This window comes from Pseudomonas danubii (assembly GCF_042980055.1).
Taxonomy (GTDB): domain Bacteria; phylum Pseudomonadota; class Gammaproteobacteria; order Pseudomonadales; family Pseudomonadaceae; genus Aquipseudomonas; species Aquipseudomonas danubii.
This window is the reverse complement of record NZ_CP116502.1, coordinates 1772331-1887673: the sequence shown is the minus strand read 5'-3', so window position 1 is coordinate 1887673 and position 115343 is coordinate 1772331. Positions and strand designations below refer to the sequence as shown.

92 protein-coding genes, 2 tRNA genes, 3 pseudogenes and 1 riboswitch (2 of these 98 cut by a window edge) are annotated in these 115343 nt (G+C 62.0%); of the genes and pseudogenes, 32 read left to right on the top strand and 65 right to left on the bottom strand.

Features of this window, described 5'->3' with window-relative positions:
- The 7 genes from dnaB to rnr form a co-directional block, all read right to left on the bottom strand.
- On the bottom strand, nucleotides 1-428 hold the 5' end (the start) of the coding sequence (dnaB, locus tag PFZ56_RS08790; protein ID WP_007921486.1) for a replicative DNA helicase. It extends 970 nt beyond the left edge of the window; only the first 428 of its 1398 coding nucleotides appear in the window; the start codon lies at nucleotides 426-428; its stop codon lies off the left edge, out of view.
- Nucleotides 429-551: 123 nt separating this feature from the next.
- A complete protein-coding gene (rplI, locus tag PFZ56_RS08785) occupies nucleotides 552-998 on the bottom strand; it encodes a 50S ribosomal protein L9 (RefSeq protein WP_020299422.1) in 447 nt (148 codons plus the stop codon).
- 19 nt (nucleotides 999-1017) lie between these two features.
- Nucleotides 1018-1911 (bottom strand): hypothetical protein, encoded by an 894-nt coding sequence (locus PFZ56_RS08780; protein ID WP_102862918.1) that lies wholly within the window; start codon nucleotides 1909-1911, stop codon nucleotides 1018-1020.
- A 36-nt stretch (nucleotides 1912-1947) separates the two neighbouring features.
- The gene (gene rpsR, locus PFZ56_RS08775) at nucleotides 1948-2178 is read right to left on the bottom strand and encodes a 30S ribosomal protein S18 (RefSeq protein ID WP_002551829.1); all 231 of its coding nucleotides are present in this window, start codon (nucleotides 2176-2178) and stop codon (nucleotides 1948-1950) included.
- 28 nt (nucleotides 2179-2206) lie between these two features.
- The gene (gene rpsF, locus PFZ56_RS08770; protein ID WP_011058949.1) at nucleotides 2207-2632 is read right to left on the bottom strand and encodes a 30S ribosomal protein S6; all 426 of its coding nucleotides are present in this window, start codon (nucleotides 2630-2632) and stop codon (nucleotides 2207-2209) included.
- Between the two features lie 249 nt (nucleotides 2633-2881).
- Entirely contained in the window at nucleotides 2882-3649 is a 768-nt protein-coding gene (gene rlmB / locus PFZ56_RS08765; RefSeq protein WP_016964328.1) for a 23S rRNA (guanosine(2251)-2'-O)-methyltransferase RlmB, read from the bottom strand.
- Complete coding sequence (gene rnr, locus PFZ56_RS08760) at nucleotides 3646-6273, bottom strand: ribonuclease R (protein WP_110595444.1); 2628 nt, start codon at nucleotides 6271-6273, stop codon at nucleotides 3646-3648. The genes rlmB and rnr overlap by 4 nt, the downstream gene beginning before the upstream one ends.
- 226 nt (nucleotides 6274-6499) lie before the next feature.
- Between rnr and PFZ56_RS08755 the strand changes: the two genes are divergently transcribed.
- From PFZ56_RS08755 to PFZ56_RS08740, 4 genes are all read left to right on the top strand, one after another.
- Nucleotides 6500-6586, top strand: a tRNA-Leu gene (locus PFZ56_RS08755).
- 165 nt (nucleotides 6587-6751) lie between these two features.
- Nucleotides 6752-6838 (top strand) — tRNA-Leu (locus PFZ56_RS08750).
- Between the two features lie 185 nt (nucleotides 6839-7023).
- Nucleotides 7024-8049: an extracellular solute-binding protein gene (locus tag PFZ56_RS08745; protein ID WP_110595443.1), complete on the top strand. Its 1026-nt coding sequence runs from the start codon at nucleotides 7024-7026 to the stop codon at nucleotides 8047-8049.
- On the top strand, nucleotides 8049-9614 hold the full coding sequence (locus tag PFZ56_RS08740) for an iron ABC transporter permease (protein WP_170001579.1): 1566 nt from the start codon (nucleotides 8049-8051) through the stop codon (nucleotides 9612-9614). Before PFZ56_RS08745 ends, PFZ56_RS08740 begins: the two co-directional genes overlap by 1 nt.
- Nucleotides 9615-9678: 64 nt before the next feature.
- Here the strand turns inward: PFZ56_RS08740 and PFZ56_RS08735 are convergent, their stop codons facing one another.
- The 12 genes from PFZ56_RS08735 to PFZ56_RS08680 all read right to left on the bottom strand — a co-directional run bounded on the left by PFZ56_RS08735 (nucleotide 9679) and on the right by PFZ56_RS08680 (nucleotide 24018).
- The gene (locus PFZ56_RS08735; RefSeq protein ID WP_102862914.1) at nucleotides 9679-11613 is read right to left on the bottom strand and encodes a methyl-accepting chemotaxis protein; all 1935 of its coding nucleotides are present in this window, start codon (nucleotides 11611-11613) and stop codon (nucleotides 9679-9681) included.
- Between the two features lie 139 nt (nucleotides 11614-11752).
- Nucleotides 11753-13045 carry an adenylosuccinate synthase gene (locus PFZ56_RS08730; protein ID WP_170001580.1) on the bottom strand — a complete coding sequence of 431 codons (1293 nt, stop codon included), beginning with the start codon at nucleotides 13043-13045 and terminating at the stop codon, nucleotides 11753-11755.
- Between the two features lie 54 nt (nucleotides 13046-13099).
- The gene (locus PFZ56_RS08725; RefSeq protein WP_102862913.1) at nucleotides 13100-14287 is read right to left on the bottom strand and encodes an ATP phosphoribosyltransferase regulatory subunit; all 1188 of its coding nucleotides are present in this window, start codon (nucleotides 14285-14287) and stop codon (nucleotides 13100-13102) included.
- 292 nt (nucleotides 14288-14579) lie between these two features.
- Nucleotides 14580-15449 (bottom strand): protease modulator HflC, encoded by an 870-nt coding sequence (gene hflC, locus PFZ56_RS08720; RefSeq protein WP_102862912.1) that lies wholly within the window; start codon nucleotides 15447-15449, stop codon nucleotides 14580-14582.
- Complete coding sequence (gene hflK / locus PFZ56_RS08715) at nucleotides 15449-16627, bottom strand: FtsH protease activity modulator HflK (RefSeq protein WP_102862911.1); 1179 nt, start codon at nucleotides 16625-16627, stop codon at nucleotides 15449-15451. Before hflK ends, hflC begins: the two co-directional genes overlap by 1 nt.
- 96 nt (nucleotides 16628-16723) lie before the next feature.
- The gene (gene hflX, locus PFZ56_RS08710; protein WP_102862910.1) at nucleotides 16724-18025 is read right to left on the bottom strand and encodes a ribosome rescue GTPase HflX; all 1302 of its coding nucleotides are present in this window, start codon (nucleotides 18023-18025) and stop codon (nucleotides 16724-16726) included.
- Between the two features lie 12 nt (nucleotides 18026-18037).
- Complete coding sequence (gene hfq, locus PFZ56_RS08705; protein ID WP_007921378.1) at nucleotides 18038-18298, bottom strand: RNA chaperone Hfq; 261 nt, start codon at nucleotides 18296-18298, stop codon at nucleotides 18038-18040.
- Between the two features lie 92 nt (nucleotides 18299-18390).
- A complete protein-coding gene (gene miaA / locus PFZ56_RS08700) occupies nucleotides 18391-19362 on the bottom strand; it encodes a tRNA (adenosine(37)-N6)-dimethylallyltransferase MiaA (protein WP_170001581.1) in 972 nt (323 codons plus the stop codon).
- On the bottom strand, nucleotides 19362-21272 hold the full coding sequence (mutL, locus tag PFZ56_RS08695) for a DNA mismatch repair endonuclease MutL (RefSeq protein ID WP_170001583.1): 1911 nt from the start codon (nucleotides 21270-21272) through the stop codon (nucleotides 19362-19364). Before mutL ends, miaA begins: the two co-directional genes overlap by 1 nt.
- Nucleotides 21269-22696: an N-acetylmuramoyl-L-alanine amidase gene (locus PFZ56_RS08690; RefSeq protein WP_205413457.1), complete on the bottom strand. Its 1428-nt coding sequence runs from the start codon at nucleotides 22694-22696 to the stop codon at nucleotides 21269-21271. The genes mutL and PFZ56_RS08690 overlap by 4 nt, the downstream gene beginning before the upstream one ends.
- Before the next feature lie 3 nt (nucleotides 22697-22699).
- A complete protein-coding gene (gene tsaE / locus PFZ56_RS08685) occupies nucleotides 22700-23170 on the bottom strand; it encodes a tRNA (adenosine(37)-N6)-threonylcarbamoyltransferase complex ATPase subunit type 1 TsaE (protein WP_102862906.1) in 471 nt (156 codons plus the stop codon).
- A complete protein-coding gene (locus PFZ56_RS08680) occupies nucleotides 23158-24018 on the bottom strand; it encodes an NAD(P)H-hydrate dehydratase (RefSeq protein WP_110595441.1) in 861 nt (286 codons plus the stop codon). The genes tsaE and PFZ56_RS08680 overlap by 13 nt, the downstream gene beginning before the upstream one ends.
- Nucleotides 24019-24081: 63 nt before the next feature.
- Here PFZ56_RS08680 and queG point away from each other — a divergent pair, with 63 nt between their 5' ends.
- Nucleotides 24082-25161 carry a tRNA epoxyqueuosine(34) reductase QueG gene (gene queG, locus PFZ56_RS08675; RefSeq protein WP_170001587.1) on the top strand — a complete coding sequence of 360 codons (1080 nt, stop codon included), beginning with the start codon at nucleotides 24082-24084 and terminating at the stop codon, nucleotides 25159-25161.
- On the opposite strand, the gene PFZ56_RS08670 is transcribed toward queG, so the two are convergent.
- Both PFZ56_RS08670 and orn read right to left on the bottom strand, forming a co-directional pair.
- On the bottom strand, nucleotides 25143-25757 hold the full coding sequence (locus tag PFZ56_RS08670) for a trimeric intracellular cation channel family protein (protein ID WP_169893104.1): 615 nt from the start codon (nucleotides 25755-25757) through the stop codon (nucleotides 25143-25145). The genes queG and PFZ56_RS08670 overlap by 19 nt on opposite strands.
- 116 nt (nucleotides 25758-25873) lie before the next feature.
- Entirely contained in the window at nucleotides 25874-26416 is a 543-nt protein-coding gene (gene orn / locus PFZ56_RS08665; protein WP_011058931.1) for an oligoribonuclease, read from the bottom strand.
- Between the two features lie 107 nt (nucleotides 26417-26523).
- Between orn and rsgA the strand changes: the two genes are divergently transcribed.
- A complete protein-coding gene (rsgA, locus tag PFZ56_RS08660; RefSeq protein ID WP_110595440.1) occupies nucleotides 26524-27555 on the top strand; it encodes a small ribosomal subunit biogenesis GTPase RsgA in 1032 nt (343 codons plus the stop codon).
- 52 nt (nucleotides 27556-27607) lie between these two features.
- On the opposite strand, the gene motB is transcribed toward rsgA, so the two are convergent.
- Together motB and motA are read right to left on the bottom strand one after the other, a co-directional pair.
- Nucleotides 27608-28693: a flagellar motor protein MotB gene (gene motB, locus PFZ56_RS08655; protein ID WP_170001589.1), complete on the bottom strand. Its 1086-nt coding sequence runs from the start codon at nucleotides 28691-28693 to the stop codon at nucleotides 27608-27610.
- Nucleotides 28694-28696: 3 nt separating this feature from the next.
- On the bottom strand, nucleotides 28697-29548 hold the full coding sequence (gene motA / locus PFZ56_RS08650) for a flagellar motor stator protein MotA (RefSeq protein ID WP_102862901.1): 852 nt from the start codon (nucleotides 29546-29548) through the stop codon (nucleotides 28697-28699).
- A 166-nt stretch (nucleotides 29549-29714) separates the two neighbouring features.
- Here motA and PFZ56_RS08645 point away from each other — a divergent pair, with 166 nt between their 5' ends.
- The 3 genes from PFZ56_RS08645 to asd are packed head-to-tail and all read left to right on the top strand — an operon-like array spanning nucleotide 29715 to nucleotide 32991.
- Nucleotides 29715-31253, top strand: a complete 1539-nt coding sequence (locus PFZ56_RS08645) for an HDOD domain-containing protein (protein WP_110595438.1) — start codon at nucleotides 29715-29717, stop codon at nucleotides 31251-31253.
- Between the two features lie 43 nt (nucleotides 31254-31296).
- Complete coding sequence (gene rhdA / locus PFZ56_RS08640; protein ID WP_170001591.1) at nucleotides 31297-32112, top strand: thiosulfate sulfurtransferase; 816 nt, start codon at nucleotides 31297-31299, stop codon at nucleotides 32110-32112.
- A gap of 18 nt (nucleotides 32113-32130) precedes the next feature.
- On the top strand, nucleotides 32131-32991 hold the full coding sequence (gene asd, locus PFZ56_RS08635; protein ID WP_102862898.1) for an archaetidylserine decarboxylase: 861 nt from the start codon (nucleotides 32131-32133) through the stop codon (nucleotides 32989-32991).
- A 72-nt stretch (nucleotides 32992-33063) separates the two neighbouring features.
- On the opposite strand, the gene serB is transcribed toward asd, so the two are convergent.
- A complete protein-coding gene (gene serB, locus PFZ56_RS08630) occupies nucleotides 33064-34278 on the bottom strand; it encodes a phosphoserine phosphatase SerB (RefSeq protein WP_102862897.1) in 1215 nt (404 codons plus the stop codon).
- A 133-nt stretch (nucleotides 34279-34411) separates the two neighbouring features.
- Between serB and PFZ56_RS08625 the strand changes: the two genes are divergently transcribed.
- On the top strand, nucleotides 34412-35938 hold the full coding sequence (locus tag PFZ56_RS08625) for an AhpA/YtjB family protein (RefSeq protein ID WP_102862896.1): 1527 nt from the start codon (nucleotides 34412-34414) through the stop codon (nucleotides 35936-35938).
- 224 nt (nucleotides 35939-36162) lie between these two features.
- On the opposite strand, the gene PFZ56_RS08620 is transcribed toward PFZ56_RS08625, so the two are convergent.
- The 9 genes from PFZ56_RS08620 to PFZ56_RS08580 all read right to left on the bottom strand — a co-directional run bounded on the left by PFZ56_RS08620 (nucleotide 36163) and on the right by PFZ56_RS08580 (nucleotide 45419).
- Nucleotides 36163-36873: a membrane integrity-associated transporter subunit PqiC gene (locus tag PFZ56_RS08620; protein WP_102882020.1), complete on the bottom strand. Its 711-nt coding sequence runs from the start codon at nucleotides 36871-36873 to the stop codon at nucleotides 36163-36165.
- Nucleotides 36874-37052: 179 nt separating this feature from the next.
- Nucleotides 37053-39311, bottom strand: a complete 2259-nt coding sequence (gene parC, locus PFZ56_RS08615) for a DNA topoisomerase IV subunit A (protein WP_110595436.1) — start codon at nucleotides 39309-39311, stop codon at nucleotides 37053-37055.
- A gap of 7 nt (nucleotides 39312-39318) precedes the next feature.
- The gene (locus tag PFZ56_RS08610) at nucleotides 39319-39840 is read right to left on the bottom strand and encodes a TIGR02281 family clan AA aspartic protease (RefSeq protein WP_102862893.1); all 522 of its coding nucleotides are present in this window, start codon (nucleotides 39838-39840) and stop codon (nucleotides 39319-39321) included.
- Nucleotides 39837-40820, bottom strand: coding sequence for an esterase-like activity of phytase family protein (locus PFZ56_RS08605; protein WP_110595435.1), 984 nt, complete (start codon nucleotides 40818-40820; stop codon nucleotides 39837-39839). The genes PFZ56_RS08610 and PFZ56_RS08605 overlap by 4 nt, the downstream gene beginning before the upstream one ends.
- The gene (parE, locus tag PFZ56_RS08600; protein ID WP_102882023.1) at nucleotides 40820-42724 is read right to left on the bottom strand and encodes a DNA topoisomerase IV subunit B; all 1905 of its coding nucleotides are present in this window, start codon (nucleotides 42722-42724) and stop codon (nucleotides 40820-40822) included. Before parE ends, PFZ56_RS08605 begins: the two co-directional genes overlap by 1 nt.
- 43 nt (nucleotides 42725-42767) lie before the next feature.
- Nucleotides 42768-43376 (bottom strand): YqiA/YcfP family alpha/beta fold hydrolase, encoded by a 609-nt coding sequence (locus tag PFZ56_RS08595; RefSeq protein ID WP_102862890.1) that lies wholly within the window; start codon nucleotides 43374-43376, stop codon nucleotides 42768-42770.
- A 67-nt stretch (nucleotides 43377-43443) separates the two neighbouring features.
- Nucleotides 43444-44259, bottom strand: a complete 816-nt coding sequence (gene cpdA, locus PFZ56_RS08590) for a 3',5'-cyclic-AMP phosphodiesterase (RefSeq protein WP_110650953.1) — start codon at nucleotides 44257-44259, stop codon at nucleotides 43444-43446.
- Between the two features lie 99 nt (nucleotides 44260-44358).
- Entirely contained in the window at nucleotides 44359-44811 is a 453-nt protein-coding gene (locus PFZ56_RS08585; protein WP_011058915.1) for a DUF1249 domain-containing protein, read from the bottom strand.
- Complete coding sequence (locus tag PFZ56_RS08580) at nucleotides 44802-45419, bottom strand: NUDIX domain-containing protein (RefSeq protein ID WP_102862888.1); 618 nt, start codon at nucleotides 45417-45419, stop codon at nucleotides 44802-44804. Before PFZ56_RS08580 ends, PFZ56_RS08585 begins: the two co-directional genes overlap by 10 nt.
- 225 nt (nucleotides 45420-45644) lie before the next feature.
- On the opposite strand from PFZ56_RS08580, the gene PFZ56_RS08575 reads away from it, so the two are divergent.
- Nucleotides 45645-46388 carry an RsiV family protein gene (locus PFZ56_RS08575; RefSeq protein WP_102862887.1) on the top strand — a complete coding sequence of 248 codons (744 nt, stop codon included), beginning with the start codon at nucleotides 45645-45647 and terminating at the stop codon, nucleotides 46386-46388.
- Here the strand turns inward: PFZ56_RS08575 and PFZ56_RS08570 are convergent.
- Together PFZ56_RS08570 and thiC are read right to left on the bottom strand one after the other, a co-directional pair.
- A pseudogene (locus PFZ56_RS08570) lies at nucleotides 46360-46662 on the bottom strand (putative hydroxymethylpyrimidine transporter CytX); the annotation flags it as partial. The gene PFZ56_RS08575 and the pseudogene PFZ56_RS08570 overlap by 29 nt on opposite strands.
- A gap of 152 nt (nucleotides 46663-46814) precedes the next feature.
- A complete protein-coding gene (gene thiC, locus PFZ56_RS08565) occupies nucleotides 46815-48704 on the bottom strand; it encodes a phosphomethylpyrimidine synthase ThiC (protein ID WP_102862886.1) in 1890 nt (629 codons plus the stop codon).
- 163 nt (nucleotides 48705-48867) lie between these two features.
- Nucleotides 48868-48972: riboswitch (TPP riboswitch) on the bottom strand.
- Between the two features lie 196 nt (nucleotides 48973-49168).
- Between thiC and PFZ56_RS08560 the strand changes: the two genes are divergently transcribed.
- Nucleotides 49169-50599 carry a TolC family outer membrane protein gene (locus tag PFZ56_RS08560; protein WP_110595432.1) on the top strand — a complete coding sequence of 477 codons (1431 nt, stop codon included), beginning with the start codon at nucleotides 49169-49171 and terminating at the stop codon, nucleotides 50597-50599.
- A 76-nt stretch (nucleotides 50600-50675) separates the two neighbouring features.
- On the opposite strand, the gene waaA is transcribed toward PFZ56_RS08560, so the two are convergent.
- Both waaA and PFZ56_RS08550 read right to left on the bottom strand, forming a co-directional pair.
- Nucleotides 50676-51956, bottom strand: a complete 1281-nt coding sequence (waaA, locus tag PFZ56_RS08555) for a lipid IV(A) 3-deoxy-D-manno-octulosonic acid transferase (RefSeq protein ID WP_170001593.1) — start codon at nucleotides 51954-51956, stop codon at nucleotides 50676-50678.
- Between the two features lie 22 nt (nucleotides 51957-51978).
- The gene (locus PFZ56_RS08550; RefSeq protein WP_170001617.1) at nucleotides 51979-52863 is read right to left on the bottom strand and encodes a LysR family transcriptional regulator; all 885 of its coding nucleotides are present in this window, start codon (nucleotides 52861-52863) and stop codon (nucleotides 51979-51981) included.
- 111 nt (nucleotides 52864-52974) lie between these two features.
- Here PFZ56_RS08550 and PFZ56_RS08545 point away from each other — a divergent pair, with 111 nt between their 5' ends.
- The 4 genes from PFZ56_RS08545 (at nucleotide 52975) to PFZ56_RS08530 (ending at nucleotide 56442) form a co-directional block, all read left to right on the top strand.
- On the top strand, nucleotides 52975-53307 hold the full coding sequence (locus PFZ56_RS08545) for a multidrug efflux SMR transporter (RefSeq protein WP_011058907.1): 333 nt from the start codon (nucleotides 52975-52977) through the stop codon (nucleotides 53305-53307).
- 137 nt (nucleotides 53308-53444) lie between these two features.
- Nucleotides 53445-54620, top strand: a complete 1176-nt coding sequence (locus PFZ56_RS08540; protein WP_123391313.1) for an FAD-binding oxidoreductase — start codon at nucleotides 53445-53447, stop codon at nucleotides 54618-54620.
- Nucleotides 54617-55429, top strand: coding sequence for an aldo/keto reductase (locus PFZ56_RS08535; RefSeq protein WP_102882029.1), 813 nt, complete (start codon nucleotides 54617-54619; stop codon nucleotides 55427-55429). Before PFZ56_RS08540 ends, PFZ56_RS08535 begins: the two co-directional genes overlap by 4 nt.
- A gap of 41 nt (nucleotides 55430-55470) precedes the next feature.
- Nucleotides 55471-56442 carry a metal ABC transporter ATPase gene (locus PFZ56_RS08530; protein WP_102862880.1) on the top strand — a complete coding sequence of 324 codons (972 nt, stop codon included), beginning with the start codon at nucleotides 55471-55473 and terminating at the stop codon, nucleotides 56440-56442.
- A gap of 51 nt (nucleotides 56443-56493) precedes the next feature.
- Here the strand turns inward: PFZ56_RS08530 and hldE are convergent, their stop codons facing one another.
- From hldE to msbA, 4 genes are all read right to left on the bottom strand, one after another.
- Nucleotides 56494-57927 (bottom strand): bifunctional D-glycero-beta-D-manno-heptose-7-phosphate kinase/D-glycero-beta-D-manno-heptose 1-phosphate adenylyltransferase HldE, encoded by a 1434-nt coding sequence (hldE, locus tag PFZ56_RS08525; protein ID WP_102863061.1) that lies wholly within the window; start codon nucleotides 57925-57927, stop codon nucleotides 56494-56496.
- A gap of 102 nt (nucleotides 57928-58029) precedes the next feature.
- Nucleotides 58030-58641: an adenylyl-sulfate kinase gene (gene cysC, locus PFZ56_RS08520; RefSeq protein WP_110650965.1), complete on the bottom strand. Its 612-nt coding sequence runs from the start codon at nucleotides 58639-58641 to the stop codon at nucleotides 58030-58032.
- Nucleotides 58634-59338, bottom strand: a complete 705-nt coding sequence (locus PFZ56_RS08515) for a sulfotransferase family 2 domain-containing protein (RefSeq protein ID WP_102862878.1) — start codon at nucleotides 59336-59338, stop codon at nucleotides 58634-58636. The genes cysC and PFZ56_RS08515 overlap by 8 nt, the downstream gene beginning before the upstream one ends.
- A gap of 190 nt (nucleotides 59339-59528) precedes the next feature.
- The gene (msbA, locus tag PFZ56_RS08510; protein WP_102882032.1) at nucleotides 59529-61334 is read right to left on the bottom strand and encodes a lipid A export permease/ATP-binding protein MsbA; all 1806 of its coding nucleotides are present in this window, start codon (nucleotides 61332-61334) and stop codon (nucleotides 59529-59531) included.
- Nucleotides 61335-61490: 156 nt separating this feature from the next.
- Between msbA and PFZ56_RS08505 the strand changes: the two genes are divergently transcribed.
- Nucleotides 61491-63353: an O-antigen ligase family protein gene (locus PFZ56_RS08505; protein ID WP_170001595.1), complete on the top strand. Its 1863-nt coding sequence runs from the start codon at nucleotides 61491-61493 to the stop codon at nucleotides 63351-63353.
- Between the two features lie 81 nt (nucleotides 63354-63434).
- Here PFZ56_RS08505 and PFZ56_RS08500 read toward each other — a convergent pair whose 3' ends face one another.
- The 16 genes from PFZ56_RS08500 to glnE form a co-directional block, all read right to left on the bottom strand.
- Complete coding sequence (locus PFZ56_RS08500) at nucleotides 63435-64055, bottom strand: CatB-related O-acetyltransferase (protein WP_102862875.1); 621 nt, start codon at nucleotides 64053-64055, stop codon at nucleotides 63435-63437.
- A 14-nt stretch (nucleotides 64056-64069) separates the two neighbouring features.
- The gene (locus tag PFZ56_RS08495) at nucleotides 64070-64954 is read right to left on the bottom strand and encodes a glycosyltransferase (protein ID WP_170001597.1); all 885 of its coding nucleotides are present in this window, start codon (nucleotides 64952-64954) and stop codon (nucleotides 64070-64072) included.
- Nucleotides 64951-66105 (bottom strand): glycosyltransferase, encoded by a 1155-nt coding sequence (locus PFZ56_RS08490; protein ID WP_102882035.1) that lies wholly within the window; start codon nucleotides 66103-66105, stop codon nucleotides 64951-64953. The genes PFZ56_RS08495 and PFZ56_RS08490 overlap by 4 nt, the downstream gene beginning before the upstream one ends.
- Nucleotides 66102-66986 (bottom strand): DUF6625 family protein, encoded by an 885-nt coding sequence (locus PFZ56_RS08485; protein ID WP_170001599.1) that lies wholly within the window; start codon nucleotides 66984-66986, stop codon nucleotides 66102-66104. Before PFZ56_RS08485 ends, PFZ56_RS08490 begins: the two co-directional genes overlap by 4 nt.
- A 54-nt stretch (nucleotides 66987-67040) precedes the next feature.
- A complete protein-coding gene (locus PFZ56_RS08480) occupies nucleotides 67041-68453 on the bottom strand; it encodes a PIG-L deacetylase family protein (protein WP_170001601.1) in 1413 nt (470 codons plus the stop codon).
- Between the two features lie 8 nt (nucleotides 68454-68461).
- Complete coding sequence (locus PFZ56_RS08475; RefSeq protein WP_102882038.1) at nucleotides 68462-69358, bottom strand: antimicrobial resistance protein Mig-14; 897 nt, start codon at nucleotides 69356-69358, stop codon at nucleotides 68462-68464.
- Nucleotides 69358-70488 carry a glycosyltransferase gene (locus PFZ56_RS08470; protein WP_102862869.1) on the bottom strand — a complete coding sequence of 377 codons (1131 nt, stop codon included), beginning with the start codon at nucleotides 70486-70488 and terminating at the stop codon, nucleotides 69358-69360. The genes PFZ56_RS08475 and PFZ56_RS08470 overlap by 1 nt, the downstream gene beginning before the upstream one ends.
- Nucleotides 70472-72229: a carbamoyltransferase gene (locus PFZ56_RS08465; protein WP_102862868.1), complete on the bottom strand. Its 1758-nt coding sequence runs from the start codon at nucleotides 72227-72229 to the stop codon at nucleotides 70472-70474. Before PFZ56_RS08465 ends, PFZ56_RS08470 begins: the two co-directional genes overlap by 17 nt.
- Before the next feature lie 202 nt (nucleotides 72230-72431).
- On the bottom strand, nucleotides 72432-73886 hold the full coding sequence (locus tag PFZ56_RS08460) for a lipopolysaccharide kinase InaA family protein (protein ID WP_394304630.1): 1455 nt from the start codon (nucleotides 73884-73886) through the stop codon (nucleotides 72432-72434).
- The gene (locus PFZ56_RS08455) at nucleotides 73886-74638 is read right to left on the bottom strand and encodes a lipopolysaccharide kinase InaA family protein (RefSeq protein ID WP_102862866.1); all 753 of its coding nucleotides are present in this window, start codon (nucleotides 74636-74638) and stop codon (nucleotides 73886-73888) included. The genes PFZ56_RS08460 and PFZ56_RS08455 overlap by 1 nt, the downstream gene beginning before the upstream one ends.
- A complete protein-coding gene (locus PFZ56_RS08450; protein ID WP_170001605.1) occupies nucleotides 74635-75369 on the bottom strand; it encodes a lipopolysaccharide kinase InaA family protein in 735 nt (244 codons plus the stop codon). The genes PFZ56_RS08455 and PFZ56_RS08450 overlap by 4 nt, the downstream gene beginning before the upstream one ends.
- Complete coding sequence (rfaP, locus tag PFZ56_RS08445; protein ID WP_110595420.1) at nucleotides 75369-76175, bottom strand: lipopolysaccharide core heptose(I) kinase RfaP; 807 nt, start codon at nucleotides 76173-76175, stop codon at nucleotides 75369-75371. Before rfaP ends, PFZ56_RS08450 begins: the two co-directional genes overlap by 1 nt.
- Nucleotides 76172-77296 carry a glycosyltransferase family 4 protein gene (locus PFZ56_RS08440; protein WP_102862863.1) on the bottom strand — a complete coding sequence of 375 codons (1125 nt, stop codon included), beginning with the start codon at nucleotides 77294-77296 and terminating at the stop codon, nucleotides 76172-76174. Before PFZ56_RS08440 ends, rfaP begins: the two co-directional genes overlap by 4 nt.
- Nucleotides 77296-78357, bottom strand: a complete 1062-nt coding sequence (waaC, locus tag PFZ56_RS08435; protein ID WP_102862862.1) for a lipopolysaccharide heptosyltransferase I — start codon at nucleotides 78355-78357, stop codon at nucleotides 77296-77298. Before waaC ends, PFZ56_RS08440 begins: the two co-directional genes overlap by 1 nt.
- Nucleotide 78358: 1 nt before the next feature.
- Complete coding sequence (gene waaF, locus PFZ56_RS08430) at nucleotides 78359-79393, bottom strand: lipopolysaccharide heptosyltransferase II (protein WP_102862861.1); 1035 nt, start codon at nucleotides 79391-79393, stop codon at nucleotides 78359-78361.
- A 133-nt stretch (nucleotides 79394-79526) separates the two neighbouring features.
- Nucleotides 79527-82466, bottom strand: a complete 2940-nt coding sequence (gene glnE, locus PFZ56_RS08425; RefSeq protein ID WP_102882042.1) for a bifunctional [glutamate--ammonia ligase]-adenylyl-L-tyrosine phosphorylase/[glutamate--ammonia-ligase] adenylyltransferase — start codon at nucleotides 82464-82466, stop codon at nucleotides 79527-79529.
- A gap of 383 nt (nucleotides 82467-82849) precedes the next feature.
- Between glnE and aceE the strand changes: the two genes are divergently transcribed.
- The 4 genes from aceE to msrA all read left to right on the top strand — a co-directional run bounded on the left by aceE (nucleotide 82850) and on the right by msrA (nucleotide 91175).
- Entirely contained in the window at nucleotides 82850-85495 is a 2646-nt protein-coding gene (gene aceE / locus PFZ56_RS08420) for a pyruvate dehydrogenase (acetyl-transferring), homodimeric type (RefSeq protein ID WP_170001607.1), read from the top strand.
- Between the two features lie 11 nt (nucleotides 85496-85506).
- Nucleotides 85507-87447: a dihydrolipoyllysine-residue acetyltransferase gene (gene aceF / locus PFZ56_RS08415; RefSeq protein ID WP_102882044.1), complete on the top strand. Its 1941-nt coding sequence runs from the start codon at nucleotides 85507-85509 to the stop codon at nucleotides 87445-87447.
- A gap of 312 nt (nucleotides 87448-87759) precedes the next feature.
- A complete protein-coding gene (locus PFZ56_RS08410) occupies nucleotides 87760-90453 on the top strand; it encodes a GGDEF and EAL domain-containing protein (RefSeq protein WP_102882045.1) in 2694 nt (897 codons plus the stop codon).
- 74 nt (nucleotides 90454-90527) lie between these two features.
- Nucleotides 90528-91175, top strand: coding sequence for a peptide-methionine (S)-S-oxide reductase MsrA (msrA, locus tag PFZ56_RS08405; RefSeq protein WP_102882046.1), 648 nt, complete (start codon nucleotides 90528-90530; stop codon nucleotides 91173-91175).
- A gap of 85 nt (nucleotides 91176-91260) precedes the next feature.
- Here msrA and PFZ56_RS08400 read toward each other — a convergent pair whose 3' ends face one another.
- From PFZ56_RS08400 to eutH, 3 genes are all read right to left on the bottom strand, one after another.
- A complete protein-coding gene (locus PFZ56_RS08400; RefSeq protein ID WP_102862856.1) occupies nucleotides 91261-92097 on the bottom strand; it encodes a 23S rRNA (adenine(2030)-N(6))-methyltransferase RlmJ in 837 nt (278 codons plus the stop codon).
- Between the two features lie 103 nt (nucleotides 92098-92200).
- Complete coding sequence (locus PFZ56_RS08395) at nucleotides 92201-92557, bottom strand: DUF1937 family protein (protein WP_102882047.1); 357 nt, start codon at nucleotides 92555-92557, stop codon at nucleotides 92201-92203.
- Nucleotides 92558-92593: 36 nt separating this feature from the next.
- A complete protein-coding gene (eutH, locus tag PFZ56_RS08390; protein ID WP_102862854.1) occupies nucleotides 92594-93829 on the bottom strand; it encodes an ethanolamine utilization protein EutH in 1236 nt (411 codons plus the stop codon).
- 380 nt (nucleotides 93830-94209) lie between these two features.
- Here eutH and PFZ56_RS08385 point away from each other — a divergent pair, with 380 nt between their 5' ends.
- The 6 genes from PFZ56_RS08385 (at nucleotide 94210) to PFZ56_RS08360 (ending at nucleotide 101319) form a co-directional block, all read left to right on the top strand.
- Nucleotides 94210-94974, top strand: a complete 765-nt coding sequence (locus PFZ56_RS08385; protein WP_170001609.1) for a DeoR/GlpR family DNA-binding transcription regulator — start codon at nucleotides 94210-94212, stop codon at nucleotides 94972-94974.
- Nucleotides 94975-95132: 158 nt separating this feature from the next.
- Nucleotides 95133-96539, top strand: a complete 1407-nt coding sequence (locus tag PFZ56_RS08380) for an NAD(P)/FAD-dependent oxidoreductase (RefSeq protein WP_170001611.1) — start codon at nucleotides 95133-95135, stop codon at nucleotides 96537-96539.
- Complete coding sequence (locus PFZ56_RS08375; protein ID WP_213664624.1) at nucleotides 96526-97758, top strand: NAD(P)/FAD-dependent oxidoreductase; 1233 nt, start codon at nucleotides 96526-96528, stop codon at nucleotides 97756-97758. Before PFZ56_RS08380 ends, PFZ56_RS08375 begins: the two co-directional genes overlap by 14 nt.
- 27 nt (nucleotides 97759-97785) lie before the next feature.
- The gene (locus PFZ56_RS08370; protein ID WP_170004071.1) at nucleotides 97786-99210 is read left to right on the top strand and encodes a glycerol kinase; all 1425 of its coding nucleotides are present in this window, start codon (nucleotides 97786-97788) and stop codon (nucleotides 99208-99210) included.
- A 221-nt stretch (nucleotides 99211-99431) separates the two neighbouring features.
- A complete protein-coding gene (locus tag PFZ56_RS08365; RefSeq protein ID WP_170004069.1) occupies nucleotides 99432-100703 on the top strand; it encodes an O-acetylhomoserine aminocarboxypropyltransferase/cysteine synthase family protein in 1272 nt (423 codons plus the stop codon).
- A gap of 121 nt (nucleotides 100704-100824) precedes the next feature.
- On the top strand, nucleotides 100825-101319 hold the full coding sequence (locus tag PFZ56_RS08360; RefSeq protein ID WP_110595416.1) for a DUF2165 family protein: 495 nt from the start codon (nucleotides 100825-100827) through the stop codon (nucleotides 101317-101319).
- 73 nt (nucleotides 101320-101392) lie between these two features.
- Here the strand turns inward: PFZ56_RS08360 and putP are convergent, their stop codons facing one another.
- Entirely contained in the window at nucleotides 101393-102877 is a 1485-nt protein-coding gene (putP, locus tag PFZ56_RS08355; protein WP_102862847.1) for a sodium/proline symporter PutP, read from the bottom strand.
- Between the two features lie 466 nt (nucleotides 102878-103343).
- Between putP and putA the strand changes: the two genes are divergently transcribed.
- The gene (gene putA, locus PFZ56_RS08350; protein ID WP_123391373.1) at nucleotides 103344-107297 is read left to right on the top strand and encodes a trifunctional transcriptional regulator/proline dehydrogenase/L-glutamate gamma-semialdehyde dehydrogenase; all 3954 of its coding nucleotides are present in this window, start codon (nucleotides 103344-103346) and stop codon (nucleotides 107295-107297) included.
- Between the two features lie 170 nt (nucleotides 107298-107467).
- Entirely contained in the window at nucleotides 107468-109270 is a 1803-nt protein-coding gene (locus PFZ56_RS08345) for an acyl-CoA dehydrogenase (protein ID WP_170004065.1), read from the top strand.
- Nucleotides 109271-109429: 159 nt separating this feature from the next.
- Here the strand turns inward: PFZ56_RS08345 and PFZ56_RS08340 are convergent, their stop codons facing one another.
- The 4 genes and pseudogenes from PFZ56_RS08340 to PFZ56_RS08325 all read right to left on the bottom strand — a co-directional run bounded on the left by PFZ56_RS08340 (nucleotide 109430) and on the right by PFZ56_RS08325 (nucleotide 112015).
- Entirely contained in the window at nucleotides 109430-110137 is a 708-nt protein-coding gene (locus PFZ56_RS08340) for a methyl-accepting chemotaxis protein (RefSeq protein WP_394304650.1), read from the bottom strand.
- 207 nt (nucleotides 110138-110344) lie between these two features.
- Nucleotides 110345-111205 (bottom strand): annotated as a pseudogene (locus PFZ56_RS08335) (cache domain-containing protein); the annotation flags it as partial.
- A 280-nt stretch (nucleotides 111206-111485) separates the two neighbouring features.
- Entirely contained in the window at nucleotides 111486-111788 is a 303-nt protein-coding gene (locus PFZ56_RS08330) for a cell division protein ZapA (RefSeq protein WP_102862843.1), read from the bottom strand.
- On the bottom strand, nucleotides 111785-112015 hold the full coding sequence (locus tag PFZ56_RS08325; RefSeq protein WP_102862842.1) for a hypothetical protein: 231 nt from the start codon (nucleotides 112013-112015) through the stop codon (nucleotides 111785-111787). The genes PFZ56_RS08330 and PFZ56_RS08325 overlap by 4 nt, the downstream gene beginning before the upstream one ends.
- A gap of 311 nt (nucleotides 112016-112326) precedes the next feature.
- On the opposite strand from PFZ56_RS08325, the gene PFZ56_RS08320 reads away from it, so the two are divergent.
- From PFZ56_RS08320 to PFZ56_RS08310, 3 genes and pseudogenes are all read left to right on the top strand, one after another.
- A complete protein-coding gene (locus tag PFZ56_RS08320) occupies nucleotides 112327-113952 on the top strand; it encodes a methyl-accepting chemotaxis protein (protein WP_102882054.1) in 1626 nt (541 codons plus the stop codon).
- A gap of 45 nt (nucleotides 113953-113997) precedes the next feature.
- Nucleotides 113998-114867: pseudogene (locus tag PFZ56_RS08315) on the top strand (MCP four helix bundle domain-containing protein); the annotation flags it as partial.
- 30 nt (nucleotides 114868-114897) lie between these two features.
- Nucleotides 114898-115343: the 5' portion of a methyl-accepting chemotaxis protein gene (locus tag PFZ56_RS08310; protein ID WP_372342496.1), read on the top strand. The gene runs 427 nt beyond the window's last position; the window shows 446 of its 873 coding nt (coding positions 1-446); the start codon lies at nucleotides 114898-114900; its stop codon lies beyond the right edge, outside the window.

Below are 115343 nucleotides of genomic sequence, written 5' to 3'. Positions count from 1 at the left end.
TCAGGGTTGAAGGCGCTGTCAGCGATCTCGGTACTGATGCCGATCAGTTGGCGCAGGGTCGCCCGCTGGCGAACGATCTGCGCATAGGCCTTGATGTTGGCCACCGACGGGGTGTTCTTGGCCAGCTCGCCGAGATAGCCCAGGCCGCCGACCTGGGAGGTCTGGCCTTCCTTGTCCAACTGCTCGGACAGGGTGACCACGTCGATGGGCATGTTCTGATCGGCCAGCTTGGCGATGGCGCGGAAGATCAAACGGTGGTCATGCCGATAGAAATCGCCGTCGGACACTTGATCCAACACGCGTTCCCAGGCGTTGTTGTCCAGCATCAGACCACCGAGCACGGCCTGTTCGGCCTCGATGGAATGCGGCGGCACCTTCAGGGCAGCGGTTTGCAGATCGTATTGCTCGGGAGCGGAAATATCGTTCATGGCCACTTGGAATTCGGGGGTGAAAATCAGGATCAGCAGAAAGACAAAGGGCACGACCTGTAAACAGGATCGTGCCCGATGTTAACCGTCAGCCACACAAGGTGCCAGACGATTTGGTACTGCTTAAGCAGCCACCACGACAACGCGTACGGTTGCTTCAACTTCAGCGTGCAGGTGCACGGCTACGTCGAATTCACCTACGTTGCGGATGGTGCCGTTCGGCAGACGAACTTCGCTTTTTGCAACTTCAACGCCGGAGGCGGTCAGTGCATCAGCGATGTCGTGGGTGCCGATCGAACCGAACAGCTTGCCTTCGTCACCGGCGGTGGCAGTGATGGTCACTTCCAGCTCGGCCAGTTGGGCAGCGCGGCTTTCAGCCGAAGCTTTACGGTCTGCAGCCAGTTTTTCCAGCTCAGCACGACGCTCTTCGAACGCAGCCAGGTTGGCAGCGGTAGCAGCGGTGGCTTTGCCGTAAGGCAGCAGGTAGTTACGGCCGTAACCAGCCTTAACGTTCACTTTGTCGCCCAGGTTGCCCAGGTTGGCGACTTTTTCCAGAAGGATCAGTTGCATGTGAAAATCCTCTTAACTTTTAACCTTCACCGTTCGCGTTATCGGCGTCTTTCGGCGCCAAACGACCGCGAAAATCAACCAGACTGTCGACAATGGCCAGGACCACTAGCAACGGATAGATCAGCTGCATGAATGGCAACAGCGTGACGTACAACCCCACCAGCCAGAATCTGGCCAGTCGCCCTTGCGCCACCAGCCCGTGAATCAGGGCCAGCCCGGCAAAAGCCAGCGGGACACTGCACATCGGCGTGAGCATGGCCAGTTGAGGTCCGAAATTCGGCCCCACCAACATGCACGCCAGCAGCAACATCGCTGGCCCAAGAGGGATTCTGATGGCGCGAAACTCGCGACCAAAACCACCCGGGTTATACAACACAGCCTGCCAGTAACGCCCAAGAATCAGGCTCAGCACGCTGATGGCTTGCAACAAGGCCGCTATCAGGCCGGTCAGGATCGGTGCAATCAGCGTGGCAAGACGAGCTCGCTCTTCAACCGATAACTGCTGGTAGACCTCACCCAAGGCCATCGGCAGGATCTTTATCAATTCCTGCGACAACGCTTCGATCTGAGGGCGGAAAGCCGCACCCAGGACTCCAGCAAACACCAATCCCATCGCTATGCTGACCAGCAGCACGCGGCTCCAGGACTCGCCTGCGCGCAAAACCAACGCAAGACTCGAAGACCCCACCAGCACCAGAAATGCTCGCGGGTCATCGAACGCCAGCCACCAGAACAAAGCCGGCAGCATTCCCAGAGCGAGGACACCAAGGGCATCCTTCAACCCGCGCCGCAGAAGCACCAGGCTCCCCGCGGCAGCACCCAACCAATACAACAACGGCAATGCCGAACAGCCAGCCACTACCAGAGTGGCCTGCATACGACCGCGCATGATGAACTCAGCTAAGGCGCGCATGCATTCAATCCCTTACTACTTGTCGACTGCCCAGTCTCAGCGGCCGTGGCTGTCGGTGTAGGCCAGCAGGGCCAGGAAGCGGGCGCGCTTGATAGCGGTGGCCAGCTGACGCTGATAACGAGCTTTGGTACCGGTGATGCGGCTTGGAACGATTTTGCCGGTCTCGGATACGTAGGCTTTCAGAGTGTTGAGATCTTTGTAATCGATCTCTTTCACGTCTTCAGCGGTGAAGCGGCAGAATTTACGACGACGGAAGAAACGTGCCATGTAATTGGCTCCTCAAAAGGTCCGTGGATTACTCGTCAGCGTTATCGCTGGCGTCGCTGTTGTCGCTGTCATCGCCATCGGCGCTGTCAGCATGCTCAGGACGGTCACGACGCTCACGGCGCTCACTGCGGTTTTCTTCAGCCTTGAGCATCTCGGATTGGCCAGTGATGGCTTCTTCGCGACGGATGACCAGGTTACGGATCACAGCATCGTTGTAACGGAAGTTGTCTTCCAGCTCAGCCAGGGCTTTACCGGTGCACTCAACGTTCAGCATCACGTAGTGAGCCTTGTGAACATTGTTGATTGCATAGGCCAGTTGACGACGGCCCCAGTCTTCCAGACGGTGGATTTTGCCGCCGTCTTCTTCGATCAGCTTGGTGTAACGCTCAACCATGCCGCCGACTTGCTCGCTTTGATCCGGGTGGACCAAAAAGATGATTTCGTAATGACGCATGAATGCTCCTTACGGGTTGTAGCCTGCCGCCTATAAGCGGTCAGACAAGGAGTGAATGACACTTGTGTGTCTTGCCTGTTAGTAGGCACATATGCGCCTGCCGTCACGGCAAGGGGCGCAATTGTAGAGAAGGGGGAACAGCGGCGCAAGGCAATTGGTGATTATTTGAACAATCACCTGCAGGAGCCAACGAGCCGGCAATGGACGGCAGGGCGTGGTTCGCCGGCAAGCCGGCTCCTACGGGATAGATCAGGCTTTCTTGGCGACAGCCTTGGCCTTGGCGCCGCGCTGGCGCATGGCTTCGAACAGGCAGACACCCGTGGCCACGGAGACGTTGAGGCTGCTGACGCTGCCGGCCATTGGCAGGCGCACCAGATAGTCGCAGTGCTCGCGAGTCAGGCGACGCATGCCCTTGCCTTCGGCCCCCATGATGATGATGGTCGGGCCGGTCAGGTCCTGATCGTACAACTCCTGCTCGGCCTCGCCGGCGGTACCGACGATCCACAGGCCGCGCTGCTGAAGCTTTTCCAGGGTACGGGCCAGATTGGTCACCGCCACCAGCGGAATCACTTCGGCAGCGCCGCAAGCCACCTTACGTACGGTCGGGGTCAGAGTGGCCGACTTGTCCTTGGGCACCAGCACCGCCAGGGCACCCGCCGCATCGGCGGTACGCAGGCAGGCGCCAAGGTTGTGCGGATCGGTCACGCCATCCAACACCAGCAACAGCGGCGCGCCCTCGGTGCGATCCAGCAGCTCGTCGAGCATGGCTTCGCCCCACACCTGGCTTGGGCTGACTTCCGCCACCACCCCCTGGTGCACGCCTTCAACCCAGGCGTCCATCTCGCGTCGCTCGGCCTGGCCAACCGACACACGGTTCTGCGCAGCCAGATCAACCAGCACCTGAACCCGTGGGTCACTGCGCCCTTCAGCCAACCAGATCTGCTTGACCCGCTTGGGATGGTGACGCAGCAACGCTTCTACAGCATGCACGCCGTAGATCTTTTCCAACTGACTCATGACTTGGCCTTAGGTTTGCGCGCGCCGCCGCTTTTCGCGCCGGAAGCGGAGCCCGCCTTGGGCGGACCTTTACGATGTTTGCTCGGTTTGGCTGGCCGGTCGCTGTCTCTGGCCGGAGCCGATTTGCCGGACTTTCCCCCAGACGCCGCTTTACCACCGCCTTTGGCTCCCGCCAGCAGCGCCTGTTTCATTTCACGACTTTTGCGTACTTCGGCGTTTTTTGCCGCCGCATCGCTCGGACGGTAAGCCTCGACCGCTTTCTCCTTGGCAGAGCTGCGACGCCCCGCCTTCGCTGGAGCTGGCTCTTCGACTGCCTTGCTCGCCGGCACGTCCGCAGCCCCCCGCTTTTTGCGGCCAATAGGTGCAGCAATGGTCTTTTCGGCCATCTCGAAATCGATTTTGCGCTCGTCCAGATCTACGCGCATGACCCGCACTTCCACGGTGTCGCCCAAGCGGAAGCTGCGACCGGTGCGCTCGCCCGCCAAGCGGTGATGCACAGGATCGAAGTGGTAGTAGTCACCTGGCAGCGCAGTGACATGCACCAGGCCTTCGACGTAGATATCGGTGAGCTCGACGAACAGACCAAAACCGGTGACCGCAGTGATCACGCCAGGGAAGGATTCGCCGACGCGATCCTTCATGAACTCGCACTTGAGCCAGTTCACCACGTCACGAGTGGCTTCGTCGGCGCGACGCTCACTCATCGAGCACTGCTCGCCGAGCTGCTCGAGGATGGCCTCGTCGTACGGATAGATACGCGCTTTCGGAATACTCATCGCTCCGGCTCGACGCACGTGCGGCGTGTCTTGCTTGGAGTGGATGACACTGCGAATGGCCCGGTGGGTCAGCAGGTCCGGGTAACGACGGATCGGCGAAGTGAAGTGGGTATAGGCTTCGTAATTCAGGCCGAAGTGGCCCTGATTATCAGCGCTGTACACCGCCTGGCTCAGCGAGCGCAGCATCACGGTCTGGATCAGGTGGTAATCCGGACGATCCTTGATGGTTTCCAGCAGCGCCTGGTAGTCCTTCGGCGTAGGACCATCCTTGCCTTTATGCAGGGACAGGCCCAGCTCGCCAAGGAAGGCACGCAGCTTCTCCAGACGCTCCGGCGGCGGACCGTCGTGCACCCGGTACAGGGCCGGAATCTCGTGCTTCTTGAGGAACTCGGCGGTGGCCACGTTGGCCGCCAGCATGCACTCCTCAATCAGTTTGTGAGCATCGTTGCGCGTGGTTGGACGAATTTCGGCGATCTTGCGCTCGGAACCGAAGATGATCCGGGTTTCCTGGGTTTCAAAGTCGATGGCGCCACGGGTATGGCGAGCACCGAGCAGGACCTTGTACAGCGCATACAATTGCTTAAGGTGCGGTACGACATCCGCGTACTCACCGCGCAGTTGCTTGGCTTCGGTGGTTTTCGGCTGCTCGAGCATGGCGCTGACCTTGTTGTAGGTCAGTCGCGCCTTGGAGTGGATCACCGCTTCATAGAACTGGTAATCGGTCATTTCGCCGGACTTGGAGATGGTCATCTCACAAACCATGGCCAGGCGATCAACTTTCGGGTTCAGCGAGCACAGGCCATTGGAAAGCTGCTCAGGCAGCATCGGGATAACCCGCTCGGGGAAATACACCGAGTTGCCACGCACCTGGGCTTCAGCATCCAGAGCCGAACCAATCTTCACGTAGCTGGAGACGTCGGCAATGGCCACGTACAGTTTCCAGCCGCCGCCGAACAGGCGCAGCTTGCCGGGCTTGGCTTCGCAGTACACCGCGTCGTCGAAGTCGCGAGCGTCTTCACCGTCGATAGTGACGAAAGGCAGGTCACGCAGATCGATGCGCTTCTCTTTGTCCTTCTCCTCCACTTCCGGCTTGAGCTTGGCGGCCTCTTTGAGCACGGCCTCGGGCCAGACATGGGGAATATCGTAGGTGCGCAGGGCAACGTCGATTTCCATGCCCGGCGCCATGTAGTTGCCTACCACTTCAACTACGTCGCCTTGTGGCTGGAAGCGCGGCGTCGGCCAGTGAGTAATCTTCACTTCAACGAACTGACCGACCTTGGCATTGGCATTACGCCCCGGCGTCACCAGCACTTCCTGCTGGATCTTCGGGTTATCTGCTACCACAAAGCCAATACCGCCCTCTTCAAAGTAACGCCCCACGATGCTTTCATGGGCACGAGATACCACTTCGACGATCACGCCTTCGCGGCGACCACGACGATCCAGGCCGGAAACTCTGGCCAAGGCGCGGTCACCATCGAATACCAGGCGCATTTGCGCCGGGCTCATGAACAGGTCGTCGCTGCCATCATCCGGCACCAGAAAGCCGAAGCCGTCGCGGTGGCCGCTGATACGACCGAGGATCAGGTCGAGCTTGTCCACCGGCGCATAAGTGCCGCGGCGGGTGTAGATCAGTTGAGCGTCGCGCTCCATGGCGCGTAGGCGGCGGCGCAAAGCTTCAAGTTGGTCCTCTGTGGTCAGACCGAACTCTTCTACCAACTGCTCGCGACTAGCAGGCGAACCCCGATCAGCAAGGTGCTGGAGGATGAGTTCGCGGCTAGGAATAGGGTTTTCGTATTTTTCCGCTTCACGAGCGGCCTCGGGATCGAGGGACTGCCAATCGGCCATTAGATAAATTTCACCTTGTCTATATGCGGGTTAGTTTGGCATACGCGTATTGAAACGGGAAATTTCAGGCTCAGACAACGCTGGAAAAATCCTCATCGCCGCCTCAGAAACATCCTCACGCCTGCCACCGGAGACTTTTTTCAAACTTTTTTGAAATCGGGGGTTTACAGCTTAAAAGAGCCTCCGTATAGTGCGCGCCATCGACGACGGAGACGTCAGCGATAATGCCCAGATGGTGAAATTGGTAGACACGCCAGCTTCAGGTGCTGGTGACCGCAAGGTCGTGGAAGTTCGAGTCTTCTTCTGGGCACCAATTCAAGAGCTTGAGATTAGATCAATTTCAAGACTCAAACAAAAACCCGCGAAAGCGGGTTTTTGCATTCTAAGTGTTTGATTTAATAAAACCAAAACAGGGGTTTACAGATCAAAACACGGTCCGTATAGTGCGCTCCATCGACACGGCAACGACGTCGATACTGCCCAGATGGTGAAATTGGTAGACACGCCAGCTTCAGGTGCTGGTGACCGCAAGGTCGTGGAAGTTCGAGTCTTCTTCTGGGCACCAATTCAAACTTGAGAGCATCGCTTTCAAGTCTCTCAAAAACCCGCGAAAGCGGGTTTTTGCGTTTCTGCATCCAGGTATTCCCTCGCCTCATCGCCCCGCCGTCGTACCCGCAAAGCGCACATGAGAAACGATATCGTTTATGATTGTTACAAGTTTTTGCGGCACTACAGTGAGGAAACCTGCGAATGATGTTCAGAAATACCCTCCTTCCAACATCCCTTCTGCGTGGCTTGACCATCACTTTGCTGGGACTGACCCTGGCATCTCCACTCACCCAGGCAGCCGATCCGGTTTCCCTGACCCTGTATAACGGCCAGCACAAGGAAGTCGGCGATGCCGTTGCCAAGGCCTTCGAAGCCAAGACCGGCATCCACGTCAACGTGCGCAAGGGCAGCAGCAATCAGTTGGCCAGCCAGGTCGTCGAAGAAGGCGATCGCTCCCCCGCTGATGTGATCTACACCGAAGAGTCCCCGCCCCTGAACAAACTGGGCGAACAAGGCCTGCTTGCCCAGACCGATGCCGCGACCCTGGCCGTCCTGCCCAAGGAATACGTAGCCAGCAACGGCACCTGGATCGGCATCACTGCTCGAGTGCGAGTGGTGGCTTTCAACCCGAAACTGATCAATGAGAAAGACCTGCCCAAGTCGGTGATGGAGTTCTCCCAGCCACAGTGGCAAGGCAAGGTCGGTTTCGTACCGACCAGCGGCGCCTTCCAGGAACAAGCCGTGGCCATCATCAAATTGCACGGCATGGATGCAGCAGAAGAGTGGCTGACCGGCCTGCGGGCATTCGGCAAGGTCTATAGCAATAACATGGTAGCCCTCAAGGCCGTGGAAAACGGCGAAGTGGCCAGCGTCCTAGTGAACAACTACTACTGGTTCGCACTGCAACGGGAAAAAGGTCAACTGGACTCGAAGCTGCACTATTTCACCGGCGGCGATGTTGGTGGCCTGATCACGGTCTCCAGCGCCGCAGTGCTCAAGTCCAGCAAACACCCGAAAGAAGCTCAACAGTTCCTTGCCTATATGGCCAGCGAAGAGGGTCAGCGGGTGATCACCCAGACCACCGCCGAGTACCCACTGCATAAAGGCATGGAGTCGGATCGCGGCCTCAAGCCATTCAGTGAACTGCAGGCTCCGAAAGTAACCCCGGCCGACCTCGGAAATGCCGAGGAAGCACTGGACCTGGAACGCGACGTCGGCCTGAACTGATGAGTCCACCACTCTGCGCCCCCGCCTCGCGCACGCCTTACGTGCCGAGGCGCAAGCGACCATCGATCTGGCTGCTGCTGCCGGTATTGCTACTGGTTTGCCTGAGCCTGCTGCCTCTGCTGTATGTCGGGCTCAAGGCCTGGCAAGCCGGCTGGGCCGAAGCGCTGCACCTGCTGTGGCGCCCTTATGTATTCCGCCTGCTAAGCAACACCTTGCTACTGATGCTGGGAGTCACCATCGCCTGCGCAATGATCGGCCTATCCCTGGCTTGGCTGCTGGAACGCAGCGATCTGCCAGGGCGACGGATCTGGGGCGTAGTGCTGTGCCTGCCCTTCGCCGTACCGGCCTTCATCAGCAGCTTCACCTGGGTGTCCCTGAGCGCCGGATTTGAAGGACTGGGCGGTGCGATCCTGGTGATGACCCTGTCCAAATACCCCCTAGTGTTCCTGCCAGTGGCAGCCACCCTACGCAATCTTGACCCCTCCCTCGAAGAGTCCGCAAGCACCCTTGGGCAAAATCGCTGGGGCGTGTTCTTCAAGATCACCCTGCCCCTGCTCTGGCCATCGTTACTGGCAGGAGCCCTGTTGATTGCCCTGCACATGCTGGTGGAATTCGGCGCCCTGTCGATCATCGGCCTGCAAACCTTCACCACGGCGATCTATCAGCAATTCGAGCTGGAGTTCAGCAACGCCAACGCAGCCATGCTCTCGGCGGTACTGCTGGTGCTGTGCCTGATACTGCTGGGTCTAGAGCTGCGGGTTCGCGGCAAGGGGCGTCACGTACGGACCGGCCAAGGTGCAGCGCGACATGCAGAACAGGTACGCCTGGGACGCTGGTCCGCAGGCGGACAAATCTACTGCCTGCTACTGGCCTTGATTGGCAGCGGTGTTCCACTGGGCATGCTTGCCTACTGGCTGGCCGTGGGTTCATCGGCCGCTTTCCCGGTGGCAGCCATCGGCGAAGCACTGCTTTCCTCCCTGGCGCTGTCCCTGGGCGGTGCCGCCCTGTGCCTGGCGCTGGCGGTTCCTGTGGGACTGCTAGTGGTGCGTCACAAGGGACGACTGGCCATCTGGGCCGAGCGTCTGCCCTACCTGTTGCATGCCCTGCCCGGCCTGGTGATCGCCCTGACGCTGGTGTACTTCGCCCTGCACTATGTGCCGGTGCTGTATCAAACCTCGGCGCTGTTACTGATCGCCTATGCCTTGCTGTTCCTACCCCTGGCACAGGCGCCCATCCGCACCGCCCTGAACAAGGCCGCGCCGCAACTGGAAGAAGCGGCAAGAACCCTGGGAGCATCGTCATTCAGTGCTTTTTGCCGGGTGACGCTGCCGATCATCTTTCCAGCACTGGGCGCGGCCTTCGCCCTGGTGTTTCTGGATGCGATGAAAGAGCTGACTGCAACCTTGCTGCTCAGCCCGACCGGGCTCAATACCCTGGCCACAGAGGTCTGGGCCCATACCGCGAATGTGGAGTTTGCGGCCGCGGCACCTTATGCAGCACTGCTGATTCTGGTGTCTGGGCTGCCGGTGTACCTGCTGACGACGCGGATGTATCTGAGCCGTTGAGAAGTGCTTCGCCGGCACGCCGACTCCTACAAAGCAACGTAGGAGCCAGCCGGCCAGCGAAAGATCAAGCGCGGAACTGCCCCAGACTGGCCTTGAGCTGCGCCGCCAGGCTGTCCAGTACCTTGCCGCTGGCGGTGGTCTCCACCACAGCCTGAGCCGCTCGCTCGGCCTGGGCATGAATGGTTTCCACCCGCCCCCGCACCGCTTGCGCGCCCTGAGCCTGATGCGCTGCAGCCTGGGTGGCCAAGCCAATCGCGGCATGCACCTGTTCGACCGAAGACTGCACCGTCTGCTGCAGGCGGACACTGTCACGCAGCACCAGCAAACCCTCGCTGGCCTGACGGCCGGCCTGGCCAATAGCCGCCACCGCCTCCCGCGCGCCCTGTTGCAACGCGCCGATATGGGCCTGGATATCGCCTGTGGAACTCTGGGTCTTGCTGGCCAGGGCTCGCACCTCATCCGCCACCACGGCAAACCCGCGTCCGGTTTCACCGGCGCGCGCTGCTTCGATCGCCGCATTCAGCGCCAGCAGGTTGGTCTGTTCGGCAATGCCATGAATCACCGTCAGCACCACCTCGATCTGCTCGCTCTGCTGAGCCAGGCGCTCGATCACCTTGGCCCCGGTATCCACCTGCCCGGCCAGGGCTTCGATCAGGCTGCCGACCTGCTCCGAAGTGCGGGTGTTCTCGTCAGTGGCCTGACGGATCTCCACCACCTGCTGCAGCGCCGCCTGCATCGCCTGGCTTTCCGCCTGGGCCTCATCAGCCATCTGCGATAGCGCCCGCAAGCTTTCGGCCACTTCGTCACGCTGCGCCTCAGCCGCTGCATCCGCCCCAGCATTGCGCAGGCTCATAGCCCCAATCTCCACACCGGTACGCTGCGCCACATCGCCCGCTTCACGCACAATGGGCTGCAACTTATCCACAAAGCGATTCACCGCCGAGGCCATATCACCGATCTCATCATTGCTGTTGAGGGGCACGCGCTTGGTCAGATCCCCTTCGCCTGCTGCCAGATCGTTGAGAGCCGTGATCAACAGATGCAGTTTGTTCACCACTCGCCGCCCCAACACTACCGCCAGCAACAGCAGCAGGGCCAACCCCACCAGCGCCAGGCCCACACCGATCTGCCAGCGCAAGGTGGCCGCAGCCTCCTGCACCGTGCTTGCGGTATTGGCCTGCATCTGCGCGGCAGTTGCCTGAGCCGATTGCAAGCGCGAGCGCATGGCCGCCGAACTGTCGGCGGAGGCTCCCTTGAGACTGTCGCCAACCAACTGGTCACTGCTGGCGATCAATGCCCCGAAGCGCTGATCCAAGGCGGCGATATCTGCCTCTACCGAAGCCGTGGACACCCCCATCAGCACCTTGCCGATTTCCACTCCATTAGGATTGATCGACGCCTCAAGGTAGTAGACAGAAGGATCGTTCTTGGCGGCATCCAGAACCTTGTCCAAGGCCCGATCGCCCTTGCCCTTTTCCAACAGGGCCTTGTTGATCGGATTCTCACGATTCAGATAGCGAGTCAGATGCTCACCTGCTGCATCGTCATAGACCACGAACAGTACGTTGGGGTTACGCTGGGCACGCCGTGCGAACTCGGACAGAGTCGGCACATCACTGTCCCACATGGCACGAGGCGCCACAGAGGCCAGCAACTGGGCCATATCATTGGCGGAGTCCTTGAGGTCCTTCTCCAGCGCTGCACGCAGCTGGACCTGCTCCTCCTTTAGACGCGAAGACAGCCCCGCCGTCAGACGCTGACGCGTACTGCTGGACAGGCTTTCCAGACTGGAAGTGACTTCCTTGCCCGCCTGCTCGAGTTCGCCAGACAACTTCTGGCTATCAACACCCAAACGCGCAGCCAGATCGGCCTCCAGGGCAGTCACCGTGCTCCGAGTCAGGGCAACGGCGAGCACTACCTGCACCAAAAGGGCGATACCGAGAGTAACGAACACAGGCCGCAGTAAACGGCTTTGTAACAGTGAGAGAACGGCCGACACAGGAAATCCCTCTACTTTTGGCGCCATTATTCTGATGGCACTCTAGAAGCGAGTTTCACAGCAAGGGTCGTGCCGCACGGCGGACAGAAACGACAAAGGGCCCGATCAAGGGCCCTTTGGTTTTTACATCAACGACTTATCAAGCAAACGGATGGCGCAGAACGATGGTTTCGTTGCGGTCCGGGCCCGTCGAAATAATGTCGATCGGCGCGCCGACCAACTCTTCGATGCGCTTGATGTAGGCCTGAGCAGCGGCAGGCAGCTCTTCCAGGGTCTTGACACCCAGGGTCGACTCGCTCCAGCCCGGCATCTGCTCGTACACCGGCTCCAGGCCGATGTAGCTATCGGCGTCGGTAGGCGCGTCGATGACTGCACCATCCTGGTTCTTGTAGCCAACACAGATATTGATGGTTTCCAGGCCGTCCAGTACGTCCAGCTTGGTCAGGCACAGGCCCGAGATGCTGTTGACGTCGATGGCGCGACGCAGGATCACGGCATCGAACCAGCCGCAACGACGGGCCCGGCCAGTGGTGGCACCGAACTCGTGACCGCGCTTGGCCAGGAAAGCGCCGACGTCATCGAACAGCTCAGTCGGGAACGGACCCGAACCCACACGAGTGGTGTAGGCCTTGGTGATGCCCAGGATGTAGTCCAGGTACATCGGGCCTACGCCCGAACCGGTGGCGATGCCGCCAGCGGTGGTGTTGGAGCTGGTGACATACGGATAGGTGCCGTGGTCGATGTCCAGCAGCGAACCCTGGGCGCCTTCGAACATGATGTCCTTGCCAGCGCGACGCAGCTGGTGCAGCTCGGCGGTGACGTCGAGCATCATCGGCTTGAGCAGCTCGGCGTATTCCATGCACTCGTCCAGCGTCTTCTGGAAGTCGATGGCCGGCTCTTTGTAGTAATTGACCAGCACGAAGTTGTGGTAGTCCAGCAACTCGCCCAGCTTGGCGGCGAAACGCTCGCGGTGGAACAGATCACCGATGCGCAGCCCGCGACGGGCAACCTTGTCTTCGTAAGCCGGGCCGATGCCGCGACCTGTAGTACCGATCTTCTGCTCGCCACGAGCCTTCTCGCGGGCCTGGTCCAGGGCTACGTGATAGGACAGGATCAGCGGGCAGGAAGGGCTGATACGCAGGCGCTCACGCACCGGTACGCCTTTCTCTTCCAGCTTGACGATTTCACGCATCAAGGCATCCGGTGCTACCACTACGCCGTTACCGATCAGGCACTGCACGCCTTCGCGCAGCACGCCGGACGGAATCAGGTGCAGGACGGTCTTCTCACCATCGATTACCAAAGTGTGGCCAGCGTTGTGGCCACCTTGGTAGCGCACTACGGCGGCGGCATGTTCGGTCAGCAGATCAACGATCTTGCCTTTGCCCTCATCACCCCACTGGGTGCCCAGGACTACGACATTCTTACCCATAACACTTGTCCTCATTCGCGCAAACTTGGTGCCGGCAGCCGCCGGCAGGAAAACTCAAGAAGCCAGCGGCAATACTTGCCAAAGCCCATTCTGCTGAATCAATTGCCGGTCGCAGTCCGCTTCACGGGCGGCGGCCAAAGGTTGCCCAGGCAGAGCCTGAACGACACGCTGACCCTCACTGCGCAACTGGCAGACGGTCTGCCAGAGTGCCGCGTCGGTGCTGTCAGGCATCCAGATACCACCAGACGGCAGCTCGACCTCAGCACGCCCCAGGGTCACCAGGGTTTTCAAATCGGTAGAAAAACCGGTCGCTGGACGGGCACGTCCAAAATCCGCGCCGATGTCATCGTAGCGACCGCCCTGGGCGATGGATTGACCCACGCCCGGTACAAACACCGCGAACACCACACCCGTGTGGTAGTGATAGCCCCGCAGCTCGCCCAGATCGAAATACAACGGTAAGTCAGGGAAACGCACCGACAAGCGCTCGGCGATCGTCAGCAACTCATCCAGGGCCAGCAGCACCGAGGTCGGCGCACCCGCCAGGCGACGGCGAGCATCGCCCAATACTTCGCGGCCACCACACAACTCCACCAGGGAGCGCAGCATGTCGGCCAGATCGGCCGGCAGGCCCTGGGTCAGGCTGATGACTTCATCGATCGCCTTGCGCTGCAGGGCATCGAACAATTGTTGCTCCACGGCACCGGACAGGCCGGCAGCCTGGGCCAGGCCGCGGTAGATGCCCACATGCCCCAGATCCATGTGCACATCCGGCACATCGGCCAACTGCAGCATGGCCAACATCAGACTGATGACCTCAACGTCGCTGCTCGGGCTGGCGTCGCCATACAACTCGGCGCCTAACTGGATCGGGCTGCGCGAGGACGACAAGGCCCGCGGCTGAGCATGCAGCACGCTGCCGGCATAGCACAGGCGGCTCGGCCCTTCGCGACGCAGGGTGTGGGCATCGATTCGCGCCACTTGTGGCGTAATGTCGGCACGGAACCCCATCTGCCGACCCGACTGCGGGTCGATGACCTTGAAGGTACGCAGATCCAGGTCCTGGCCGGCACCTGTCAGCAGGGATTCCAGGTATTCGATATGGGGAGTCACGACAAACTCGTAACCCCAACTCTGAAACAGATCCAACACCTGACGACGCGCCACTTCAATGCGCGCCGCTTCCGGCGGCAATACTTCTTCGATGCCATCTGGCAGCAGCCAGCGGTCTACCGTTGCCATTACGCCATTCCCCTATGGTCCGGGCGGCAAGCCTGGGGCCAGCCTTAGAGTGAAGCAGAAAACAGTCGCATCCGACGCGAGCTCAGCCGGACAGGCAGCCAGGAATCAGCTGTACAGACTATTTTCCTCGAAAAATCTTGCCGAGCTCTTGAACGAGCCACGGCCAATCAAAGATGCAGACGCAAAAAAGCCGGGAATTTCCCGGCTGCCGCATCATACACCCGTTTTCCCAAAGGATCACCCCGCGAGGCATTTTAGCCGCCCGGCGGGGTGCCCAAGGATCAGGGCCTGATCAAGGCTTGGACTTTTCCAGGTAGTGGAAGAAGTCGCTGCTTGGGTCCAGAACCATGACGTCGGATTTGTTTGCAAAGCTTTCACGGTAGGCACGCAGGCTACGGTAGAACGCGTAGAACTCCTGATCCTGGCCGTAGGCCTTGGCGTAGATCGCCGCCGCCTGAGCATCACCATCACCGCGCGCCTCTTCAGACTCGCGATAGGCTTCAGCCAGCAGCACGCGACGCTGACGATCAGCGTCAGCACGAATACCTTCGGCCAACTCGTTACCCTTGGCACGGTGCTCGCGAGCCTCACGCTCACGCTCGGTGCTCATGCGCTCGAACACGCTGCGGTTCACTTCCTTCGGCAGATCGATGGCCTTGACCCGGACATCGACCACTTCGATACCCAGCTCCTTTTCCGCCATCCTGTTCAGCGAAGCCGTGATATCCGCCATCAGCGCATCACGCTCACCGGAAACCACTTCATGCAGGGTGCGCTTACCAAACTGGTCACGCAGGCCCGATTCCAGACGACGGGAAAGACGCTCGTCGGCAATTTGCTTGAGACCGGAAGTTGCGGTGTAGAAGCGCTCAGCATCCTTCACTCGCCACTTGGCGTAGGCATCCACCATGACGGCTTTCTTTTCCAGGGTCAGGAAGCGCTGTGTCGGTGCATCCAGGGTCATCAGGCGCGCATCAAACTTACGCACCTGGTTCACGTAGGGCACTTTCACATGCAGGCCAGGCTGGACATCAGCCTGGACCACGCGACCGAACTGCAGCAACACCGCGCGCTCGGTCTGAGCGACGATGTAGAAGCTGTTCCAGGCAACCACCGCCACGACAACGCCCACGATCAGGGCGATCAGCGATTTATTGCTCATCAGCGACTCTCCCTAGAACGCGTCTGCTGCTGTTGCTGCATGTGCTCCGCAGCGGCGCGCGCATTCGCTTCATTGCTGGTCGCAGACGCTGATCCCGTTGCCGGAACACCGCCGCTACGACCACTGTCGATCATCTTGTCCAGCGGCAGGTAGAGCAGGTTGTTCTGCCCGCCTTTGCTGCCGGTTACCAGAACTTTGCTGGTATTGCTGAAGACTTCCTGCATGGTGTCCAGGTACAGGCGCTGACGAGTCACTTCAGGAGCCTTGCGGTACTCGGCAACCAGCTTGGTAAAGCGATCAGCCTCACCCTTGGCCCGCGATACCACTTCGTCGCGATAACCATTGGCATCTTCGAGGATGCGCTGAGCCTGACCACGAGCCTCCGGCACAACACCGTTGGCGTAGGTTTCAGCCTGGTTGCGCGAACGCTGTTCGTCTTCACGAGCTCGGATCACGTCATCGAAGGCTTCCTGCACTTCACGTGGTGCAGCTGCGCTCTGTACGTTCACCTGAGTCACGGTGATACCGGTGCGGTAGTTGTCGAGGAAGCGTTGCAACCGCTCCTTGATTTCACTGGCCATCAATTCACGACCTTCAGTCAACACCTGATCCATGGCGGTGGAGCCCACCACATGGCGCAGGGCGCTGTCGGTTGCATGCTGCAGACTGATTTCCGGCTGATCAACGTTCAACACGAAGTCCTGCAGATTGCTGATCTTGTACTGCACGGTCAGCGGCACTTCGACGATGTTCTCGTCCTCGGTGAGCATCTGCCCCTGCTTGGTGTAGGCACGCTCACGCGTGACGTTTTCCATGTACTTGCGATCGATCGGCGGGAAGTAGATGTTCAGACCCGGGCCGACGGTTTCGTAGTATTTGCCGAAGCGCAGCACCACGGCCTGCTCCTGCTCATCGACTACATAAACCGCGCTGTACAGCCACACGGCCGCCAGCACGACAAGACCAATGCCCAGCAAGCCGAAACCACCGCCCTTGCCGGAGCTACCGCCGTCATCACCACGTTTCTTACCACCACCGAACAACCCATTCAGGCTTTCCTGCAGCTTACGGAAGGCCTCGTCGAGATCTGGTGGCCCCTTGCGATCGCCATTATTGCGGCGTTTACCACCCCAAGGGTCCTGATTATTCGAGTTGCCACCCGGCTCATTCCAAGCCATAGCGCTCTCCATCTGATAAAGCAAAGACGCACCCACGGCGCGCCGACCAATGCTACAGAATGCCTGCTACAGCGGCACAACCGCATGCCCAGGCTTTTATTGCAAAGTGTGTTGCTCGATGAATTCCGACGGTTGCAGACCTTCGCGACTGACCAGCCGGTTCAACTCGGCCCGCGGTAGGCGAACGGCCAGCAAACTGACCCCTTCGTCGTCGTGATCTTCTTTCTGCACAGCGTTCAACTGGAAAAACTGTGCTCGCAGTCGAGCAAAACGCTGAGGCAAGCGCAAGGTGCCTACGAACAAATCTTCACCCAGCAGCTCCGCAATGGCCTGCTTGAGCAGATCAAGTCCCTGGCCATCACGGGCCGACAACCAGACACGCTGCGGCTTGCCATCGGGATCGCGCTGAATCTGCGGCTCCACACCCTCGAGCAAATCGAGTTTGTTATAGACCTCCAGGATCGGCAAGTCTTGAGCCCCGATCTCACCCAGTACCACCATCACCTGCTCGATCTGGGCCATGCGCTCGGGCTCGTGAGCATCGATCACATGAAGCAGCAAGTCGGAGTTGCTGGACTCTTCGAGGGTAGCCCGAAACGCCTCCACCAGCTTGTGCGGCAGGTGGCGAATGAAACCGACGGTATCAGCCAGCACAATCGGCCCCAGGTCATCCAGCTCCAAGCGGCGCAAAGTCGGATCGAGGGTAGCGAACAGCTGGTCGGCGGCGAATACATCGGACGCGGTGACAGCATTGAACAAGGTGGACTTGCCAGCGTTGGTGTAGCCCACCAGCGAAACTGAAGGAATGTCGGCACGCTTACGGCCTCGACGAGCCTGCTCGCGCTGGCTGCGAACCTTTTCCAGACGCGCCTTGATCTGTCGCAGACGCACTCGCAGCAGGCGCCGGTCGGTTTCCAACTGAGTCTCACCCGGACCACGCAGACCAATACCGCCTTTCTGCCGTTCAAGGTGAGTCCAGCCACGAACCAATCGCGTGCTCATGTGCTCAAGCTGTGCCAGTTCTACCTGGAGCTTGCCCTCATGAGTGCGTGCGCGCTGAGCGAAGATATCGAGAATCAGACCCGTGCGATCAATCACGCGACACTCGAATACACGTTCGAGGTTACGTTCCTGACTGGGCGTGAGGATGTGATTGAAAATCACCAGGTCTACCTGTTCGGCTTTGACCAGATCGCGCAATTCCTCGACCTTGCCGCTGCCAACCAGGTATTTGGCGGTTGGCCGATGACGCGGCACGCTAACAAACGCGACGGTCTCGGCGCCGGCCGATAATGCCAGCTCCTGAAACTCCTGCGGATCTTCGCGCGCCTCAGGGTCCTGACCATCCAAGTGAACGAGAATGGCCCGTTCACCACCACCGTGGCGCTCAAAGAACAAAGGAGACTCCTATCAGGCGTTACCTGGCTCAGCGTCACCCTGTTCGGATTCGGATGCGCTAGGCAGACGAATTGGGCGAACTGGAACCACTGTAGAGATAGCGTGCTTGTAAACCATTTGGCTGACGGTGTTTTTCAGCAGGATAACGAACTGGTCGAAGGACTCGATCGTGCCTTGCAGTTTGATCCCGTTAACCAGATAGATGGAAACCCCAACTTTCTCTTTACGCAATGTATTCAAGTAAGGGTCTTGTAGCGAATGCCCTTTTGACATGTGCCGCACTCCTTTAAGGATCAATAATAAAAATCGGAAAACAGATAGCTCAAACCGTCACACCCCCAAGGATAGACGGCAATTGCAAGGACTCAGCTCAATATGGAGATCGTCCCTAGGTATTTCAAGGCGCGTGGCAGATTGTCGCAATCCAGGCTGTCCAACCATTGCAGGTCAGCCCAACTGCGTAACCAGGTGAACTGCCGTTTCGCCAATTGGCGCGTGGCAATGATGCCCCGCTCCTGCATTTCGGCTGACGTCAGCTTGCCATCCAGATGATCCCAGACTTGGCGGTAACCCACTGCACGTATAGACGGCAACCCGGCATGCAGGTCACTTCTTGAGCGCAGAGCTACGACCTCGTCAATGAATCCCTGTTCCAACATTTGTGTGAATCTTTGTGCAATACGCTGGTGCAGTACCTGACGATTCGCCGGAGCGATGGCCAGATTGGCGACAGTATAGGGCAATTGACCGCGTCCCGATGCGCCTGCCTCAGCACTTTGCGCCAATTGACGCTGACGATGAGCGGTCATTGTCAGACCGCTGACCCGATAGACTTCCAGCGCTCGGGTCAGGCGTTGAGGATCATTGGGATGAATCCTCGCCGCAGATTCGGGGTCCACAGCCGCCAGTTGATCATGCAGCGCCTGCCAACCAAGGCGTTGAGCCTCGTCTTCGAGTTCGGCGCGGACCTGCGGGTCTGCTGGCGGCATATCCGCCAGGCCTTCAAGCAGCGCCTTGTAATACAGCATGGTGCCCCCCACCAGCAGCGGAATTTTGCCCCGAGCGGTGATATCGGCCATGGCCGCGAGGGCATCGGTGCGAAAATCTGCCGCCGAGTAGCTTTCGGCGGGGTCGAGAATATCGATCAGGCGATGGGGAAACTTCGCCAACAACTCCTTGGAGGGCTTGGCGGTGCCGATATCCATGCCGCGATACACCAGCGCCGAATCGACACTGATCAACTCGCAAGGCAGCACCTTGGTCAGCTCGATGGCCAGGTCGGTCTTGCCCGCAGCGGTCGGGCCCATCAGGAAAATCGCTGGAGGAAGCTGAGTCATCAACGGCCGCGCAAAAAGAGTTTGTCCAGATCATCCAGACCCAATTGGGTCCAGGTCGGTCGACCGTGGTTGCACTGGCCGCTGCGCTCGGTGTTTTCCATATCCCGCAACAGGCCATTCATTTCCGCCAGGGCCAGGCGCCGGTTGGCGCGAATCGCGCCGTGGCAGGCCATGGTGCCGAGCAGTTCATTGAGATGAGCCTGAATTCGGTCGCTGGTGCCGTATTCCATCAAATCAGCAAGCACATCATGCACCAGGCGATTGGCTTCAGCCTGCTTCAACAGCGCCGGAATCTGCCGGATCGCCAGAGACTCAGGTCCCAGGCGCTGCAACTCGAAGCCCAGACGCTGGAACCAGGCGACATGCTCTTCCGCGCAATCGGCTTCACGCTGGCTGACGGCAATCGATTCCGGCACCAGCAACGGCTGGCCACTCAAGCCTTCGCTGGCCATGGCCACCTTCAAACGCTCGTACATGATCCGTTCATGAGCAGCGTGCATATCCACCAGCACCAGGCCCAGAGCGTTTTCCGCAAGGATATAGATGCCCTTGAGCTGTGCCAGGGCATAGCCCAATGGCGGAATATCCTCCTGCCCCTCCGGCAGGGCTGTGGCCGCAGCCCCAGGCAATGGCGCAAAGAACTCGCGATAGACTCCCTGGGACTCCGCAGCCGGCAGCACTGGCTGGGGCCGTGGTGTGTACTGATACTGATAGCCACTACCAGCACCAGAGCCCGGCGCATTGAAGCTCGGCTGGGACTGCGGCTGCTCCAGGGCCAGGTTCGCGGCCAGACGCATTTCACCCTGGGGTCCGAACTCACCGGCTTCGATACCGCTTGGCCGCACAATACCTGCTACCGCCGCCGGCGCTGCCAATTGGTCCTCGGGGCGCACGTCGCCCAAAGCCCTGTGCAAGGTGCCATAAAGGAAGTCATGCACCATGCGCCCATCACGGAAGCGCACTTCATGCTTGGTCGGGTGCACATTGACGTCGACCACCGAGGGATCGACCTCGAAAAACAGCACAAAAGTCGGATGCCGGCCGTTGAACAGCACATCGCGATAGGCCTGACGCACCGCGTGGGCCACCAGCTTGTCCCGTACCGCACGACCGTTGACGTAGAAATACTGCAAGTCCGCCTGGCTGCGGGAGAAGGTTGGCAAGCCCACCCAGCCCCAAAGATGGAGACCGTTGCGCTCGACCTCAATGGGCAGCGCCTGCTCCAAAAAGCCCGAGCCACAGACCGCCGCCACGCGCCGGGCACGAGCTGCGTCGTCCTTGGCTTCATGCAGACTGAGGATGCTCTTGCCGTTGTGGCGCAAATGGAAGGCCACGTCGAAACGCGCCAGAGCCAAACGCTTGATCACCTCCTGCAGGTGATCGAACTCGGTTTTCTCCGCCTTGAGAAACTTGCGTCGGGCTGGAGTATTGAAGAACAGGTCACGCACTTCCACCGAGGTGCCTACCGGGTGGGCCGCCGGCTGCACTCGCGGCGCCATGTCGCGGCCTTCGGTTTCGACCTGCCAGGCCTGATCGGCATCACGGGTACGGGACGTCAGGGTCAAGCGCGCCACGGAACTGATGGAGGCCAGGGCTTCACCGCGAAACCCCAGGCTCATCACCCGCTCGAGGTCTTCCAGGTCGCGGATCTTGCTGGTGGCGTGCCGCGCCAGCGCCAGAGGCAGATCGTCGGAGGAAATGCCACTGCCATCATCACGGACCCGCAGCAGCTTGACTCCAGCCTGCTCGACATCCACATCAATGCGCTTGGCGCCAGAGTCCAGGCTGTTTTCCAGCAGCTCCTTGATCACCGAAGCCGGGCGCTCAACCACCTCACCCGCGGCAATCTGGTTAGCCAGGCGCGGACTGAGCAGCTCGATGCGCGCGCCGCTGATTACCGACTCACTCATTCCTTGGCCGCCAATTCAGTGCCGGGGATGGTCAGGACCTGCCCCACTTTCAATTCATCGCTTTTCAAATTGTTGGCACTGCGCAGCGCGGGCGCCGATACCTGGTAGCGCACCGCGATCATCGCCAGGGTTTCCCCCGGGTTGACCCGGTGATCGCGAGGCCCCTGGGCAATCTTCCCGGAATCTCGCAGCCAGGCGATATAGGTGCCCGGTGGCGGGTTCTGCTGGAAGAACTGCCGCACGCCGCTGCTGATGGAGCGAGCCAAGGCCTGCTGATGGCTGACAGTGGCCAGCTTCGAGGCTTCATTGGAATTGGAAATAAAGCCGGTTTCCACCAGGATCGATGGAATATCCGGGGACTTGAGCACCATGAACCCAGCCTGTTCCACACGCTGCTTGTGCAGCGGTGTGACCCGGCCGATGTTGTTCAGGACTTTCTGCCCGACATTGAGGCTGGAGGTCAGGGATGCGGTCATCGACAGATCCAGCAGCACCCCGGCCAGCATCCGGTCCTTGTCATCCAGGCTGACGTTGCCGGCACCACCGATCAGGTCGGAGCGGTTTTCACTGTCCGCCAGCCAGCGGGCAGTTTCCGATGTGGCGCCGCGCTCGGACAGGGCGAATACCGAGGCGCCAAAGGCTGCCGTCGAAGGCGCGGCATCGGCGTGGATCGAAACGAACAGGTCAGCGCCCTTCTTCCGAGCGATCTCGGTACGACCGCGCAACGGAATGAAGTAGTCGCCAGTACGGGTCAGCTCGGCGCGGAACCCCTTGATGCCATTAATCTGGCGCTGCAGTTCACGGGCGATGGCCAGCACCACATCTTTCTCATGCTGGCCACGGGAGCCGGAGGCACCCGGGTCTTCACCGCCGTGACCGGCGTCTATCACCACGATGATGTCGCGCTTGCCCGCCGGGGCCGGCGGCAGCTTGATCGCGGGCTCCGCAGGCGTGACTGGCACGGCGGGAACGGTGGCCACAGCAGGAGGCGGAGCAGCAGGCGGCGCGGCATCAGCCGGGTTGTCGAACAGGTCAACTACCAGGCGATTGCCATACTGGGCGTTGGGCGCCAGGGTAAAACTCTTGGGGGTGACGGCCTTTTTCAGGTCGATGACCACTCGCAGGTCACTGGGGGTACGCTGCGCCGAGCGCATGGCGGTGATCGGCGTATTGGCCGTGGCGACATTCAGCGGACCGCCGAGGGTCGCGCCATTGATATCGATCACCAGACGATCCGGGGCCGTCAGGGTAAAGACGCTGTGCTGAACCGGACCGGACAGGTCGAAGACCAGTCGCGTGTTATCCGGTGCCCGCCACAGGCGGACGCTGCGAACCTGTGTAGCGGCCACAGCATCGACGGCCAATGCCGTAAGCAACAGTCCTACGACAGCAACCAACGCGCGAATGCGCATACCTAACCCCATCAATTATTTGAATTCCAACGCCAAAGCGGCACACCAGGACTCGCCTCGCGAGCCTTGAGACAACAGATGCACAGAACGCCCATTGTTATGCGGGGTAATGGTAATGGTCAGGTCGGGCTTTGGCAAAAAGCCTGCACCACGCTGGGGCCACTCCAACAGACACAGTGCATCGCCTTCGAAGTAGTCGCGAATCCCCAGAAACTCCAGCTCCTCCGGGTCCACAAGACGATACAAGTCGAAGTGAAAAGCCCGCACCGGACCTATCTCGTAGGGCTCCACCAGGGTAAAGGTCGGACTTTTTACCGCCCCGTCATGCCCCAGGCCACGGATGATCCCCCGGGACAGGGTGGTTTTGCCCGCCCCCAGATCGCCCTCAAGAAAAATCACCCCCACACCCTGAGTGACGCGAGCAATGCGTGCACCAAATTCCACCATGGCCTGCTCGTCGGCCAGATAAAGGGTTAACTCAGACACGGTGATTGCTCCTCCAACAACTGACGAATGGCTGGAATCAGATCACTGGCCGCCAGCCCTCGGCCCAATTTGCCTTGCTGCTCGCCAGCGCGGGCGTGTACCCAGACCGCCAGGCAAGCCGCATCGAATGTCGACAGTCCCTGCGCCAGCAACGCACCGATCAATCCTGCGAGCACGTCCCCCAGCCCCGCCGTGGCCATCGCCGGATGCCCACCATCACAGCGGGCCACTTGCCCCTCGGGGCTGGCGATCAGGCTGCCAGCACCCTTGAGCACGGCAACCGCAGCGTATTTTGCGCTCAAGGCTCGGGCCGCTGCCGGACGATCACCCTGAACCTCGGCGATGGAGATCCCCAGCAGACGAGCCGCCTCCCCGGGATGGGGGGTGATCACGCTGGCCGCCGGCAGCTGTAGACCGCCCAAGGCCAGGAGATTCAAGGCATCGGCATCCCATACCTGAGGCAAAGGCGCGTTGGCCGCTGCCGACAACAGGCTGCGCCCCCAGGCGCCCTGCCCCAGTCCGGGACCAACCACCAGTACCGTGGCCCGCGCCAACAACCCCATCAGTTGGTTGGCCGAATGAGTGCCCTGGGTCATGACTTCCGGCAGCCGCGCAGCGGCCGCCGCTACGTGCTCATTGCGAGTTGCCAGGGACACTAGCCCCGCACCACTGCGCAAGGCACTTTCCGCACTCAATAACGCGGCGCCAGCAAAGCCGCGGTCGCCACCGATCAGCAACAAATGACCGAATTGCCCCTTATGAGCGTCCAGAGGACGAGCTTCCAATCGCGGCAAATGAGCGTCAGTCAGCAGCTGAACGTCGAGTAAAGGGTGTTTTGTCTGCGGCATGCGTCTTCGGGCTCCGATGTCTGGCAGAATTATACGCACCTCAGCTCCGGTTTCTCTCGCCTCATGCCCGCTATTACCCAGGATCTCCCCGCTCTCGCCCAATCGATCAAGGACTGGGGCCGCGAACTGGGCTTTCAACAAGTCGGTATCAGCGGCCTGGACCTGGCCGAGCATGAGCAGCATCTGGAGCGCTGGCTCGCCGCCGGCTACCACGGCGAAATGGAATACATGGGCGCCCATGGCAGCAAACGCTCCCATCCCGATCAGTTGGTGCCCGGCACGCTGCGAGTGGTATCGCTGCGCATGGACTACCTGCCCGGCGACACCCAGATGGCCCAGCGCCTGGCCGAACCGTCCAAGGCTTATGTCTCGCGCTACGCCTTGGGCCGCGACTATCACAAGCTCATCCGCAAACGTGTGCAGCAGTTGGCCGAACGCATCCAGCAAGCCATTGGCCCCTTTGGCTATCGCGCGTTCGTCGACAGCGCACCGGTGCTTGAAAAAGCCATCGCCGAGCAGGCCGGGCTCGGCTGGATCGGCAAGAACACCCTGGTGCTCAACCGCAAGGCCGGCAGCTACTTCTTCCTCAGCGAGCTGTTCGTCGACCTGCCGCTGCCCGTGGACGAGCCCCACGCCACTGAACATTGCGGACGCTGCACCGCCTGCCTGGACATCTGCCCGACCAATGCCTTCGTCGGCCCCTATGTACTGGATGCCCGGCGCTGCATTTCCTACCTGACCATCGAGCTGAAAAACGCCATTCCCGAAGACCTGCGCCCACTGATCGGCAATCGGGTATTCGGCTGCGATGACTGCCAGATCGTCTGCCCCTGGAACCGCTTCGCCCGCCCCTCGGGCGAAGGCGACTTCAAACCCCGGCACAACCTGGACAATGCCGAACTGGCAGAACTGTTCATGTGGGACGAGGACAAGTTCCTCAGCAGCACCGAAGGCTCGCCCCTGCGCCGTGCCGGCTATGAGCGCTGGCTGCGCAACCTGGCGGTAGGCCTGGGCAACGCGCCCTCAAGCATTCCGGTGCTGGAAGCGCTCAAGGCCCGCCAGGACCATCCCTCGGAACTGGTCCGCGAACACGTGCAATGGGCCCTGGCGCAGCACGCCAACCGTCAATGCTCGTCGTTGTAGACGAACTTGGGCATTTCCCAGTGAAAACGGATCGCCAGCAGGCGCAATAGAAAGCCACCGAACAGGGTGACCAGGATCGACTGCTCGCTGGGCAGCTGCAAATAGATGCACAGCATGTAGCACCAGGCCGCGGCGAAGGACACACTGGCGTACAGTTCACGGCGGAAGATCAGGGGAATGTCGTTGCAGAAGATATCCCGGAGGATGCCGCCAAAGACCCCGGTGATCACCCCGCTGACCGACGCCACCAGCATGCCGTGGCCCATTTCCAGGGCGGTCATGCAGCCGATCAGGGTAAAGGCCACCAGGCCCACGGCGTCGAGCACCAGAAACAGCGAACGCAGGTGACGCATCAGGGGCGCGATAAAGATCGTCACCAACGCCGCCACCGAGGTCAGTACCAGGTATTCCGGGTGTTTGACCCAGGTCAGCGGGTAATGCCCCAACAGCACATCACGCACCGAACCACCGCCGAGCGCAGTGACACAGGCGATCAGCACCACGCCAAACCAGTCCATGCCACGCCGGCCGGCAGACAGGGCGCCGGTCATGGCTTCGGCGGTAATGGCGATCAGATAAAGCATCAACAGCATGATGGCGGTCCTTACAGGAAGGCGCGCAGTCTACTCAGTTGAGGCGAGCACCAAAAGAGGGCGGGTACGGGCGCCGCTTGCAGCGTGCGCCCGTTCGCCGGCAAGCCGGCTCCTGCAGGTCAGAATTTGATGAAGTGCTTGCGGTAGTGCTGCAGCTCGGCGATGGACTCGCGGATGTCGTCCAGGGCCAGATGGGTGCTGCCTTTCTTGAAGCTGTCGCGCACGTCAGGAGCCCAGCGGGCGGCCAGCTCCTTGAGGGTCGAAACGTCCAGGTTGCGGTAATGGAAGTAGCTTTCCAGAGCCTTCATGTGGCGATAGAGGAAGCGCCGATCCTGGCAGATGCTGTTGCCACAGATGGGCGACTTGCCCTTGGGTACCCACTGCTCCAGAAAGGCAATGGTCTGGGCTTCGGCTTCGGCCATGCTGATGCGGCTTTCGCGAACCCGCTGGGTCAGGCCGGAACCACCGTGCTGACGAGTGTTCCATTCGTCCATGCCGGCAAGGATCTCGTCGCTCTGGTGGATAGCGATGACCGGCCCTTCAGCCAAGGTGTTCAGATTGCTGTCAGTGACAATGGTCGCCATCTCGATGATGACGTCGGTGTCGGGGTTCAGACCGGTCATTTCCAGATCGATCCAAATCAGGTTCTGTGGGTTTTGCATGGGGGGCTCCTCGGCGTAGTTGCGCAGTTTAGCCTAGAGGGCCTGCCCGGCGTGCTAAACTCGCCGCCGTTTTACCTATCCGCCGTAATTATCAACACGGAACACCAATGGCCAAACGCCAGCTCAATCGTCGCCAAAACTGGCGCATCGAAAAGATTCAGGGTGAGCGCGCTGCCCGCGCCGCCAAACGCGAGTCCTCCGCCGTAGAGGCGCTGGAGGGTGGCGACCTCGGCCCGGAACAGACCGGCCTGGTCATTGCTCACTTCGGCGTGCAGGTCGAGGTCGAAGCCCGGGAAGGTGAGCTGGCCGGCCAGGTGTTCCGCTGCTACCTGCGAGCCAACCTGCCAGCGCTGGTGACTGGTGATCAGGTGGTCTGGCGCGCCGGCAATCAGGGCATCGGGGTGATCGTCGCGCAATTGCCGCGCAGCACCGAGCTGTGCCGACCGGACAGCCGTGGCCAGCTCAAGCCGGTGGCCGCCAACGTAGACATGATCGTGATCGTGTTTGCCCCCATGCCCGAACCCCACGCCAATCTTATCGACCGCTACCTGGTTGCCGCCGAGCACGCCGGGATTCGGCCGCTGCTGCTGCTGAACAAGGCCGACCTGATCGACGAGCAGAACGCTCCGGCACTCAACGCCTTGCTGGCAGTCTATCGCCAACTGGGCTATCCGCTGCTGGAAGTCTCGGCCCACCACGGCGACGGCATGGAGCAACTGCAAGGCTTGCTGGACGGACGCATCAGCGTATTCGTGGGGCAATCGGGGGTGGGCAAGTCATCCTTGGTGAACAGCCTGCTGCCGGAAGTCGAAACCCGAGTCGGCCCGCTGTCGGAATACTCCGGACAGGGCACCCACACCACCACGACCGCGCGACTGTTCCACTTCCCGGGCGGCGGCGAGCTGATCGACTCCCCCGGCATCCGCGAATTCGGCCTGGGGCATGTCAGCCGCGCCGATGTCGAAGCTGGCTTCATCGAGTTCAACGACTTGCTGGGTACCTGCCGCTTCCGCGACTGCAAGCACGATCGCGAGCCGGGTTGTGCATTGCTCAAGGCTTTGGAAGACGGGCGCATCCAGCAGCAACGGATGAACAGCTACCGCTCGATCCTCGCCAGCCTGCCAGACAGCGGCTACTGAGCCGAGCACCGTAGAAACAACAAGGCCGCGATCTTCGCGGCCTTGTTGTTTGTCACCTGACGGTTCCCGGCGCAGAAGCCGGAGCAACCGGCTTGGGAGCCGGCGCCTGGCCGGCCGATCCCTGCTCATCCATCTTCAATACGCCATCCTCGAAGATGTTCATGCGCTGGCGCACTTCATGAGCGGGCAACGGCTCGCTACCCGGCGGCAAGGCATTCGGGTCCGCCGCCGCACCCGGCACTTCACCTGGCGCCCCAGTACCCTGGTTGGGCGCAGGAGCGTTTGGATCCGTCTGCTCGCCTTCGATAGCGCGCTGGGCCTTCTTGGTCAGCACCACAATATCGATCCGCCGGTTGACCGGGTTGACCGGATTCTTGCGGTCGAACAGCGCAGAGGAGGCAAAGCCCACCACCCGCGCCACTTGCGGATCGGGATAACCGCCAGCCACCAGAGCCCGACGCGCAGCGTTGGCACGGTTGGCGGACAGTTCCCAGTTGCCGAATTCACCACTGCCGGCATAGGGCGTGGCATCGGTATGACCGCTGATGCTGATCTTGTTCGGCACCGCCTTGATGGTGTCGGCCATGGCCAGCAGGATGTCTTCGAAATACGGCTTCAGACGTGCGCTGCCAGAGTCGAACATCGGCCGGTTCTCGGCATCCATGATCTGGATCCGCAAGCCGTCCGGAGTGATTTCGAAGAGGATCTGGTCCTTGAACTTCTGCAGTTGGGGATTCTCTTCAACCTTGTTCTGCAACTCTTGTAGCAGCAGTTCGAGACGCTCGCGTTCCACCTGCTCGGCCATGCCCTCCACCTGATCGGCATCCACCGTGACCTTGTCCGGTTGCGGCTGGGACTTGATCTCGGGGTTTAGGGTGTTATCCGGCGCCAGTTCGGGAGAGCCACCCAGATCAATGATGTAGGGTGTGCCGCTTTCCGAGAAGCCGATCGGGTCCTTGAAGTAACCGGCGATGGCGATCTTCTGTTCCGGGGTTGCGGTGGACAAGAGCCACAGCACCAGGAAGAACGCCATCATCGCCGTGGCGAAGTCGGCGAAGGCGATTTTCCAAGCGCCCCCGTGATGCCCGCCAGCGAAGCGCTTGACGCGCTTGATGATAATCGGCTGATTATTTTCCATGACTTAGCGACCGCGAACCGCTTGTTCCAGCTCAGCGAAGCTAGGACGGTGCGCTGGGTACAGAACCTTGCGCCCGAACTCCACCGCCAGCGAAGGCGGCATGCCGGAAGCCGAAGCGACCAGGGACGCCTTGATGGCTTCGTAGACGTTCAGCTCTTCCTTCGCATCGTGCGCCAGGGAAGTGGCCAACGGACCAAAGAAACCATAGGCCGCGAGGATACCGAAGAAGGTCCCGACCAAGGCCGCACCTACGTGCAAGCCAATGGACGCCTGGTCGCCATCCCCCAGGGACGCCATGGTCACCACAATCCCCAATACCGCCGCCACGATACCGAAACCGGGCATGCCATCGGCGATCCCGGTGACTGCATGGGAGGGATGCTCAAGGTCTTCCTTGAGACTGAACAGTTCCATGTCGAACAACCCTTCCAGCTCGTGAGGAGCCATGTTGCCGGAGGACATGATGCGCAGGTAGTCACAGACAAAAGCGGTCATGCGCTCATCTTTGAGCACCGCAGGATACTTGGCGAAAATCGGACTGGCCGCAGCGTCCTCGATGTCACCCTCGATGGCCATCATGCCTTCGCGACGACTTTTGTTGAGGATCTCGTAGATCAGCCCCAGCACTTCTAGATAGAAGGTGTGAGTAAAGCGCGAACCGAACATACCCAACGACTTTTTGATGACATGCATCGTCATATAGCCTGGGTTGGCCTGGAGGAATGCGCCAAAGGCAGCACCACCAATGATCAAAACCTCGAAAGGCTGGATCAGTGCCGCGATTTTGCCGTGTGAAAGCACGTATCCGCCGAGCACGCTCGCGAATACGACGATGATGCCGATAATTTTAGCCATAGGTAGGAGAGTACTTACTGAGTCGGGTTCAAGGTCATATTCGGAAGTTCTTAAAACTCTTCTTCTACTTATCGGCAAAACTGCGCCAGACTATAGCCAGTTAAGGCGAAAAGCCAGTTTGGCCCGCTCTGGGCGTGTTCACAGCAGACGATGATTGCGCCCGACCATGTCTAATGAAACCAACGTCCCACATTCCCCGCCCACCTCTCTCGACGCCTGGGTAAAGCTCCTCAATGGCGTGCGCTTGCCCGTGCCGCAAGCCAGCCATGATCGAGTGTGCAAAGCCATCGCCAACAATCGCAGTTCGCTGCGGGACATTGCCGAACTGATGCAAAACAGCCCGGCGCTGGCCCTGAGCGTGATCCGCGAAGCCAACCGGCACTCCCACGGCAGCATGAGCGAACCGGCAGAAAACCTGGAGGTGGCGGTCAACCGCCTGGGACTCAAGCGCACCGAAGAACTGCTCGAACAACTGCCCACCCTGCCAGAGGAACAGATTCCGCAGGCTCTGCGTCAGTTGCAACTGATCAGCCAGCACGCCACCCAGCAAGCCAACGGTTTTTTCGCCGGGCGCCTGGCGCGACTGTGGCAGGACATTCACTGGGGCAGCCTGCTGTTTCTCTCGCCACTGTGGGCCATGGCCCTGGTCTACCCCAAGCTCGTGGAAGAGTGGGAACTGCGAGTCATCTATAAGCACGAGTCGGCTCGTCAGGTAGAAATGCAACTGTTCGGCGTTCGGCTGATGGAATTGTGCCAGGCCCTGGTCCATGCCTGGCACCTGCCAATCTGGGTGCGGCAGGGTTATCGCCTGCTGACCCAAGAGCAGCGTCAACTGGCCAAGGTCATGCTGATCGCCCGCGACAGCGAACATCCGCTGCGCCAGCAACAGCGCCTGGATGCCGATCCGGACCTGCAGCGCTGGCTGAACCAGCCAGCCAACTGCGTCCTGCTGGCCAACGGCCTGGCCCTGGCGGCGCAGCACTCCTGGAACAACGCTCATGGCCGGCGCTGGCAAAACCTCACCGGCCTGTATCTACAAATGCCGGTCGCCCAGGTCCAGCAACAGCTACACCAGCAGGCCGCAACCAGCGCTCGCAATGACAGCCAACCCGATCTCTGGCACCCGGCCCAGGCCCTGATCTGGCCCTGGGATGTCCGGCGCCTGCACAACGGTGAACAGCCGGCACCGGCTCCGACAGCCGAGGAGTTGGCCAAATGGCGCAAGCTCTGCAGCGAACTTCTACTGGAACCCAGCCCCTTCACCAATGCCGTGCACCTCACCAGCTTTGCCCGAGATGCCCTGGTGGCCTGCGGCATGCGTCGAGTGCTGTTACTGATGGTTGACCGCAGCCAGAGCCACCTGCGGGTACAGCAACTCTATGGTCTGCCCAAGGAAACAGCAGGGCTGACACTGCAGGCCAAACAGAGCACAGTCCTGCAACGTCTGCTGGAAAAATCTGCCCAGGTGCGCCTGACGCCGGCCAACAATGGGCAGTTCTCCGCCCACCTGCCAACCTCCCTGCGCCAGTTGTTTCGGGGCGAGCACCTGCTGATGCGCTCCCTGTCGTGCAACGGCCGGGTACTGATGCTGGCCGTGGCCGATCAGGGCGGCGTTCCGTTCTCGGAAATCAGCGTCCAGGCGTTCGGCAAGACCGCTCAGTGCATCGAAAAAGCCTTGCATAGCTTTACCAACCGCAGCCAATGACGCTTGCGCTACAATCCTTCCCTTTGTGCCCTGGGGACCTGACATGTCTGACTTCTCTGGCTTGCCGCTGGTCATCGAACCGAGCGACTTGCTCGCCCGCCTCGACGCCCGCGAACTGATCCTGGTCGACCTGACCAGCGCTGCCCGCTATGCAACCGGGCATATTCCCGGGGCGCGCTTCGTCGACCCCAAGCGCACCCAGCTCGGCCAGCCCCCCGCCCCCGGACTGCTGCCGCCACAGAACGCCCTTGAAGCGCTCTTCGGCGAGCTCGGGCACAACCCGGATGCGGTCTACGTGGTCTATGACGACGAAGGCGGAGGCTGGGCCGGCCGCTTCATCTGGCTGCTGGACGTGATCGGCCATACTCATTACCACTACCTGGACGGCGGCCTCACGGCCTGGCTGGCACAAAGCCTGCCAGTAACCACCGAAGTCCCAGCCCCGGCAGGCGGCCCAGTGCCCCTGATCCTGCATGACGAACCCACCGCCACCCGCGAGTACCTGCAAAGCCGTCTCGGCGCAGCCGACCTGGCCATCTGGGACGCTCGCGGCCCGCTGGAATACTCCGGGGAGAAAGTCCTGGCCGCCAAGGGCGGACACATTCCCGGCGCGGTGAACTTCGAGTGGACCGCCGGCATGGACCAGGCGCGCCATCTGCGCATCCGCCGCGACATGCCACAGATCCTCGCGGACCTGGGCATCAGCAAAGACAAAGAAGTGATCACCCACTGCCAGACCCACCACCGCTCGGGCTTCACCTATCTGGTGGCCAAGGCGCTGGGCTACCCACGGGTCAAGGGCTACGCCGGCTCCTGGGGCGAATGGGGCAATCATCCCGATACGCCCGTAGAGATTTAAGGTTTTTAAGGACACCCAATGAAAAAGCGTTTGTTCATCCTCAGTCAGTACCTGCTGCCTCATCACCTGCTGTCGCGCCTGGCCGGCTGCATTGCCGAGTGCCGTGTGCGCTGGTTCAAGAATGCGTTCACCAGCTGGTTCGCCAAGCAGTACCAAGTGAACATGTCCGAAGCCCAGGTGGAGGACGTGACGGCCTACGAACATTTCAATGCCTTCTTCACCCGCGCCCTGAAAGAGGGCGCACGCCCGCTGGACCCAACCCCAGGCGCAATCCTCAGCCCCGCCGACGGTGCCATCAGCCAACTGGGGCCGATCGAACACGGCCGTGTATTCCAGGCCAAGGGCCACAGCTACAGCGTGCTGGAACTGCTGGGTGGCGATCCGGCCCTGGCCGCGCCTTTCATGGGCGGTGACTTCGCCACCGTCTACCTGTCGCCCAAGGACTATCACCGAGTGCACATGCCCCTGGCCGGCACCCTACGGGAAATGGTCTACGTGCCCGGGCGGATCTTCTCGGTCAACCAGACCACCGCCGAGAACGTCCCGGAACTGTTCGCCCGCAACGAACGCGTGGTGTGCATTTTCGACACCGAGCGTGGCCCGATGGCGCTGGTCCTGGTCGGCGCAATGATCGTCGCTTCGATTGAAACCGTCTGGGCCGGCCTGGTAACGCCACCCAAACGCGAGCTCAAGACCGTGCGCTACGACGAAGCAGCCCGCGCGCCCATCCATCTGGAAAAAGGCGCAGAGATGGGTCGCTTCAAACTGGGCTCCACGGCCATCGTGCTGTTTGGCCCGGATCAGGTGCAGTGGGCTGAAGAACTGGCCGCCGGCTCGCCAGTGCGGATGGGCCAGGGTATGGGTCTGCCCAAGGCTTGAGACCTGAATGCCGGACACAAAAAACGCCGCTGATCAGCGGCGTTTTTTATGGGCGGGGATTTTTCCCGGGACTCAGAGCTGCCCGTCGCGATCGCGGAAACCCAGCAGATACAGCACGCCGTCCAGACCCAGGGTCGAGATTGCCTGCTTGGCCGATTGCTTGACCAGCGGTTTGGCACGGAACGCCACGCCCAAGCCGGCAATTCCCAGCATCGGCAAATCGTTGGCGCCATCACCCACAGCGATGGTCTGCTCCAGGCGCAGGCCTTCCTTGTGGGCCAGCTCGCGCAGCAGATCGGCCTTGCGTTGAGCGTCGACAATCGGCTCGATGGCGACGCCGGTGACCTTGCCGTCCACCACTTCCAGTTCGTTGGCGAACACGTAATCGATACCCAGCTTGGCCTGCAACTGCTTGGCAAAGTAGGTGAAGCCGCCGGAGAGAATCGCGGTCTTGTAGCCCAGGCGCTTGAGCTCGGCAAACAGGGTTTCGGCGCCCTCGGTCAGACGCAGGGACGCGCCGATGGAATCCAGCACGCTGACGTCCAGACCCTTGAGCAACGCCAGGCGCTCCTTGAAGCTGGCACGAAAATCCAGCTCGCCGGCCATGGCCCGCTCGGTGATTTCTGCCACCCGCTCACCCACGCCTGCCGCCTTGGCCAGCTCGTCGATGACCTCGGCTTCGATCAGCGTCGAGTCCATGTCAAACACCGCCAGGCGGCGGTTGCGGCGGAACAGCGAATCTTCCTGGAAGGCGATGTCGACGTTCAGCTCCTGGGCCACGCTGAGGAATTCGGCTCGCAGGGCTTGCGGATCGGCGGCTTCGCCACGCACCGAAAACTCGATGCAGCCTTTGCCCTGATCGGCTGGCATATCCAGGGGCATGCGCCCGGACAGGCGATCGATGTGATCGATGTTCAGACCGTACTTGGCGGTGATCGAACTCACTCGCTGCAACTGCTCGGCGGTGACCTTGCGCGTCAGCAGGGTGACGATGTGGCGTTGCTTGCCCTGCCCGTCGACCCACTGCTGGTAGTCCTCCTCGGACACCGGCGTGAAACGCACCTGCTGATCGAGCTTGTAGGCGGTGAACAGAATGTCCTTGAGCACCGACGAACTCTGCTCGTTGCTGGGAATTTCAACCAGGATGCCGAACGACAAGGTGTCGTGGATCACCGCCTGACCGATGTCGAGAATGTTCACACCACCCTGGGCCAGGACACCCGTAATGGCCGCAGTCAGACCGGGACGATCTTCGCCGGTGATGTTTATCAGGACAATTTCGCGCAAGGCGCACCCCCGAGGTGGAAAAAAAGCGCATTCTACCCACTTTCGGTGACCATCGGGCACAGCCAGCGCTTTGCCGGTCTAGGGCCTGTCGCTATACTGCGCGTCAACTTCACGGACAAAAGAGCCGAGCTCAGTGAACCGGCCCACGCCAGTTAAAACCGATAACTTCTTCCTGCTGATCTTCCGTGCACTGCGCCACCGCCGTGTGCCGATTGCATTGCGCATTGCCAGCCATAACGTGATCCTGGTCGCCCTGGCCCTGGTGATCTATGCCGGCGTGATGGGCCTGCAGTTCAAGCAAGCCATGCACGAACAAGCCGACGCCCTGGGTCAGAGCCTGACCACCCAGACCGCCACTTCGGCCACCGAGCTGCTGGTGTCCAATGACATCCTCAGCCTCAACGTCCTGCTCAACAACCTGACCAAGAACCCGCTCGTGGCCCATGCGGCGATCTACAGCGTCGACAACCGCATCCTCGCCGAAGCCGGGCAACGCCCCAAGAGCAGCCTGCTGGGTGAAACCGAGGGTGTCTACCAGACCAAGATCACCTTCCAGGACGTGACCGCCGGCAACCTGCGGATCAGCCTGGACATGGCGCAGTTCCAGCAGCCGATGACCATCAGCCTGCAGAGCATGGGCATTCTCAGCGCCATCCTGCTGGCCCTGGCTCTGGCCCTGAGCCTGCGTCTGGGTCGCCACATCTCCACCCCGCTGCTGCAACTGCGGGTCTGGCTGCGGGACCTGGATGAGCACACCCCGGCGACCCAGCGCCAGGACGAAATTGGTGATCTGGCGCGCCAACTGCACGCTCGCCTGGTACCGGAAAAGCCCGAGCCAGAGCCGCAGCCAGAGCTCGAAGAGCAGGATGACGAGGAACACGAAGCCGCGTTCGAAGTGCGTAACCTGCGTGACCCAAGCTTTGATGAAAGTACCCCGCTCGCCGGTCTGAAGCCTGCGCCACGGCATCTGGTCAGCGCCGAGGAGGACGAACTGGACGAAGAAGATCCGTTCGCCGACCTGCGTGATCACTCGTCGACTCCCGCCCCCAAACCTGCGCTGCAACCCCAGGTCCCGGCTCAGCCTCAGCACAGCGCAGTACTCGCAGTGCAGTTGGGAGCCCAGGAACAACTGCGCCGCCTGCCCCGCGCGCGGCTGATGGAACTGCTGGAGCGCTATCGCGATTGCCTCGACCAGGCGGCCTCGCTGTACCAGAGCGAACTGCACACCCTGAACGATGGCAGCACGCTGATGCTGTTCCATAGCGAAGACAGCGGCGACGACTACCTCACCAACGCCATCTGCTGCGGCGAGCTGTTGCGTGCTCTGGGCCATGCCCTGCAGATCGAAGTGGCGGACAGCGGCATCACCCTGCAACTGCAATTGGGCCTGACGCTGGGCGAAGGACTGTTCGGCCTGAGCCAGATCGACCTGCTGCTGACCGAAACCGCCCAGGACGCCCTGGCGCTATCCCAGCACAGCCGCAATCTGCTGCTGGTGGAGCGCCAGATCAATGACGACGCGCTGATCCGTCAGCGCGCACGTATCCGCCCTATCGCCAGCCCGGAAGGAGCTTGCTGTGTCGAACGGCTGATGGAGCCCTATCCATCAATGCTGGAACGGCAATTGGCGCGCATGCATGAGACACGGGCCAAGCTGTAAGGCTGGCACCGTGCAAGAAACAGCCCGCCAAGTGCGGGCTTTTTTGTGGCCTTCGTGTAGCCACTGACGCAGCCAGCAACAAGCCCCGAAGGAGCTTTAGCGCGAGGCATGACTGCGGCCTGCTCGCAGACTGCAGGGATGGTGCTGGCCATATGGAACACCTGCCACAGCCAGTAACGAAAAGGCCCGCGGATTAGGCGGGCCTTGTCTTGCAGCGGCTCAACTCAGAATCTGAACACTTCCATATCCGTCCGGATTGGCGTGGCCATTGGGATCTTCGGCTGCTTCTCATGCTCGGCAGGCTTGGGCGCAGGTGCCGGCGGCGCCTTGCGTGGCACTTCTGCCACCGCCGGCTGATTGGCCAAGGGTTTGAGGGCGACCGACAATTGCTCAGCCAGACGCTGCAACAACACGCCCTGGGCCTGGACCTGAGACGCCGTGGTACCCGCATGCTGCTCCTGCAGGTGAACAATGCGGTTGTCCCGCACCTGACCACGACGATCGATCAGGCGCCACTGAGCATCCAGTACCGCCGGTTGCGACTTGCCGGAATCCAGGCGAGTGATCGACAGCAGTACCTGGACATCCGGAGTGAAGCCGCTGGTGGCCGGCGCCAGTACCACGCGCTGGCTGTCCAGATGGCCGGCCACCTGGCGCAACAGCAACTGGTCGATGTCCGAAGACAAGCTACCGGCCCAACGACCATCGGTGGAGGCTTGCAGGCTGCCATCGTCCTGGCGTTGCAGGAGGGTTTCCCGTTGCAGGTAGTCAGCGATCAACACCGGCCCCAACAATACCGACATGCCGGCACTGGCCGGCTGAGCTGGACTTCCGCTGTCCAGCTGATACAGCGACACCGGCTGGTGTACGCTGCAACCCGCCAGGCCAAAAACGCCCGCGAGCAAGAAAACAAGAGGAAGGCGCAGAGCAGTCATCATCCCATCCAAGTGGCGGCCACAAGGCTGGCCACAGTGTAAATACTCAAAAAAATTGAATAACGCCCGGCCACGCCAGCGTTTGAAACGCGCATATCATCCGTGAATATGCGCCATGACTCCAGTGTTCTAGCGTTGATCTGGCGCTTAAGTCCAAGATCGAACGCTCTAGCCCGCCCTTAACTGAGCGGCTCTACCAACAACGCATCGACCCGCTGGAAACCGCGAGGCAGTTTGTTGCCACGACGCCCGCGCTCGCCCTTGTAGTGTTCAAGGTCATCGGCCTTCAACGACAAGGTGCGCTTGCCCGCCTGCAACACCAGGGTCGCGCCATCGGGCAGCACCGCGATGTCAGTGACGTACTCTTCGCGGCTGGCCACGCGCTCACCGGGAATGCCGATGATCTTGTTGCCCTTGCCTTTGCCCAGCTGCGGCAGGTCGCTGATCTTGAACACCAGCAGACGCCCCTCGGTGGTCACCGAGGCCAGCCAGTTCTGCTCGCGGTCGGCCACCGGCCGCGGCGCCAGGACCTTGGCGTTGTTCGGCAGGCTCAACAGCGCCTTGCCCGCCTTGTTCTTGGCCTGCAGATCTTCGCCCTTGACCACAAAGCCATAGCCCGCGTCGGAAGCGATCACATACAAGGCATCGTCATCGGGCAACAGTACGCACTCGAACGTCGCACCCGGTGGCGGCGTCAGACGACCGGTCAACGGCTCGCCCTGACCACGGGCCGATGGCAGCGTGTGGGCCGCCACCGAGTAACTGCGGCCGGTGGAGTCGATGAACACCGCGAACTGGTTGGAACGCCCCGCAGCAGCAGTCTTGTAACCGTCACCGGCCTTGTAAGACAAACCAGTGGCGTCAATATCATGCCCCTTGGCGCAGCGAACCCAGCCTTTTTCCGACAAAACGATAGTCACCGGCTCGGTGGGCATCAGTTCGTTTTCCGACAGTGCCTTGGCTTCCGCACGGGCAACGATCGGGGAGCGACGGTCGTCGCCGTAGGTTTCCGCGTCTTGCAGCAATTCGGTACGTACCAGCTTCTTCAGCTTGCTCTCGCTGTTGAGCAGGGCTTGCAGCTTGGCCTGCTCCTTGAGCAATTCATCCTGCTCGGCCCGCAGTTTCATCTCTTCCAGACGCGCCAACTGCCGCAGGCGCGTATCGAGGATATAGTCGGCCTGGATTTCGCTGAGGGCGAAACGCTCGATCAGCTTGGCCCGCGGATGCTCCTCGGTACGGATGATGTGAATCACCTCATCCAGGTTGAGATAAGCGATCAGCAAACCGTCCAACAGGTGCAGGCGACGCTCGACCTTGTCCAGGCGGAACTGCAGGCGCCGGCGCACAGTGCTAACCCGGAACTCCAGCCATTCCACCAGCAACGCCCGCAGGTTCTTCAACTGCGGCTTGCCGTCCAGACCGATGATGTTGATGTTGACCCGGTAGGTCGACTCCAGCTCGGTGGTGGCGAACAGATGCTGCATCAGTTCATCGGGATCGACCCGGTTGGAGCGCGGGATGATCACGATGCGGCAGGGGTTCTCGTGGTCCGACTCGTCCCGCAGGTCGGCCACCATCGGCAGTTTCTTGGCCTGCATCTGCGCGGCAATCTGCTCCAGCACCTTGGCCCCGGAGACCTGGTGCGGCAGCGCGGTGACAATAATGTCGCCATCCTCGATCCGATACACGGCGCGCATGCGCACCGAGCCACGGCCGGTTTCATAGATCTTCAGCAGGTCGGCGCGCGGGGTGATGATTTCCGCTTCGGTGGGGTAATCCGGCCCCTGGATATGCTCGCAGAGCTGCTCCACCGTGGCCTTGGGTTCGTCCAGCAGACGCACGCAGGCCGAAGCCACTTCCCGCAGGTTGTGCGGCGGCACGTCGGTGGCCATGCCCACGGCGATACCGGTGGTGCCGTTGAGCAGGATATTCGGCAGACGCGCCGGCAATACCAGAGGTTCCTGCAAGGTGCCGTCGAAGTTCGGCCCCCAGTCCGCAGTGCCCTGGCCCAGCTCGCTGAGCAGCACTTCGGAATAGCGCGACAGACGCGCCTCGGTATAACGCATGGCCGCGAAGGACTTGGGATCGTCCGGCGCACCCCAGTTGCCCTGGCCGTCCACCAGCGTGTAGCGATAGCTGAAGGGCTGTGCCATCAGCACCATGGCTTCGTAGCAGGCGGAATCCCCGTGAGGGTGGAACTTACCGAGCACATCACCCACGGTACGCGCGGATTTCTTGTGCTTGGAATCGGCATCCAGCCCCAGCTCACTCATGGCGTAGACGATACGCCGCTGTACCGGTTTCAGGCCGTCGCCGATATGCGGCAAAGCACGGTCCATGATCACGTACATGGAGTAGTTGAGGTAGGCACTTTCGGTGAAGTCAGCCAGTGACCGGCGTTCTACGCCATCCAGGCTGAGATCAAGGGAGTCGCTCATGCGGGCCTCATTGGTTCGTTGTCTGGCGCAGCAGCATAGTGCCGCCGCGCTGAGTAAATTCAAGTTTCTTCAAAGCGCTCATGCCCAGCAAAATCTGGTCGCCGTCGAGCCCCGGGGCCACCAGGGCCCTGACGTCCTGGAGAACGATATCCCCCAGTTGCAAACGCTCGATGCGGGTCCGATAACCCTCGCTGCGCCCGTTGGCCGTGCTCAGGGTGACCGGCACCCCACGCTCCAGGCCCAGGCGCTCGGCCAGCCCGGAAGGAATCGACACCTCGGTGGCGCCGGTATCGAGCATGAATTGCACCGGCTGCCCGTTGATATGGCCGCTGGCGACGAAATGCCCCTGGCCGTTGCCGACCAGTTTCACTTCGATATAACCCTCATGTTGTTGCGAACTGACGACCGTGTTCGGGTTCTCCTGACGGGCCTCCCAATCGGCAAAGAACCGCGTGGCCAGGAACAGCGCAGCGGCCCAGGCCATGATCAGCATCACGCGCCCGGCACTCTTGCCCGGTTGCTGGCTCATGACTTGCTACTCCAGCCACCTTCAGGCGCAGCAAAACGCCAGACGATGGGACGGGCCTCGCCATCGGCGCGGGCTCCATTGTTGTTGTCCACACCGATCCAGGCCCCCTTGGCATCCACCACCAAGGCTTCCGCCAGCCCATAGGGCTGTGGATAACGTCGATGCTCCACCAGCGCCTCGGCGGCATAGGACCAGCACTGCTCGACCTTGGCGGTCTGCGCATCCCGGCGACAGATCTGATAGGCGTTACGCTCCAGGGTGAACAACTTGCCGTCGAACAGCGACACGTCGGCAAAATCCCGGGACACCGCCTTGGCATTGGGCACCTGCTCCGGCTGCATTTCCGAGCCAGCCTCACTGAGCAGCACGCAACCACCATCACAGTCCCAGGTGGTCTGCCCGCGCTTGATCAGCAACAGCCCGCGCCGCTCACGCTCCGCCGCCAACCAGATACGGTCGCCGGCAGGGTTCACCGCCAGGCCTTCGAACAAGGCGTTGAAATGCAGGAGCATGCCACTGGCCCGCGCTTCACGGACCATGATCGGGGAGATCTTCAACCAGGCCGGCGTGCCTTGCGCCGGCACTTGTAGCACCGCGGCATGAGCCTCGCTGATCACATACTTGTTGCTGGCGGCGTCGCAGGAGATGCCTTCGAAATCCAGGTCGCCACCACGCACGAAGGACGCCGCCCAGGTCCGTGACTTCAAGCCCCAGGGCAAGCCGGTATCGGGTACTGCAGGTACCTCCAGCTTGACGGCATCGGCCTGCCAGGCACTGTCGCGGGTATCGAGCTTGTAGATCTGATCGTCATCGCGGTCGGAAACCGTCCACAAATCCTGGCCACAGAGTGCCAGCCCGGACAGATTGCCGCCGCGCATGCCTTCCACAGGATGCTCGGACAACAAGGTCAGTTCGGGCACTGGCGCGGCCACCACCGAGGTTGCCAATAGCGCTAGGGCCAGGGCAAAACCTCTGTGCATCAGGCCAGCACCTCGGCCAGGTTGCCCTTGGACTCCAGCCAGGACTTGCGATCACCGGCGCGCTTCTTCGCCAGCAGCATGTCCATGATTTCTGCGGTGGCCTCGACGTCGTCCAGGGTCAACTGCACCAGGCGCCGAGTGTTCGGATCCATGGTGGTTTCACGCAGTTGCGGCGGGTTCATCTCACCCAGCCCCTTGAATCGGGTGACCTGGGGCTTGCCGCGCTTCTTCTCGGCCACCAGGCGATCGAGAATGCCGTCGCGCTCGGCATCATCGAGGGCGTAGAAGATGTCCTTGCCCAGGTCGATGCGGTACAGCGGCGGCATGGCCACATAGACGTGACCGGCATTCACCAACGGGCGGAAATGCTGGACGAACAAGGCACAGAGCAAGGTGGCGATGTGCAAACCGTCGGAGTCGGCATCGGCGAGGATGCAGATCTTGCCGTAGCGCAGTTGGCTCATGTCCTCGGCGCCTGGATCGACCCCGATGGCCACAGCGATGTTGTGCACTTCCTGACTGGCCAGGACTTCGCTGCCGTCCACTTCCCAGGTGTTGAGGATTTTGCCGCGCAACGGCAGGATCGCCTGGAACTCCTTGTCCCGCGCCTGCTTGGCCGAACCGCCAGCAGAGTCACCTTCCACCAGGAACAGTTCGGAGCGCATTGGGTCCTGGCCGGCGCAGTCCGCCAGCTTGCCGGGCAGCGCCGGGCCCTGGGTAATGCGCTTGCGCTCGACCTTCTTGCTGGCCTTCAAGCGGCGACCGGCGTTGCTGATGGCCAACTCCGCCAGTTGCATGCCCAGCTCGGGATTGGCATTGAGCCACAGGCTGAAGGCGTCCTTGACCACACCGGAAACGAAAGCCGCCGCCTCACGGGACGACAAACGCTCTTTGGTCTGGCCGGAGAACTGGGCGTCTTGCATCTTCATCGACAGGACGAAGGCGATCCGTTCCCAGACGTCTTCCGGAGCCAGCTTCAGGCCACGGGGCAGCAGGTTGCGGAATTCGCAGAACTCGCGCATGGCATCCAGCAGGCCCTGGCGAAGGCCGTTGACGTGGGTGCCGCCCTGGGCCGTGGGGATCAGGTTGACGTAGCTTTCCTGAACACTGTCGCCACCTTCCGGTAGCCACAGCAGGGCCCAGTCCACCGCTTCCTTGTTACCGGCCAGGCTGCCGCAGAACGGCTCGCTGGGCAGGCGTTCGAATTCGCTGACCGCATCCACCAGATAGGAGCGCAAACCGTCTTCGTAATGCCACTCGACCTTTTCGCCGCTGGACTTGTCCTCGAAGCTCACCAGCAGCCCCGGGCACAGTACCGCCTTGGCCTTGAGCACATGCTTGAGGCGGCTGACGGAGAATTTCGGCGAATCGAAGTATTTCGGGTCCGGGGCAAAGTACACACTGGTACCGGTGTTGCGCTTGCCCACGGTGCCGACCACTTCCAGCTCGGTGGCCTTGTAGCCATCGGCGAAGGTCATCTGGTATTCGTTGCCGTCGCGCTTGACCCGCACCCGCACCTGGTTCGACAGGGCGTTGACCACGGAAATACCCACCCCGTGCAAACCGCCGGAGAACTGGTAGTTCTTGTTGGAAAACTTGCCGCCGGCATGGAGCTTGGTGAGGATCAGCTCGATCCCGGACACGCCCTCTTCCGGATGGATATCCACGGGCATGCCGCGGCCGTCGTCGCAGACTTCCAGGGAATGGTCGGCGTGCAGGATGACCTGTATCGACTTCGCATGGCCGGCCAGGGCTTCGTCGACACTGTTGTCGATGACTTCCTGGGCCAAATGGTTGGGCCGCGTGGTGTCGGTGTACATGCCCGGGCGTTTGCGCACCGGGTCGAGTCCCGAGAGGACTTCGATGGCGTCTGCGTTATAAGAGCTAGCGCTGGGAGTGGCCATGGGTTCTCGTCGTTAGTCGTTCAATGAATATGGGGCGAGCCCTTCACAGTGCCGTGAAGTCGATCGCCTGGTACTGATCGGCAGTGATGCCGGCAAAATTCAACATCGCCGGCAATTGTCCGGCAAAACCTTGGAAACTATGATCGCCGCCAGCCTGAATGCGCAAGGCGCAGGCACGGTAATAGCGCTCGGCGCTGCGATAGTCCAGCGTCTCGTCGCCAGTCTGCAACCACACCTGATAACGCTGTGGGTCCTGAGGCGGCGCGACTTCCAGCGCTGCCAGGGCCGCCACATGGTCATGGGTCAGCTCCCAGGTTTCATCGGTATACAGGTTTTTCTGCGTGCCCAGATAACCGTCGAACATCCGGTGCGGGCTGACAGCAGGGTTGATCAGCAGGGCTTTGAGCCCGTAGCGCTCGGCAAGGTGAGTCGCATAGTAGCCGCCGAGCGAGCTGCCGACCAGCAATGGTCGACCGAGCTCGGCAATCGCCTGCTCCAGCTGGCCAATGGCCTGTCGCGGATGATGATGCAGGGCCGGTACCCGCAATTGTTCAGCCAGCCCCAGCTGCTCCATGACACGCCGCAACTGAGAGGCCTTGGTCGACGCGGGAGCACTGTTGAAGCCGTGGATATAAAGGATCGAACCGGACATGCGAACTCCCTGTGCACCTGGGCAAAAGCCGCAGTTTACAGGGATGACGACAGGTTACGAAGCCGCTTCAGTAGCCGTTGCTACCGTAATCGATGGTGAATTCGTAGCCCAGGACCCGTTCCACGCCGGTTTCCAACCGTCCATCGGGCCACAACCGCAGCCAGCGATAGCCAGGCACCTGCTCCTCGACCTTGAAGTCGTCGCTGCCGGGCTCGAACTGGATGCAGGTCGAGGGTGAGGCCAATAGCCGCACGGCGCCGCGCTGGCGGTCGATTTCCTGATGCACATGCCCCCAGAGCAAGGCACGGACCTGAGGGAAAGCATCGAGCACGGCGAACAGTGCCTCGGCGTTGCGCAGGCCAATGGGCTCCATCCAGGTACAGTCAATGGATACCGGGTGATGGTGCAGGCAGATCAAGTGATGGCGCTCAGGCGCCTCGCTCAGGGAGCGGGCCAGCAATTGCAGTTGGTCGTCCTGCAGGTAACCCGGCACCGAGCCGGGCACCGCCGAGTCCAGCAAGGTGATGCGCCAGTTGCCGATATCCATTACCGGCTCCAGCAAGTCACTGTCCTGCGTCGCCAGTTGCATGACCTGCGGCTCATCATGGTTGCCCGGCAGCCAGCGGCCAGGTGCCGGAATCTGTCGGGTCAACTGACGAAAGCGCTGATAGGACTCCAGGGAGCCGTCCTGGGACAGATCACCGGTGGCCAGCATCAGGTCGATCCGCGGCTGCTGCGCCAGCACCTGCTCGATGACTCGCTGCAGACTGTCGGCGGTGTTCATGCCCAGCAAGGTGCCATCAGCGTCGGCAAACAGATGGCTGTCAGATAGTTGCACCAGCAGTACGGAATCGTCGGCAGTCAGTGCGGATACGCTTGGCACGGCGTTCTCCCGGAGCAAGGGCACAAAGCATGATGAAGGCGGCAATTATGCTGGGGGAAATGCAAAAGAGGAAACCTGGGAAACGGACCCAGTTCACATCTAGCGCACGGCTTCGAACTCGTGGCCACAGGCCAGGCAATGACTCAGCCACTCCCCAAGAAAGACATTCAACTGAGCCTTTTCATCCGGCTGATGCATGAAGGCATTGGGATAGGGATAAATGCTGCGAAAACGCCGGGCATGCTCGGCACTGATGACCTCCGCCATCCGCGCATCGTGATAGACCTGCACTTCCAGTTGCGGCACGGGCAGCCACGGCAAGCTGTGCTCCTGACGCACCTGCAAGGTGGTGGTGTAGGGACAGGCCAGCACCACTTCCAGGGCCAGTACGCCGAGCATCTGGTCGCCCTGGGTCACGGCAATGCGCCGTGCCACAGGCTGATTGCGCATGTCAGGCAACAGGCGCATCAGCCGAGCGTAGTTGGCCTCGCAGGACGCTTGCAGCCCCGCGAGATCAACCCGATAGCGGTCGCGTACCTTGTTTACGACCATAACCCCCTCACTTCAGCGCGATTGAGCGCCAGCCACTGCAAGGCAATGATGCTGGCGGCATTGCAGATCCGCCCGTCACGCATGGCCTGCAACGCATCCTCATAAGCCATCACCGAAACCCGGATGTCTTCCGCCTCTTCTTCCAGCCCATGCAGCCCGCCGGCAGCGCTGCTGTCGCAACGGCCCAGGAACAGGTGGACGAACTCGGTGCTGCCCCCCGGCGACGGAAAATACTGGGTCATCGGCCACAGCGCAGAGATGTCCAGGCCAGCTTCCTCCTGTGCCTCACGCCGAGCAACCTGTTCCGGTTGCTCGTCCTTGTCGATCAGCCCGGCCACCAGTTCCACCAGCCAGGGCGTAGCGGTCTTGCCCATGGCGCCAACGCGGAACTGTTCGATCAGCACCACTTCATCGCGTTGCGGATCGTACGGCAGTACGCAGACCGCATCGTGACGGACAAAGACTTCACGATTGATTTCCCGCCCCATGCCACCGGCGAACAGCTCGTGGCGCAATTGCAAGCGATCGAGCCGGTAGAACCCCTGGAAGCAGTTTTCACGCCGGATGATCTCAACGGCACTTGGCGTGGAGTTGGCAAAGTCAGTCATAACAATCCTCGTGTACAGCGTATTCGACCCGAGGATCCCCCTCGACTTCGCGCCATCCTAACGCGCCCGCGGCTGCCGATGCAGCCCCTTTACCCTCAGCGGGATAGACGGCGAGGGGCTAAACCTACTCTAATTGCTTCTATTGAGCTTAGTGGCGAACCGACTGCCTCGCAGACAGTCGAAGCCGGTAACTTTTGCCTCCCCCCTGGTTTATGAAGGACGCCCATGTCGCTTGTCAAAATCGCCTCCGTGGCCTGTATCGCCCTGACCCTGGGCGCCTGCCAAAGCCTGTTTCAGCCAAGCTACAACACCCCGCTGGAAACCAAGCGCGAGAAATCCGAACAACTCAAGCCCGGCTGCAGTGGCGCCGACTGCCCACTGGTCAACCTTGACACCGTGCACTTTCCCGCCGAGCCGCAACTGGACGCCATCGTCGAAAAACGCTTGCTGCAAATGACCCGCACCAGCCCCGACGCACCACTGCCGGCCAGCCTCAGCGCCTACCGCGAACAGTTCCTGCGCAGCGCAGCAGACCGCCACGGCATGTACCTGCAATCCAAGGTACGCGAGCAGCATGACGGACTGGTGATCATCGAACTGGCCAGCTACCTGGACACCGGCGCGGCCAATGGCACCCCGGGACGGGGCTTCGTCAACTACTCGCGCCAGCAACACAAGGCCCTGAACCTGGCAGACATGCTCCTGCCCGGCCAGGAGGACATGTTCTGGAAGGCTGCACGGGTTGCCCACAACAACTGGCTGATCAGCACCCACCTGGATCGCGAAGCCGAATTCGTCAAGACCTGGCCGTTCCAGAAAACCCCGAACGTGGCCCTGACCCAGAAAGCCGTGACCCTCAAGTACGACGTCACCACCATCGCGCCCTCGGTCCTGGGTCATATCGAATTGCAGATTCCCTACGACCGCCTCAAGGGCGTGCTCAAGCCCGAGCTGTTTCCCGAGAACTGAACGCCCGCCCCAGCAGCCATTGCAACAGCCCTGCCAGTACCAGTGACGGCAGGGTTGCACCGACTTCCGGATACAAATTGGCCAGCAGGTGATAGGTGCTCACCCCACCCAACCGGGCCGGCAGCGCCGTCCAGCGCAGGGCTGAGTGCGGGATCTGCCCGCTGCGGCGACGCAGGATGAAGTGATCCACCAGCACCACGCCAAACAACGGCGCAAATGCCGAGCCGATCAACAGCAGGAAGTTCTGGTACTGGGCCAATGGCGCCAAACACGCGCTGGTCGGCCGGCACCGCGAGATCGGGAGAGTAGGTACTTGCCCTGCGCAAGGGATCTATCTCAGAAAGAACAGGAGCAAGCTGCAAGCCTCAAGCGTCAAGAAAAAGCACTTCGGCCTTTGCTTTCCGCTTGCAGCTTGCAGCTCGTGGCTTAGACCTTCTTGTACAGCTGGCTGCCTTCCTGCTTGAAGCGCGCGGCCTGCTCGGCCAGGCCCTTGGCGACGTCCACGTCCACCGCTTCGATGCGCTGGTTGGCCGCGTATTCGCGCACTTCCTGGGTGATCTTCATCGAGCAGAACTTCGGCCCGCACATGGAACAGAAATGCGCCACCTTGGCCGAATCCTTAGGCAGGGTTTCGTCGTGGTAGGAACGTGCAGTGTCCGGGTCCAGGCCCAGGTTGAACTGGTCTTCCCAGCGGAACTCGAAACGCGCCTTGGACAGGGCGTTGTCGCGGATCTGCGCGCCAGGGTGACCTTTGGCCAGGTCGGCAGCATGGGCCGCGATCTTGTAGGTGATGATCCCGGTCTTCACGTCATCCTTGTTCGGCAGGCCCAGGTGCTCCTTGGGCGTGACATAGCAAAGCATGGCGCAACCGAACCAGCCGATCATCGCCGCGCCGATACCGGAAGTGATGTGGTCGTAGCCCGGAGCGATGTCGGTGGTCAGCGGGCCCAGGGTGTAGAACGGCGCCTCGTCGCAGCACTCCAGCTGCTTGTCCATGTTCTCCTTGATCAACTGCATCGGCACGTGGCCCGGGCCTTCGATCATGCACTGCACATCGTGCTTCCAGGCGATCTTGGTCAGCTCGCCGAGGGTTTCCAGCTCACCGAACTGGGCTTCGTCGTTGGCGTCGGCAATCGACCCCGGACGCAGGCCATCTCCCAGGGAGAAGCTGACGTCGTAGGCCTTCATGATTTCGCAGATTTCGTCGAAATGGGTGTAGAGGAAGTTCTCTTTATGGTGCGCCAGGCACCACTTGGCCATGATCGAACCGCCCCGGGAGACGATGCCGGTGACGCGCTTGGCGGTCAGCGGTACATAGCGCAGCAACACGCCGGCGTGGATGGTGAAGTAGTCCACGCCCTGCTCGGCCTGCTCGATCAGGGTGTCGCGGAACAGCTCCCAGGTCAGGTCCTCGGCCACGCCGTTGACCTTTTCCAGGGCCTGGTAGATCGGCACGGTACCGATCGGCACCGGCGAGTTGCGGATGATCCACTCGCGGGTTTCATGGATGTGCTTGCCGGTGGACAGGTCCATCACCGTGTCCGAGCCCCAGCGGATGCCCCAGGTCAGTTTCGCCACTTCTTCCTCGATGGAAGAACCCAGGGCGCTGTTGCCGATATTGCCGTTGATCTTCACCAGGAAGTTGCGGCCGATGATCATCGGCTCCAGCTCAACGTGGTTGATGTTGGCTGGGATGATGGCGCGGCCACGGGCGATTTCCTCGCGGACGAACTCTGGGGTGATTTCTTTCGGGATGCTGGCGCCGAAGCTGTGACCGGCGTGTTGCTGCTTCAGCAGGCCGGCGGCGCGGGCCTCCTGCAGCTTCATGTTTTCGCGGATGGCGACGTATTCCATCTCGGCGGTGATGATGCCTTTGCGCGCGTAGTGCATCTGGCTGACGTTGGCCCCGGCCTTGGCTCGGCGCGGGTTGTTGACGTGGGCAAAACGCAGCTTGGTCAGTTCCGGGTCCGCCAGACGCTGCTGACCGAAGTTGGAGCTCAGGCCCGCCAGGCGCTCGGTGTCGCCACGGTCTTCGATCCACGCCGAACGTACATCGCCCAGGCCCTTGCGCACATCGATCACCACGTTCGGATCGGTGTAGGGACCGGAGGTGTCGTACACAGTGACCGGCGCGTTGATCTCGCCGCCGAAATCGGTGGGGGTCACGTCCAGGGTAATTTCGCGCATGGGCACGCGGATGTCCGGGCGGGAACCCTGGACATAGACTTTTTGCGAGCGGGTAAAGGGCTGCACCGATTGTTGGTCGACTTGGGCCGACTCACTGAGGTTGCTAGCGTTTTTTAGTTTTGTCGTCATCACGGGCTCTCCAGACAGCATCCAGGCAGTGGGATTTTGTCGGAGCGAACCTGTAACGGACGGACGCACCCTGTCTAAGCAACTAGTGAGTGCAGTGCTTGGTACTCGAGGGGTGTTCGATTGTCGAACAACATCCCGGACGAAGCACAAGAGGACTCGCCGGGTGACGAGAAATCTTGTTCCCTACGCAGGCGCTAACCTGATCAGGTTCAACGGGATCCGGATTATCCGATCTCAGCCTCATAGCAAGGCACCCCGACAAGAACCGGGCCAGTCTAGACAAAGCCGGGACAGAACGCCAACCCCCGTGCAATAAGCAGGATGAATGGCGTAATTAGCGGATTGTTGCGACCTGCCAGCGGCTCTACACTCCTTGCCCTGTGTCGAACCTTGACGCTCTATGGGTCGCGCCTTAGCCTTGGCGCCTGGATTATCTCCGTAATATCAACTCTAGGGATCGCCGAATGCTGCGCAAACTCTCACTGGCTGTTGCCGTGTCTTGTGCGTCCAATGGAATGGCCTGGGCAGCAGAAGCGCCTTTGACCACCAAGACCGACCTGGTCAGCGTCTATCAGGAAGCGGTGGACAACAATGCCGATCTGGCCGCTGCACGCGCCCAGTACGGCGCCCAGAAGGAAGTGGTGCCCCAGGCTCGCGCCGGGCTTTTGCCCAACCTCTCGGCCGGCGCGGACATGAGCAATACCCGCACCAAGTTCGATGAGCCTTCCATGACCTCGACCCGCAGCGGCAACGTCTACCAGGCGACCCTGGCCCAGCCGCTGTTCCGTGCCGATCGCTGGTTCCAGTTGCAAGCCGCCAAGGACATCAACGAGCAAGCCTCCCTGCAACTCTCGGCCACCGAGCAGAACCTGATCCTGCAAAGCGCGGAGAACTACTTCGCGGTGCTGCGCGCCCAGGACAACCTGGCCTCGACCAAGGCCGAGGAAGCCGCGTTCAAACGCCAGCTGGATCAGTCCAACGAGCGCTTCGATGTGGGTCTGTCGGACAAGACCGACGTACTGCAATCCCAGGCCAGTTACGACACCGCCCGGGCCAACCGCATCCTTGCCCAGCGCCAGGTGGACGACGCCTTCGAGGCCCTGATCACCCTGACCAACCGCGAGTACAACGCGATCCAGGGCATCGTCCATACCCTGCCGGTGCTGGCGCCGACCCCCAACGATGCCAAGGCCTGGGTCGACACCGCCGCCAAGCAGAACCTCAACCTGCTGGCCAGCAACTACGCGGTCAGCGCCGCCGAGGAAACCCTCAAGCAGCGCAAGGCCGGGCACGCCCCGACCCTGGACGCCGTGGCGCAGTACAAGAAAGGCGACAACGACGCCCTGGGCTTCAGCAACCCCAATCCGTTGACGCGCTACGGCAGCGATGTCGAACAGCGCTCCATCGGCCTGCAGTTGAATATCCCGATCTACAGCGGCGGGCTGACCAGCTCCCAGGTTCGCGAGTCCTATTCGCGCCTGAGCCAGACCGAACAGCAGCGTGAATCCCTGCGCCGCCAGGTGGTGGAGAACACCCGCAACCTGCACCGCGCAGTGAACACCGATGTCGAGCAGGTCCAGGCCCGACGCCAGTCGATCATCTCCAACCAGAGTGCGGTGGAAGCCACGGAAATCGGCTATCAGGTGGGGACGCGCAATATCGTCGACGTGCTCGATGCCCAGCGCCAGCTGTACACCTCGGTGCGCAACTACAACAACAGCCGCTACGACTACATCCTCGACAACCTGCGCCTGAAGCAGGCCGCCGGCACCCTCAACCCCGGTGATCTGCAAGACCTGTCGCGCTACCTCAAGGCCGACTACAACCCGGACCGCGACTTCCTGCCGCCGGACCTGGCCAAGGCCGCACAAGAGCAACTCAAGGCTCGCCCCTGAAGGCCGCAGCCATAAAAAAGGCCACCCCAGCGGGTGGCCTTTTTGCATGCCGGCAAAGCGCTTTCGGAGCTACGACTCAGCGCTCCTTGAGCAAACGGTCGAGCCCATCGAGCAAACGCTGCAAAGCGCCCTGATTGGCCTTGAGCACCTTGAGCCCGGCCTCGGCCATCTTCTGTGCATCCCGGGGCAACTCGAACAGGCGCTGCACCGCCACCGCCAGTCCCTCAGCGTCATCCACCTCCTGCAAGGCACCGGCCTCGCGCAGCATCGCGGCGATTTCCAGGAAGTTGAACAGGTGCGGCCCGCTGATCACCGGTTTGGCCAGGGCCGCCGGCTCCAGCAGGTTGTGCCCGCCATTGGCGACCAGACTGCCGCCGACAAAAGCGCTGTCGGCCAGGGCGTAGAGGAACAGCAGCTCACCCATGGTGTCCCCCAGCAACACCGAGGTGGTGGCGCCCACCGGTTCCCCGGCGGAGCGGCGAACCGTCGCGAATCCCTGTTGCTGGCACAGCTCGAACACCGAGTTGAAGCGCTCCGGGTGCCGTGGCACCAGGATCAGCAAGGCATTCGGGTAACTGGCCAGCAGTTGCCGATGGGCATCGAGCACCACGGCGTCTTCACCTTCGTGGGTACTGGCGGCGATCCACACCGGGCGCTCCATGGCCTGCCATTGCTGGCGCAGATCCCGGGCACGCTCCAGCAGTTGCGGGTCAATGCTCAGGTCGAACTTGATCGAGCCTGTGACTTCCACCGTCTCGGGACGTGCACCCAGTTGACGGAAACGCTCGGCTTCGGCTTCGGTCTGCACCGCGAACAGGCTCATTTGCCCCAGCATGGGCGCGGTCAGGCGGGCAAAACGTCCATAGCCCTTGGCCGAACGCTCGGACAGCCGGGCATTGGCCAGGGCCACCGGAATCCCGCGCCGGGCGCACTGGTCAATGTGGTTGGGCCACAGCTCGGTCTCCATGATCACCGCCAGCTTGGGCTGCACCCGGTCCAGAAACCGCGCCGCGGCGCAGGGCAGATCGTAAGGCAGGTAGCAATGCTGGATTCGCGGCTCATTGGCGAACAGCGCCTGGATACGCTCGGAGCCGGTGGGCGTCATGCAGGTCACGGTGATCGGCAACTGGGGATAACGGGCCAACAGGGCACGAATCATTGGCGCGGCAGCGATGCTCTCGCCCACAGACACCGCATGCACCCAAATGCCGCCAGTCTGCATGGCCGGCAAGCCCAGGGAGAAACGCTCGCCAATGCGCTTGGCATAAGCCGGGGCCTTACGCGAGCGCAACCACAGGCGAATCGCTACCAATGGCAGCCCCAGGTAAAACAGTGCGGTATAGAGAGTTCTATTCATGGCGGCGGAGTTTATCGGTTTTTTAGCCGATCGCCTTCAGGTGCACGGCAAAACGTTCCGCCAGCCAGCGCGCCGCCGGCCCCAGAGGTTCGTCGCGGCGCCAAGCCAACTCCACCACCAGCGCCGGCGGGGTCCATTCGCTGAGCAATTCGACCATCTGATGCTGGTAAGCCGGGTACTGCACCACATGCCGCGGCAGCCAGGCCCAGCCCAGGCCGCGCATCAGCCATTCAGCCATGACATAGAAGCTGTCAGCCCGCCAGACCTGGGGGCTGACCTGCTCGCCACCGGGATAACCGCTGAGTTGAGGAGCGATCAACAACTGCCGGTGCCGGGCCAGCAGTTGGCGATTGACCCGTTTCTCATGGGCCAGCGGATGCCCCACGGCGCAGACGGTGACCATCTCGACGCTGCCCAGGGCTTGGCGCTCCAGGGTTTCCGGCATCTGCTCATGGTGAAACAGCAGCCCCAAGTCGGCACGACGCTCCACCAGTTTGCGCGCCACGTCCCCCTGAGCACCGCTGGCCAGTTGCACTTCCAGACTGGGAAAGCGCTCGGCCAGTGCCTCAAGGCTGTCGAGCACCGGCTGATAGGGCATCGCCTCATCCTGGGCCAGGCGCAACCGCGCCTCCTGGCCCCGCATCAAGGCCAGCGCCCGGCCATTGAGGCGATCACACTGGCGGAGGATTTCCCGGGCCTCCTGCAACAAGGCACTGCCGGCTTCGGTGAGCTTTGGCTGACGGCCGCTGCTGCGCTCGAACAGGCTCACTCCCAGATCTTCTTCCAGCAGAGCAATGGCACTGCTGATGGCGGACTGAGCCTTGCGTTGCTGGCGGGCTACTGCAGAAAACGAGCGCAGCTCGGCAACACTGACAAACAGCCGCAACTGCTCCAGGTTCCATTGCATGTTCATTGGGCAACCTATCTTCATAACAGATAGGTAATGACTTTACCCCATCTGAACAGTCTCTAGAATGCCGACCTCAGAAAAGCAGTCCCAGACACGAGGAACCCTCCCATGAACGCTTACTACTACCTGGCCATCGCCATCTGCGCGGAAGTAATTGCCACTGTTTCAATGAAAGCGGTCAAGGGCTTGAGCACACCGCTGCCCCTGGCGCTGATCATCGTCGGCTATGGCGTGGCGTTCTGGATGCTGACCCTGGTAGTGCGCACCGTCCCGGTAGGCGTGGCCTATGCAGTGTGGGCTGGCATGGGCATCGTCATGGTCAGCATCGCCGCGCTGTTTCTCTACGGCCAGAAGTTGGATATCCCGGCCATGCTGGGCATGGCGCTGATCGTCCTCGGCGTGGTGGTGATCCAGCTGTTCTCGAAAACCGCCGGGCACTGACCCTCTGCTCATGCAGGAGCCGGCTTGCCGGCGAGCAGCCCACCGCGTGACAACCGGTCACGGGGTTCGCCTGGCCGCTCCTACAGATTCACGAGCCTGTATACTGCGCCTCTCGTTTTGAACACTGAGGTCGCTGCATGCCATCCGCTATTTCTACCGATGTGCTGATTGTCGGCGCAGGCGTCGCCGGTCTCTGGCTGAACGCCCGCCTGCGGCGCCAGGGCTTTTCCACTGTACTGGTGGAAAGCGCCAGCCTCGGTGGCGGACAGAGCGTGAAATCCCAGGGGATCATCCACGGCGGCGCCAAATACGCCCTGCACGGCGCCCTCACCGGTGCCTCGGAAGCCATCGCCGACATGCCGCGGCGCTGGCGCGAAGCCTTGGCCGGCACCGGCGAGCTGGACCTGTCCGGCGTGCGCCTGCTGTCCGACGCCCATTACCTCTGGTCTCCCGGCACCCTGGCCGGCAACCTCACCAGCTTCTTTGCCAGTAAGGCCGTGCGCGGCCGGGTCGATCAGGTCAAGGGCGAACAACTGCCCCCGGCCCTGCAAGACAAACGCTTCAAAGGCAAGGTCTATCGCCTGGCCGAGCTGGTGGTGGATGTGCCTAGCGTCATCCAGCGTCTGGCAGACCTCGGCGGCGATAGCCTGCTGGCCGGACAGAAGATCGAGCCCCTACTGGAGAATGATCATCTGGTGGGCCTGCGGATCGATGAACGCGAGATCCGCGCGCAACGCATCGTCCTCAGCGCCGGTGCCGGCAATGCCGACCTGCTCAAGGCCATCGGCCTGAGCCAGCCGGCCATGCAGCAACGTCCGCTGCACATGGTGCTGGTCAAGGGGCCAACCCTTAAACCCCTGTACGCCCATTGCCTGGGCGGCGGCCCCAAACCCCGGATCACCGTCACCACTCACCCGGCTGCCGACGGCCAATGGGTCTGGTACCTGGGAGGCGATCTCGCCGAAGCCGAAGGCGTGGCCCGGGAACCGGCGGCGCAGATCGCCGCTGCCCAGAAGGAACTGGGGCAACTGCTGCCTTGGGTCGACCTGAGCCAGGCGCAGTGGGCCACCTTGCGAGTGGATCGGGCCGAGCCGGCGCAATCGGGCCTGACCCGGCCGGATAACGCCTTCCTCGCCGAGCAGGATCGCCTGCTGGTGGGTTGGCCGACCAAACTGGCCCTGGCGCCGGACTTCGCCGACCGCGTTCTCGCGGCTCTGGAGCGCGACGGCATTCGTCCAGGCCACAGTGATCCACTTCCCGCCCTGCCCAAGCCGCCCCTGGCACAACCGGCCTGGGAGCAACTGCTGCCATGAGCCAGCCGACCCTGCATAACCTGCATCGCCCGATCGGCAGCACCGGCCTGATGGTTTCGCCTCTGGGCCTGGGCACGGTCAAGCTGGGCCGTGATCAAGGGGTGAAGTACCCCAGCGGCTTCCAGATCCCGGATGACCAGGAAGCCCGCATGCTGCTCAAGCTGACCCGCGATCTGGGCATCAACCTGATCGACACCGCCCCCGCCTACGGCCGCAGCGAAGAGCGCTTGGGCCCCCTGCTACGCGGCCAGCGCCAGGAATGGGTGATCGTCAGCAAGGTCGGCGAAGAGTTTGCCGACGGCGTGTCCCGCCACGACTTCAGTGCCGCTCACACCCGACTGTCCGTGGAACGCAGCCTGCAACGCCTGGAAACCGACTTCATCGATCTGGTGCTGGTGCATTCCGACGGCAACGACCTGGCCATTCTCGACCAGAGCGAGGTCTACCAGACCCTGGCGCAGCTCAAGCAGGAGGGCAAGATCCGTGGCTTCGGCTTCTCCGGCAAGACCGTCGACGGCGGTCTGAAGGCTCTGGAACAAGGCGATTGCGCCATGGTTACCTACAATCTGAACGAACAGGCCGAGCGGGCGGTCATTGACTATGCCGCCGACCACCACAAGGGCATCCTGGTGAAAAAGGCCCTGGCCAGCGGCCATGTCTGCCTGAGTCCGGGCGTCGACCCGGTGCGGGCCAGCTTCGAACTGCTGTTTGAGCGGCCCGGCGTTGCCAGTGCTATCGTCGGGACCATCAACCCGTTGCACCTGGCCCATAACGTGGCGACCGTGGCACAGGTTTTAGGCAAAAACTGATGCCGCCGACGCGGCCGACCCCGACGCAAGAAGGAGCCGAGATGTCGCGACCGCTCATTAGAAAGAACCCCAGCAACTTCAAGACCCTGCCGCTGTTCGTCGAAGCGACTCCCGAAGGCCTCTGCTACCAGAGCGTCGGGAGGCCGCTGAACTTCGCTCAGACCCTGCAGCGCCGACGCGCGGTGACGGTGGCAGACCACGAAAGGTTTGCCTTGGAACTGGCCAACCTCGGGGTTTCTGTACGCCTGACCCTGCACTGGCAGAACCGTGACTACTGGGTGCTGGTGCGCCAGCGACGCCAGGACCGCGGCGACGTGGTGCTCAAGCTGATCTCCGGCTACGTACCCGCCCATGAACTGAACCTGCCGCTGCACACGGCCATCCAGGAAATCGCCGAGGAATGCCTGCTGGAAACCCCGGAAGGCTGGCTCGGCGGACGCTTCAACGACACCTGGCTACCAGCCCCTTACGCCGGGGCCCTGCATTATCGCGAGGCCCTGCCCTTTCGCCTGACCCCACTGTCCGGAGCCGCGCGACCGGTACGCTGCGCCAACCTGCAATTGCTGGAGCGACCCCGGGCCTACGTGCACCTGCCCACCGCCTCGTTGCAACTGATCTACGACCTGCGCCTGGACGTCCCCAAGGAAGCCAAGTCGCTGAGCCTGTTCCACGTCGACGAGCGCCTGGAAGGTGACCAGTTGGTGGCGCGCCTGGACCGCAAGCGGCCGGATCTGTACCTGATGCCCCTGGACAATGGCCAGCCCTGTGCCGAGCTGTACACCTTGAAGAAGGATCAACTGCACCCGGCCAGCACCCGCGGCCTGTACCTGGCGGAAAGCTTCGCCCAGCAGGAAGGCTGGGTGGTGCGTGAGGAGCGGATTCGCTGGAAGGACTGGCTCAGGCAACGAGGCCTGAGCGAACCGGAAAAGGACTCGAAGCTTTCGCGCCTGACCGGCAAGGCCCGGCAGATCCTGCGCAAGATGGTTCCCGCCAAGGCCAGGCGCCAAGGCTGAGGCAAAAAAAACGGCGCCTGAAGCAGGCGCCGTTTTTTCAGACTGCAACCGTTACTGGGCCTTGTCGGTCTTGCGGATCTTCTCGACGATGGCGGTGGTCGAGCTGTTCTCCACCAATCCCAGCACCTTCACCGTGCCGCCATACGCCGTGACGATATCGGCGCCCACCACCTGATCGATGCCGTAGTCGCCACCCTTGACCAGCACGTCCGGGCGGACCTGGGACAGCAGGTTTTCCGGAGTGCCTTCAGAAAAGCTGATCACCCAGTCCACGGCCCCCAGCCCCGCCAGCACCGCCATGCGCCGGTCGACACTGTTGATCGGACGTCCAGGCCCCTTGAGGCGGCTGACCGAAGCATCGTCGTTGATCGCCACGATCAATCGGTCCCCTTGAGCCCGGGCCTGTTCAAGGTAGGTCACATGCCCCGCGTGAAGGATGTCGAAGCAGCCATTGGTGAACACGATCTTCTCGTTGTGCGCCCGGGCATCATCGATGGCCAGCAACAGCTGATCGAGACTCAGAACACCGCGCTCGGAACCTTCCTCGCGCTGGATCGCCCGACGCAGCTCGGGTGCACTGATGGCCGCCGTCCCCAGCTTGCCGACCACAATGCCCGCGGCCAGATTGGCCAGGCCCACCGCGTGGGGCAGCTCTTCACCGGCGGCAATCGCTGCCGCCAGGGTCGAAATCACGGTATCACCGGCCCCAGTGACGTCGAACACTTCACGGGCACGGGCCGGCAGATGCAGGGCCGGATGATCCGGACGCAACAGGGTCATGCCGTGCTCGCCACGGGTCACCAGCAGCGCCCCCAGCTCCAGATCGTGCATGAGCTTGGCGCCCTTGCTCACCAGTTCGTGCTCGTCGGCGCAGCCGCCGACGATGGTTTCGAACTCGCTGAGGTTCGGCGTGATCAGGCTGGCACCACGGTAGATGGAGAAATCCTTGCCCTTGGGGTCCGCCAGCACCGGAATGCCACGGGCCCGCGCGGCCGCGATCAGCACCTGATGGTTGCGCAGAGCGCCTTTGCCATAGTCGGACAGCACCAGCACCTTGATGCCGTCGAGCAAAGCGTCGACCTCGGCCGCCAGGGCCAGGGCGTCGGTGGCAAAGGGTTCTTCAAAGTCGATGCGCAGCAGCTGTTGGTGACGGCTCATGACCCGCAGCTTGACGATGGTCGGCTGGTGGGCAATGCGCTGGAACAGTGCACGTACGCCCGCACCTTGCAGGCTGTTGGCCAGGCTGTCGGCAGCCTCATCGTCACCGGTCACCCCGACCAGGGAGGCGGGCGCACCGAGTGCGGCGATGTTCAGGGCAACGTTGGCGGCACCACCCGGGCGGTCCTCGATCTGCTCGACCTTGACCACCGGCACCGGCGCCTCAGGGGAAATCCGTGAGGTACCACCATGCCAGTAACGGTCGAGCATGACATCGCCGACCACCAAGACAGGGGCTTGATCGAATCGCGGCATGGACAACTTCATGGAGCATCCCACATACAAAATGAACAGGGGCGCGATATTAACACAGGGTTGGCGCCGCCTAGTTCTATGCCTTGAGTGAGGCCGGTGAAGATTTTCTACGATTCATTTGCACGGCAGCAGTTGCAGCAGCTGGCGGATCGCCTCCGGCAACTCCACGCAGGACGTATCGATCTCGCAATCGGCTTGCAGCGGCGCTTCGTAAGGACTGTCGAGCCCGGTGAAATCCTTGATACGGCCCTCCAGGGCCGCCTGATACAGGCCCTTGGGGTCACGCCGGGCACAGGCCTGGAACGGCGTGCTGATGTACACCTCGATAAACTGTCCAGCCCCAAACAGCGCCCGGGCAGCATCACGATCGGCGCGAAACGGTGAAATCGCCGACACGATCACCAACAGCCCAGCCTCCACCATCAGCCGCGCCACCTCGGCCATGCGGCGGATATTTTCCTTGCGTGCCTCGGCCCCCATTCCCAGGTCACGGCACAGCCCACTGCGCACATTGTCGCCATCAAGGACGAAGGTATGCATGCCCAACTCGTTGAGGCGCAGTTCCAGCAGGTTGGCCAGGGTCGACTTGCCGGCCCCCGACAGGCCCGTCAGCCATAGACAACAGGGCTTCTGCTGCTTGAGGGCGGCCCGGGCCTCGATGGACAGCGACAGGCTGTAAGGGCGGATCTGCAGTTGCTCCAAAGGCGCACAAGCGAGCTTATTCATAACCCAGCATCTCGTAGTCGCGTTGATAGACACGGCGCACCAGGCGACGGGTGCGTACCGAGCAGAATTCCCTGACAGGGGTAGTGCGGCGTTGAGCAGTGCCGTTGACATGGGGCAGTTGGGCATCGACCCCCAACTGCTGGCACAACAGCTGGAAGTCACGTTGCAGGTATTCCTGATAGCCGATGAAGTCCAGGGCCAGGCGCCCCAGGGAGTCGGTGAGGAAGTCGCTCTGGGGCGCGAAATGCATCTGCCTGTGGATATTCTCCGAGTGCAGCCAGCGGCCGACGAAGTCGTCGAAGTCCCGGTAGTGCGTCACCAGGCTCTGGGCCGCCTGATCCCGTCGCCCCAGGCGGTTGCCCCGCAAAAAGGCATAGGCCGAATAGGCGCGTTCCAGGGGATCGCGGACGAAGGCGAACTTGAAGCTGCTGGAAAACGCCCGGGGGAACTGTTGCTCATACCAGTACAACGGCAGATGCCCCGGCATCCACCCGTCGAACAGGGCCGAACAGACGCTGCTGCCGGCACACTTGGGAACATGGATAAACAGACAGGAATGACGGGCAAAAGCATCGGGGAACCGCACATTGGCGGACATGGACTTGTTCACCACCTGACGATCCACCACCGACAGGCGACCCAACAGGAAATGACGCTGGGTCTTGGGTAATAACTTCCACACAAAACGTTGCAGCATTGCGGTACCCACGCGAGAAGGATGGCCCTCTCGATCCATTCGAAGATTCAGGCGGGAACCATAACAAGCGTGAAACGCAGAATTATTTAGCCTTGGTCAAGACTGTAAGACGGGCCATACAAATGATGCCAAGGTGCCTTGCACACCCTGGAGGCTCCGGGGAACGAGCGGGCTCGCTCCCCGGAAAGACTCAGGCGATCCCGGTGGGTGCAGGCTCTTCCAGACCCATGGCATGCAACCGCGAGTAGTAGCCATTCTGGGCCAGCAACTGGGCGTGAGTGCCGCGCTCGACAATCCGTCCCTGATCCATGACCAGGATCATGTCCGCCTTCTCGATAGTGGACAGACGGTGCGCAATCACCAGGGTGGTACGTCCCTTCATGACCTTGTCCAGGGCAGCCTGGATATGCCGCTCGGACTCGGTGTCCAGGGCCGAGGTGGCCTCGTCGAGAATCAGCAGCGGAGCATTCTTCAGCAAGGCCCTGGCAATCGCCAGGCGCTGACGCTGGCCACCCGAAAGCAGCACGCCGTTCTCCCCCACCTGAGTGTCGAGGCCTTCTGGCAACTGAGCGATGAAGTCCATGGCGTAGGCGTCGGCCGCGGCCTTTTCGATGTCCGCCCGCGGTGCCCCGGCCAGGTCGCCATAGGCAATGTTGTTGGCCACGGTGTCGCTGAACAGGGTGACGTGCTGGGTAACCTGGGCGATATGCCGACGCAGGTTCAGCAGGCGGTAATCTTCGACCTCGGTGCCGTCCAGAAGGATCTGGCCCTTGTCATGGTGATAGAAGCGCGGGATCAGGTTGGCCAGGGTCGACTTCCCGCTGCCGGAACGCCCCACCAGGGCGACCATTTTTCCGGGCTCGACGCTGAAGCTGATGTCATCCAGCACCTGACGCTCGGTACCTGGATAGGTGAAGCTCAGGTTACGCACTTCCAGGTGTCCGCTGATGCTGGCGTGTTCCACCGTGCCACGATCGACCTCGGGCTCGACGTCCAACTGTTCGAAGATGCTTTCCGCGCCGGCCACGCCTTTCTGGATGGTGGAGCTGACTTCCGACAGCTGACGAATGGGCTTGGGCAGCAACCCGGCCATGGTGATGTAGGCCACCATTTCCCCCGCCGACGCATCGCCACGCAGATACAGGACCAGGAACATCAGCACCGCCATGGCGCTGTAGATCACCAGTTGCAGCAGCGGCGTGTAGATCGCGCCGGTGCGGGTCATGCGCAGTTGCTTGTCGGTGTTGCCCTGGCTGGCCGCCAGAAAGCGCTGCTGCTCATAGGTCTCGCCGCCAAAGCTGCGTACCACGCGATAGCCCTGGATGGTTTCCGAGGCAACGTGAGTCACGTCGCCCATGGCCACCTGGATCTTCTTGCTTTGCTTGCGGAATTTCTTGCTGGCGGTACGCACCATGATCGCAATCAGCGGCAGGATGGCAATCATCACCAGGGTCAGGCGCCAGTTCATCCACAACAGCGAGGCAAACAGGAAGATCACCGTCATGCCTTCGCGGATCACCACCTTGATCGCATCGGTCGCGGCCCCCGTAACCATGGTCACGTTGAACGTGATGCGCGAGATCAGGTGTCCCGAGTTGTGCTTGTCGAAGTAGCGGTTGGGCAGGGTCAACAGGTTGTTGAACAACTGCACCCGCAGGTCATGCACCAAGCCCAGGGAAACCTTGGCCAGGAAGTAGTTGCCCAAGTAGGAACCCAGGCCCTGCCAGGCAGCGATCAGCACGATCAACAGTGGCACCGCCTGCAGCAGCCGCATGTCTCGCAGGTAGGGCACAGTGGGAAACAGCGCAGCCTCGGGATTGGACAGGCCATCGACGAAATACTTGAGGATGTAGCCGAGCATGGGCTGGGTCGAAGCGAAGATCAGGAACCCGACGATGCTGATGAGAAACAGACCAATATAGGGCCGCACATAGCCAAGCAGACGGAAGTAGATTTTCAAGCTCGAAGGGCTTGCGCTGGGACTGGAGTCGGTCATATCACGGGAATGTCGTCAAAAAGGAGGCTGACTTTAGCACAGCTTGTTCGAGGTACCGGCACTCCCAAGGGACCGAGATTGTTCAGCTGACCAACGACACCACCTGGTATTAATCGCTATGATTGCCGGCTTAACTTCCGGGATGAACGTCTAAGCATGCAACCCAACGCTCTTCGCAACACGTCGAATCGAGTATTCGATTTCATTTGCCTGTGGATTCTGCCGCTAGGGTATCTATTGCTGCTCTGCGCGCTGTTTTTCCTCCCCGGCCGCAGTCAGTTGCACAAGCTGTACTACGGCCTGTTCAGCATCCCGACGCTGATTGCCCTGTGTACACGCCCCAGCGAACTGAAAGGACTGCTGCGCGAGCCTATCTTCATCGCCATGCTGCTGTTCTGTACCTGGGCCATCGTCAGCCTGGCCTGGAGCCCGCCGGTCGACAGCGTGCTGGGAGAGATCAAGACCCCTTTGCATACGCTGATGCTGTTCGCCGGCTGTACCCTGCTGGTGCGCTATCGCAATGACATAGTGCAGCCACTGATCTTCTGCGCGGCGATCGTTGCCCTGCTCGCCTCGATCTTCAACCTGTACGTCTTCGTTCGCTACCACACCTCCGATCTGCGCATGGTGGGTGCCGGAGCCTTTGACAATCCGCTGCTGAGCTCCCACGTCTTCGGTTTCTTCTGCGTCTACTGGCTGAGCCTGAGCATGACCTGTCGCCGCTACCAGATGCTCTGGCTGAGCATTCCGGCAATGGCCATCATGTTTGCCGCACTGATTGCCACCGGCTCCAGGACGCCCTTGGTGGCGCTGACCCTGGCCGCTCTCTGGCTGAGCTTCATCAGCTGGAACCGCCGCTCGTTGATGCTGCTTGCGGGCATGGCAATAGGCGGCGCGGCGGTCCTGCTCCTGTTCTCGCAGATGCTTCTGGAGCGTGGCAGCTCTTCGCGCTTCGACCTCTGGCGCCTGGCGCTGGAGCAGATCGTCAATCATCCCTGGATCGGTCATGGCTATAACGCCAGCCTGTCCCTGGACCCGGGTATCGGCTTCCTTCTGGAAGAGCCACACAACTTCGCCCTGGGGGTTCTCTACTATGTGGGCATCTTCGGCCTGCTGCCGTGGCTGTTCATGCAGGCCTGGGCCCTGCTCAAGAGCTGGCAGCTTCGTACCACACCGTTGCTGATCCTGGCTTCCAGCTGGTTGGTCTTTGGCATTGGCGCCGGCCTGACAGAAGGCGGCGGGATTCTTTCGCGTCCAAAGGAGCACTGGTTCCTGCTGTGGATCCCCCTGGCCATGATCGCCGCCCTGTGCATTCACCAGCGCGCCAGACGTTCGCCACCTGTGCAGGTAGCCTCACTGCCCCCGGCCGCAGCCGAACAACTGCTCGCCAATGCCCAGGTCATCGAAGCCGATGGCCTGGGGCCCAAGGTCCTGCGTCTGGAGGATGGCAGTTTCTTCAAGCTGTTCCGCCCTCGTCGCTGGTACACCTCGGGAGGGTTCAACCCCTACTCCGAGCGCTTTGCCGCAAACAGCGAGCAACTGCGTGATCTGGGCATTACCACCCCGGTCATCCTGGGCCTGTACCGACTTGCCGACGGCAGCAACGCCGTGCGCTACCAGCCACTGCCTGGGCAGACCCTACGCCAGCGCCTGCAATTGGCAGGCTCGGCAGAAGAGCGCGCGCAGTTGATCAAGGACTTCGGTACGTTCATGGCTCGCCTGCATGAACAAGGGGTGTACTTTCGCTCGCTTCACCTGGCCAATGTGCTGGTCCTGGAGAACGGCGAATTCGGCCTGATCGATCTTGCCGATTTGCGGGTTTACCCCTCCTCGCTGAGAACTTCACTGCGCCAGCGCAATCTGCGGCACATGCAGCGCTATAGCGAAGACAGTAACTGGCTGTTCCAGGAGCACCTGAATGCACTACAGGCGGGGTATGCGCTGCCTACCTCGATGTCCCGTGCAACCGGCCTGCTGAAGCAACTGCCTGCGAACGACGAGCGCCAAGGCGCTCACTGAAACCCTGCAACCACATCTGCACCCTGACAGTCGCACAAGGCTGTCAGGGAATCAGGTCATAGGGGATTGAGCCGCTGAACGTCAGGCCTGACGCTGCCGGGCATAGGCCAAGAAGCCTTCGATATCATCACTGCACAGCTTGTCGGCAAGCCCGTGCAACTCGGCTTCCGGCCAGTCCCACCAGGCACTCTGCAACAACTGCTGGCGCTGTTCTTCGGGGAAGCGCCACCGCAGGAAGCGCGCCGGATTGCCACCGACCACCGCATAGGGCTCCACATCCTTGGTGACCAGAGCCCCCGCCGCGACAATCGCGCCATGGCCAATGGTCACACCGGACAACAGTGTGCTGTTGGAGCACAGCCATACATCACTGCCCACCCGCACATCGCCATTGGTGCCGGCGTAACCGCTGATATGCGCGGCCTGGGGCAGCATTGCGGGAAAGGGGTAGGTGCTGACCCAATCCGCACGGTGGTGACCACCAAGAAAAATCTGCACGCCTTCGGCGATCGAGCAGTAAGCACCGATGCTCAGGGTCGAACCTTCCTGCCAGTCATGCACCTCAGGCAAGCCATAACTGCCGCGGCCAATGCTGTAACCCGGATAACGCTGCTGGAAGCGCACCACGCCGCGTTCAATTTTCGGCAGTTTGCGGATCGCACGCTTGGCGCGCTTTTCAAGAAAGCGTTGAATCCAGCCCATGCTCCGGCGCCCCTTCAGTCTTTTTCCAGCGGCGAAAAATACAAGCGGCCCAGCCCACGCCAGGTTTTCTTGTTCCAGGCCTTGAACGGAATCTGCGCCAACAATTCGCGAGCCAGTTTCCGATCGCGATTGGACACCTTGAGGAACATCGAACTGAGGAACTTGTAGCGAACCTCCTCGTACAGCGGATGCTCACTGAACAGAGCGTAGGTGCGCAGGATGTTGTCGATCATGAAGCGGTTGTTCTTGTAGGAGTTGGTGGCGTGCTTGCGATAACGCGCCATCACTACGTTCAAGCCATCGATAAAGTAGCCCGCATGGGTGATCTTCAGCTCGATCAGCAAGTCCTCAAGGCGGATATTCGGGTCGAAACCACCGACCTTCTCCAGTGCCTCACGGCGAATCATCAACGTCGGCGCAGGCGGGTAAGGCTTGCGCTCAAGGAACATGTCATCGAAATCCAGACGCCGGAACGGCACGTCACGGCGCTGGCGCTTTTCGGGAAACAGGTTGCCATCGCTGTCGATCAACTCGATATTGCCGGCGCAGATCCCGACCTCCGGCTTGCCGTCCAGGTATGCCACCTGAGTCGCGATACGCTCGGGCAGCATAATGTCGTCGGAGCCGAAGGGCACGATCAGGCTGCCCTTGGCCCGAGCGATGGCGCCATTGAGGGTATTGGTCAGCCCCTGATTCTGCTGAACGCGGAAGTCGAAACCATGCAACGCCTGCAGCCGCCGGATACGCTCGACGCTGTCATCGCTGGAACCGTCATCCACCACCAGCAGTTCGATGTTCGAATAGGTCTGGTTGAGCACGCTGAGAATGCTCTGCTCGATATAGGGTGCGTGGTTGTAGGAGGCGATGATTACCGTCACCACAGGTTGCTGGTCTGTCATTGCTGCCTCTTGCCCGCCTGACTCAATCCCGAGTCGATCAATTGCCGGTATTCCTCGCGGAACACCTCGATATCATGTTCTTTCTGCAGATAGCGGTACGCTTGCTGGCCCTTATCGGCCAACGCCTCATCGGAGAGCCCCAGGTAATTGTCCAGTGCCGCCGTCAGCGCCGGCACATTGGCCGGCTCAACCGCCAGGCCACCGGCCCCTTCAATCAGCGGCAGCATCGCCGGTACATTGGAAGCGATCACCGGTAACTGCCCGCTCATGCCTTCCAGCAACGCCAGGCCCAAGCCTTCGGCCAATGACGGCATGGTCCAGATATCGAAGGCACGCACATACTGCAGTGCGTTCTCCTTGAAGCCCAGCAGGTGGGCCCGACCCTGCAGGCCCAGACGCTCGATCTCGGCGCGCAGATTGGCCTCTTCGCGCCCGGCGCCAATGATCGCCAACTGAGTCTGCGGGTACTTGTCCTTGAGCTGAGCAAATGCCTGCAGCAGGTAAGTGTGGCCCTTGACCGGCACCAGGCGCCCCAGCGCACCGATCAGGCGCACGGAAGGGTCCAGCCCCAACAACTCACGAGAGCGCTCGCGGGAGTGCTGCAAGGCTTCGGCCTGTTCGATATCGATGGCGTTGGTGATCGCCCAAGTGTTCTGGTCGGTGAAACCGCACTGGCAATCCAGCAGGTACTGCTTGACCGCGGGCGATACACCGACAAAACGCCAGTGCCGGTCGATCAGGCGCTGGGTCTGGCGCCGCCGGTAAAGCCGGTCGTACTCACCGAAACCATGGGAGATGCCAATGCACAGTGGGACCTTCAACCAACGGTTGAGGGTCAGCATCATGTTCACCGGCTTGAAGCGATTGCAGATCACCACATCGAACTTTTCCTTGCGGCAGAACTGATACAACCGCCACATGGCCCGCAGACGCATGCCTTTCAGGGCCTTGTCGGAAAACTCGAAATACACCGAATGATCGGCCCGGCTGACCGGATCAGCCGGCCCGGGTCGCCCACGCAGGAAGGCCGCCGTCATCTCGTACCGGTCAGCCGGCAAGGCCTTGACGATCTGCTCCGCCAGGTCGGCGAAATCGTGGGATTTGACGTTGTAGTCCGGCTGCAATTGCAGGACCTTGAAGCGCTGACTCATAACTCTCCCCGGTGGAAACCTGTGGCATCGATGACCCAGGAAGACTCGCCGGCCAGGGCCTGGACCACCTTGGCATCCTGCTCAGGCAAATCCGACCACTCATTGCGCTTCCAACACACAAAGTGGAAATACGGAAAACTGCGGTCGCCGTCGCGGTCATTGGTCAGATGCCCATCCTTCCAGTACCAGCGCGTTGGAAAATCACGACTGCCGTCATGCCAATCGATCACTCCGCCCGGCGTGCTGAACGCCTCAGTGAACTCGCTGCGACGACGCCATGGATTGAACTTGCCCACCAGCTTGAACAGCGGCTTCGGGAAGTTCTTGCGCCAGAGAAAAATCCGACTGAACGCCCCTTCATCCAGTGCATGATGCTGCTGGTCGGTAAAGCGCGTCTGCCAATCCTTGATCTGCCTGAACAATTCAAGCTGGCGGGCGCTGTTGCGTATCAGGCACAAGTGCCCAGCGACGCGACGCTCGTGGGTGGAGAACAGGTCATACTTCGCCAGACGATCTGCGGTGAAGTAGGCCCGCAGGTCACCGTAGACCAGATCGATATCGCCGAAAGCCCAAAAGTCGTAGCCCTGCAGCCGATCAATATGGATATAACCCATTGCTGGCCTGATATCACAGAGCTTGTAAGCCGCATTGGGCGCAAAATCGATGTTCAGGCGCTGGGACACCAAGGCGCAATAATCAGCAAAGCTGATGCTTTCAAACTGGACGTTCGGCGGCAGATTCTCCGGAATCCCACAATCGCTGAAAAACAACCAGTCGATATCCGGATTGCGTCGGCAGCTTTCGAGAAAAAACGGCAGCCAGAATGGCCAGCGCCCGAAATAGGGCATGAGAAACAGGATTCGCGGGCGTGGATTGATCACAAAAGACTCGCTGTCAGGTTAGGGGCACAACAGATTCCTGTGTTTATGCCGGTTTTATCGCTGCCGCAACAGCCAGAACAGTTCGTGCCGCCGCACTGCCTTGCGAAAGAACTCATTCTCTCCCAGGGTCGAAGGCACTCTACTAGCCAGAAGCCATTGTATCGACCTGCGCAGGCGCCGCTTGAACGGCATTCTCGGCTGCAGGTCATGCATCATGCCCAAGGCCATGGCCTTGTCATATTGCTCAACCTGGGACAGTGGCAAACACCAGGGACGCAACACTGTCGTCGAATCGAACACCGGCGGCAAAGCAATGCCCGCACCCGAATCACCCATTGGCCAGCGGTCGTTGTCATGCAGGTGATTGGCATAGCCAAGCACGGTGGTCGGCTGCCAGTCCAACCCCTCCAGCGCCTGCATCACCGCCGCCTGGGCACAGATATGGTCAGGATGAGGGTCCAGTGACGGATGGGGCAACACCAGCACTTCGGGCCGCGCCTTGAGCAGCAGCTCGCGCAGATCAGCCAACAGGTTGTCCCAGGTCGGCAGCCCATCCCGATCGGCTGGTAGCGGGAACGGATTGAACTGGCGGAACAGGCGGATATCGCTCAACTGCGCCTCACGCGAGGCCACCGGCTGTTGCGGCGCGGCCTGCATGGCAGGCAGTTGCAGACAGAAGTACCCCAGCTGTACGCAGTGCGCTTCAGGCACTCCCGCCCAACGCGGCACAGCGATACTGTCCCAGGCTCGCAACCGGCCCTTGATTCGCGTGGCCTCGGCAGCGTTCATACCCATGGCCTGATAATGCTCGGCCTCGATTTCACCCGCTGTCAGGGTCACGATCCAGGCTTCGTCGGCCTGGCTGTACAAGCCGAAGGCTGCCAGTTCAGCATCGTCGGCATGGGGAGCAATCACCATCACTCGCTGGCGTCGGTAGTCGGGGTCGCGCCAGGCCATCAACTGAGGCTGGACCTGAATCCGACAGAATCGCCCACGCAGTTGCAGCTCGCCGCCGACCAGGGGACCTGCCAGGCCGCTAAGGTTGAGATAACGCAGGCCATCGACGCCCCGCTCGAACGCCTGGCGGTCGAGCGTCGGGCCGCCCAGCACTTCAATGGCCGGATCGAGAAAACGTCCGATCCAGGAACTCTTGACCTGCACCCCAAGAATCAGTGTCTCGTCCGCCGCCAGTTCCTGTACCGAATCCAGCAGCAGGCGCCCCGCCTCCAGGCGCACTGCGAGCTGCCGAACATCGCTGCCAAAGTCATAGCAGTAGTCGTCCTTGGGCGAGTAGAACAGGTGATCGGCAAACCAGGCCTCATGGGCCAGCCAGCCAAGAACGGCCAGCAGCAGCGGCAACCACCAGGCCACCAGCACGCCAATCAACAGCAACAGCACCAGGCCCACCAACAGGGCGATTCGTTTATTGCGCCGGTGGCGCTTGAGCAGTTGCTGTTTGCGACTCATGGACGGCCTCACACCTGAAAAACCGGCACCGGATTGCACCAACGGTCCTTGTACTCACGGTCGGCGCGGCCAAAGGAGAAACGCAGCGGTTTATCCAGGACCCGAGCCTGTTCCCAGGCACTCTGGGTGTTGAGGAAGCTCAGCACGCTCCCTGGACTGAACTCACGCGTCTGCGGGTCAACACCACCGTTGACATACTCCACGCTGATCCACTGCGGCGCTTCGACCCGGTAGATCAACTGCACGGCAATCGGCGCATCATTGAGGAAAATCACCGAGCCGATCAGCAGCTCGCGCAAGCGTTCCAACACCTCGGCCATGCGCTCGGCGCCAGTGGCCGCAAAGCCCCAGCGGCGCTGGAACAGGTCACAGTAGATGGCTGCCAGTTCAGCACTGGTGAAATCACTGACCGCACGCACCACCCCGCCCGCTTCTTCCAGCAAACGCAGTTCGCGGCGCTGGTTGTAGCGAAACTTCTTCGACAGCTCTTCGGGGGTACGGGCCATGGCCAATTGTTCGGCCTGAGGCTTGAGGGTGCTGAAGCGCCCTTCGTTAAGCGCAGACAGGTAGCGCCCACGATGACGCAGTGGCACCTGAGCATTGGCCGCTGCCGGAAGGATCAACTCGGCATTGCCGATATCAAACAGGCCCTTCTTGCCGGCTCGCTTGAGCACGTCCTTGGACAGCGCCAGGTCCCGCCCCCAGGTGGCAATGGCCGCCTGCAGATGGCCGTCCTGTTCCCAGGCCAGATAACGCACGGGAATCTGCGCCAGGTCCGCCAGTTGCTCCACCACCAACGGATGGGTCGCCACGCTGCCACCAAAGCGCTGCCAGGCATCGGCATAGGTCGACGCGTCAATGACTGACCAGCCACGTTCGCGCCAGCCTTGAAATCGATTGAGCATCAGCCCCTCGCGGTCAGATCGGTGACTTGCGGCAAACGCCAGAATACGTCCCGTACAGCACGGTCGGAGAAACGCTCGCGCAGGCGATCAAGCATCAACTCGGCACAGACCCGGCGCTGATGGTCATCCATCGCGGCCAGGTGCTGCAGCCCTTGAGCCATGTGCTCGGCGTCTCCCAGAGGGAACAGAATGCCCACACCCTCTACCACTTCCTTTGCACCGCCGCAGGCGGTGGCCAGCAAGGGCACACCGGCCGCCATGGCTTCCAACAGGACCATGCCAAAGGGTTCGTGATCGGAGCTCAAGGCAAATACGTCGAACGCACGGAAATAGCGCCGAGCGTCCGGCACCTGCCCGAGGAACAGAACACGATCAGCCACGCCCAGTTCACGGGCCAGGGATTTCAGATCTTTCTCCAGGCGTCCGGTCCCCAGGATGGCCAGCTGACTCTGCTGCGGCAATTGCGGCACGGCGGCGGCAAAGCCCCGCAGCAAAGTGGCCTGATCCTTGTCCGGGTGCAGGCGTCCGACGTTGCCGACAATCCAGGCATCCGCGGACAGGCCCAGCTCGCTGCGGGCCTGGGCCGCGTCCAGCTGGCTGGCCTGCAAGGCTTCCAGGTCGATGCGGTTGTACAGGGTCTGGATGCGCGCCGCAGGCCATTTGGGCAGGCAGGCACGCATGTCGTCACGCACCGCATCAGAGACCCCCAACAGGCTCAGGCGCTTGCGAAACAGTCCAGCGAAGATCTGCCGGCTACGGCGCTTGTAGTCGGAAAAGGCGTGATGGACACCCACTACCGGCAAGCGGGTGCCCAACAAAGCGATGTAGATCGGCTTGAAGCGGTGAGCGATGCAAAAGCTGAAATTGCGCGAGGCGGCAATCTTGCGCAGGTCACGAATGGCACCCAGCTTGAGGCCACGAATGGCCTTGGAGCTGTATTCCATGAACAGCACTTCATCAGACGCACAGCCGGCAGCCACTTCGGCATCGGCGGCCCCGGTGAGAAACACCGTGGTCACCCGATAGCCGCTGCCCGCGAACAAGTTGGCATATTGCCGGGCGCAGTCCAGGAACGGCCCGTCATAGCCGTGGCAAAACTGCAGCACATGGCGTTCAGCCGAGCGTGTCATAAGGGTCCACGCCGTCTTTGACCACCAGAATGTCTTCCATGATCAGGTACTGCAGATCGGAACCGTAGAACATGTTCAGGGCATCGGTCGGCGAGCAGATCATCGGTTCGCCACGGCGGTTCAACGAGGTGTTCAGCGACACGCCGTTACCGGTCAGGACTTCCAACGCCTTCATCATGTCGTAGTAGCGCGGGTTGTATTCGCGCTTGAGCACCTGGGCCCGGGACGTGCCGTCCTCATGGACCACTTCCGGCACCCGGGTCTTCCACTCTTCAGCCACTTCGAAGGTGAAGGTCATGAATGGTGCCGGGTGGTCGACCTTGATCATCTGCGGACCGACGGTGTCGAGCATCGACGGGCAGAAAGGCCTCCAGCGCTCGCGGAACTTGATCTGCTCGTTGATCCGGTCGGCAACGCCCACGGCGCTCGGGCAACCAATGATCGAACGACCGCCCAAGGCCCGTGGACCGAACTCCATGCGGCCTTGGAACCAGGCCACCGGGTTGCCATCGACCATGATCTTGGCGATGCGTTCCGGGGTGTTGTCGATCTGCCGCCAAGCCGGTTTGTTCGGGTGACGGGCACAGGCTGCGATCACGTCTTCGTTGCTGTAGGACGGGCCGAGATAGACGTGTTCCATCTTCTCTACCGGCACCCCACGGGCATGGGAAACGTACGCAGCAGCGCCCACGGCGGTGCCGGCGTCGCCGGAAGCCGGCTGCACGAACAGCTCTTTGACTTCAGGACGGGCAATGATCTTCTGGTTCAGCTTGACGTTCAGCGCGCAGCCGCCGGCGAAAGCCAGCTTGCCGGTTTCCTTGAGGACGTCGCCCAGGTAGTGGTCGATCATCTGCAGGGCCAGTTTTTCGAACAGCGCCTGCATGCTCGCGGCGTAGTGGATGTAAGGCTCGTCGGCGATGTCGCCTTCGCGCTTGGGACCCAGCCACTCGATGAGTTTTGGCGAGAAGTAGAAACCCTTGCCCTTCTCTTTGTAGCGACGCAGGCCAATGACGTTGGCGTAGTCGGTGTTGATCACCAGTTCGCCGTTTTCAAAGCTGGCCAGGCGCGAGAAATCGTACTTGCTGGCGTCGCCATAAGGCGCCATGCCCATGACCTTGAACTCGCCGTCGAGCATTTCGAAGCCGAGGAACTCGGTGATCGCGCCATAGAGGCCGCCCAGGGAGTCCGGATCGAAGAATTCCTTGATCTTGTGGATCTTGCCGTTTTCGCCGTAGCCGAAGAAGGTAGTGGCGTATTCGCCCTTGCCGTCGATCCCGAGGATCGCGGTCTTCTCCTTGAAGCCCGAGCAGTGGTAGGCACTGGAGGCGTGGGCCAGGTGGTGCTCCACCGGCTCGATCTTGACCTTTTTCGGGTCAAAACCCAGTTGCTCCAGGCACCAGACGATCTTCTTGCGATAGCGCTTGTAGCGACGGTTGCCCATCAGGATCGCGTCCAGGGCGCGGTCCGGGGCGTACCAGTAGCGCTTGGCGTAATGCCAGCGAGCCTTGCCGAACAGGCTGATCGGTGCAAACGGAATCGCTACCACGTCAACGTCGGAAGGCTTGATCCCGGCCTGTTCCAGGCAGAACTTCGCCGACTCGTAGGGCATGCGGTTCTTTGCATGCTTGTCACGCACGAAACGCTCTTCTTCAGCGGCGGCAATCAGTTTGCCGTCGATGTACAGGGCTGCTGAAGGATCATGGCTAAGGGCGCCGGACAGGCCAAGAATCGTCAATGCCACAGGGGTCTAGCCTCGTTTAGTCTGCATGCGGGCGCAGTGCGCCTTGAAAATAAAGTGTGCTCGCAAAGGGGCGAGAAACAACGAAAGGGCGGGATTATAACGTAAAAGCAGGGGCAAGCCTCTAGCGGCAAGCGCCAAGCCCGGGCGCCGCATACGCCACGGCCCGCAGCCGCTGCCTGCAGCAGCGGCTATAGGTCGCAGGTCAGGCCTCGGCGCTCTGGACGGTCTTGGGCAGCCGCCGATCAATCACTTGATACAAATTGCTGCTTTCGGGCCAGTTGCGCATGAAACGTGCGCGATCTCGGGCAAATGCCGGAGCAAAGCTGCTCAGACTGGAGTGCTGACACATGGAATCCAGATCGATCAGGGCCCAGCGATCGTCCTGCCAGAACAGATTGTGGCCCTTGAAGTCACCGTGACTGATGCGCTCCCTGATCAACTGGGCAAACAGCCGATCCAGCGCCAGCAACTCCGATTCAGGCGCCTCGCCACTGTCCACGAACGGTGCAAAACGCTCAATGATGTCAGGCCCCGACAAGTACTCGGTCACCAGGTAGGCCCGACGGCGCAACCAGAGAAAACGCTGCTCCAGTACCGCCAGGGGCCTGGGCGTGGCAATCCCCAGGAATTCCAGGCGATTGCCTTCACGCCAGGAGTGCCAGGCCCGGCTCGGGCGCCAGAAACGCTTGAGCCAATGAGCCAAGCCCTTGATGTTGTAGCGCTTGACCACCAGGGTCCGCCCCGCGGCCTCAACCCGGCCGACACTGGCGGCGCCACCGGTCTTGTACAGATGCCCCTGATCCAACAGGGCATCGGCCTGCGCCAACACTGGCAGCATCGCGGCCTCTTCCTCACGGCGAATCGCACGCAAGGCGAAAGGTCCACGCTGCACGCTGAACAGCGTGCACTCACGGCCAACCTTGTTGAGAAAGTCCCGCAGGCGCCAGCCACGCACCTTGTTCACCTGCTTCTCCAGGGCCTCCAGGGGCAAGGCGTGCTCGGCATTGCTCAGCAGGTAATGCACCAGCAACTCTTCAGTGAAGGGTTCCAGGCTCTTGGGTAGCTGGGCGAAGAACACTCCCAGGTTTTCCAGGACCTTTTGCCGGGACAGGGGCTTGCCAGCCTCTTCGACACAGATCCCCGCGCCATCGATCAGGTGCAGCCTGCCGTTATGGCGCAACAGGTTGTCCAGGTGCAGGTCTTCCTGCCACAGGCCCTTGGCGTGCAACTGGGCAATAGCTCCGAGGGCCTCAGCCAACACCGCGGTCTGCTCATCGGCCAGCACCGGCAGCTTCTCAACCTGCTTCCAGGCGTCGCCGAGGCTTTGCGCCCCTTCCAGGAACTCGAAGAGCAACCAGCCGCCCTCGCCTTCCTGCAAGCCGTCCGCCAGCAGCAACGGCGTGGTCAGCCCCTGCTCCGCCAGCAGGCGCACACCCTGCAATTCCCGCTGAAAATGCCGCGCGGCCTTGGCCCCCACCAGCAACTTGGCCAGCACCGGACGCCCACGCCAGACACCGGCACCGACATAGCGCTGCCCCGGCAGCACGCGCAACAGGGTCAGCAACTGCAACTGCGCCGGGCCGGCAGCGTCCGCCAGCTCCAGGCTCAGGGGCAGGGTCGGGCTGCGCCCGCTGTTTTTCAGCTCGGACAAACGCATCAGCGAGATTCCTTGTGACTGCTGCGAGCACTGAGACGAGCGGCCCAGGCGCCCACCAGGGAACTGTCCAGGGGCTGGTCCAGATAGGCTGCCAACAGGCCGCGCACTTCGTCGGCATTCCACACCGAAGCCCGGCGCAGTAAAGGCTCCAGATCTTTGACCCGGTCGCGCTGACCGAACAGCAAGGGCCGAGTTTTCTCCAGGTCGATCAACTGCGCCCGGTAACCCTCGCCATGGCCTTGGAGGAAAATATGCTTGGGATAGAAGCAGCCATGGACCTGACGCAAGCTGTGCAGTTGCCGGGCCAATTGCCCGCAGGCCTTGAGTACCGCCTGGCGCTGGAGCTCACTGAGCTCATCCCAACGCGACAGCAGCGCATCCAGATCGTCCCAACCATCCAGGGCCCGGGTCAGGAGTATGGCTCGAGACTCGCCATTGACCTTGCGCATGCCAAAGAACACGGCCTGCAGCGCGGGAATGCCCAACTGCTGATAACGCCGGATATTGCGAAACTCCCGGGCGAAACTCGGTTCACCGAAAGGCCGATGCAGGGTCCGGGTCTGGTAGTTGGTCTGCCGCTTGAGATAGAACCCCTGCCCTTCCACATCCAGGCGAAAGACGCTGCTGCTGCCGCCGCGACTGGTATTGGGCTCATCCACCGCATCCAATTGCGTAGCCCACAACTGGTCAAAAGTGCCGAGACCGTTACGCTCCAGTAGCGCACGTTCCTCGGACGCCAGGAAATCAGTCATTCGCGCCCCTCGAAAAATCTCACCACGTGGCGAATACGCGCCTTGTCGGCGGCACTCAAGCGATCGCGCTGGCGATACTGCAGATAGAAACGCAGGCGCTGAGTGGCCGACAGATGATATTTGGCCACCTTGTCCAGGCAGGCCAGGTCCTTGGTGATCCGGTACTTGAGCCAGAAACCACGCCAGAAATCGCCGTTCGGACAGTCGATCAGGTACAACCGGTCCTGATCGTCGATCAGCAGGTTGCGCCACTTCAAATCATTGTGGGTAAAGCGATGGTCATGCATGACCCGGGTATAAGCGGCCAACTGACGACTCACCCCATCGACCCAGCGCCGATCCTTGAGCCGCGGATCGTTGCGCTCGGCCAGCACCGACAGGTCCTCGGTCCGCGGCAGCTCGCGAGTGATCATCGCGCCCCGGGAGTAGGCCAGGCAGCGACGTTCCAGGCCCCAGGCCACCACATCGGCAGTGGGAATGCCCCACTTGGCGAAGCGCTTGAGGTTCTGCCATTCGAATTTGACCCGGGGCTTGCCCAGGTAGCGCCGCAGGTTCTTGCCGGCGCCGGTATAGCGCTTGACGTAGTAATTGACGCCGCCGCGCTCGACCCGAATAACCTCCGACAGAGGGTCCCGGGTCAGATGCTCGCCCTGCAGGGCAAATACCGCGTCCAGACTGCCGAAATCTTGCGCCAACTCCTGATAGGCGGGGTCCAGGTTCCAACTCGCCATCAGAGTGCGTCTCCGTACCGCTGTTTACGTGCGTAGAGTTTTTCCGCCTTGCCTTCGAGCCAGGACAGCAGCGCCGCTTCTTCGGCCAGGATCTGCCGCAACGGCTGCTGGAAATAGCCCTTGAGGAAGCGCAACTTGTCGCGGCGCGTCAGGCCGATATCCAGGGCGGAGAAATACAGGGCGGCCAGGTCCTTGTTGCGCCAGCGCAGGGTGATCCTCGGCCGGGTCTGGGCACGATGCAGGTCGATCACCGAGAGTTTCAGCTCCGCAGGCGTGATGGGACGATCGGTGTGCAACAGGAAATGGCAGATGTAGCAGTCGCGGTGGTTGACCCCGGCGCGGTGCATCATGCCGGTCATGCGCGCCACTTCGGCGATCAGCGCGCGCTTGAGGGCCGGCGCAGGCGGCTGCTTGACCCAGTCGATGCTGAAGTCTTCAAGGCTGACGGTGGGCGCCAGCTCCTCGGTGACGATGAACGAGTGCTGGTCCGCCGGGTTGCTGCCGCGCTCGCCGTAGGCCACGGCAGTCATGGTCGGCACGCCTACCTGATGCAGACGCTCCAGCGCCCGCCATTCCTGACCGGCGCCAAGCACCGGCAGCTTGGCGGTGATCAGGTTCTTGACGATCTCGCCCCAGCCAATGCCGCGATGGATCTTCACGAAATAACCGCGACCGTCGACTTCCGTACGCAAGGTACGGCGCGCTTCCAGCTCACGGTAGACCTGGCCCTTCAGGCCCTCGACAGCGTCGAACGCATCGCGTCCGGCCCAGAGGCTCTTGAAGGGTTCGGCAAGCATCAACTTCATCGGTGTTGCTCCGCCAGAATCACATCCGCAGCGTGCTGCGGCATGCTGTAAAGGTCGGCCGTCTCGGCGAACGCCAGGCCATTACGGCTCCAGGTCGCGCGTGCAGCGTCGTCGGTCAACAGGGTGGTGAGGTATTGATTGAGCTGCGCCTGCTCGAACGGCTCATCCAGCACCAGGCCGCATTCGGCCTCGGCGATGTAATGGGCGTAGCCGCAGACCGCGCTCACCAGCACCGGCAGCCCAGCCACCAGGGCTTCGAGCAGCACAGTGCCGGTATTTTCGTTGTAGGCCGGATGAATCAGCAGGTCGGCTCCCAGCAGGAAACGCGGAATATCACTGCGCCCCTTCATGAACTGCACCTGGTCGCTGAGCCCCAATGCGGCACTTTGTACCTGGAATACCTTGGGGTCGTCCTGGCCGATTACAAACAGTCGGGTGCGCTTTTTCAGCGCCGAAGGCAGGGCCGCCAGCGCCTTGAGGCTGCGGTCCACGCCCTTGGTCTTGAACCCGGAGCCAATCTGCACCAGCAGCAGCTCGTCGTCCTTCAAGGCGAACTCACGACGGAAATCGGCGCGGATCTCGGCCGCGTTGGACGGTGCGCGGCGATCCTGGGCAATGCCCGGCGGCAGCAGGTGAAAGCGCTCCAGCGGGGTGTCGTAATGCTTGATGAACAGCGGCTGCTGAACCTCGGAGATCATCAGGATCTCGGTCTTGGCATCCTTGGCGAACACCGCCCGCTCGTACTCGGCGAAATGCCGGTAGCGACCCCAGCGACGGTACAGGGAGTGCCGCAGATTCTGCGCCTTGTCCTCGAAGCAGCCGTCGGCGGCGTAGTACACGTCCAGCCCCGGCATCTTGTTGAAACCGATCAGCCGATCCACCGGACGCTTGGCCAGGTCGGCCGCCATCCAGGCGCTGAGCTTTTCGTTGCGACGATGATTGAACAGCGCCTTGACCGGCGCCACCAGCACTTCAAAGCCAGGAGGCACGTCACCTTCCCAGATCAGGGTGTAGACGCGGATCTGGTGCCCGCGGCGCTGACACTCCAGGGCAATGCGCATGAAGTCGCGCTGCAGGCCGCCAAAGGGAAAATACTTATAAAGGACAAAAGCCAATTGCATCAGCGCGGCTCCTCAGCCAGTAACAAGGTGCTCAGTCGGCTGGCGACACGCTCGGGGTTAAGGCGCGTGAAGCACAATGGCCACTCGCGCTTGATGTCATAGCGTTGCTGATCCACAGCAGTGGGCTGGTAGGTGCATTTTTTCTGCAGGCACGGCGCACAGGGGAAGTTGCTCCCCAGGTGAATCTGCACCTTGCCATAGGCGCCGGTCAGGCCCGGATTGGTCGGGCCAAACAAGGAGATGGTCGGCACATCCAGGGCCGCGGCCAGGTGGCCCAACCCGGTGTCCACGGCCACACAGGCCTGGGCATCGGCCAGCACCTTGGCGACCCCGGCCAGGTTCAGCTTGGGCAGAACCGTGGCGTTTTTCAGGCCACTGGCAATACGCTCCGCCCGGGCCTTCTCGACAGCATTGCCCCAGGGCAGCTTGACCTCGACCCCGAGCATGCCCATGCGCTCGGTCAGCTCGCGCCAATAGGCCTCAGGCCAGTGCTTGGTGTCCCAGGTGGTGCCGTGCAGGAACAGCACGAAGGGATTCTTGCGCGGCAGCTCCACCAGTTTTTCGACATTCAGGCCGTAGTCGCCCAGGCCCTGTGGCAGGTCGTAGCCCAGGGCCACGGCGAACAGCTGGCGCACCCGCTCCACGGCGTGCTGCCCGCGGGCCACCGCCAGGCGTCGCGAGTAGAAACGCGAAGCCAGGGGCTCACGGGCCGAGTGTTTGTCCAGCCCCGCCACCGGGGCGCGCACGTAACGGGTCAGCCAGGCGCTTTTCAGCAGGCCTTGGGCATCGATCACCAGGTCGTACTTGGTCGAGCGCACGCTCTGCTTGAAGCGGCGCCATTCGCCGCTCTTGATGGTCTGCCAGATATTCTTGCGCCAGCGGCGGATCGCCACCGGAATCACCTTGCCTACCGCCGGATGCCAGGAAGGAATCTCGGCGAAGCCTTCTTCCACCACCCAGTCGAACGTGATCCCCGGGATCGCTCGCGCGGCATCGGTCAGCGCCGGCAATGCATGAATCACATCACCCAGGGATGAGGTCTTGATCAACAGTACCCGCAACTTACTGGACCTCTACCACAGTGCCCTGCAACCGCTGCAGGGCTTCGTTCACCGGCTGCGGCAGGAGTTGGCGCAGGCAGTTGTAATGACCGAAGCGACAAGTGCGATCGAAACACGGACTGCACTCGATCCCCAGGCGCACCACTTCGACCTGATCCGCCAGGGGCGGGGTGAAGCCCGGGGAGGTGGAGCCGTACACCGCCACCAGCGGACGATTCAGCGCGGCCGCCACGTGCATCAGCCCGGAGTCGTTGGACACTACCGAATCGGCGCAGGACAGCAGGTCGATGGCCTCGGCCAGGGAGGTTTCGCCGCTGAGATTGGTCGATTCCTCGCGCAAGCCGGGAATCAGTCGCCCGCGAATCTCTTCACCCACGGCATGATCGTTCTTCGAACCGAACAGCCAGACCTGCCAGCCCTCGCGGATCTTCGCCTCAGCCACTTGTGCGTAATGCTCGGACGGCCAGCGCTTGGCCTCGCCGAACTCTGCTCCCGGGCACAGCGCCAGCACCGGGCGATCCAGGCTCAGGCCAAACTTGGCCAGGGCCGCCTCGCGGCTTTGCGGATCGATCTGCAGGCTCGGGCGCGGATAAGGCTGGGGCAATTCGGCGCCCGGCTCATAGGCCAGAGCCATGAAGCGCTCGATCATCAGCGGGTAACGCTCTTTGTCGAGCTTGCGCACGTCATTGAGCAAGCCGTAGCGGAACTCGCCGCGCCAGCCGGTGCGCTTGGGGATGCCTGCGAAGAACGGCACCAGGGCCGACTTCAGCGAATTGGGCAGCAGGATCGCCTGATCGTACTGGCCGGCCAGGGACTTGCCGATCCGCCGGCGGGTCGCCAGTTCCAGGACGCCGTGACCAAGAGGAAAGCTCAAGGCCCGACGCACCTGGGGCATGCGCTCCAGGATCGGCCGGCTCCACTCGGGGGCCAGCACGTCGATCTCGCATTGTGGATGACGCTGTTTCAGGCACTCCAAGAGTGTCTGCGCCATCACCATGTCACCGACCCAACTGGGCCCAACGATCAGAATATTCATGTGGTTTCCATAAACGAGCCGGGGAGGCATACGCCTCCCCGCCTCGAGAATCCAGCACCGCGGCCTTCACCGTCGGTTCAGTTGGGGCGAGCCTCGCAGCTCGCCGAATACAATTGCGGCTGCATTATGCCGACTAGCTTAGCCCCAGCTCGCGCCAAATTCGTAACACTTCCCGTCGTTCGGTCACGAATTGATCACCGTTAATGATTCCGGCCTCATTCTGCAACGCCTGCCGGTGAGCCGCGGAACGGTAGGCCTTGTAGACCTCGCGCAGCAGGCTGGCATCGCTCGCCGGCATCAGCCCAACCTGCTCCAGCCCTTCCAGAATGCGGATGTTATCGGTGTAGCGCAGCAATGACGGGTGCTCTTCGGACCACGCCAGGGCCGCGTATTGCACCATAAATTCGATATCGACGATACCTCCGGCGTCCTGCTTGAGGTCGAACGGCGCCGTGGCTTCAAAGGCGTTGGCCGCGGTTCCGGCGGCGGTCAGGCGGCTGCCCAGGTTGTCACGCATCTTGGCCCGCATTTCACTGACTTCCTGGCGCAACTTGGGCAGGTCGCGGGTTTTACCCAGCACGGCGGCCCGGACCTTTTCAAAGGCCTGGCCCACATCCTGGCTGCCCACCAGCACCCGGGCCCGGACCAGCGCCTGATGCTCCCAGGTCCAGGCTTCGTTTTCCTGATAGCGGGCAAAAGCCCCCAGGGAACTCACCAGCAGCCCCGAAGCACCGGACGGCCGCAGGCGCATATCCACTTCATACAACTGGCCGGAGTTGGTCTGGGTGGTCAGCAGATGGATGATGCGCTGCCCCAGCCGGGTGAAGAACTGTGCACCGTCTATGGGTTTGGGCCCATCGGTTTCCGCTTGCGGATCGCCATCATGGATAAAGACCAGATCCAGGTCGGAACCGTGGCCCAGCTCGATGCCGCCAACCTTGCCGTAGCCGACGATAATGAAACCCGGGTCACACAAGGTGCCGTCAGTGCGCTGTGGCGCCCCGTACTTGGCCACGGTCTGGCGCCAGGCCAGGGCCAGCACCTGTTCCAGAATCGCCTCGGCGAGCCAGGTCAGGTAATCGCTGACCTTCATTAGAGGCAGGCTGCCAGCGATCTCCGAGGCGGCCACCCGCAAACGGTGGGCCAGTTTGAAGTGGCGCAGGGCCTCCATCTGCTGTTCCAGGTCGTCCTCGGGAATCCGCGTCAGGCGCTCGCGCAGCTCGGCCGCCAGCTCCGGCGCCAGGGGCGGCTTGAACAGGCGTCCTTCGTTGAGCAATTCGTCCAGCAACAGAGGGAAGCGGGTGATTTGTTCGGCAATCCACGGACTGGCCGCGCACAGGGTCAGCAAGCGGCGCAAGGCGCCCGGATTTTCGGTGAGCAACACCAGATAGGCCGAACGCCGCGCCACCGCCTCGACCAGCGGCAAGACCCGCTCCAGGACCAGATCCGGATTGGCGTGTTCGACGGCCTGAGCCAGCAGGCGTGGAATAAAGGCATCCAGACGCTCACGCCCCAGACGCTGCATGGCCCGCAATTGCGGACTACCGCGCAGGCTGGCGAGTGCCCGCAGCGCCTTGGGCGCATCGACGAAACCACCCTCCTGCAACTGCCGGCAGGCGGCCTCCTCGTCCTGGGCTTCCTCCCATAAAGGCAGCCACTCGCCCCCCACCACCACTTCGCTTTCAGCGCCTTCGTCTTCATCAGGATCGGCAATCACCTGGCGGAAGTGCCACTCCACCCGCCCACGCCAGTACATCAGTTGCTCATGGAAGGCGCTCCAGTCGGCAAAGCCGAGCATGAAGGCGATCCGCGCCTGGTCCTGGGGATTGTCCGGCAACATCTGCGTCTGCCGGTCGGCAATGGCCTGGATCGCGTGCTCGGTGTAGCGCAGGAACTCGTAGCCCTCACGCAACTCGCTGATCACCGCGGCCGGCAAATAGCCCTGCCCCTCCAAAGTACCCAGCACCTTTAATAAAGGACGCTGCTGCAGGCTCAGGTCGCGACCACCGTGAATCAGCTGGAAGGCCTGGGCGATGAACTCCACCTCGCGAATGCCCCCCGAGCCCAGCTTGATATTGTCGGCCATGCCCTTGCGCCGGACTTCCTGCTGGATCAGTTGCTTCATGGTGCGCAGCGCCTCGATGGCGGAGAAGTCCAGGTAACGGCGGTAGACGAAGGGCCGCAGCATCTCCAGCAATTGCGCCCCGGCCACCTGATCCCCGGCCACCACCCGGGCCTTGATCATGGCGTAGCGTTCCCAGTCGCGCCCCTGGTCCTGGTAGTACTGTTCCAGGGCATTGAAACTCAGCACCAGGGCACCGGCTGAGCCGTACGGCCGCAGGCGCATGTCGACCCGGAACACGAAACCGTCGACGGTCATGGGATCCAGGGCCTTGATCAGACGCTGCCCAAGACGGATGAAGAACTCCTGGTTATCCAGGGCACGCTTGACCCCCACCGTCTCGCCGCCTTCGGGATAGGCAAAGATCAGGTCGATGTCCGACGACAGGTTGAGTTCCACTGCTCCCAGCTTGCCCATGCCGAGGATGACCATCTGCTGCGGCTCGCCGCTGCGGCCGCCGGTGGGCACGCCAAATTGCTGGGTATGACGCAGATACAGCCATTGATAGGCCTGGTCGATGCAGGCGTCGGCCAGGTCGGAAAGGTCACGGCAGGTTTGCACCAGATTCGCCTGGCGGGTCAGGTCGCGCCAGATGATCCGCACCTGCTGGCGAGTGCGCTGGCGGCGCAGTACGCGGCCCAATTGATCATCGGTCTCGGCCGCTTGCACCGCCGCCGCAATCTGCGCGCACAACTCACCCGGCGCAAAAGCCCGGTCCAGCTCACCGGAGCGCACCAGCTCCAGCAACATCAAAGGGTCACGCAGACTCTGTTCAATGACGAAGTCACTGGCGGCACTGACCCGGGCAAACTCGGCCCAGCGCTCGGCGCTCCAATCCGCAACATCGGGACCGCCTTCAAGGGCCGCCACCGCAGCGCGGAACGACTGCTCTGCACGGCTGACCAATGGCAGGAGAATCGCGGGGACTGGGGCAAGCGCGGGCAGACTCATGGGCTATCCTTGATCGGCGTGGAAAAGGCGGGCGGAGAGGAATATCGAGGGCGAGCAGCCTGATGGACTGTCGAACAAAAGTTAGAAATAGCTGAAAATAGGTTTTTTTTAGCAGCCGGCATTAATTTATTACCTATTCCCGTTAGTCAGCGACCAACAGTAACGATTATTCTCACAACGCAGCAGGAGGCCATAAGCCGCTCTTCTGTAGTTTTACTACTCGTATATACATTCGAAAGGCTGAAATGGCCGACGATTTGTAGTAAAACTACACGCCGCCGGATCAACCTCCGGCAATCCAAGAATTTATAATCGTCTGCCCACAAGGCCAGTCGCAAACTCAGGCAACCGATTCTGGAAGCCTTTCCGCCCTGGAGCAAGCCATGCAAGACCTCGATCCCGTCGAAACCCAGGAATGGCTGGACGCCCTGGAATCGGTTCTCGACAAAGAAGGCGAAGACCGTGCTCACTATCTGATGACCCGTATGGGCGAACTCGCGACCCGCAGCGGCTCGCAACTGCCCTACGCCATCACCACGCCATACCGCAACACGATTCCCGTCACCCACGAAGCACGCATGCCTGGCGACCTGTTCATGGAACGCCGCATTCGCTCGCTGGTACGTTGGAACGCGTTGGCCATGGTCATGCGTACGAACCTGAAAGATTCTGACCTGGGCGGTCACATCTCCAGCTTCGCCTCCAGCGCCACCCTGTATGACATCGGCTTCAACTACTTCTTCCAGGCCCCGACCGACGAACACGGCGGCGACCTGATCTACTTCCAGGGTCACGCATCGCCAGGCGTCTACGCCCGTGCGTTCATGGAAGGCCGCATCACCGAAGACCAGATGAACAACTTCCGCCAGGAAGTGGACGGCAACGGCCTGTCCTCCTATCCACACCCTTGGCTGATGCCTGATTTCTGGCAGTTCCCCACCGTTTCTATGGGTCTGGGCCCGATCCAGGCGATCTACCAGGCACGCTTCATGAAGTACCTGGAAGCCCGCGGCTTCATCCCGGCCGGCAAGCAGAAAGTCTGGTGCTTCATGGGCGACGGCGAGTGCGACGAGCCGGAATCCCTGGGCGCGATCTCCCTGGCCGGCCGCGAGAAGCTGGACAACCTGATCTTCGTCATCAACTGCAACCTGCAGCGCCTCGACGGCCCGGTTCGCGGCAACGGCAAGATCATCCAGGAACTCGAAGGCGTGTTCCGTGGTGCCCAGTGGAACGTCAACAAGGTGGTCTGGGGCCGTTTCTGGGACCCACTGCTGGCCAAGGACGTCGACGGCATCCTGCAACGCCGCATGGACGAAGTCATCGACGGCGAGTACCAGAACTACAAGGCCAAGGACGGTGCGTTCGTCCGTGAGCACTTCTTCAATACCCCTGAACTCAAGGCGATGGTTGCCGATCTGTCCGACGACGAGATCTGGAAACTCAACCGTGGCGGCCACGACCCGTACAAGGTCTATGCGGCCTACCACGAGGCGGTCAACCACAAAGAGCAGCCGACCGTCATCCTGGCCAAGACCATCAAGGGTTATGGCACCGGCGCCGGCGAAGCGAAGAACACCGCGCACAACACCAAGAAAGTCGACGTCGACAGCCTGAAGCTGTTCCGCGACCGCTTCGACATTCCGGTGAAAGACGACGACATCGAAAACCTGCCGTTCTTCAAGCCTGAAGAAGGCAGCGCCGAAGCCCGTTACCTGAGCGAGCGTCGTGCCGCACTGGGCGGTTTCGTGCCTCAGCGTCGCGCCAAGAGCTTCAGCATCCCGACTCCGCCACTGGATACCCTCAAGGCCATCCTCGACGGTTCCGGCGATCGCGAAATCTCCACCACCATGGCCTTCGTGCGGATCCTCGCGCAGTTGGTCAAGGACAAGGAAATCGGCCAGCGCATCGTGCCGATCATTCCGGACGAAGCCCGTACCTTCGGTATGGAAGGCATGTTCCGTCAGTTGGGCATCTACTCCTCCGTCGGCCAGCTCTACGAGCCAGTCGATAAAGACCAGGTGATGTTCTACCGCGAAGACAAGAAGGGCCAGATCCTCGAAGAAGGCATCAACGAAGCGGGCGCCATGAGCTCCTTCATCGCTGCCGGTACTTCGTACTCCAGCCACAACCAGCCGATGCTGCCGTTCTACATCTTCTACTCGATGTTCGGCTTCCAGCGTATCGGCGACCTGGCCTGGGCCGCTGGTGACAGCCGTACCCGCGGTTTCCTGATCGGCGGTACCGCCGGCCGTACCACCCTCAACGGTGAAGGCCTGCAGCACGAAGACGGCCACAGCCACATGCTGGCCGGGACCATCCCGAACTGCCGCACCTATGATCCGACCTACGGCTACGAGCTGGCGGTGATCATCCAGGACGGCATGAAGAAGATGACCGAAGAGCAACAGGACGTCTTCTACTACATCACCGTGATGAACGAGTCCTACCAGCAGCCAGCCATGCCGGCCGGTGTCGAGGAAGGCATCATCAAGGGCATGTACCTGCTGGAAGAAGACACCCGCGAAGCCGCGCACCACGTACAACTGATGGGCTCCGGCACCATCCTGCGCGAAGTCCGCGAAGCGGCGAAGATCCTGCGTGACGAGTTCAACGTCGCCGCTGACGTGTGGAGCGTGACCAGCTTCAACGAACTGCGTCGCGATGGCCTGGCCGTAGAGCGCAGCAACCGTCTGCACCCTGGCCAGAAGCCGAAGCTGAGCTACGTGGAAGAGTGCCTGAGCGGCCGTAAGGGTCCGGTCATCGCCTCTACCGACTACATGAAGCTGTTTGCCGAACAGATCCGCCAGTGGGTGCCGTCCAAGGAATTCAAAGTCCTGGGCACCGACGGTTTCGGCCGCAGCGACAGCCGCAAGAAACTGCGTCACTTCTTCGAAGTAGACCGTCACTTCGTGGTGTTGGCAGCCCTGGAAGCCTTGGCTGACCGTGGCGACATCGAACCCAAGGTCGTGGCTGAAGCCATCACCAAGTTCGGTATCGACCCGGAAAAACGCAACCCACTGGACTGCTGAGGAGACTTTCTGTGAGCGAACTCATTCGCGTACCTGACATCGGCAGCGGTGAAGGTGAAGTAATCGAACTGATGGTCAAGGTCGGCGATCGCATCGAAGCCGACCAGAGCATCCTGACCCTCGAGTCGGACAAGGCCAGCATGGAAATCCCTGCGCCGAAGTCCGGCGTGGTCAAAAGCCTGAAGGTGAAGCTGGGCGACCGCCTGAAAGAAGGCGATGAACTGCTGGAACTGGAAGTCGAGGGCGCCGCTGCTGCGGCCCCTGCGCCGGCAGCCGCTGCACCTGCACCTGCACAGCCGGCCGCAGCGCCAGCTGCTGCCGCTCCAACTGCCGCTCCTGCCGCTGCCTCGGTACAGCAGGTGCACGTGCCGGATATCGGCTCGTCGGGCAAGGCCCAGATCATCGAGATCCAGGTCAAGGTCGGCGACACCGTCGAAGCTGATCAGTCGCTGATCACCCTCGAATCCGACAAGGCCAGCATGGAAATCCCGTCGCCGGCTGCCGGCGTGGTCGAGAGCATCAGCGTCAAGCTCAACGATGAAGTGGGCACTGGCGACCTGATCCTGGCCCTGAAAGTGGCCGGTGCTGCGGCTCCTGCCACTGCCGCACCAGCCCAGGCCGCCGCTCCGGCTGCCGCCGCGCCTGCGCCAGCCGCTGCTGCAGCTGCGCCAGTGGCCGACAGCGTCCAGGACATTCACGTTCCGGACATCGGCTCGGCCGGCAAGGCCAAGATCATCGAAGTGCTGGTCAAGGCCGGCGACAGCGTGGTTGCCGACCAGTCGCTGATCACCCTCGAATCCGACAAGGCCAGCATGGAAATCCCATCGCCAGCCGCCGGCATCGTGGAAAGCGTGTCGATCAAGCTGGACGACGAAGTCGGTACCGGCGACCTGATCCTCAAGCTCAAGGTCAAGGGCGCCGCCCCGGCAGCCGCTCCGGCACCTGCCGCGGCCCCTGCCCCGGCGAAAGCTGAAGCGGCTCCTGCCGCCGCCGCGCCTGCCGCTGCCGCTCCAGTTGCCGCTCCGGCCAAACCAGGCGCGAAAGTTCACGCCGGCCCGGCTGTGCGCCAACTGGCCCGCGAATTCGGTGTCGAGCTGAACGCCGTGAGCGCCAGCGGTCCGCACGGCCGCATCCTCAAGGAAGACGTGCAGGTCTACGTCAAGGCGATGATGCAGAAAGCCAAGGAAGCACCGGCTGCCGGCGCAACCGGTGGCGCGGGCATCCCGCCGATCCCGGTCGTGGACTTCAGCCGCTTCGGTGAAATCGAAGAAGTGCCGATGACCCGCCTGATGCAGGCCGGCGCCGCCAACCTGCACCGCAGCTGGCTGAACGTGCCGCACGTGACGCAGTTCGACTCGGCCGATATCACCGAGCTGGAAGCGTTCCGCGTTGCACAGAAAGCCGTGGCCGAGAAGGCCGGCGTCAAGCTGACCATCCTGCCGCTGCTGCTCAAGTCCTGTGCGCACCTGCTCAAGGAACTGCCGGACTTCAACAGTTCCCTGGCACCCAGCGGCAAGGCGATCATCCGCAAGAAGTACGTGAACATCGGCTTTGCCGTGGACACCCCGGATGGCCTGCTGGTACCGGTGATCAAGAACGTCGACCAGAAGAGCCTGCTGCAACTGGCGGCCGAGGCGGCTTCCCTGGCGGAAAAAGCCCGGACCAAGAAGCTCTCTGCGGACGAGATGCAAGGCGCCTGCTTCACCATCTCCAGCCTCGGGCACATTGGCGGCACCGGCTTCACGCCGATCGTCAACGCGCCGGAAGTGGCGATCCTCGGTGTTTCCAAGGCCACCATCCAGCCCGTCTGGGACGGCAAGGCCTTCCAGCCGAAGCTGATGCTGCCACTGTCCCTGTCCTACGATCACCGTGTGATCAACGGCGCGGCCGCTGCACGCTTCACCAAGCGTCTGAGCGACCTGCTGGCCGACATCCGCACCATCCTGCTGTAACTCGCGAACCGGCCTTCCCGTCATGGGTGGGCCGGTACCGCACGTTTTCCGAGCGCCACGCTCGTACCTCAACCCCGTCAATTTGGCGGGGCTTTTTTTTGCCGGAAAAACGTCGCCAATTGCCCGTCATTGCTCGAGCCCAAACAGCAAAAAAGTTACTTTGCAGAAATCCTTCTGCCTGCCGATACAGGTTTATAGCACTTAGCCTTCATCTTACTTGTCAGTCGATGCCGCATGATGCAACCTTGCCGCAGGCAACAGTAAAGAGGGCGCGAGCCCGGCGCGATCAGCAATTTCGAAGCGAGTTTCCCCATGAAAAGCCAACCCGATGCCGCCAGCCGTATGGCGGCCGAGGTAGTGACGCAGTTGCCTGTGCCCTCGCGGCTCGGCATGTTGCGTTTCGAACGGCTGAATGAAGCGAGCTGGGCGCTGCTGTTTCTCGATCCCAACTGCGAACGTCAGTTCGGCCTGCCCGCCGTCGAACTCTGCGCTCTGGTCGGCTCCCCCTATGCCAGCCTGATGGAGCCTGAGGCGCGTTATCAGTTGCACGACGCCATCCAGCAGCAACTGAGTACCAGCCCCCATTACCTGATCCGCTACACCTTGCACACCGGCCAAGGCCCCTTGAGCATCCTGGAGCTGGGGGAAGCCTACAAACAACACAACCGGCACTTGCTGCGCGGCTACCTGCTGGTGGTCGAAGGCCTGTTCAGCGATGCCTCGCCAATGCCCACCGTGGATCTGGAAACCCAGAACACCCGCCTGCAGATCGCCCTGGAACTCAACCAGCGGGCCCAGCAGGAACAGCTGCAGCATCTGGAGCGGGTACGTGCGCAGCAGGACCTGATCCTGCTCCTGACCCGCCAGCGCTACAGCACCAGCAACTCCCTGAAGGAAGCTGCCGAGCTGATCACCCGCAGTGCCTGCGACATCTACCAGATCGACTGCGCCAGCATCTGGAACCTGGAAGACCAGCTACTGGTGCCGATTGCCGCCTACCACCGCGGCCCCCAGGAATACCGCATGCCGGAGTCCATCGACGCCAGCAGCTTTCCCGATTACCTGGAAGCCCTGCACAGCTGCCGCGCCATCGACGCCCAGAATGCCATGCGCGACCCGCGCACCCGAGAGATGGCCGAAAGCCTGCGGCCACGGGATGTGAATGCCATGCTCGACGCCAGTATCCGCATCGACGGCCAGGTAGTCGGCGTGCTGTGCCTGGAACAGACCGGCATGACCCGGGCCTGGCAGTCCGACGAGATTGCCTTTGCTGGCGAGCTGGCAGACCAGTTCGCCCAAGTCATCAACAATCACAACCGACGCGCCGCCACCAGCGCCCTGCACCTGTTCCAGCGCGCCGTGGAACAGAGCGCCAACGCTTTCCTGCTGGTCAACTGCGACGGCGTGGTGGAGTACGTCAACCCAAGCTTTACCGCGATCACCCAATACAGCACCGAAGAGGTGCACGGCCACCGCCTGTCCGAACTGCCGGCCCTGGAAAACCTCAGCGAACTGTTGTTCGACGCCCCTTCCAGCCTGGCCAAGAGCAACAGCTGGCAAGGCGAGTTCAAGAGCCGACGCAAGAACCTCGAGCCCTACTGGGGCCAGCTGTCGATCTCCAAGGTCTACGGCGACAATCGTGAGCTGACCCACTACATCGGCATCTACGAAGACATCACCCAGACCAAGCTCGCCCAGCAACGCATCGAGCGCCTGGCCTACACCGACAACCTGACCAACCTGGGCAACCGCCCCGCGTTCATCCGCAACCTGGATGAACGCTTCGCCCGAGACAGCGATACCCCGATCAGCCTGCTGCTGGTAGACATCGACAACTTCAAGCGGATCAACGACAGCCTCGGCCACCAGACCGGCGACAAGCTGCTGATCAGCCTGGCCCGACGCCTGCGCAACAGCCTGAGCCCCAGCGGCAGCCTGGCGCGCTTTGCCAGTAACGAATTCGCCGTACTGCTGGACAACACCGACCTGGAAACCGGGCAACAGATCGCCAGCCAACTGCTGATGACCCTGGACAAGCCGATGTTCGTCGACAACCAGCTGATCAGCGTCACCGGCTCCGTGGGGCTGGCCAGCGCGCCACTGCATGGCCGCGACCCGCAGACCCTGATGCGCAACGCCGGCCTGGCGCTGCACAAGGCCAAGGCCAACGGCAAGCACCAGGTGCAGGTCTTCACCGAAGCCCTCAACGCCGAAGCCAGCTACAAGCTGTTCGTCGAAAACAACCTGCGCCGGGCCCTGACCCAGAACGAGCTGGACGTGTTCTATCAGCCCAAGCTGTGCCTGCGCAGCGGCCGCCTGCTGGGCATGGAAGCGCTGCTGCGCTGGAACCACCCGGAAAAGGGCATGATCCGCCCGGACCAGTTCATCAGCGTGGCGGAAGAAACCGGCCTGATCATCCCCATCGGCAAGTGGATCGCCCGCCAGGCCTGCCGCATGAGCAAGCAACTGACCGCCGCCGGCCTGGGCAACCTGCATGTGGCCATCAACCTGTCGCCCAAGCAGTTCTCCGACCCGGACCTGGTTGCATCCATCGCCAGCATCCTCAAGGAAGAGCAACTGCCCTCCTCGCTGCTGGAGCTTGAATTAACAGAGGGCTTGCTGCTGGAAGCCACCGACGACACTCACCAACAGCTAGAACAGCTGAAAAAACTTGGCCTGACCCTGGCCATGGACGACTTCGGCACCGGCTATTCGTCCCTGAGCTACCTGAAGAAATTCCCCATCGATATCATCAAGATCGATCGCAGCTTCATCCACGAGATCCCCGACAACCAGGACGACATGGAAATCACCTCGGCCGTGATCGCCATGGCTCACAACCTGAAGATCAAGGTGGTCGCCGAAGGCATCGAGACCGCCGAGCAACTGGCATTCCTGCGCCGTCATCGCTGCGACGTCGGCCAGGGCTACCTGTTCGACCGGCCGATTCCCGGCACCGAGCTGATTGCCAAGCTCAAGCGCTATCCTCGCGGCCCAATTGCCTGACAGCGCTGTAACACTCGGGCAAACTGCGTGTCTATCGACTGAACGACTCCCCAACCTGACTGGAGGACCGACACATGGTCTTGCGCTCGGAAATACTGGTGAACAAAAACGTGCTTCCAACCAAAGAACAAGCTCTGCCCGGCCGCGAAACACCCATGACCGTGCCTGAAGAACACTACGTCAACGGCAACCCACTGCTGGGCCCGTTTCCGGGCAATGTGGATTTCGCCATCTTCGGCCTGGGCTGTTTCTGGGGCGCCGAGCGGCGCTTCTGGCAGCGCGAAGGCGTGTTCAGCACCTGCGTGGGTTATGCCGGCGGTTTCACCCCGAACCCGACCTACGAAGAAGTCTGCTCAGGCCTGACCGGCCATACCGAAGTGGTGCTGGTGGTGTATGAGCCCGAGAAAGTCAGCTACAAAGAGCTGCTGGCGATGTTCTGGGAACTGCACAACCCGACCCAGGGCATGCGCCAGGGCAATGACGTTGGCACCCAGTACCGCTCGGTGATCTACACCACCAACCCGACCCAGCTGGAGCAGGCGCTGCACAGCAGGGACGTGTTCCAGGCGGAACTGACCAAGGCCGGCCTGGGCGAAATCACCACTGAAATTGGAGAAGCCCCGACCGTCTATTTCGCCGAGGCGTACCACCAGCAGTACCTGGCGAAGAATCCCGAAGGCTATTGCGGGATCGGCGGCACTGGCGTGACCTGCCCGATCTGAACCCGCCGCAAGCGACAAGCCTCAAGCTCCAGACGCTGTGTTTTCAGCTTGAGGCTTGAGGCTTGAGGCTTGAAATGTAGCGCTGTTACTCGGCGATCAACCAGTCCATCTGCCAGCCGCCCTGGGTCTGGCCGAGTTTCTTCGACAGCCACGGCAGCAGCTCGCGCAACTCCTCCTCCAGCCCCCAAGGCGGATTGGCAATCGCCAGGCCCGAACCGTTGAGGCTGTTGGGCGTATCCAGCGGATGCACCAGCAACTCCACCCTCAGCAGCTTCGGCGCGCCGGTACCGGCCAGGTCCTGGTAGAAGCGCCGCAGGGCCCGCTGATCCTTGACCGGGTACCAGATGGCCGCCACGGTCTGACGCATGCGGCCAATGGCCTCCTTCAACGACGCAGCACAGCGCTGCATCTCGTCGAGCTGCTCGAAAGGCGGGTCGATCAGCATCACCGCACGTTTTTCAGCCACCGGCAGCAACGCCCGAGCCACGTGCCAGCCTTCCCCCAGGTGCACCGCCACCCGACGATCACCCTTCATGTTGTCCTTGAGCAGCAGGCCGTCTTCCGGGTGTTTTTCGTTGAGCAGCACCCGGTCCTGGGAGCGGGTCAAGCGTCGCGCCAATTCCGGTGACCCCGGGTAGTAACGCAACTCGCCATCGGGGTTCATCTTGTGCAGCACCTGCATGTAGTCGGCGGTCAGCGCCGGAAGATCCTGTTCGCCCCACAAGCGGGCGATGCCTTCCAAATACTCGCCGGTACGGTTTGCCTGGTCGCCCTTGAGGTCATACAGACCGATGCCGGCGTGGCTGTCGAGGTAGGCGAACGGCTGCTCCTTGCGCGACATCAGGGCGATGAGGCGGGTCAAGGTCAGGTGTTTGAAGACGTCGGCGTGATTGCCGGCGTGGAAGGCGTGACGATAGTTCATGGTTGCTCCTGCGCAGGCGGGCAAGTTTACCTTGTGCGCAGGCTGTCGTCAGTTCGAACGGCGGCCGTACCCGGCGCAGGCGACGATGGGTACGGCCCGGGACTCAGGCAAATTCGTGGCAGACCTCGGACCACAGGCTGACCCGCCGCCCGGACGATTCGAAGACCTCGATCTCGCGCTTGATCCCGCCGCTGTCCCTCCAGCCTGGCAGGTCGAGCACGATCAACTCTTCCATCATCGCCATGTACAACGCATCCACCGGTGCCCAGAGCTTGCCGATGGCAGCGTTGTCCTTGCCGGCCAGGCACAGGTTGATCGGATGGGACATGCTCACCTGGCTGAACACTGCGTGCCCGGCCTCGAGTATCTGCGCCGCAACGCGATTGCACTGAAGAAAACGCTCATTGATGACCTCAGCGTCGGAGTGGCTGTAGGGACAGGCCAGGAAAATCTTGCGCATCGTTACCTCGACTTCAGGGATAGGTGGAGCGGACCCTCAGGTCCGCGCAGGTTGCAGGGCAAAGGCCGCGGCCTGTTCCTGCTCTTGCAGCTCATAACGCTGGGCGGCCGGCACCGAGATACGGATGGCAATCGCTACCGCCAGCAAGCCGCCGAACAGTTTGCCGATGAGCACCGGCAGGATCAGGCTCGGCTGGAAGTTCGCGGTAAACGCCAGGTGATCGCCGATCAGCGCCTGGGCACAAACCCCCAGGGCCACGCACAGCACTTTGTCGCGAGCGGTCATGTGCTTGAACAAGTGGTAGGTGGCGATGATGTTGGCGAACACCATGACAAAGCCCGCAGCACCGGTGCTGGACAGGTTCAACTGGCGTCCCAGCAGCTCCATGGGCTTTTTGCAGTAGCGCTGGAACAGGTAGCAGATGGGGAAGGTGCCGGCGAGCATGATGCCGATGTAACCGGCGATCTCGATGGCCCGGAACAGCTCCTTTTCATCGGCGAACATCGGGTCGAAGCCCCAGCCGCCGAAGTTGATGCTGAAGAACTTGGTGAAGTGCTCGACGATGCTCAGGGCCAGGATCAGCTTGATCGCCGCGTCCATGATCTTGCCGAACACCAGGAAGCCGCCAACCATCATGCGCGGCCGGTAACGCAGTCCCGCCGCCAGCAGGAAGCAGAACACGAACAGCGGCGCCAGCAGCTTGAGCATGTCGACAAACCCCAGGGACAGGTAGTACAGCGCCTCGGAGTTGGTGGAGACGATATCGCGCACCGGCAACTGGGTAGCGGTGATGATCAGCAACGACATCAGCACGGCGAAGGGAATGCTGATCAGCCCGGCCATGGCGCCCAGGGCCAGGTACTTGTGGTCCTTGCGCTCAAGCATGGTCAGGCCCACCGGGATCAGGTAGACGATGGTCGCCCCCGAGGTGTAGCCCACCAGCATCGCGGTGATCCACAGGTCGCGATTGGCGGTCAGGGCATTGGCCAGCTGATAGCCGCCCATGTCCACGGCGATGATCGACAACGCCGCGATCGACACATCCGAACCCAGGGCATTGAAGAACGGCCCCAGCGCATGGGAGATGCCCTGGGACAGGTAGGGAATCGCCACCATGATCCCGGCCTGGGCCAGAAAGACCGGACCGATGGAATGGATACCGTTGACGAACTCCTTACCCAGGCCACTGTCGGGCTTGATGATGGATGACAGGGCGCCGACCACGGCGCCGAGCATGATCAGGTAAATGACGTAGTTTCCAAATTCAGCCATGTGGGTTCATCTCTCTGCGCGTCATTTATAGGTTTCCCCCACCAGGGAGGTTCTTGTTGAGGCCAGCGCTGGTCATCTCTTCGCCAAGGCGGGCGATGACCCGGTATGCAAACACAGGGCATTTCCTATGCCATAATGTGTATTAGTTGTGGTTTTAACCTACAAATACTCAATTATCGGTCACAATATCTGTCGCCAGAGTCTTCATGAGCTGATCTGGCCTAGCTAAGCGGGTGACCGGTCACGATTGTGAAACCTGCAGTTAAATGCTTAACTTCGCCATCGAACCTGACCGAATCTGCATGCAAATGTGCAAAATGTGTGCGTAAGTAACAAAAACTGCCCATTTGTGTGGCGAAGTACCACTAACGGAAAGCCCCATGCGCCCCAACGAACGACGACAGCAGATTCTCGAACTCCTGCGCCAGCGGGAGCGAATTTCCGTGGAGGAACTGGCCCGCATTACCGCCACCTCCCAGGAAACCATTCGCCGCGACCTCAGCGAACTGGCGGAAAACGGCCTGGTTACCAAGTTCCATGGCGGCGCGGCCCTGCCGCCTACCGGTGAACACGAAAACACCTTCCAGACCCGCATGAACGAACACGCCCAGGAGAAGCGTGCCATTGCCCGCTACGCCGCCGGCCTGTTCTGCGCCGGGGACAGCATCTTTATCGATACCGGGACTACCACCCTGTTCTTCGCCCGGGAACTGGCCCAGCTCACGCGCCTGACGGTCATCACCAACTCCCTGCCAATCGCCGGCTGCCTGGGCGAATCCGGTAACCGGGTGTTCATGATCGGCGGCGAATACCGCCCCGACTCGACGCAGAACGTCGGCACCCTGGCCCTGGAGCAGATCACCCGCTTCAACGCCGAACACGCGGTGATCACCATCGGTGCGCTGAATGAAGACGGCGCCATGGACTTCTCCATCGAAGAGGCCGAAGTCGCTCGCGCCATGATTGCCCAGGCCCGCCAGCTGACCGTAATCGCCGACTCCTCGAAGCTGGAACGCCGTGGCCTGTTCAAGGTATTTCCACTGGAGCGCATCGACCGCCTGGTGATTGATCGCCAGCCCGGCCCGGCACTGCAGGCGGCGTTGGAAAAAGCCGGCGTGGAAGTGCATCTGGTGGCCCAGTCCTGAACCCGCCCCGGTGTGGCAGGCGGTCGCCCACCGCCTTAAATCCACAAATAACTGACCGATATATGACCGAATAAGAAATAAAAACAACAACCATGGCCCGCAATATGCTTTGATTCCTGCACACGATCTTGGTGTTACCGCAGGAAACAGGCATTTATATGACCGAACTTTATCCGAACAGTGTGACTTTCGATGTGGCCATCGTCGGTGGCGGAGTCGTCGGTTGCGCCATGGCCAGGCGCTTTGCCCTGGAGGGTGCACGGGTGGTGCTGCTGGAAAAGGGCAGCGACATTCTTTCCGGCGCCAGCAAGGCCAACAGCGCCATCCTGCACACCGGCTTCGATGCCCCTAGCGGCAGCCTGGAGCTGCAGTGCATGCAGGCCGGGTACCAGGAATACCTGGAGATTCACTCGCCCATGAACTTGCCGCTGCTCAAGAGTGGCGCCCTGGTGGTGGCCTGGAACGCCGAGGACCAGGCCCGCCTGCCAGGGATTCTCGACCAGGCCCAGGCCAATGGGGTCAATAACGTGCGCCTGCTGGAACGCAGCGAGATCCTCGCCCTGGAACCCCATCTGGCCAATCACGCGGTGGGCGCGGTGCTGGTGCCCGACGAACACCTGATCGACCCCTGGTCAGCGCCCCTGGGCTACCTGCAGCAGGCCATGGCCCACGGCGCCCGGGTGCAGTTGCGGTGCGAGGTGCAGCAAGGCCAATTCGATGGTGATGCCTGGACCCTGCATACCAACCAGGGCACCTTGCGCAGCGCCCAGGTGATCAACTGCGCGGGGCTGTTCGGTGACACCCTGGAGCACAACCTGCTGGGCCACAGCGAATTTCGCATCATGCCGCGCAAGGGCCAGTTCGTGGTCTTCGACAAGGCCGCGGCCAAACTGCTGGAGCGCATCGTCCTGCCGGTGCCCAACGAACGCACCAAAGGCATCGTCCTGACCCGCACCGTCTACGGCAACCTGCTGGTGGGCCCCACCGCCGAAGAACAGGAGGACCGGGTGCATGCCGGGCTCGACGGCCCGACCCTGCAAAGCCTGATCGACGCTGCCGTGGAGCGGATTCCCGGCCTCGCCGGAATGCCGGTCACCGCTACCTACGCAGGACTGCGCCCGGCCAGCGAAAAGAAGGAGTACCGGATCCAGGCCGATCACTCCCGGCACTGGATCACCGTCGGCGGCATCCGCTCCACCGGGCTCACTGCCGCCCTGGGCATTGCCCGGCACGTCTACAGCCTGTACAGCCAGCGTCGCCAGCATCACCCGGTGCGCGAGCCGGTCTGGCCGCAGATGCCCAACCTCGCGGAGCACTTGGCCCGGGACTGGCAACGCCCCGGCTATGGCGAAATCGTCTGCCATTGCGAACTGGTGACCCGTCGCGAAATCGAGACCGCCCTGCACAGCCCCCTGCCCCCCGGCGATCTGGGTGGGCTCAAGCGTCGCACCCGTGCCTGCATGGGTCGCTGCCAGGGTTTCTATTGCTCGGCCCAGGTCGCCGAACTCAGTGCCAGCCAACTGGCCGTCCCACTTGCCACAGGTCGTTGCCATGAACAGCACTGAACTCCTTCAGGCCGAAGCGGCCATTATCGGCAGCGGCCCGGCGGGCCTCGCAGCCGCCATTGAACTGCGGCGCCAGGGCATCGGCCCGGTGATTGTCATCGAGCGTGAAAGCGAAGCTGGCGGCATTCCCCGGCACTGCGCTCACCCGCCCTTCGGCATGCGCGAGTATCAGCGCATTCTCAGCGGCCCGGCCTATGCCCGGCGCAATGTCGAAGCCGCGCTGAAAGCCGGCGTGATCCTGCTGCTGCGCCACACGGTAGTCAGCCTGGAACCCGGCGGCCTGCTGCGCCTGGCGAGCACCGACGGGCCGCGGCAGATCCAGGCGAAAAAGGTCCTGATCGCCACCGGCGCCCGGGAAACCCCGCGCTCGGCACGCCTGCTGTCCGGCGACCGCCCGGTGGGCGTGATCAACACCGGAGCGTTGCAGAACTTCCTCTATATGCAGCACCTCAAGCCCTTTGAACGACCGCTGATCGTCGGCACCGAGCTGGTCAGCCTGTCCGCCGTACTCAGTTGCCGGCGCGCAGGAATCCGCCCGGTAGCGGTGCTCGAAGCCAACAACCGGGCAACCGCACGCTGGCCGCTGTCGCTGTTTCCACGCTTACTGGGCATTCCCATGCATTTCGGCGCGCAATTGCTGGCGATCAACGGCACCGGCCGGGTGGAATCGGCCCAGGTGCGCCTGGCCGACGGTCAGGTGCGCGAGATTGCCTGCGACGGCGTGCTGCTCACGGGCCAGTTCACCCCTGAGTCGAGCCTGGTGCGCCAGAGCCACCTGCAGCTGGACAGCGGTAGCGACGGGCCGAAGATCGACCAATACGGGCGCTGCTCGGACCCGGCCTACTTCGCCGCCGGCAACCTGCTGCGACCGATCGAGACCGCCGGCTGGTCCTACCGTGAAGGGCGGCGTATCGGCAGCCTGATGGCACTGGCCCTGTGCAACCAGCTACCCGCTCCCCATGACGCGCTGACCCTGAAATACGCAGCCCCGATCAAGCTCGGCGTACCGGGCCGGCTGGTGCGCGGCGAGCTGGCGGGCCTGCAGCACATCCAACTGCGGGTCAGCCGGGCGGTCAGCGGCACCTTGCGGGTTCGCGCCCAGGGCCTGGACCTCTGGAGCCGCCCGGTCTCGGCACTGCCGGAACGGCGCCTGCTGATTCCCCTCAAGGAACTGCAACTGCCGGAACACCTTGACCAACTGGACATCTGCATCGACTAGGCCCGTCCCACAACAAGAGAAAAGACCATGCGAATAGCCGCACTTGACCAGGGCACCACCAGCACCCGCGTACTGGTTGTGGACATGCAAGGCCGTGCCGACATCCAACTGGCGCTGCGCCACCAGCAGCATCACCCTCGTCCGGGCTGGGTCGAGCACGACCCGCTGGAACTGCTGGCCAACCTGCAACGCTGCTTGGAAGCCACCGGCCGGGTCGACGCCATTGGCTTGGCCAATCAGGGCGAAAGCTGCCTCGCCTGGGACGCCATCAGTGGCGCACCGCTGTCTCCGGTGATCGTCTGGCAGGACAACCGCAGCGCCGCACGCATCGAGGAACTGCGAGCCAACGGAGCCGAAGCCCTGACCCTGGAGCGGGCCGGATTGCCTCTGGACGCCTATTTTTCCGCCAGCAAGCTGGCCTGGATCGTGGAGAACCTGCCGGCGGCACAGGCAGCCCTGAGTGCCGGCCGCCTGCGCCTGGGCACCACCGATGCCTACTTCCTCGACCGCCTGGCCGGGGTCTATGCCACCGACATCACCACCGCCTCGCGCACCTCGCTGATGAACCTCGCCACCGGCCAGTGGGACCCGCAGTTGTGTGCACTGTTCGGCGTCCCGCTAGAGGCCCTGCCACCGATCCGCGCCACGGTCGGCGACTTCGGGCGCATCGGCCAGACGCCCATCAGCGCCTCGGTGGTGGACCAGCAAGCCTCGCTCTACGGCCACGGCTGCCGGCAGCCGGGGGACGCCAAGATCACCTTCGGCACCGGCGCCTTCGCCCTGACCGTCACCGGCGATCAGATCATCCGCGCACCGGAGAAAGGACTGCTGGCCACCATTGCCTGGCAGGTCGATGGCAAGCCGGTGTATGCCATGGACGGTGGCGTGTACGACGCCAGCGCCGCGGTGGAGTGGGCCGGGCGGCTGGGCCTGTTCAGCGACTTCTCGGAGCTGGCGGCCTTCGATCAGCCACCGGCCATTTCCCGCGAACTGGCCTTTGTCCCGGCGTTGTCGGGGCTGGCCTGCCCGCACTGGGACCGCAGCGCCGGGGCGGTGTGGATCGGCATGAACGCCGCCACCAGCCGCCAGGACCTGTGCCAGGCGGTGCTGGAAGGCGTGGCCCTGCGCAGCGCCGAAGTGATCACCGCGATGGACGATCACCTGCGTGTCACCGACCAGCTGTCGATCGACGGCGGGCTGGCCCGCAGCCCGTATTTCGCCCAGTTCCTTGCCGATATCCTGCAACGCACCATCGTCACCCAGCGTTTCGACGAACTCACTGCCCTGGGCTGCGCAGCCCTGGCTGCCCGTGGCCTGGGCCTGGAGCTGCCGGAGTTGGACAACACCCGCACCCACTATCAGCCCCGTGTCGACCGGACCACGGCCGACGTCTGGCGCCGCACCTTCAGCGCCGCCGTCAGCCGCTCCCAGGGCTGGTCCCAGCCGCGCTAAAACAGCCATTGGCCAAGGACGGCCGCCCCGTTCCCGGCAAGCCAGCGCCCCCTTGCCCATCCGCCGCGCCTATTGGACACTGACGCGCCCGCTCGCGGCCATGCGGCGGGCACATCAAGCGGTTGCTGGCGACTCAGACACACGGGACCACTGACTGCTGCGCGGGCACACGACCTGCCTGGCTGTGCTCATAAAACGGATTGCTACTGAGTCGAGGATTTATGAAAGACGCAACGATTGCGCTGCACCATGGATTCAAGTCGGACCCGACCACCAAGGCCGTGGCCGTGCCCATCTACCAGAACGTCGCCTTCGAGTTCGACAACGCCCAGCACGGGGCGGACCTGTTCAACCTGGATGTGCCCGGCAACATCTACACCCGCATCATGAACCCCACCAACGATGTGCTGGAACAGCGCATGGCCGCCCTGGAAGGCGGGATCGCCGGGCTGGCGGTGGCGGCTGGCAGCGCGGCGATCCACTACGCGATCCAGACCCTGACCCAGGCCGGGGACAATATTGTCTCCACGCCCCAGCTGTACGGCGGTACCTACACCCTGTTCGCCCACCTGCTGCCCAGCTTCGGGGTCGAAGTGCGCTTCGCCCGGGACGATTCGCCAGAGGCCATCGCCGAGCTGATCGACGACAAGACCAAGCTGGTGTACTGCGAAAGCATCGGCAACCCGGCGGGCAACATCGTCGACATCGAGGGCCTGGCCCAGGCCGCCCACGCCCGCAACGTACCGCTGATGGTGGACAACACCGTGGCCACGCCGATCCTGTGCAAGCCGATCCAGTTCGGCGCCGACATCGTGGTGCACTCGGTGACCAAGTACGTCGGTGGCCACGGCAACTCCCTGGGCGGGGTGATCGTCGACAGCGGCAACTTCCCCTGGGCCGAGCATCCGCAGAAGTTCGCCAACCTCAACACCCCGGAGCCGGCCTACCACGGCGTGGTCTACACCGAGAAGTTCGGCCCGGCTGCCTTTATCGCCCGGACCCGCACCGTGCCACTGCGCAACACCGGCGCGGCGCTGGCACCGATGAACGCCTTCCTCCTGCTACAAGGCCTGGAAACCCTGGCCCTGCGCATGGAACGCCACACCGACAACGCCATCCGGGTCGCGCAGTTCCTCAAGGACCACCCGCTGGTGGCCTGGGTCAGCTACGCCGGCCTGGCCGATCACCCGCACCATGAACTGGCGCGCAAGTACATGCAGGGCAAGCCGTCGGCGATCCTGTCCTTCGGCCTAAAAGGCGGCTATGCCGCAGGCGTGCGTTTCTACGACGCCCTGCAGATCTTCAAGCGCCTGGTCAACATCGGCGACGCCAAGTCCCTGGCCTGCCACCCGGCGTCCACCACTCACCGGCAGATGAACGAACAAGAGCAGGCCAAGGCCGGCGTCAAGCCGGAGATGATCCGCCTTTCGGTCGGCATCGAGGCCATTGAGGACCTGCTCGAGGACCTTGACCAGGCGCTGAAACAAGCCTGATTAATCGGCCCTGGCAGCAGACGCCAGGGCCATCCCCCCAAATCCCCCCAGCGCGTTGGCACCGACGCATCCAACCCTAACCAGCCCCCAGGATCATTACTCACCCGCAAAGGAACCCAACATGATTGTGCGTTACGTAAAAATCACCATGACCCTGGCAGTGGCGGCGTTCGCCTTGCTGGTGGCTTACAACAACATCAGCGACTACGACTCCAACTTCGCCTTTGTCCAGCACGTACTGAGCATGGACAGCGTCTTCCCCGGCAACACCGCCACCGACCGCGCCCTGACCCTGCCCCTGCTGTGGAATGTCGGCTACTGGCTGATCATTACCGGCGAGGCCCTGACCGGGGTATTGCTGGTCGTTGGCGCCTTGCGCCTGTGGCTGGCGCGACACGGTGTCGCCAGTTACTTCAACCGGCGCAAAGGCTGGGCCATTGCCGGCTTCTGCCTGGGCTTCTGCGTCTGGTTCTTCGGCTTCATGGTGGTGGGTGGCGAGTGGTTCATGATGTGGCAATCCCAGACCTGGAATGGCCAGGACGCGGCCTTCAAGTTCTACATGGCGATCCTTGGCGTGTTGATCTTCCTCAACCAGCCCGACGCTGAACTGCACTAAAAAAAACGGCCCGCTGCGGTGACGCAGCGGGCCGTTTTCATTGCCCCGAACGATCAGGGCAGGATTTACGCACTCAGTGGTTGAGCTTGAAATCCTTCTCGGCCGCTTCAAAACGCTGAACCATGCCAGCGCTTGGAGCACCCATCTTGCTCACCAGCACGATTGCCAGGCTGGCGAAGATGAAGCCCGGGATGATTTCGTACAGACCCAGCAGAGCGAAGTGTTTCCACAGGATCACGGTGACGGCACCGACGATGATCCCGGCCAGCGCGCCGTCGCGGGTCATGCCCTTCCAGAGCACCGAGATCAGCACCACAGGACCGAACGCCGCACCGAAGCCGGCCCAGGCGTAGCTCACCAGGCCCAGCACGCGGTTTTCCGGGTTGGCGGCCATGGCGATGGCGACCAGCGCCACCACCAGCACCATGGCGCGACCGACCCATACCAGCTCAACTTGGGAGGCGTGCTTGCGCAGGAAGGCTTTATAGAAGTCTTCGGTCAGGGCACTGGAGCACACCAGCAACTGGCAGCTCAGGGTACTCATCACCGCCGCCAGAATGGCCGACAGCAACACACCGGCTACCCACGGGTTGAACAGCAGCTTGGCCAGTTCGATGAACACACGCTCAGGGTTCTCGGTCACGGGACCGGCCACTTCAGGATGCGCCGAGAAGTAGGCGATACCGAAGAAGCCCACGGCCACGGTGCCGCCCAGGCACAGGATCATCCAGGTCATGGAGATGCGACGGGCGTTGGCGATCGACTTCACCGAATCCGCCGCCATGAAACGCGCCAGGATGTGCGGCTGACCGAAGTAGCCCAGGCCCCAGCCCATCAGCGAGATCACGCCGATAAAGGTGGTGTTCTTGAGCATGTCGAAGCTGGTCGGGTCCTTCGCTTCGATCGCCAGGAAGGTGGTATCGACGCCACCGGTGGCCAACAGCACGATGATCGGGGTCAGGATCAACGCGAAGATCATCAGCGTGGCCTGCACGGTATCGGTCCAGCTCACCGCCAGGAAGCCACCGACAAAGGTGTAAGCAATGGTCGCCGCCGCGCCAGCCCACAGCGCCGTCTCGTAAGGCATGCCGAAGGTGCTTTCGAACAGACGGGCACCGGCCACGATGCCGGAGGCACAGTAGATGGTGAAGAACACCAGGATCACCACCGCGGAGATGATGCGCAGCAGGCCGCTTTTATCTTCGAAACGGCTGGAGAAGTAGTCCGGCAAGGTCAGAGCATCACCGTTGTGCTCGGTCTGCACCCGCAGACGACCGGCAACGAACAGCCAGTTCAGGTAGGCACCGACGATCAGTCCGATGGCGATCCAGCTCTCCGACAGACCCGACATGTAGATAGCGCCCGGAAGGCCCATCAGCAGCCAGCCACTCATGTCGGAAGCACCAGCGGAAAGCGCGGTCACCACGCTGCCCAGGCTGCGGCCGCCAAGAATGTAGTCGGAAAGGTTGTTGGTGGAGCGATAGGCCATGAAGCCGATCAGCACCATTGCTGCGATGTAGATCACGAACGTGATCAAGGTTGGATTGCTTGCACTCATTTGAGTTACGCCCTGGCTTTGTTTTTATGTAGCGGCGGTCAGCAGTACCGTCACCCAGCTTTTACAGTTTGGAAGACGATCGGCTATCGCGCACGTTTTATGACCAATGTTTCCCCAGGAAAGCCATTGGCCGATGAACCGAGTCGCAAAAGACAGGTTGCACCTTGGGCGCGAATCCTATTCAACAAATTAAACAAGGTGCAACCAGTTTCATCCAATTAAGTTGCACCTTGTCGCATTTACCGACGACGACAACTTTTTTGCTCCTTTTTGGAGCAAGAAATCCACCCGCCAGAATTAAATGCACCAAGGCAATACGGGAGCCAGGAGGCAATATTGATTTCCTGACGAGCTGCTATTTATTCCGGCGAAAAAAGGGTTGCACCCGGTTGCACCTATTTCGGCGCACGGATAATCTTGCCGCCAGCTGATGCCACACGTGCGTGGCAAACATGAGGATAAAAATATGGCTACCACCACCCTCGGGGTCAAACTCGACGACCCAACCCGCGAGCGCCTCAAGGCCGCTGCGACCTCGATCGATCGTACGCCGCACTGGCTGATCAAGCAGGCGATTTTCAATTACCTGGAAAAACTCGAGGGTGGTGCAACCCTGACCGAGCTGAGCAGTGTCACCACCAAGGACGGCGACGACGCCGGCGACGTGCTGACCGATCACGCTCACCAATGCTTCCTCGAATTTGCCGAGAGCATCCTCCCGCAATCGGTGCTGCGCGCCTCGATCACCGCTGCCTACCGCCGCCCGGAACCGGAAGTGGTGCCGATGCTGCTGGAGCAGGCGCGTCTGCCGGCCGCCACCGCCGAAGCCGCCAACAAGCTGGCCGCCTCGATCGCCGAGAAGCTGCGTAACCAGAAGAGCGCCGGCGGCCGTGCCGGTATCGTCCAGGGCCTGCTGCAGGAGTTCTCCCTGTCGTCCCAGGAAGGCGTGGCACTGATGTGCCTGGCCGAGGCCCTGCTGCGCATCCCCGACAAGGGCACCCGTGACGCGCTGATCCGCGACAAGATCAGCACCGGCAACTGGCAGCCGCACCTGGGCAACAGCCCGTCGCTGTTCGTCAACGCCGCCACTTGGGGCCTGTTGCTCACCGGCAAGCTGGTGTCGACCCACAACGAGGCCGGCCTGACCTCCTCCCTGAGCCGCATCATCGGCAAGAGCGGCGAGCCGATGATCCGCAAGGGCGTGGACATGGCCATGCGTTTGATGGGCGAGCAGTTCGTCACCGGCGAAACCATCGCCGAAGCCCTGGCCAATGCCAGCAAGTTCGAAGCCAAGGGCTTCCGCTACTCCTACGACATGCTCGGCGAAGCGGCACTGACCGAGCACGACGCGCAGAAATACCTGGCGTCCTACGAGCAGGCCATCCACTCCATCGGCAAGGCCTCCCACGGTCGCGGCATCTATGAAGGCCCGGGCATCTCCATCAAGCTCTCGGCGCTGCACCCGCGTTACAGCCGCGCCCAGTACGAACGCGTGATGGAAGAGCTGTACCCGCGCCTGCTGTCGCTGACCCTGCTGGCCAAGCAATACGACATCGGCCTGAACATCGACGCCGAAGAAGCGGACCGCCTGGAGCTGTCCCTGGACCTGCTGGAGCGCCTGTGCTTCGAGCCGCAGTTGACCGGTTGGAACGGCATCGGCTTCGTGATCCAGGCTTACCAGAAGCGCTGCCCGTACGTCATCGACTACGTCATCGATCTGGCCCGCCGCAGCCGTCACCGCCTGATGATCCGCCTGGTGAAAGGCGCCTACTGGGACAGCGAGATCAAGCGCGCCCAGGTCGAAGGCCTGGAAGGCTATCCGGTCTACACCCGCAAGGTGTACACCGACGTTTCCTACATCGCCTGCGCACGCAAGCTGCTGTCGGTGCCGGAAGTCATCTACCCGCAGTTCGCCACCCACAACGCCCACACCCTGTCGGCGATCTACCACATTGCCGGTCAGAACTATTACCCCGGCCAGTACGAGTTCCAGTGCCTGCACGGCATGGGTGAACCGCTGTACGAGCAAGTGGTGGGCAAGGTCGCCGATGGCAAGCTGAACCGTCCGTGCCGCGTGTACGCACCGGTCGGCACCCACGAAACCCTGCTGGCCTATCTGGTCCGCCGCCTGCTGGAAAACGGCGCCAACACCTCCTTCGTCAACCGCATCGCCGACCAGTCGATCTCGATTCAAGAGCTGGTGGCCGACCCGGTGGCGCAGATCGAGCAGATGGCCACCCTGGAAGGCGGTTTCGGCCTGCCGCACCCACGCATTCCGCTGCCGCGTGACCTGTATGGCAGCGAGCGCGCCAACTCCGCCGGCATCGACATGGCCAACGAACACCGCCTGGCGTCGTTGTCCTGCGCCCTGCTGGCCAGCGCTCACAACAACTGGAAAGCCGCGCCAATGCTCGGTTGCGCCGCCAGCAGCGAAACCCCGGCGCCGGTCCTCAACCCGTCGGATCATCGCGATGTGGTCGGTCACGTCCAGGAAGCCACGATCGAAGACGTCGACAACGCCATCCAGTGCGCGCTGAACGCCGCGCCGATCTGGCAGGCCACGCCGCCGGCCGAACGCGCCGCGATCCTGGAACGCGCCGCCGACCTGATGGAAGCCGAGATCCAGCCGCTGATGGGCCTGTTGGCCCGCGAGGCCGGCAAGACCTTCGCCAACGCCATCGCCGAAGTGCGTGAAGCCGTGGACTTCCTGCGTTATTACGCGGTGCAGGCCCGCAATGACTTCAGCAATGACGCCCACCGTCCGCTGGGTCCTGTGGTGTGCATCAGCCCGTGGAACTTCCCGCTGGCGATCTTCAGCGGCCAGGTCGCCGCCGCCCTCGCCGCCGGCAACCCGGTACTGGCCAAGCCGGCCGAACAGACCCCGCTGGTGGCAGCCCAGGCCGTGCGCCTGCTGCTCGAAGCCGGGATTCCCGAAGGCGTGCTGCAACTGCTGCCGGGCCAGGGCGAAAGCGTCGGTGCCCGCCTGGTCGGTGACGAACGCGTCAAGGGCGTGATGTTCACCGGTTCCACCGAAGTCGCGCGCCTGCTGCAACGCAACATCGCCGGGCGCCTGGACAACCAGGGTCGGCCGATCCCGCTGATCGCCGAAACCGGTGGCCAGAACGCCATGATCGTCGACTCCTCGGCCCTGACCGAACAAGTGGTCATCGATGTGGTGTCCTCGGCCTTCGACAGTGCCGGCCAGCGTTGCTCGGCCCTGCGCGTGCTGTGCCTGCAGGAAGATTCCGCCGACCGCGTGATCGAAATGCTCAAGGGCGCCATGGCTGAAAACCGCCTGGGCAACCCGGAGCGCCTGTCGGTGGACATCGGCCCGGTAATCGACGCCGAAGCCAAGGCCGGCATCGAGAAGCACATCCAGGCCATGCGCGACAAAGGTCGCAGCGTGTACCAGATGGCCATCGCCGACAGCGAAGAATGCAAGCGTGGCACCTTTGTCATGCCGACCCTGATCGAACTGGAAAGCTTCGATGAACTGCAGCGCGAGATCTTCGGTCCGGTGTTGCACGTGGTGCGCTACAAGCGCAAGGACATCGACCAACTGATCGCCCAGATCAATGCTTCCGGCTACGGCCTGACCCTGGGTGTGCACACCCGGATCGACGAAACCATTGCCAAGGTGGTGGACAACGTCAACGCCGGTAACGTCTACGTCAACCGCAACATCGTCGGTGCCGTGGTCGGCGTGCAGCCGTTCGGCGGCGAAGGCCTGTCGGGCACCGGCCCGAAAGCCGGCGGTCCGCTGTACCTGTACCGCCTGCTGTCGACCCGTCCGGTGGATGCCATCGAGCAATCCTTCGTTCGCGCCGATGCCGCCAACGCCCCGGACCTGCGCCTGCGCGAAGCCCTCGGCAAGCCGCTCAACGCCCTGCAAGCCTGGGCCGAGAGCAGCAAACTGGTGGAACTGGCGACCCTGTGCAAACAGTTCGCCAGCCAGTCGCAAAGCGGTATCACCCGCCAGCTGAACGGCCCGACCGGCGAGCGCAACAGCTACGCCATCCTGCCCCGCGAGCACGTCCTGTGCCTGGCGGAGGTCGAGGGCGACCTGCTGACCCAACTGGCGGCCGTACTGGCAGTCGGCGGTTCGGCAGTCTGGCCGGAAAGCGACCTCAGCAAGGCGCTGTTCGCCCGTCTGCCCAAGGACGTGCAAGCACGCATCCAGCGGGTGGCGGATTGGACCAAGGACGACGTGGTATTCGACGCGGTCCTGCATCACGGCGACTCTGACCAACTGCGCGGCGTTTGCCAGCAAGTGGCCCAGCGTGCCGGAGCCATCGTCGGCGTCCAGGGCCTGTCCCAGGGCGAGACCGCGATTGCCCTGGAGCGCCTGGTGATCGAGCGCGCCCTGAGCGTCAACACCGCAGCGGCCGGCGGTAACGCCAGCCTGATGACCATCGGCTGAAGCCGATAGTCAGCAGCATGGAAAAGAGCGCCCTCAGCGGCGCTCTTTTTTTTGCCCGATGCAATGTCCTGTGCCTGTTTGGCATCTTTATCACCCAGATCAATCTTGCTATTCAGCCTTTATTCACGCGCCTAGACTCAGCCCATTCCCTAGCCAACAGGTATGCCGCCATGTCCGAGACGCTGCTCAGTTCCCGCAATCTGGCTTTCGAACTGTATGAGGTGCTCGACGCCGAGGGCCTGACCCAGCGCGAGCGGTTTGCCGAGCACAATCGCGAAACCTTCGATGCCGCCCTGGGCACCGCGCGCAACATCGCCGAGAAGTACTTCGCCCCGCACAACCGCAAGGGCGATGAACACGAGCCGCGCTACGAAGACGGCCAGGCGGTGCTGATCCCTGAAGTGAAACCGGCGGTGGACGCCTTCCTCGAAGCCGGCTTTCTCAACGCCGCGCGCAGTTTCGACGCGGGCGGCATGCAGTTGCCGACCCTGTTGTCCCAGGCCTGCTTCGCCCACTTCCAGGCCGCCAACGCGGCCACGACTTCCTACCCGTTCCTGACCATGGGCGCGGCCAACCTGATCGAGAGCTTCGGCACCGACGAACAGAAACAGCGCTTCCTGCAGCCCATGATCGATGGCCGCTTCTTCGGCACCATGGCCCTGACCGAGCCCCATGCTGGTTCGTCGCTGTCGGATATCCGCACCCGCGCCGAACCGGCTGCCGACGGCAGCTACCGGCTCAAGGGCAACAAGATCTTCATCTCCGGCGGCGACCACCCGCTGTCGGAAAACATCGTGCACATGGTCCTGGCCAAGCTGCCGGACGCGCCGCCCGGGGTGAAGGGCATTTCCCTGTTTATCGTGCCCAAGTTCCTGGTCAACGATGACGGCAGCCTGGGGCCGCGCAACGACGTGCTGCTGGCCGGGCTGTTCCACAAGATGGGCTGGCGCGGCACCACTTCCACCGCGCTGAACTTCGGCGATAACGGTAATTGCGTGGGCTATCTGGTGGGCAAGCCCCATCACGGCCTGAGCTACATGTTCCAGATGATGAACGAAGCACGGATCGGCGTCGGCATGGGCGCGGTGATGCTGGGTTATGCCGGCTATCTGTATTCATTGGAATACGCTCGCGAGCGTCCGCAAGGTCGCCTGCCGGACAGCAAGGACCCGACCACCGCACCGGTTGCGATCATCCAGCACGCCGATGTGCGCCGCATGCTGCTGACCCAGAAGGCCTACGTTGAAGGCGCCTTCGACCTGGGGCTGTATGCGGCGCGGCTGTTCGATGACACCACCACCCTGGCCAGCGAGGCCGAGCGCCAGCAGGCCCATGAACTGCTGGACCTGCTGACGCCCATCGTCAAGTCCTGGCCTTCGGAGTTCTGCCTCAAGGCCAACGAGCTGGCGATCCAGATCCTCGGTGGCCACGGCTACACCCGGGAATACCCGGTGGAGCAGTACTACCGCGACAATCGCCTGAACCCGATCCATGAAGGCACCCACGGCATCCAGTCCCTGGACCTGCTGGGGCGCAAGCTGGCGCAGAACGGCGGCGCCGGGCTCAAGCGCCTGATCCGCCTGATCGCCGAGGCGGGCGAGCGGGCCCGCGCCCATGCGTCGCTGGACGCCCTGCGCCTGCCTCTGGAGCAACTGGTGACGCGCCTGCAGAGCGTGACCCTGGGTCTGCTGGGCGACTTGGCCAGCGGCAAGGTCACGGCGACCCTGGCCAACTCGGCGCTGTATCTGAAGGCCTTCGGCCACGCGGTGATCGGCTGGCGCTGGCTGGAACAGGCCATCAGGGCCGAGGAAGGACTGGCGCGAGGTCATGCCGGGGACCGGGATTTCTATCACGGCAAACTGCAGGCCGCGCGCTACTTCCTGACCTGGGAAGTGCCGGGCTGCCAGCATGAACTGACCCTGCTGGAAGCACGGGACGCCACCTGCCTGGAGATGCAGGACGCCTGGTTCTGAGGCCGAGGCGGCCTGTCACACCGCAGCGCTGTTCGCTGGCAAGCCAGCTCCTACCAGAAGGCTCACTCGACACCTGTAGGAGCCGGCTTGCCGGCGAAAGCGTCCGGCCTGGCACTGCGCGGCCCGAGGTTCGCTGGCAAGCCAGCTCCTACAGGCTGGTCAGTGCAGCTTGAAACCGCCCACCTGGCGCGCCAGGTCTTCGGCCAGGCGCTGCAGGGTCTGGCAATCCTCACGACAGGTGTGCACTTCAGCCGCGGTGGCCCGGGCCAGTTCGGAAATGCCCTGAACATTGCGGTTGATCTCTTCGGTCACCGCCGACTGTTCTTCCGTGGCAGTGGCGACCTGCTGATTCATGTCGCTGATACGCTCCACCTGCCCGGTGATCGCCGTCAGTGAGGCCCCGGTCTGCTGGCTGGACTGAACCCCGGTGCCGGTGGCCGATTGCCCCGCATGCATCGAGGACACGGCGTTCTCCGCCCCCTGCTTGAGGCCCTGGATCATCTGCTGGATCTCATCGGTGGAGGTCTGGGTACGCTGGGCCAGGGTCCGGACTTCATCGGCCACCACCGCAAAGCCACGGCCCATTTCCCCGGCCCGAGCCGCCTCGATGGCAGCGTTGAGGGCCAGCAGGTTGGTCTGTTCGGAAACCCCGCGGATCACCGCCAGCACCTGATCGATGGAGGCCACCTGTTCCGCCAGTTCGCCCACGGCACCGGCGGCCAGAGCGATTTCACCGGACATGCTCTCGATATGCCGAATCGAACCGCCCACCACGTCCTGGGCCTGCTGGGCTTCATCCCGGGCCGCCTGGGAAGCATCCGCCGCCTGCCCGGCATTGCGCGCAATGTCCTGCACGGTAAGCCCCATCTCATGTACCGCAGTGGCCACCATGTCGGTCATTTCCTGCTGCCGGCCGGAGCGCTCGGCGGTGTTCTCCACCACCGCCGCCACCTGGCTCACCGAGGAACGCAGGCGTTCGGTGGTGGCCAACACCTCACCGATCATGCCGCGCTGGCTGTCGAGAAAACGGTTGAAACCCCGGGCCAGATCCCCCAGTTCGTCGGCACGGCTGGCATCCAGGCGCAGGGTCAGGTCGCCACCGCCGCTGCCGATGGCCACCAGCCCTTCGGTCACCTGTCGCACCGGGCGTACCAGGCCACGGGCCAGCAGTACAACCAGCAATAGGCAGACGCCGGCGATGCCCAGGCCGATCAGACTGGTGAGCCAGATCGCCCGGTGCGCCTCGGCGTAAATCTGCGCCTGCGGCACCTCGGCCACCAGGCTCCAGCCAAAGCCGCGCAGTGGCAGGCTCAGGGCCAGGTAGTCTTCGCCGTCACGCTCGAAATGACTGCTGGTCAGTCCCTCGTGCCCCATCAGCGCCTCGGCGGCGGTCGCGCCGATCTGCTCGGACAACTGTCGCTTGCCACTGAATTCAGCGTCCGGATGCACCTGGATCAAACCATCGTTGCGCACCAGAAACACCCGGCCACGCTCGCCAAAGCTGTAGTCGTGAATCAGCTGCGACAGCTCGGTCATGCGCAAGCCAAGGCCGGTGACCCCCACCAGCTCACCGTCTTTCTCGACCCGGTAGTTGATGAACAGCGCCAGCTCGCCACTGGCAACATCGACATCGATGTTCAGCACCCGCGGCTTGCCGCTGTCGATAAAGCGATAGAACCAGACATCCTTCGGATTATCCCGACTCAGGGTCCGGTCCAGGCCTTTCTGGTTGTAATAGTGATGGCTGAGCGGGCTGGCCATCATGGTGGTGAAGGCCTGGTTCTCGGCGCGGATGTCTTCCAGGTAGCTGATGAAGCTCTGCGCCCGGGCAGGGTCTTCGCCTGCCGCCAGCCAGTCGCGCAGCATGCCGTTGCCGCCCAGGTCACGGGCGGCGGTCAGAGGCTGGGTCAGAATGCGTTCGATATCGTTGCGCATGGCTTCGATGCTCGAAGGCAGCGCCCTGTCCACCAGGTAGCTCTGGGTCAGGTGATTGATCAGCACCGTGTAGATCGCTACGACCACCAGCAGACTGACCAGCAGGGCCGAACCCATGCTGAGGATCAGTTGCCATTGAATACTGCGTCGCCAGAATTGCATGGAACACCTCTTTCTTATGGTTATAAGAGGCTGAGATACCGCGCCAGCCGCGGGAAGTTGTATACAAACAATGCTTCTGCTTGTCCAACTCATTACCCGCCAGCTGTGTGCACTTCCATCAATTCTGTTGAATGGTCTTGGCGATCACCTCGACGGTGGCGCTCACCTGCTCCTGATAACGCTCAAGCGCCTGGGCGTGCTGCTTTTTCATTTCGATCTGCTGCGAACACAGGTTCATCGCTGCCAGCACCAGCAGGCGCTCGCCAATCAGCGTCGGGTATTTTTTCTTGGTGTCGGCCAGGGCCGCCTTGAGCATCAGCGCGGCGTCCATGAGGGTCTGTTCCTCACCGGCCGGCGCCTTGATCGAGTAATCCTCGCCCAGGATCGAGACCACCTTCACCCCATCGATGTGATGTCTCATGGGTTGGCCGGGCTCGCACTGACGCGCTCAACCAGAGCCTGGATGCGGGCGGCGGTAGCGCCTTGTTTTTCTTCCTGCTCCATGAGGCTCAACTGCAGGCTTTCGTTTTCATCCTTGGCCTGGGCCAGTTGCTCCTTGAGGGTTTCGTTCGTGCCGAGCAGCTCCTGGTTCTGTACCACCAGGTCACTGACCAACTGTTCCAATTGGCTGAGGGATGCTTCCAACATTTTGATCTTCCGGGCTGTTTGCAAAGGGCGCGTACGATAAAGAAAAGTCACCTTGGATACCAGGGATATCCAGGCGCAAGGCCTTGATTTTACTGGCGATGACCCTCACGCGAGAGCTGTTAGAGACTGTCATTCGCGCCTCGGGTTCCTGACGTTCGGTCGGATGCTTCGGAGTTTTACGAATTATCCCAACAGGTGGTCAGACTTTTCTGAAAGCGCTCCTGGCGATTCAAGAAGCGTTTTTTCAACGCGATAGCACAGGTACTTCCCTGACCCAAACGCGCAAGCCGCGCACATCCGAGGTAGGTTCAATGTCCCTGCGCACCCTGAATATCGCTCCGAGAGCATTCCTCGGCTTTGCCGTGATCGGTTGTTTGATGCTGTTTCTCGGGATCTTCGCTCTGAGTCAAATGAGCAAGATCCGCGCAGCGACCGAACGCATCACCCAGGACACCATTCCCAGCATCAAGAGCGTCGACGACTTCACCCAACTGAGCCTGCGCCTGCGGGTCCAGGCCTACCGGCTACTGCTCAACCGCGACCCCGAGGAACAGCAAAAGACCCTGGACTCCATCAGCCAGCGCAACCAGAAAATCGATGAAACCCGGGCCCGCTACCAGGAGCTCATCAGCAGCCCGGAAGAGCACGCCGCTTACGATCAGTACATGGAACTGCTGACCCACCACCGCCAACTGGAAGGCCAGTTGATCGAGCTGTCGCACAACAACCAGCTCGAAAGCATGCAGCAGCTGCTGAACACCGAGCTGATGACCAGCGCCGAAAAGATCAACGCCCTTCTCAATCAACTGGTGGACATCAACACCCAGTACTCCAGCGCCGCCGATCAAGACGCGGCCGAGCAATACGCCACCGCCTTCAACCTGGTGGTGACGCTGCTGGTCATGGCCACCGCCCTGACCCTGGTGTTTGCCTGGCGGCTGATTCGCAGCATTACCCTGCCGATCGACAACGCCCTGCATGCGGCCGAAGCGATCGCCGAAGGCAACCTGACCCAGCCGATCACCGTGGATGGCCGCGACGAAGCCGGCCGCCTGCTGCAGGCCATGTTGACCATGCAGGAAAAACTGCGGGACACCCTGCAGCGCATTTCCGGTTCCGCCGGCCAACTGGCCTCGGCCGCCGAGGAGCTCAACAGCGTCACCGACGAAAGTGCTCGTGGCCTGACTCGACAGGACAATGAAATCGAGCAGGCGGCTACCGCGGTCAATGAAATGACCAGCGCCGTGGAAGAAGTCGCGCGCAATGCAGTGAGCACTTCCGAAGCTTCGCAAAACGCCACCCAATCCGCCGGGGACGGACGGGACAAGGTGCAAGAAACCGTCTCGGCCATCGAACGCATGACCGGTGACGTGCAAGACACTGCCAGCCTGATCGGCGAGCTGGCCAACGAGTCCCGGGACATCGGCAAGGTACTGGACGTGATTCGCGGCCTGGCCGACCAGACCAACCTGCTGGCCCTCAACGCCGCCATCGAAGCCGCCCGTGCCGGCGAGGCTGGCCGCGGCTTTGCCGTGGTTGCCGACGAAGTCCGCGCCCTGGCGCACCGCACCCAACAGTCCACCAGTGAAATCGAACGCATGATCGGCAGCATCCAGAGCGGCACCGAGCAGGCGGTGGAGTCGATGCGCAACAGCACCGAACGCGCCGACTCGACCCTGAACATCGCCCGCAGCGCCGGCCAGTCCCTGGACACCATCAACAGCGCCATCAACGAAATCAACGAGCGCAACCTGGTCATTGCCAGCGCCGCCGAAGAACAGGCCCAGGTGGCTCGGGAAGTGGATCGCAATCTGGTGAACATCCGCGACCTGTCGGTGCAGTCCACCACCGGTGCCAACCAAACCCGCTCCGCCAGCAGTGAACTGTCGATCCTGGCCGCTGACCTGAACAATCTGGTGACCCGCTTCCAGCTGTAAACCCCCTTCTCCCGGCTCCAGGGCTCTATTACGGGCCTGGGGCCGATGCAGTCGGCCGTTGACACTCCCGGCCCGGTGCGTAGCCAAAAGGCTAAATCCACGGCGCGACTCAAGACTTTAGTCGTACGACCGATAAGTCACGGTAGATCAGTCTCAAGCCCCCGCACGGATGCGCCCTTTTTGGTACTCACCATGTCCCTACGCAATATGAATATCGCTCCGCGGGCCTTCCTCGGCTTTGCCATGATCGGCGGCTTGATGCTGATCCTGGGGGTGTTCGCCCTGAACCAGATGAGCAAGATCCGCGGCGCCGCCGAGGACATCACCCTGAGCAGCGTGCCGAGCATCAAGAGCCTCGACGAGTTCACCCAGCTGACCCTGCGTCTGCGGGTGCTGTCCTATCGCTTGCTGGTCAACCGTGAACCCGATGTCCAGCAAAAGACCATCGAACTGCTGGACATGCGCAACCAGCAGATCCGCGCCGCCCAGGTCACCTACGAGAAGTTCATCAGCAGCCCCGAGGAAAAGACTGCCTACGAGCAGTACGTCCAGTTGCTGACACAGTACCGGCAGATCGAAGAGCGGATGAGGTCCCTGTCCCGCGGCAATCAGGTGGAAGAGCTGCGCAACCTGCTCAACACCGACCTGCTGAACAACTCGGAAGCCATGAACACCGTGCTCAACCGCCTGATGGAGATCAACACCCAGCAGACCCTCGACACCAACCAGCAGGCCGCCGAACAGTACTCCTCGGCCTTCAAACTGGTAGTGGCCCTGCTGGTGCTGGCCACCGGCCTGACCCTGCTGTTCGCCTGGCTGCTGACCCGCAGCATCACCGTACCGATCGCCAACGCCCTGAGCGCCGCCGAAGAAATCGCCGAAGGCAACCTGACCCGGCCGATCAAGGTCGACGGCAATGACGAAGCCGGACGCCTGCTGCGCGCCATGGCCAAGATGCAGGAAAAACTGCGGGACACCCTGCAGCGCATTTCCGGCTCCGCCACCCAACTGGCGTCGGCAGCCGAAGAGCTCAATTGCGTCACCGAGGAAAGTGCCCGTGGCCTGACCCAGCAGAACAACGAAATCGAGCAAGCCGCCACCGCAGTCAATGAAATGACCAGCGCCGTGGAAGAAGTGGCACGCAACGCCGTGAGCACCTCGGAAGCCTCGAAGAACGCCACCGCCTCCGCCGGCGACGGTCGCGATCTGGTGCAGGAAACCGTGTCCGCCATCGAGCGCATGAGTTCCGACGTGCAAGGCACCGCCAGCCTGATCGGCGACCTGGCCAACGAGTCGCGGGACATCGGCAAAGTGCTGGACGTGATTCGCGGCCTGGCCGACCAGACCAACCTGCTGGCCCTCAACGCCGCCATCGAAGCCGCCCGTGCCGG

Coding starts and splice junctions, on each gene's coding strand:
- PFZ56_RS08450 (WP_170001605.1), bottom strand. CDS start 75,369: ATGGCGAGTTGGAACCTGGACCCCGCCTATCAGGAGTTGGCGCAAGAT.
- PFZ56_RS08690 (WP_205413457.1), bottom strand. CDS start 22,696: ATGGGGTTAGGTATGCGCATTCGCGCGTTGGTTGCTGTCGTAGGACTG.
- aceE (WP_170001607.1), top strand. CDS start 82,850: ATGCAAGACCTCGATCCCGTCGAAACCCAGGAATGGCTGGACGCCCTG.
- PFZ56_RS08395 (WP_102882047.1), bottom strand. CDS start 92,557: ATGCGCAAGATTTTCCTGGCCTGTCCCTACAGCCACTCCGACGCTGAG.
- PFZ56_RS08365 (WP_170004069.1), top strand. CDS start 99,432: ATGAAAGACGCAACGATTGCGCTGCACCATGGATTCAAGTCGGACCCG.
- PFZ56_RS08475 (WP_102882038.1), bottom strand. CDS start 69,358: ATGCTCAATCGATTTCAAGGCTGGCGCGAACGTGGCTGGTCAGTCATT.
- PFZ56_RS08325 (WP_102862842.1), bottom strand. CDS start 112,015: ATGTTGGAAGCATCCCTCAGCCAATTGGAACAGTTGGTCAGTGACCTG.
- PFZ56_RS08460 (WP_394304630.1), bottom strand. CDS start 73,886: ATGCGTTTGTCCGAGCTGAAAAACAGCGGGCGCAGCCCGACCCTGCCC.
- eutH (WP_102862854.1), bottom strand. CDS start 93,829: ATGGCTGAATTTGGAAACTACGTCATTTACCTGATCATGCTCGGCGCC.
- thiC (WP_102862886.1), bottom strand. CDS start 48,704: ATGACGACAAAACTAAAAAACGCTAGCAACCTCAGTGAGTCGGCCCAA.
- PFZ56_RS08490 (WP_102882035.1), bottom strand. CDS start 66,105: ATGAGTCAGCGCTTCAAGGTCCTGCAATTGCAGCCGGACTACAACGTC.
- PFZ56_RS08360 (WP_110595416.1), top strand. CDS start 100,825: ATGATTGTGCGTTACGTAAAAATCACCATGACCCTGGCAGTGGCGGCG.
- PFZ56_RS08535 (WP_102882029.1), top strand. CDS start 54,617: ATGAGCCAGCCGACCCTGCATAACCTGCATCGCCCGATCGGCAGCACC.
- mutL (WP_170001583.1), bottom strand. CDS start 21,272: ATGAGTGAGTCGGTAATCAGCGGCGCGCGCATCGAGCTGCTCAGTCCG.
- miaA (WP_170001581.1), bottom strand. CDS start 19,362: ATGACTCAGCTTCCTCCAGCGATTTTCCTGATGGGCCCGACCGCTGCG.
- PFZ56_RS08620 (WP_102882020.1), bottom strand. CDS start 36,873: ATGACTGCTCTGCGCCTTCCTCTTGTTTTCTTGCTCGCGGGCGTTTTT.
- PFZ56_RS08560 (WP_110595432.1), top strand. CDS start 49,169: ATGCTGCGCAAACTCTCACTGGCTGTTGCCGTGTCTTGTGCGTCCAAT.
- asd (WP_102862898.1), top strand. CDS start 32,131: ATGAAAAAGCGTTTGTTCATCCTCAGTCAGTACCTGCTGCCTCATCAC.
- waaF (WP_102862861.1), bottom strand. CDS start 79,393: ATGAATATTCTGATCGTTGGGCCCAGTTGGGTCGGTGACATGGTGATG.
- PFZ56_RS08730 (WP_170001580.1), bottom strand. CDS start 13,045: ATGGGTAAGAATGTCGTAGTCCTGGGCACCCAGTGGGGTGATGAGGGC.
- PFZ56_RS08740 (WP_170001579.1), top strand. CDS start 8,049: ATGAGTCCACCACTCTGCGCCCCCGCCTCGCGCACGCCTTACGTGCCG.
- rplI (WP_020299422.1), bottom strand. CDS start 998: ATGCAACTGATCCTTCTGGAAAAAGTCGCCAACCTGGGCAACCTGGGC.
- rhdA (WP_170001591.1), top strand. CDS start 31,297: ATGTCTGACTTCTCTGGCTTGCCGCTGGTCATCGAACCGAGCGACTTG.
- PFZ56_RS08550 (WP_170001617.1), bottom strand. CDS start 52,863: ATGCAATGGAACCTGGAGCAGTTGCGGCTGTTTGTCAGTGTTGCCGAG.
- PFZ56_RS08345 (WP_170004065.1), top strand. CDS start 107,468: ATGTCCGAGACGCTGCTCAGTTCCCGCAATCTGGCTTTCGAACTGTAT.
- PFZ56_RS08545 (WP_011058907.1), top strand. CDS start 52,975: ATGAACGCTTACTACTACCTGGCCATCGCCATCTGCGCGGAAGTAATT.
- PFZ56_RS08370 (WP_170004071.1), top strand. CDS start 97,786: ATGCGAATAGCCGCACTTGACCAGGGCACCACCAGCACCCGCGTACTG.
- parE (WP_102882023.1), bottom strand. CDS start 42,724: ATGGCCACTCCCAGCGCTAGCTCTTATAACGCAGACGCCATCGAAGTC.
- rlmB (WP_016964328.1), bottom strand. CDS start 3,649: ATGAGTCAGTTGGAAAAGATCTACGGCGTGCATGCTGTAGAAGCGTTG.
- PFZ56_RS08575 (WP_102862887.1), top strand. CDS start 45,645: ATGTCGCTTGTCAAAATCGCCTCCGTGGCCTGTATCGCCCTGACCCTG.
- PFZ56_RS08540 (WP_123391313.1), top strand. CDS start 53,445: ATGCCATCCGCTATTTCTACCGATGTGCTGATTGTCGGCGCAGGCGTC.
- PFZ56_RS08500 (WP_102862875.1), bottom strand. CDS start 64,055: ATGGGCTGGATTCAACGCTTTCTTGAAAAGCGCGCCAAGCGTGCGATC.
- PFZ56_RS08320 (WP_102882054.1), top strand. CDS start 112,327: ATGTCCCTGCGCACCCTGAATATCGCTCCGAGAGCATTCCTCGGCTTT.
- PFZ56_RS08380 (WP_170001611.1), top strand. CDS start 95,133: ATGACCGAACTTTATCCGAACAGTGTGACTTTCGATGTGGCCATCGTC.
- PFZ56_RS08515 (WP_102862878.1), bottom strand. CDS start 59,338: ATGCTGCAACGTTTTGTGTGGAAGTTATTACCCAAGACCCAGCGTCAT.
- waaA (WP_170001593.1), bottom strand. CDS start 51,956: ATGAATAGAACTCTCTATACCGCACTGTTTTACCTGGGGCTGCCATTG.
- motA (WP_102862901.1), bottom strand. CDS start 29,548: ATGGCTAAAATTATCGGCATCATCGTCGTATTCGCGAGCGTGCTCGGC.
- PFZ56_RS08480 (WP_170001601.1), bottom strand. CDS start 68,453: ATGAGTCGCAAACAGCAACTGCTCAAGCGCCACCGGCGCAATAAACGA.
- hflK (WP_102862911.1), bottom strand. CDS start 16,627: ATGGCTTGGAATGAGCCGGGTGGCAACTCGAATAATCAGGACCCTTGG.
- PFZ56_RS08610 (WP_102862893.1), bottom strand. CDS start 39,840: ATGAGCCAGCAACCGGGCAAGAGTGCCGGGCGCGTGATGCTGATCATG.
- motB (WP_170001589.1), bottom strand. CDS start 28,693: ATGGAAAATAATCAGCCGATTATCATCAAGCGCGTCAAGCGCTTCGCT.
- PFZ56_RS08410 (WP_102882045.1), top strand. CDS start 87,760: ATGAAAAGCCAACCCGATGCCGCCAGCCGTATGGCGGCCGAGGTAGTG.
- PFZ56_RS08330 (WP_102862843.1), bottom strand. CDS start 111,788: ATGAGACATCACATCGATGGGGTGAAGGTGGTCTCGATCCTGGGCGAG.
- PFZ56_RS08745 (WP_110595443.1), top strand. CDS start 7,024: ATGATGTTCAGAAATACCCTCCTTCCAACATCCCTTCTGCGTGGCTTG.
- PFZ56_RS08680 (WP_110595441.1), bottom strand. CDS start 24,018: ATGCCGCAGACAAAACACCCTTTACTCGACGTTCAGCTGCTGACTGAC.
- PFZ56_RS08530 (WP_102862880.1), top strand. CDS start 55,471: ATGTCGCGACCGCTCATTAGAAAGAACCCCAGCAACTTCAAGACCCTG.
- PFZ56_RS08440 (WP_102862863.1), bottom strand. CDS start 77,296: ATGCAATTGGCTTTTGTCCTTTATAAGTATTTTCCCTTTGGCGGCCTG.
- hflC (WP_102862912.1), bottom strand. CDS start 15,449: ATGAGCAATAAATCGCTGATCGCCCTGATCGTGGGCGTTGTCGTGGCG.
- msrA (WP_102882046.1), top strand. CDS start 90,528: ATGGTCTTGCGCTCGGAAATACTGGTGAACAAAAACGTGCTTCCAACC.
- parC (WP_110595436.1), bottom strand. CDS start 39,311: ATGAGCGACTCCCTTGATCTCAGCCTGGATGGCGTAGAACGCCGGTCA.
- PFZ56_RS08595 (WP_102862890.1), bottom strand. CDS start 43,376: ATGTCCGGTTCGATCCTTTATATCCACGGCTTCAACAGTGCTCCCGCG.
- PFZ56_RS08780 (WP_102862918.1), bottom strand. CDS start 1,911: ATGCGCGCCTTAGCTGAGTTCATCATGCGCGGTCGTATGCAGGCCACT.
- PFZ56_RS08585 (WP_011058915.1), bottom strand. CDS start 44,811: ATGGTCGTAAACAAGGTACGCGACCGCTATCGGGTTGATCTCGCGGGG.
- PFZ56_RS08645 (WP_110595438.1), top strand. CDS start 29,715: ATGTCTAATGAAACCAACGTCCCACATTCCCCGCCCACCTCTCTCGAC.
- queG (WP_170001587.1), top strand. CDS start 24,082: ATGCCCGCTATTACCCAGGATCTCCCCGCTCTCGCCCAATCGATCAAG.
- PFZ56_RS08605 (WP_110595435.1), bottom strand. CDS start 40,820: ATGCACAGAGGTTTTGCCCTGGCCCTAGCGCTATTGGCAACCTCGGTG.
- PFZ56_RS08385 (WP_170001609.1), top strand. CDS start 94,210: ATGCGCCCCAACGAACGACGACAGCAGATTCTCGAACTCCTGCGCCAG.
- hfq (WP_007921378.1), bottom strand. CDS start 18,298: ATGTCAAAAGGGCATTCGCTACAAGACCCTTACTTGAATACATTGCGT.
- rfaP (WP_110595420.1), bottom strand. CDS start 76,175: ATGAAGTTGATGCTTGCCGAACCCTTCAAGAGCCTCTGGGCCGGACGC.
- hldE (WP_102863061.1), bottom strand. CDS start 57,927: ATGAAGTTGTCCATGCCGCGATTCGATCAAGCCCCTGTCTTGGTGGTC.
- PFZ56_RS08495 (WP_170001597.1), bottom strand. CDS start 64,954: ATGACAGACCAGCAACCTGTGGTGACGGTAATCATCGCCTCCTACAAC.
- msbA (WP_102882032.1), bottom strand. CDS start 61,334: ATGACCGACTCCAGTCCCAGCGCAAGCCCTTCGAGCTTGAAAATCTAC.
- PFZ56_RS08725 (WP_102862913.1), bottom strand. CDS start 14,287: ATGGCAACGGTAGACCGCTGGCTGCTGCCAGATGGCATCGAAGAAGTA.
- PFZ56_RS08455 (WP_102862866.1), bottom strand. CDS start 74,638: ATGACTGATTTCCTGGCGTCCGAGGAACGTGCGCTACTGGAGCGTAAC.
- orn (WP_011058931.1), bottom strand. CDS start 26,416: ATGCAAAACCCACAGAACCTGATTTGGATCGATCTGGAAATGACCGGT.
- cysC (WP_110650965.1), bottom strand. CDS start 58,641: ATGAATAAGCTCGCTTGTGCGCCTTTGGAGCAACTGCAGATCCGCCCT.
- PFZ56_RS08340 (WP_394304650.1), bottom strand. CDS start 110,137: ATGGGGCTTACCGTGCAGGACATTGCGCGCAATGCCGGGCAGGCGGCG.
- rpsF (WP_011058949.1), bottom strand. CDS start 2,632: ATGCGTCATTACGAAATCATCTTTTTGGTCCACCCGGATCAAAGCGAG.
- PFZ56_RS08375 (WP_213664624.1), top strand. CDS start 96,526: ATGAACAGCACTGAACTCCTTCAGGCCGAAGCGGCCATTATCGGCAGC.
- PFZ56_RS08580 (WP_102862888.1), bottom strand. CDS start 45,419: ATGACTGACTTTGCCAACTCCACGCCAAGTGCCGTTGAGATCATCCGG.
- PFZ56_RS08470 (WP_102862869.1), bottom strand. CDS start 70,488: ATGACACGCTCGGCTGAACGCCATGTGCTGCAGTTTTGCCACGGCTAT.
- PFZ56_RS08400 (WP_102862856.1), bottom strand. CDS start 92,097: ATGAACTATCGTCACGCCTTCCACGCCGGCAATCACGCCGACGTCTTC.
- putP (WP_102862847.1), bottom strand. CDS start 102,877: ATGAGTGCAAGCAATCCAACCTTGATCACGTTCGTGATCTACATCGCA.
- putA (WP_123391373.1), top strand. CDS start 103,344: ATGGCTACCACCACCCTCGGGGTCAAACTCGACGACCCAACCCGCGAG.
- rsgA (WP_110595440.1), top strand. CDS start 26,524: ATGGCCAAACGCCAGCTCAATCGTCGCCAAAACTGGCGCATCGAAAAG.
- rnr (WP_110595444.1), bottom strand. CDS start 6,273: ATGGCCGATTGGCAGTCCCTCGATCCCGAGGCCGCTCGTGAAGCGGAA.
- PFZ56_RS08505 (WP_170001595.1), top strand. CDS start 61,491: ATGCAACCCAACGCTCTTCGCAACACGTCGAATCGAGTATTCGATTTC.
- rpsR (WP_002551829.1), bottom strand. CDS start 2,178: ATGGCACGTTTCTTCCGTCGTCGTAAATTCTGCCGCTTCACCGCTGAA.
- glnE (WP_102882042.1), bottom strand. CDS start 82,466: ATGAGTCTGCCCGCGCTTGCCCCAGTCCCCGCGATTCTCCTGCCATTG.